A 115,343-nucleotide genomic window follows, 5' to 3' on the forward strand; every position below is an offset into this window, starting at 1 on the left:
CCTAAGTACTTAGCCGAGATCAGTCATGCATTGAAAAGCAGTGCAGCAAGCTTCGGTGCTGATAAGCTCTGCAGGTTTGCAAACGATATTGACACTCGAGTTAAACACAGTGAAGTGATTGATGAAACTCAAGATACCGAGCTGATCTTAGGCTTACTAAAAGCAACGGAGAGTGAATACCATTCTCTGCTCAATCAGCTGAAAGTATAAAAAATAGGAGCCTCGGCTCCTATTTTTAGTTTCTTTCCATTAAGAAATTTGCGCTTCAATTGCTAACTGTAACTTAGCTCTATCATGACGCCAATCGCGGTTAGGCGAAGCTAAATCGACGGTTACGCAGTTCCACTCATCTTCAAGTTCTGGATGAGGGGTATCACCGAGCACTATGTCAATTTTTCTAGCCTGGCATGAACGTTCACACCACTCCAATTTTTCTTTCAGCGACATTCTGCCTGCAGGGCCATGTTCGGGAGAAAGGTTTTCCACAAAGATGAGGGTCGCATTGGTATTTTCCGCAATTGCTTTACCAATTTCAGGCAATAGCAGCGGTGGCATAATACTGGTTAAAAAGCTTCCAGGTCCTAATACAATGCAATCGGCTTCTTCTAGTGCTGAAACGGCTTCTTTAGTGGCGGGCACTTCTGGTGAAAGGTCTAGGCGGCGCAAGTTCTCTTGCATATCATCCACATTGGTTTCACCTGTGACCCAGCGGCCGTCCATCGAAAGGGCTGTGAGATCGGAAGGGTGTTCTGACATCGGTACGATATTCACTTCCACTTTGAGCATGTTTCTAATCAGGTTAATGGCATCAAGTGGACGAACGGAAAGGTTGTCTAGTGCTGTTAGCATCAAGTTACCAAGGTTGTGCCCGTTTAATTCGCCTTGGCCTTTGAATCGGTATTCAAACATCATTGAGCTAATAGAGGGCTCAGTGATCAATTGGTTAATACAATTTCGTGTATCTCCCCAAGCGATGCCACCTTGGCAATCCCTGATTCTTCCTGTTGAGCCACCATTATCCGTCGTGGCAACAATACCGGTTGCGTTGTTTCCAAAATCTTTTAGTGCAGCCAGCATACGTCCGAGACCATGACCGCCGCCAACCGCTACGACTTTCTTTGAGGAGTAGATACTCATTAATATTGTTCTTTATTGGTTAAATCCCACTACAATTTAGAGTAACTGGTTAACATCAGGTACTCAATAGGAGTTAAATTGAGGGCTTGGTATACTTTTTTTGCATTAAGGCTAGATTCACTTACAAATATTAAGTATTTTATCTGTAGCTACTATTGATACAAGATTGTGTACAATAGTTGCCATTAACTCCGAGCTCTGTGTGCTAAGTCAACCTAGATAAGCCTTCAGAGCCAGTGACATGTTGTCACAAGGGCTTAATTGGAAATGATTAAGCCTCCCGTGTTTGGAAAGGTGTTCCGTGGCGCAACAATTCGAAGATAGATTTCAACGTAAGTTTTATTACTTACGCTTGTCAGTTACAGACGTCTGTAACTTCAAATGCACATATTGTCTACCTGATGGTTATAAACCTTCGGGTCAGAAAAACTCGTCTTTTTTAACTGTTCCTGAAATTAAGCGTGTCGTAAAAGCGTTTGCCGATTGTGGTACCGATAAAATTCGGATTACCGGTGGTGAGCCGAGCTTGCGCAAAGACTTTCTGGAGATCATTGATACCGTTGCTAGTACAAGCGGCATTCACAAAGTGGCGACGACGACGAATGGCTACCGCATGCAGAAGCATGTAGCAGATTGGCGTGATGCAGGTTTAACCCATATCAATGTAAGCGTAGATAGCTTAGACCCTCGAATGTTCCATCAGATCACTGGTGAGAATAAGTATAAAGAGGTGATGGGCGGAATTGATCGTGCTTTTGAAGTAGGTTACGAGCAAGTAAAAGTGAATGTGGTATTGATGAAAGATCTCAATAGCCATGAGCTGCCAGCGTTTTTGAACTGGATTAAAGACCGACCGATTCAACTGCGTTTTATCGAGTTAATGCAAACTGGTGAAATGGACGAGCTGTTTAATAAGCATCATGTGTCTGGTGTCGCGATTCGCAATCAGTTGATTGCTAATGGTTGGCTTTTGAAAGTGAAAGCCGCCAATGATGGCCCTGCTCAGGTGTTTGTGCATCCAGATTACAAAGGCGAAATTGGCCTTATCATGCCCTACGAAAAAGACTTCTGTGAAAGTTGTAACCGCCTACGTATCTCTGCGAAAGGTAAACTCCACTTATGCTTGTTTGGCGAGCAAGGTGTAGAGCTTCGCGATTTACTTGAAAATGATGATCAAGAAGATCAATTGATCGAGCGTATTCAGGCCCAGTTACAGACTAAATCAGTCAGTCATTTCTTACATGAAGGCAATAGTGGTATGACACCACATTTGGCTTCGATCGGCGGCTAACTAACCCTCCAAGCATTTTTTGTCGTTTGAGTTCGCACACACCCGTGGATCTCTTACGAGTAATTTAACAAATACTAATATTGATAGGTGAACTAAATGGGTCACGCAGAAAGCAAATTCCAACCAGCAAATATCGCAGTCTTAACGGTTTCTGATACACGTACCGAAGAAAATGACACTTCTGGCGGCTACTTAGCTGAGCAATTACAAGAAGCCGGTCATGTGTTGGCAGATAAGAAAATCGTAATCGATGATATGTATAAGATCCGTGCCATTGTGTCTCAATGGATTGCAGATGAGAGCGTACAAGCGATCATGATCACTGGCGGTACTGGTTTTACGTCGCGTGATAGCACACCGGAAGCGCTTATCCCACTATTCGATAAGCAAGTGGAAGGCTTTGGTGAGTTGTTCCGTCATGTTTCTTATGAAGAGATCGGTACTTCGACGATTCAGTCGCGTGCGATTGCCGGCTTTGCTAACCACACTGTTATCTTTGCAATGCCAGGCTCGACTGGCGCTTGCCGCACTGGTTGGACAAAGATCATCAAGCAGCAAATGGATGCAAGTCATCGTCCATGTAACTTCATGCCACACCTTTCAGTATAAGGAAGGGATTAATGAGCCAATTTACTCATATTAATGCATCTGGCGAAGCAAACATGGTCGACGTTTCAGCAAAAAACGAGACCGTTCGTGAAGCCCGTGCCGAAGCGTTTGTACAAATGTCGGCAGAAACACTTCAGTTGATTGTGTCCGGCAGCCACCATAAAGGTGACGTGTTTGCGACTGCGCGTATCGCAGGTATTCAAGCGGCAAAGAAAACGTGGGATCTCATTCCACTTTGTCACCCTTTATTACTTTCTAAAGTAGAAGTGCAGCTAGAAGCGATCGAATCTGAAAACAAAGTGAGAATTGAATCAGTTTGTAAATTAGCAGGAAAAACTGGCGTGGAAATGGAAGCACTTACCGCTGCTTCAGTTGCAGCGTTGACGATTTACGACATGTGTAAAGCAGTACAGAAAGATATCGTAATTGAAAACGTTCGCTTGTTAGAAAAAACGGGCGGTAAATCAGGTCACTTTAAGGTGGAGTCATGATTACAGTCCTATTTTTTGCGCAAACAAGAGAGTTGGTCGGTGTTGACAGCGTTGAAGTTGATGCAGAGTTTCAAACCGTAGAGGCGATTCGTCAGCACTTAGTGTCTCAACCTGGTAAATGGGAACTAGCGTTAGAAGAGGGTAAGTTACTGGCTGCCGTTAATCAATCTATTGTCCCGTTGAATACTGAAGTAAAAGATGGCGATGAAGTCGCATTCTTCCCTCCGGTTACAGGTGGCTAATATGGACGTAAGAGTATCTGTTCAGCAGCAAGACTTTTCGATTAGTGACGAACATGACTATCTTTCTGAAGGTACCTCTGCAGGCGCAGTGGTTACCTTTACAGGTAAAGTAAGAGACATGAACCTCGGCGACAACGTTATAGGGCTGTCTTTAGAGCATTACCCGGGAATGACTGAGAAGTCGTTAGCCGATATTTGCGATCAAGCGGAAGCGCGTTGGCCTATTCAGCGTATTCGAGTCATTCATCGGGTAGGTGATTTGGATATAGGTGATCAGATCGTTTACGTGGGTGTAAGTAGTGCCCACCGTGGAGCTGCATTCGAAGCTTGCGAATTTGTGATGGACTTTCTTAAAACCAAGGCGCCATTTTGGAAGAAAGAACGCACGACAAATGAAACGCGATGGGTCGAATCAAGAGATTCAGATGCGGAGGCCGCTAAACGTTGGTCTAATTGATAAAAATAATTATAAAAACCGGCTTTTTAGCCGGTTTTTTTATATCTGAAAATTGAAACCACAGTATGGCTTCTTTTTAATCAAATATTCTGTACTAGTACGTATAGAATATTTATTTACAAAATACATAATAAAGAGCTTGATATAGGTGTGGGTGATTTACAGCTATTTGTCCTGTTTTACTTAGGGTGATTCTCCTCACAAATAAGCCAGAGGACTTAGTATATATGTGAGCCGTAATTAGATTTCATGTGTCAATAATGTTAATTTTCACTCCAACTTCTAGCATAAGATGCTAAAAATAAGTTACTTGCTAGAGGTATCAACACTTACGGCTACTATTCAATAATTGAGACTGGTCTAATAACTGGTTATTAATTGATTGATAGAATTATATGCTGACTCATTGAAGTTATCGGAGAATTATCCGATTTTCTGCCAGTTTTTTATGGCAAATTACTTCAATGATTGATAGTGTGTGCCGCAATCTTTGTAAGGTTTTAGGTTTTTGTGCTTAAGAATTGAGCTAAATAAATCTAAATCACTACCGTTCAGTGAACCGTACAAAGAAGTCATGGATGCAATACAAAAACTTGGAGTTTAATGCATGTACAAGAATAAAATCACTCAAGCCCTTCTTCTAGGCGCTGGTTTGGCAGTGGCTGCCACTTCTACTACTACTATCGCAGCTGATGTCCCAGCTGGTACTAAATTGGCAAAAGTTCAGGAACTCGTTCGTGGTAACGGTACTGAAGTTGCGACAATTGATCCTCACAAATCTCAAGGTGTACCAGAATCTCACGTAATTCGTGACCTACTTGAAGGTCTTGTGAACCAAGATGCGGACGGCAACACTATTCCTGGCGTAGCAAAAAGCTGGGAAACGACAGACAACAAAACATTCACTTTCCACCTACGCGAAGATGCGAAATGGTCTAACGGCGACCCTGTGACAGCTGAAGATTTTGTATTCAGCTTCCAACGTGCTGTTGATCCAGCAACGGCTTCTCCATATTCTTGGTACATGGAATACACTAAGATGGTGAACGCGAAAGACATCATCGCTGGTAAAAAAGACAAGAGCGAGCTAGGTGTTAAAGCACTTGACGCTCACACGCTTGTCGTTGAACTTGAAACAGCAGTTCCTTACTTCGTAATGATGACTGGCCACACAACAATGAAGCCTGTTCATAAAGCGACAGTTGAGAAGTTCGGTGACCAGTGGACTAAGCCTGGTAACTTCGTTGGTAACGGTGCATTCGTTGTTAACAACTGGGTTGTGAACGAGCGTCTTGAAATGGTTCGTAACGAGAACTACTGGGATAACGACAAAACAGTTCTAAACAAAGTTACTTTCCTACCGATCGAAAACCAAGTTGCGGAAATGAACCGTTTCTTATCTGGTGAAATCGACTTTACTTCTACTCTTCCAACAGAGCACTTTAAGCGCCTGAAGAAAGAGCATGCAGAATCAGTTTCTGTTGAAGGTAGCCTATGTACTTACTACTACTCATTCAACACAAACAAAAAACCATTTGATGATGTTCGTGTACGTAAAGCAATCTCTTACGCAATCGACCGTGACATCGTATCTGGTGCAATCCTTGGCCAAGGCCAGAAGCCAGCTTACTTCCTAACTCCGGAAATCACAGCTAACTTCAACCCTGAAATGTCTAAGTACGGTACGCTTTCTCAGAAAGAACGTAACGCAGAAGCAGCTCGTCTTCTTGAAGAAGCAGGCTACGGCAAAGGCAACCCTCTAGAATTCACTCTTCTTTACAACACGAACGAAAACCACAAGAAAATTGCGGTTGCACTAGGTTCTATGTGGAAGAAGACACTAGGTCTTAAAGTTACTCTAGAAAACCAAGAGTGGAAAACTTACCTAGATTCTAAAGATCAAGGTGATTTCGAAGTTGCACGTGCCGGCTGGTGTGGTGACTACAACGAAGCATCTTCTTTCCTAACTCTAATGGTTAGCAAAAACACAACTGGTGGCCAACACTGGGGTAACGCTGAGTACGATGCTCTTATCGAAAAAGCACTTAAGTCTACTTCAGAAGAAGAGCGTACAGCTATCTACCTAGAAGCTGAAAAAATGATGGCAGACGACATGCCAATCGCTCCTATCTACCAGTACGTGCGTTCACGTCTACTGTCTCCGCAAGTTGGTGGTTTCCCAGCAAACAACGCGGAAGAGAAGATCTTCTCGAAAGATCTTTATATCAAAGCTCAGTAATCAACTAAGCTTAGATACCAAAAGTTAATAAAAAAATAACTACTACTACAGACACTGCATGTGCTTTTTATAGGCACATGTAGCGTCTTTCTAATTTTAATTGTCACAGACTGAAAGAGTGAGTTTATGCTTAAATTCATTATGAAACGGATATTTGAAGCGATCCCAACCATGTTGGTTTTGATCACTATATCTTTCTTTCTTATGCGTTTCGCACCGGGTAACCCGTTTTCAAGCGAACGTCCATTACCGCCAGAAGTTATGGCTAACATCGAAGCAAAATACGGCTTAGATAAACCAGTATTTGAACAATACACCACTTACCTGACTAACATTTTACAAGGTGACTTTGGTCCGTCGTTCAAGTATCAAGATTACACAGTAAATGAGCTAATCGCTGTTGCACTACCTGTGTCTGCGAAAGTGGGTTTTATTGCTTTTATCTTCACTGTCATTATGGGGGTAGCGGTTGGAACCATTGCCGCCTTGAAGCATAACACCTGGGTTGACTACACCATTATGTCAACTGCAATGCTCGGGGTTGTTATGCCATCCTTTGTATTAGCTCCCGCGCTGATCTACCTGTTCTCACTACACTGGAATATTTTCCCTGCTGGTGGTTGGCATGGTGGTGGCTTTACTTACATCGTTCTACCAGTAATAGCAATGTCACTTCTATATGTAGCAACATTTGCTCGTATTACGCGTGGCTCAATGATCGAAACATTGAACAGTAACTTCATCCGTACTGCTCGTGCTAAAGGTCTTAGCTACCGTTACATCATTTTAAAGCATGCTCTTAAACCAGCTATGCTTCCTGTAGTTTCTTACATGGGTCCTGCTTTCGTAGGTATCATTACCGGTTCTGTTGTTGTTGAAACCATATTTGGTCTACCAGGTATTGGTAAGCTATTTGTTAACGCAGCATTCAACCGAGATTACTCGCTAGTAATGGGTGTAACCATTTTGATTGGTTTCCTATTCATCCTATTCAACGCCATTGTTGATATTTTACTTGCTGTAATTGACCCGAAAATTCGCTACTAACAGGGAAGTATGGTTATGTTGACGAAAAAAGAAAACTTAGAAGCAATCGAGAAGTTCTCCGAGAGCTTAGAAATTGAAGGTCGTAGTTTGTGGCAAGATGCGCGTATTCGTTTTATGCGCAACAAAGCAGCAATGATCAGCCTTTTCATTCTGACTATTATGGTATTGGCCGTTATCTTCCTACCTATGCTGGCTCAATACACTTACGACGATACTGACTGGTATGCAATGCACGTTGGTCCTAACGCTGACCACTGGTTTGGTACCGATAGTTTAGGGCGTGACTTGTATGTTCGTACCTTAGTTGGTGGCCGAATCTCACTGATGGTTGGTGTGATGGGCGCATTCGTTGCGGTTCTGATTGGTACACTTTACGGTGCAGCTTCGGGCTTCATCGGCGGCCGCACTGACCGAGTGATGATGAGTATCCTAGAAATTCTATACGCGGTTCCATTTATGTTCCTAGTAATCGTTCTAGTAACATTCTTCGGCCGTAATATCGTACTTATCTTCGTAGCGATTGGTGCAATTGCTTGGCTGGACATGGCTCGTATTGTACGTGGTCAAACGCTAAGCTTACGTAGTAAAGAGTTCATTGAAGCGGCGCACGTTTGTGGTGTGAGCAAGTGGAAGATCATTACTCGCCATATCGTTCCAAACGTACTAGGTATCGTAGCTGTTTACTCAACGCTATTGATTCCAAGCATGATTCTGACTGAATCATTCCTATCTTTCCTTGGTCTAGGTGTTCAAGAGCCGATGACTAGTTGGGGTGCATTGCTACAAGAAGGCTCGCAAACAATGGAAGTTGCTATTTGGCAACTGGCATTCCCTGCAGCGTTCATGGTAGTGACACTTTTCTGCTTCAACTATGTTGGTGACGGCCTGCGCGATGCGCTTGACCCTAAAGACAGATAATTATTAAAAGATTGAGGAAGCAATGATGAGCTTATTAGATGTCAAAGATCTGCGAGTCGAATTTACCACGCAAGATGGTATCGTAACCGCAGTAAACGATCTGAACTTCTCACTAAAACAAGGTGAAACCCTTGGTATTGTAGGTGAGTCTGGTTCAGGTAAATCTCAAACTGTATTTGCTTTAATGGGTCTACTGGCTAAGAACGGTATTATCTCAGGTAGCGCAAAGTTTGAAGGTAATGAAATCCTAAATCTGCCAGAGAAAGAACTGAACAAAGTTCGTGCTGAGCAGATCGCAATGATCTTCCAAGATCCGATGACTTCGCTTAACCCATATATGAAGGTGAGCGATCAGTTGATGGAAGTACTGATGCTGCATAAAGGCATGGGTAAAGCGGAAGCATTTGAAGAATCAGTACGTATGCTTGAAGCGGTGAAAATCCCTGAAGCACGTAAACGTATTACCATGTATCCACATGAATTCTCTGGCGGTATGCGTCAGCGTGTGATGATCGCGATGGCATTGTTATGTCGTCCTAAGCTGCTGATTGCCGATGAACCGACAACTGCACTTGATGTAACCATCCAAGCACAAATCATGGAATTGCTGAATGAGCTTAAAGATGAGTTCAACACAGCAATCATCATGATTACCCATGATTTGGGTGTGGTGGCAGGTTCATGTGACAAGGTACTGGTAATGTACGCTGGTCGTACAATGGAGTACGGCACTGTAGATGAAATTTTCTACAAGCCAAGCCACCCATACGCGGAAGGTTTGCTAAAAGCGATTCCACGTTTGGATACAGAAGGTGAAATCCTGCCGACGATTCCAGGCAATCCACCTAACTTACTTCGTCTACCAACAGGTTGCCCATACCAAGAGCGTTGCCACCGTGTTGTAGACCGTTGTAAGCAAGAAGCACCAATCCTACAGCCATTCGGTGATGGACGTCAGCGTGCATGTTTTTCTGATTGGGAGGCTTGGACAAAATGAGCGCAGTAGATAAATCACTTTTATTAGATATTAAAGATCTAAAAGTTCACTTCAGCATTGCGGCGAAATCTGCATGGCCTTGGTCTAAGCCTTCAAACCTTAAAGCGGTAGACGGCGTAGATGTTCACCTTTACGAAGGTGAAACTTTAGGTGTAGTAGGTGAGTCTGGTTGTGGTAAATCGACATTTGCACGTGCAATTATCGGTTTGGTAGAAGCAACAGAAGGCGAAGTTATGTGGTTGGGTCAAGACCTAACTAAGATGGAAGATATCCAACGTCGTGAAACTCGTAAAGAGATTCAGATGATTTTCCAAGATCCGCTTGCATCACTAAACCCACGTATGTCGGTAGGCGACATCATTGCTGAGCCTCTAGAAACTTTCTACCCAGAGCTTTCTAAGCAGGAAGTGAAAGATCGTGTTAAAGAGATGATGGCGAAGGTTGGTCTGCTTCCTAACGTTATCAACCGTTACCCACACGAATTCTCAGGTGGCCAGTGTCAGCGTATTGGTATCGCGCGTGCGCTTATCTTGCGTCCGAAGATGATCATCTGTGATGAGCCGGTATCAGCACTTGATGTATCGATTCAGGCTCAAGTTGTTAACTTATTGAAAGAGCTGCAAAAAGAACTTGGTCTTAGCCTGGTGTTTATTGCCCATGACCTTTCAGTCGTGAAACACATCTCTGATCGTGTATTAGTGATGTATTTAGGTAACGCGGTAGAACTAGGTGAAGCTGAAGCTCTATTCGCAGACCCTAAACACCCGTATACCAAAGCTCTGATGTCAGCGGTTCCGATTCCAGATCCGAACTTAGAGCGTAATAAAGAAATCCAGATGCTTGAAGGCGATCTTCCGTCACCGATCAAGCCGCCATCTGGCTGTGTATTCCGTACTCGTTGCCCACAAGCAACAGAAGCATGTGCACAGAATAAGCCTAAGATTCAAGGCAGTGACGTTCACGCAGTTTCTTGTTTGCACGTCGAAGTTTAAGTACTTCAATAATTCAGCCTGTGACGGGCTTAAGCGCGATTCCTTCTAGGGTCGCGCTTTTTTTGAATCTTATATCGGAGAATATTCTTCATTAACAGGTGCTTGGAGTGAATTGAGCAGGGTTGGTTGGTTTTTAATGTGATTAAAGTGAATTAATATGCAAAAATTCTTGTGTGTGAGGTTTTTATCGTTATAATCACCGCAAAAGCAAAGTTATTCACTATAAGTGGATTTTAAGTCATCTAGGGAGCAGTCAGATGAGCGAAACACTTCTTACACCAGAAAACCACAAAACAAGCCGGAATATTTTGGTATTTGCCATTCCGTCATTACTAGGTTTGTTTTTCTTCCTTGCGCCATTAAGCATTGATGGTAATTTCACTTTTCCTTTAGCGCTGTTGGCGAAAGGGTTTAAAAGTATTTTAGGCGAAGCTATTTTACCAACGGTTGCAGCTGTAATTTGCTTTTCTGCGGTAGCTTCTATTATTGCAACCGTTCTTAAGCCAGCATTCATTGTTAACTCCAAACTGTTAACAAGACTATTTGTTTTGACGCCAGTTTGGTTAGTGATTCGTGCATTAGGTGCGATCTTTACGTTAGTCGCACTGCATCAGATTGGTCCGGAAATGATCTGGAACGGTAACACTGGTGGCCTGGTACTAAATGATCTGCTTCCTTCTTTATTTGTGACTTTCTTCTTTGCCGGTCTATTACTACCATTATTACTTAACTTTGGTTTACTAGAGTTGCTAGGTACTATGCTGAGTAAATTCATGCGTCCAGTATTCCGCCTTCCTGGCCGTGCAGCAATTGATTGTATTTCTTCTTGGTTAGGTGATGGCACAGTAGGCGTAATTCTAACGAGCAAACAATACGAAGATAAAAAATACACTGCGCGTGAAGCAGCGGTAATTGCAACCATGTTCTCGCCAGTCGGTATCTCATTCTCACTGGTTGTATTGACTCAGGTTGGGCTACAAAACTACTTTGTTCCTTTCTACTTAGCGATTTGTTTGTCTGGCGTCTTAGCAGCAATGGTTATCCAGTTTTTGCCGCCACTTTCTTATAAGAAAGATCTCTACATCGACGGTACTAAGCCAAATCGTGATGATGAGCTAGTGCCAGAAGGCCAGTCTGTCGTTGGGTTCGGGTTTAATCTAGCGCTTCAAAGAGCAAACCAAGTTAAGAGCTTAGGCTCAGTTGCGAAGGAAGGTATTCACAACGCGTTAGACATGGTGTTATCGGTGCTGCCTGTAGTAATGGCTGTCGGTACTCTAGGCTTAGTTGTTGCTGAAACAACACCACTGTTTTCTTTACTAGGTGCGCCGTTTGTTCCGCTACTAGAAGCGTTAAATGTGCCTGATGCACAAGCGGCGGCCCAAACTATGCTGGTTGGTTTCACTGATATGTATGTGCCTTCAATCATCGCAGCATCGTCTATCGACGCAGACATGACGAAGTTTATTGTTGCGGCTCTGTCGGTGACACAGTTAATCTTTATGGCCGAAACAGGCTCAGTTATTTTAAGCAGCAAGGTGCCAATTAACTTCCTAGAGCTAGTTGCAATATTCTTACTGCGTACTCTTGTGACTTTACCTGTCATAGTAATGATTGCTCACTGGATTTTCTAAATTCCCACCGATTTTTGAAAGTTGAAAGCCCGCTGAAACAGCGGGCTTTTTTGTTTCTAAAGATAATGAGTACATCGTTCCTAAAACTAATGATATTCCTCTCAAAAACCTATAAAATCACCACAAATTTCATATAGGTATTCGTGGATTAATAATCATCTTCAATGACTGAACGTTTTCTCCCTCGCAATGGTTTCACAACTATTGAACTCATTATTACTATTTTGCTTCTTGCCATTGTTTCGGTAGTGGCCTATTCCCGTATGCCCGCGATCTCCGATTATGTGGTTGATTCCTATTGTGAAAGCTTAAAGTCAGGCGTACGAAGAGTTCAAACGCAAGCAATGTTTGATGTCGCTTCGAGTGGAGCCTACCGAGTAATTTCTTCTGAACACGAAGTGCGGTGGAGTAATGAAACCTTGGTCTTAAACAATAGCGAAGATTGTATTGGCCCTATGTGCGCCACACTAATTCGGATTACCCAAGAAGATATGAATCGGGGGCTTCAATTTAATACCGCAAGCCTTGAATTTGACAGCTTTGGAAGGTTGGTTAGCGCTGCAGAATCTTCTGTGTCATTTGTACTTTCGACACGGAATAACCAATCGAAGCAAGTCACGGTCTACTCAGAAGGGTATGTTGATGGTTGCGACTAAGTACTCAGGCTTTTCTCTGATCGAGAATGTTATTGCGATCTGTTTGATGGGGCTGTTAATGATTAGCTTCTCAAGTTTATTAGCTCCACAAGCCGTGCAAACGGCAGATACATTGACTCAGCAGCGTTATTCACAGATAGCTACCTTACTGCTGCAAGAAATGTACTCTCGACCTTTTGATGAGCAGAATATTGATAACGTCGACCGATGCGATGCTGGTAGTTGCTCAGCGACAGAAACTTTTGGTCAAGGCCAAGATGCTGGGGAGCAAGTGAACGATACTGGAATTCTTATTCGCGATGACTTTGACGATTACGCGACGAATAGTGCTTTTGAGCCGATCACCAGTTTTGGGCTAGGCTTTGCTGGCCCATATCAAGACTTTGAAGTGCGGATTGACGTTGAATATGTCGATGATAGTTGGGCATCGGTTGCTTCAGGAGCAACAGCCACCAAGCATGCCATCATCACTTTAAGAAAAGGTGCAACAACCGAAACCCAGTTTAATGCTTATAGGAGTAACTACTAAATGGCGCTATCGCGTGGGTTTACTCTTATCGAGATGATCGTCAGTTTGACACTACTTGGTATTTTATCTTTAGGTCTGATGAACTTTGGCGTGTCGAGCTCGACTCTATACGTCGAATCTAAGCACCGAATATCTGCGTTAGAAGAAGCTCGGTTTGTACTAACCAGATTTCAGCGGGAGCTAGCTAATTCTGTTCCACTAAGCGCTAGAACATTGAACGATGGCCGCTGCCTAGAGTACTTATCCCTAGAGTATGTGGCGGAATACAACCCTGACAGCATTGAATTGGATGTCGGAGTGCTAAACACATCGATTGGTCTAATGCACCCGATTAGCGATGAACTTGATGTATGTACAGCCCGTTCCGATTCGCCATGCCTCATCGCTATTTATCCAAGTAGCAGTGAGGATTTGTATCTAGGTAGTGATGTTAATAGCCAAATATATTCACTAAATAGAGTCGAAAGTGGCGCGATTATTATCAATGAGCCTATTCTCACGCGCCCATTTAGCCCTTCGAATCGCATGTTCGTTTATCTTCCTGAAGCCAATCAATTCTGTATTGAAGATAGTGAAGTGCAGTATTACCGAAATTATGCCTTAGATTCAGCTGGCGAAGGCCTGAATAACCAACAAGCATCTCATACATTTGCTAGCGGTGTCGTAGAAGAACAAAGCTTCTTCAATTTAGGTGTGGATAGCACCTATTCAAATACAGCGAGCATTCAATTTTCTTTAAGTGTTAACAACAGTTCTGAGTTTGTGGAGTTCATCCAAAATGCGCAAATCCTCAATAGCCACTAGTAAGCAAAGTGGCGCTGCGATTTTAATGATCTTGTTCACTACGATCATTGTCGCTCTATTTTCTGTTCGTCTTATGTCGATGAACGTCCAAGCAACTCACGCCAATACTTTTGAGACGATGAGTACCCGAGCCTATTGGGCGGCACGTTCGGTGTTGGAAAGCGCGGTGTACCAATACGTACCGTTAGAGGGTGAACCGACGCAAGTATGCCCAGCGGTATCAGCGGCGAATGCGTTTCCGCAATGTACATTTGTTCTTGGGTGTGAAGCAAATGGAGAAGCGACAATTATCAATGTGGTCGCGACGTGTGCTGATGACTCATACCGTGTTAGCCGCCGTATGGAAGTAGAGGTGAGAAGTGCTGCGATTAATTAGTATTCTGGCTTTATTGATAAGCGCCTGGTCAATGGCGTACGCCGAAAGCCACGTTCGCTTTTCTCAACTATTACAGCCAAACATCAGTAGCTTCGCATCCATTCAAGGATGGGATGAGCCACACGTGGATTATTTCAGCCAAGAAGGATTTAAAATCTGTCCATCATGGGCAAGCTATCAGATTGTATTACATCGAGACTATTGGAGTTCAGAAAGAGAATTCGAATTTGATTTTAATCTTCCGCAAGGGCTTTCCATTGAAAGCGTTGAAGAAGACTATGGTCTGGATTCATTGAATCAGAATGGCTCGGCAATATCCGGCTCCATTAGCTCAAGCTTTCTCTATGCGAGTATTACCGTCAATATTGATGATGCGTCGGCTGATATCAATGATTACGTCAGCATATCCGGTATCAATTCATATGTGAGTAAACATATTTACTTGAGAAAAGATTGTAGTGCAGCAAATGCGACAATTTCGGGAACGGTTTATGAAGATTACAATTATTCCGGTGGACTGAGTACCTACGACAGCAGTATGTATGAGCTGGACGATGTGCAGGTTGACCTTATTGAAGAGAACCTAGGCATTGTAGAGTCGAAGAAGACAGACAGGCACGGTTTCTATGAATTTACCAATGTAAAAGAAGGTCGTTATTACGTAAGAGCGAATAACATCGACTCGATTCCTTCGTACCGAGATAATCATCGTACTCAATGCAGTGATAATCGTTGTAAGGCTGTAATGGTGTCTCCTTGGGTGTCTAAAGTTCACCAAACTGCGTGGTTTGATGTCACTGGTTCTACAGTCATCAACCTTGGTGTTAACTACAACGCTGTGATTAATACCGAAGATGACGGTGCAGGTTCATTAAGGCAAGTACTGCAAAACCTAAGTTATTTGAGTAATGATGGCTGGTTGGATCAAACGTGTAAATATTGTGAGGACGGTAAAGATAACGTCATTTTTGCTTTGAATACGGTACCTCAGCGTGTCATTACACTGAGCTCTCCTTTAAACACTTCTCCGAACGTTAGTGGGCAGAACGAAACCTACATCGATGCGCGTGACCTGAATATTACAATTCAAAACGATGATGATGGTCATTCTAGCGATGATTACGGGTTTCATGTGATCCGTTCGTCTGATACACGGATTTCGGGCTTTGAGATCAACGGTTTTTACAACGGAATCTTGATTGAAGACTGCTCTGATTCAGATTGTGACATCGAGATTAGTCATAACACCATCACCGATTCCTATCACAGTGCAATCGTGCTTGATGACGCTGATGACAACGATATCTATGAAAATGTTATCGACAATGCATTCAAAGCTTCAAGTGATCACAATAATGCAGCTGCGATTCTTCTACAGGGGACGGGAGATTGCACGGCTCATGATTCGGATGACTGTGACTCTAGGAAAAATGGTTCTTCAGATAACGATATTGAAAGAAATACGATCAAAAATACAGCCAAAGGCAATACCAATCTTGCGTTCTTGGAGACTTACCCTCCATCTGGCATTCGTGTTTACCAAGGTTGGGAAAATGAGTTCACGGAAAACACGTATTTAAATAACATCGGTATTTCAATTGATTTGATGACCGGGACTTTATTTGGGGTTGTGGAGCCCAATGATGGCGAATATAGAAACGACCACCCCCATGATGGTATTGATCATCCTATAATCACTGACTATGTGATTAATGGCGATGTTCTTTCGGTAGAGGGTTTTATAGGGAAAGATGAGCCAAGTAATGCGTTTGATGATTTTGAAATAGAGCTCTATAAAGCCGCAACGAACCTTCTAGGGCAAACGCAAGGGGAGTATTTTCTTGGAGAGTGCGATGAAGATAACGACCTAACCCAAGATTTTGATAACGGTCGTTTTGCTTGCAGAATAGATATCAGTGATAGTGATTTTGAACATGGTGATGCGCTTACGGCGATTACGATCGATGATGAAGACAATACTTCTGAATTTGGTAGCGCTTATTGGGGCCCTGCAGAATATGACTATGGTGACGCGCCAAATGAAGATTTAGGAACAGGTTGGGAAACAACGATTTTCCCAGTCTTGCAATTGGATAATGGTGCGCGTCATGGGGTCGTCGATGGCGTAGCGCTGGTTCCTGAGTCATGGACATCTACAGTTTTCCACAACAGTGCCGAAAGTGATGGCCAGCCATCTCGCTATGCCGATGCGGATACTTCCGACGATGGTGTTGAGTTTAATTCAAGCAACTCAGAAGTGGGCCAGTCATCATTGCCAGTATTAGTGACGGGCTATATTGACGCGCAAGGTAGTGAGCAAAACTTTGATAATGAGATCTTAATCCGAGCGTCAGCGGATGGTTATGTATCTGTCTGGCTAGACCGGAATCAAGACGGTAGCTGGAGTGATTTTGAACGTAACCAAGCTTCAGTATCAGAGAAAGTTATCGATCGTGCCTATGTCTCTGCCGGGGAAAACCGTTTCACAGTTAACCTTTCAGCTTATGATGTTCACGGGGAGAGCTGGGTTCGAGTCCGTTACTCTACATTAGCAGGGGCGATTTATCAGCCAACGGGTCAAGCTCCTGATGGTGAAGTGGAAGACTACAGGGTATGGATTGCCGCTCCTTCTATGGGGATCGCTGGCTGTGAAGCTGGCTTACAAAATGGTTCATTTGAACACTTCTACATTGAAGAAAACCATAACGGTTGGGATACTCCTGAGAGCTCAGTTGCGGGCTGGTCTATCGTTCAACAAGATCCAAGCTTAAACCCTCACTCAGAACCGTACGGCCAGCGCCGAAATCATATCGAGTTCAACCGTTACGACCAATATGTATACGACCCTTCTTCCGACTCGAGCGAGAATGTGGCGGAAATGAACGTGTATCACCCGACGGTGATGTACCAAGATATAGTGACTAAGCCCGGTGACAAAATTCGCTGGAGTTTTGATTATTCAAACCGAACGTACCCAGACAGTGTTGAAGATGATCAAATTTCGTTGATGTTTGGTTCACCAGACGAAGACTTAGTGGAAGAAGCATTAATCAACGGGACCGATTCTTGGCAAAATCACACAGGGGTTTACCAAGTGCCCGAAGGCCAGCGAGTTACGAGAATAGCGTTTAGAGGTAACAAACCAGCCTCTTCTTCAGCGGGTAATATTCTAGATAATGCTAAATTTGGTTGCGAAGTCGGGGTAGATTTTGGCGATCTTCCTGCAAGTTATAATCAACAGACTTCTACGAGTAGAATTGTTTCTCCTGATTTATACATAGGGAATGAACCGGCCGATACTGAAACGGAGCACTTGGCATCTGATTTAGCAAAGGGCGATGATATCGATGGCTTTAATGATGAACTGACGTTTGATAGCCCGGTTATCGTAATGAAAGGTGAAACGATATCGATCTCTGGCATCCCAGTGATGAATAGTACGGGCGCCAGTGTACAGATGATGGGTTACTTAGATGTATTGCAGCCAAACGCGTCGGTATTTAGTCGAAGTGAAGAGTCTGCAGTATTGGTGGTACCGCACTCGGAAAGCATACAAAGTGCGACGCTCACTTGGACATTTACATCTAATGAGTTAAAGCAATGGACAACCGACAATCAAGTCTATTTGCGATTAGTGCTAGGCGGCTCTGATACAGGGATTGGCGAAGTAGAAGACCACTTAGTTTATAACTTAGATAAAGAGATGCCGCCGTCCCCAGGGCGCTGTGATGGTTTTATTCAAGTCAAAGAGCCTCAAGGCAGCAACGCTTACCAATATGCGAAATGGAAAGCAAAAGGTGGGCAGATTGATATAGAAGTCATCAACGCAAATTTGGATGTTGATAACTTAAAAGCGGTTGGGGTTAACCAAGCGGACGGGCTCACCTATGGGGTAGGAACTGGCGATGGAACTGAGCACAAGCTGTATATTGCGACTCAGGAAAACAACGCAGAGTTCACTGAGCTTGCGGAATTAAGAGCGGTGGCTGACGGCGTGTTCATACGTTCCAAAGATGGTGAGCAATTCACTTTTACGCAAGGTGAAGCGCTAAATTCTGATAAACGTCGTGATGGGATAAGTAATAAAAAACTCGGGAAAGCGAATTCTGGCGACGTGAGCCCTGACGGTAAGTTTATGATTATTGGGCGTTCAGCGTGGCATTCATTAGTGAGAGTTGATTTACTCACTGGCGCGTTTGATACGATTCAACTGACGCTTCCTAATGGCGAAGGAACGCCTTGGAGTGCTGACTTTGCTTTCGATTTATCAGGGGCGGATCAGTTTGTTTATGGGCTAAGTCGAGGGCTGGACAAGCTCTACAAAATTTCAATTGTTGATGGCACCTTCACTGAAATAGCGCTTACATTAAAGCTGTCTTCGGAAGTCGATGAAACACATCCGGAGTGGCCAAGAGAAGATGATAAAGGGAAGCTAGCGTCAGGTGGGTTTGGGATCAACAAAGGGGGCGTGTTATTCGCAATGACAAATGGTGGTATCCACGATCTTAACCAAGATGGTGTGATTTCTGACAGCGAGGATTTTGCGACCACAGCCCTCTATTCAATTGATATCAATCGCGCAGAAATACGCTTTGAAATGCAAGGAAAAGAGAGTCAAACCAGTAGCAATGATGCGGGTGGATGCGCTATTCATGCCGATTTTGGTGATGTTCCATTGCTGCTTGAAGGGAATAATCCGGCTCAGCATGTAGGTACGAATCTTTCTTTGAAGTTAGGTGATTCTTGGTCTGCCGATTTAGGGCCTGGTGATGACTCTGAGGCTGACGCCGATTTTTCGGATGATGGTGTGAGACTCGAGAACGGGCTTGGTGAGATCATTGACCTGAAGCAGCAACTGCTAATCCCAGGGCATGCTTATCGAATAGTCGTCACGTCTCATGGTGCGGGAATAGCGTCAAAATGGGTGAGTTGGGATGGCAGTACTTGGTCGAAGTTGCCGGGTAATATTTTAACGATTCCTCAGAAAGTTGAACGCGGTTATTTACGTGTTCGTTATAGCTCTGTTGCCCTAGGTTCACCTTATGGGGAAGCGATTGACGGTGAAGTGGAAGATTATGCGTTAAACATTGGCAACGAAGTTAAGGCTATTACCGTTTACGCACCAACTGCTCCTCTGACTTGTGAAGTAGCTGAATACGTTGTGACATTAGATGTAGAAGGCGGCAAGCTTTCTCATGACGTTGATGTAGAAGTGAGCTTTGATAAGGCTCCTTTGCAATGCTGGTTTGATGGTAAATCATTCGATCGCACTGAGCTAAGCGATACGGCCCGATGTGACTCAGAAACGAGAAAAATAACCTTTGAATCAGGCGGCGATCTTAGCCGGACGATTTGGGTTGCCACGGACTCTGAGCTTTCCCCTATCACGTTGGTCGCTAAAGAGCCGGACTTAGGTGAAGCAATTGGTGCAGCGATGTTTGAAAAGGAAGGCTTTACCATTAGCCCTGTCAATCCGCCCGAATATTATAAAGCGGGTCAGGAGTTCACGTTAGAAGTCGAAAGAAAGATAGCTTTAGAAAGTACTCGTTGTAGTGTTGACCCTGATTATGATGGCGTTCAAGAATTTGAGTTTAATTATGACCAAGGAGCTGAACACTATAAAGGTGAACTGTTCATTGGTGGTCAGCGTATTACATCCGATACACCTGTATCTGTGCGGTTTGAATCTGGAGTGAGTGAAAGCATTACCGCAAACTATTTTGAGTCAGGCTTTTTAAATATTTCCGCGAAGTATCTTCCCGAGCAAGGTCGAGAGAAGACCGCAGGACTGGCCACACCGATTCACTTTAAGCCTTACGGTCTTGTTATTGATAGCGTTTATCTAGAACAAGATTCGAATGTGATAGATGACGGAGATATTGATACATATTTTGTACCTGCAGAATCCGAATTTACGGTTGATGTATTAGCGGTAGCGAAAGGGCACAGTTACGCCGAGCCGAAAGTAACACGTAATTTCAATGCTGCTTTAACAGACGTTGCTGGCTATAGTGCTACGGTATTTACGCCAACTGCAAAGCAAGGTACTAACGCGTCAGACTTCTCCTCTACAAGCGCGCTGTATCAATTCAATGATGGGAAACTCTCGACCAATTATCAGTATGAAAATGTGGGTTCTATTGAGGCTCGCTGGGAAGTTGATACTTATGTTAATAGCAATCTTTCTGGTTTTCTTAATACCGATACAAGCGAGAAAAACGGTGGTCGTAGCGGCGTTATCGGCCATTTCTATCCTGATGCGTTTAAGGTGAACAGCTCTGGTTTCTCGACTGGCGTAACCAAAGCTGGTTCTGCTGAAGAGTGGACTTACTATGGTCAACCAAATGTAGATCTCAATCTAGCATTGGACGCAATTGGTGTGGGGGGGAATCAGCTTTCATTTTATGACTCGAACTTGTGGCTTGGAACGGATTTCGCAACGTTGGACGATTTAGTAACGCTTTCACAGGGTATTTGTAATGACGGTAAATTTTCAGCTAATGGTAAGAATGTGGGCATTGTTGGCGATGCTTGTGATTTTGAAAGTAGTTGGCTTAGCGGTGTGTTGAATATTAGCGTGAATGGGGCTCAGTTCGTACGAGATAATAATGAGCTGGGCAGAACCGCACTCACGGATGTTCAAGCGAGTTTAATCGATCAAGAATTCCGATACGTCGAAGCTGAATCCCCTGATACATATATATCCGAATCGCTAGACTTTGGTGAATTGGTCGATGTGCGATACGGACGATTGGTTTTGAATAATGTGTCTGGGCCTACAGAGCAGTATTTACCCATGCGAATTCAAGCTCAATATTGGGCGCAAAATGAGTTTGAAGTAAATGACTGGCATTCAGAAAGTTCATTGTCTGCGTTTGGTACATTCGAAACGCTCGAAAACCTGAAACCAGTGGCGAATAACCCAGATAACACGATTCCAGCTATTGGCGATGACTCGCTGACCGTGAGCAATGTGTCCCTTGGGCAATCAACGACTTCGATATCTGGCTCAGCTGCAGGCTACGTCGAAGTACCTTTTGGTTTTACTGGCGGAGTAGCAAACTGGCTTGGTTATTGTTGGAAAGTGGATGTGGATAGTAGTAGTGGTCTTCCAAGTAAATGTGGTAGTGAATCCAGCTATCAACAACCTCCATCAGCAATTGCGACATTTGGTACAAGTAAAGGCTCCGACAACATTATTTATATTATGGAGCGCTTTAACTAGCGTACTTCTTCAAATAATTTGAACAACTAAGCCAACTAATTCTAGTTAAGAATTCGTTGGCTTTTTTTTATATTGAGTTCCATAAATCAGTTCGTAACAGTTACTTTGGAGAGTGCTATGGGCAAGTTAGTTGAAGGTGTGTGGCAAGATGTTTGGTATGACACAAAGACGAGTGGCGGTAAATTCGTCCGAGAAGATGCAGGATTTCGTCATTGGGTTGAGAACGCACCAGGCGCACAGTTCCAGCCTGAGTCTGGTCGATACCATTTGTACGTCTCTCTCGCTTGCCCTTGGGCCCATCGAACATTAGTGTTCCGCGAGCTCAAAGAGTTGACCGAACACATCGATGTGACCGTAGTTTGCCCAGATATGATGAATGAAGGCTGGCAAATGGGTTTGCCTGAGCCTTTGTTCGGACATACTCGTATGCACCAAATCTATACCCAAGCGAAGCCGGATTACACAGGTAGAGTCACAGTGCCGGTTTTGTGGGATAAGAAAACCAATACCATAGTGAGTAACGAGTCTTCAGAAATCATTCGCATGTTTAACTCTGCGTTTAATGGATTAACGGGAAATACCGCTGATTACTACCCAGAAGCGTTGAGGCATCAGATTGATGAGTGGAATGACTTCATTTACCCGAACATCAACAATGGCGTATATCGATGCGGTTTTGCCACGACTCAAGACGCCTATGAAGAGGCATACGATGCGCTGTTTGACGCGCTTGATAAAGTTGATCGTCATTTGGCAACCAATCGTTATTTGGTAGGGGAGCATCTAACTGAGGCCGATTGGCGACTGTTTACCACACTGATTCGATTTGATGCCGTGTATGTAGGGCACTTCAAGTGTAATAAACAAAGAATCTCGGATTATGAAAATATTCAGGGTTACTTGAAAGAGCTATACCAAGTGAAGGGCATTAAAGAAACGACAGATTTTTATCACATTAAGCGCCATTACTACTACAGCCATACTGGAATAAACCCGACACAAGTTGTGCCAAAAGGGCCGGAATTAGATTTAGACTCGCCGCATGGCCGAGGTGCTTAGACTAACTCTGTTCTATTACGACCATTTGCCTTAGCGAGATACAGTGCTTTATCCGTGTGTTGAAGCGCTGTATCGATCGAATCTTGAGTCAAGTCGAGTGAAATCAGCCCTGCACTGATAGTGACGTTTAGAACGTTTGAATCAATTAAGATTGGGTTGCTTTCTACATTGGTTCTTATTAACTCACTTAGCTCAAATGCCGATTCTTGATCCGTTGCCTCAAAGATCGCACAAAACTCTTCCCCGCCAATTCGATACAAATATTTTGACCCAAGTGTTTGCCTTACGACGTCGCATGTCGATTTGAGTACTTCATCGCCACAGCTATGACCATAGGTGTCGTTGACTAATTTGAAGTGGTCAAGATCGAAATGTAGCAGAAAGCTGTTTTGTAATTCCGGCGCATGTTGTTTGGTGTCGTTCAGTAAACTTAATCGGTTTTTAGCTTGAGTTAAGGTATCGGTGAGAGCGAGCTCTTGTAAATTTATCTGAACACGTTCACGAACTTCTTCATAAGAAAACGAAATGATCCAAACCGTGACATAGGGAAGTGAAAAATTAATGATGGCGAGTGAGTTGACAGACGCTGCGCTAGAGCCGACTAAAGTGAGGCAAGTAATCAAGACCATCAAGGTTAAGAATGAGCCTAGGAACCGATTAAAGAACAGGTGATACAAAACCGGTAAGCAGAATGTCCATAGAATTAAGGCTGATGACACTTTGGTCACCGACAAACCATACATAATGATCAGGGTGAAAAACGCAGCTACACAAGGGTAGTGCCACCCACTGATTTGGTTTCTTCTGCCGCGCTCAACCACGTAAAAACAAAATAGCGAGAACGAAAGTTCGAGTGCTCCAAAGATTACAGCTTCCATATAAAACGCATTCAGAATCGCTAACCCCAGTGAAATAGTACCGAGAGTAAAACAAGCGACAGTGAGTATTTGTTCTTTTAATGTGGTGGCTGGTGGTAGCATAAATACGGAAGTTGGCTGTAAAAAATGGAATGTTAGCAAGAAACAGCAGCAAAAGCCCTAGGAAGGGTAAAGGTACTATCTGAGAATTAGAGTAATTGGATCATGGTCGGTGTTTAACCGAGCTCTATTCGATTACGACCGTTTGACTTCGCTTTGTAGAGCGCTTTGTCCGTTACACATAGCAAAGAGTCGACTCCGCGTTCATTCTTTGAGAAGCCCGTGAGTCCACCACTGATGGAGATAGAAAACTGCTGCGTGTCGAATTCAAATTGAATCTGTGAGACTTCGTTACGAATAGTGTTTGCCTGCTTTAACGCCATTTCTATATCGGTTGCTTCGAAAACCACACAAAACTCTTCACCTCCCACGCGATACAAAGTGCCTTCTCCAATCAACTCGCTCACGGTTTTGCAGGTATCTTTTAGCACCAAGTCACCCGTACTGTGGCCGTAAGTATCGTTCACTTGCTTAAAGTGATCGAGATCGAAGTGAAATAGATAATAGTTCGACGATTGTGTAAACAATGGTTGTGTGTCTTGAGTAAGAGCAAGTCGGTTGTATGCGTTTGTTAGCGTGTCTGTTTTTGCGAGTGCTTCTAAGCGCTCTTGGATCAATATCCGGATGGTTTCATGGTGATAGGCGATCACCCAAATCATGCAATAAGGCAGCGAAAAATTGAGGAACGCGTTCGGGTAGTGATCAGGCTCAAGGAGCTTAGGGAAGTAGATATAGGTGGTGGCAGCCAGCATAGAGAAAGTCGCGATAGAGCCAATAAATCGATTAAATAGCAACTGATATAATGCAGGAAGAGTAAACACCCACATCACGATGGCTGAGTTTTCCTTAGTGTGGATAAAGCCATAAAGCAAACCAATCGTGACCGTTGCAGCAACGGCGATAGGTTGCCATGTAAGTTTCTGACTACGATTAACTCGGAAATAAACATGAACGAAGAGCAATGAGATAATCACTTCCATCAAACCCAAAATGTAATTCTGAGTAATGAAAAGATTGGTCGCCGCAACGGCGAGAACGAACAGTGTGATGGTGATGCTGACGTTCTTAAGCACCTGATCTCGAATGGCCGTTTCGTTGGCAAACTGTGTATACATGATCCACTATGCGCATTAATACATATTAATAGTATGATATACTTTTTGTTGGGTAAAAAAAACCCTCACACATGGTGAGGGCTCAAATCTTTAAAAAGTAATTAGTTAATTACTTTTTCTTCAGCTTGCGCTGCTTGATCCGCTTGGATAGCCGTTAGAGCTACAGTGTAAACGATGTCGTCTACTAGAGCGCCACGAGACAAGTCATTTACTGGCTTGCGCATACCTTGAAGCATTGGACCGATAGATACTAGATCAGCTGAACGTTGTACCGCTTTGTAAGTCGTGTTACCCGTATTGAGGTCTGGGAATACGAATACAGTCGCTTTACCTGCTACTGGAGAGTTTGGTGCTTTAGAAGCAGCAACGTTTTCCATGATAGCTGCGTCGTACTGTAGCGGACCGTCTATTACTAGGTCAGGACGTTTCTCTTGAGCAATCTTAGTTGCTTCACGTACTTTATCTACGTCTGCACCCTTACCAGATTCACCAGTAGAGTATGAGATCATAGCAACACGTGGGTCGATACCGAATGCCGCAGCAGAATCTGCAGATTGGATAGCGATTTCAGCAAGCTGTTCAGCTGTTGGATCTGGGTTGATCGCACAGTCACCGTATACAAGTACTTGATCAGGCAGAAGCATGAAGAAGATTGAAGATACGATAGAAGCATCAGGAGCCGTCTTGATGATCTGGAACGGAGGAACGATAGTGTTCGCCGTAGTGTGAACAGCACCAGAAACTAGGCCGTCAACTTCACCAGCTTCAAGCATCATAGTACCTAGGAATACTGAATCTTCTAGCTTCTCACGAGCGACAACTTCAGTCATACCTTTAGCACCACGAAGTTCTACTAGACGAGCTACGTAGTTTTCGCGAACTGATGCCGAGTCGATGATCTCAACGCCAGCGCCTAGCTCAACACCTTGTTGTGCAGCAACGCGGCGGATTTCTTCTGGGTTACCTAGAAGTACACAAGTCGCGATACCGCGCTCAGCACAGATAGCCGCAGCTTTAACTGTACGTGGCTCATCACCTTCAGGAAGAACGATGCGCTTAGCCGCTTTACGAGCGAATTCAGTTAGCTGGTAACGGAATGCTGGTGGGCTTAGACGGCGAATGCCTTGAGTACCTTCAGATAGAGAGTCAATCCAAGGGCCATCAATGTGGCTTGCAACGTGATCGTTAACGAACTCGATACGCTCTTTATCGTCTGCAGGAACTTCTAGGTTGAAGCTCTGTAGGTTAAGAGAGGTTTGCCAAGTGTTACCTTGCGCTTTGAAGATCGGTAGACCTGAAGCGAATGCTGGTGCACAAAGGTTAGCAATGCTTTCTGGAATGTCGTAACCGCCAGTAAGTAGGATTGCGCCGATTTCAACACCGTTTTTCGCAGCAAGAGCAGCAGCAACGATAACGTCAGGACGGTCTGCAGAAGTTACTAGCAGTGAACCTGGTTTAAAGTGCTCAATCATGTGCGGTAGAGAACGTGCACAGAAAGTGATGCTCTTAATACGACGAGTAGCAATCTCACCTTCGTTAACGATTTCAGCGTTAAGGTGTTTAGCCATATCAACCGCACGAGTTGCGATTAGGTCGATGCTCCAAGGCACACAACCAAGAACACGGATAGGGCTAGAGTTGAAGATTTGCATTACTTCAAGGTTCGCTTGCTGAGCGGTATCTGCATCGTCGAAGATTTCAGATAGGTCAGGGCGAGTACGGCCAGCTTCATCAACAGGAGCGTTAAGCTTGTTGATGATAACGCCTTTGATGTTCTTGTTTTTAGTACCGCCGAAGTTAGAACATGCTACTTCGATACGCTCTTTAAGTTGCGTAGGGTTGTCAGTACCAGGAGTCGCAACGAATACGATCTCCGCGCCAAGTGTTTTTGCGATTTCCGCGTTCACTTGGTTAGCAAATGGGTGCTTACGAGTAGGAACTAGGCCTTCGATAAGCGTTACTTCTGCGTCTTTGTTGATCTTGTTGTATTGCTCAACAACAGACTCTAGAAGTACGTCCATCTTCTCGCTACCGATCAACGTTTCAGCTTGAGTCATTGCGATTGGCTCACCAATCTTAATGTCGCTGTTAGTACCGATGATAGTTGAAGTTAGATCTGGTTGGTTGCCGCCGCTGCGTGGTTGAGCGATTGGCTTGTAGAAAGAAACACTAACGCCTTTACGCTCCATAGCGCGAAGAACACCCATGCTAACACTAGTAAGACCAACACCAGCGCTAGTAGGGATAAGCATAATAGTACGGGACATGTACGGAGTACCTTTGACTATTTGATAAAAAAGCTCAACACCGTATTCCTGTCGGGCAATACCTTGGGAAAGGAATAGGAGTTGAGCCCCACTTCTAATTAAGAAACAGGCCAGCCTCTATGAAGCTAGCCTGTGAATCAATTAAAGACCTGCTAGACGTGCAGTGTCTTCAGCAATTACTAGCTCTTCGTTAGTAGAGATAACCATTGCAGGGATGCGGCTGTCCGCAGTAGTGATCACACCTTCGCCGCCGAAACGAGCTTTAAGGTTTGCTTCACCATCAACTTCGATACCGAAGATGCCTAGGCGGTTAAGAACCATTTCACGGATTGGAGCGCCGTTCTCACCGATGCCGCCAGTGAATACGATAGCGTCTAAACGGCCGTCTAGAGTCGCAGTGTAACCAGCGATGTATTTCGCTAGACGGTGACACATTACGTCCATTGCGCGTGTTGCTGCTTCTTCTTTACCGTAGTTGTCTTCAACGAAACGACAGTCAGGAGAAACTGCAGTTAGACCAGCAAGACCAGATTCTTTAGTTAGCATGTTGTTGATTTCTTCAACTGAGTAACCTAGAGAATCGTGTAGGTGGAAGATGATTGCTGGGTCGATATCACCACAACGAGTACCCATTACTAGACCTTCAAGAGGAGTAAGGCCCATAGAAGTATCTACAGATTGACCGTTCTTGATAGCACATACAGATGCGCCGTTACCTAGGTGACAGTTAATGATGTTAACTTCGTTCGCAGGCTTACCTAGTTGCTCAGCAACTTCACGAGCGATGAATAGGTGAGAAGTACCGTGCATGCCGTAACGACGGATACCGTGCTCTTTGTACAGGTTGTACGGTAGAGCGTATAGGTAAGATTCTTGAGGCATTGTTTGGTGGAATGCAGTATCGAATACAGCAGACATTGGTAGGCTTGGGAAAGCTTTTTGAGCAGCTTTAATACCAATGATTGCAGCTGGGTTGTGAAGTGGTGCTAGAGCAGCACAGTCTTCGATACCTTTAAGTACGTCATCAGTGATAAGTGCAGATTGAGTGAACTTCTCGCCGCCGTGTACAACACGGTGACCAACTGCTGCTAGGTTTTCTGCAAGTTCTGGCTTAGAAGCAAGAATAGTTTCTACCATGAACGCTAGAGCTTCTTCGTGAGCTGCGCCGTTACCTAGTTGAGCTTCGTGCTTACCATCAAGTTTCCACTTGATGCGAGCTTCAGGAAGGTGCAGACACTCTGCAAGACCTGTTAGGTGCTCGTCGCCGCTTTGTGCATCAACAACAGCAAATTTAAGAGAAGAACTACCGCAGTTTAAAACTAAAACTAGCTTAGACATGAATGACTACCTATGTATTTGTCTGATCATTATCAGTTAAGGGTGAAAATCAATCACAAGAATAGTAGAGCTTGGTCGCATTCGTACTAATCTTGGTCAAAAAAACATTAATTTCCATATAGTGAGAAGCATTTTTTTACACAAAAAAACGCTTATGCAATCCTTGCAGAGGTCTTCACAGTGTTGCGTTAATCGGAAATTACGGCAACAATGAGATTGAGGTCTGCAAATAATAGCGATATTGTGCAAATATAACAAAAAAATTTGAAAGAATATTATTTTTCGTCAATTTTTTGCGATTTTAGTTGATGTATTCAACTTTTTTTTAGTGAGAGAGTCGTATGAGTAATAAAGTAGGTTTAGCCGTTAGCTTAAAAGATGGTCAGAAGTACATGGACCTTTGGCCTGTGCGCAAAGAACTGAATGCGATATTTCCAGAGCAACGCATTATTAAAGCGACGCGCTTCGGTATTAAAGTGATGCCAGCGATCGCGGCGATCAGCGTCTTAACTCAAATGGCCTTCAATAACTACCAAGCAATGCCTCAAGCTGTGGTGATGGCGCTGTTTGCGATTAGCATGCCTTTACAAGGGATTTGGTGGTTGGGCAACCGTTCAAATACAGTACTACCTCCCGCTCTTGCTTCTTGGTATCGAGAGTTGTACCAAAAAATTGTTGAATCGGGCTTTGCTCTTGAGCCAATGAAAGCCAAACCAAGATATAAAGAACTTGCAGCGATTTTGAATCGCGCTTTCCGCCAATTAGACAAGTCTGCTATGGAACGTTGGTTCTAATTAATAAAGCCTCTCTACACTCTCTCTTCTAAACAAGCTGTGGTTGACATGGCTTGTTGTTAATTAATTATCTTCGCACTTCGCACTTCGCACTTCGCACTTCGCACTTCGCACGTCACCTTGATCTCCTTTTGTTACTTTAGTGTTAAATCTCACTTCCCTTACGTCTAAGTTACTGGTAATAATGTTGTTAGATGCGTAAAAAACGCACAGATTCTTATAGAACAGATAATAAACACAACACATACAACCAAATTGCTTAAATCAAGGAGTCAAGATGAAAGCAGGTAAAATTATCGCTACAGCCGTTTTAGCAAGTGCAGCATTACTCTCATCAACCAGCATTATGGCTAAGACTGCGAAGATTGCAGTATCACAGATTGTAGAGCACCCAGCGTTAGATGCCGCTCGCCAAGGTCTATTGGATGGGCTGAAAGCAAAAGGCTATGAAGAAGGTAAAAACCTAGAATTCGATTATAAGACGGCGCAAGGTAACCCTGCGATAGCGGTACAAATCGCTCGTCAGTTTGTTGGTGAAAGTCCAGATGTATTGGTTGGCATCGCGACGCCAACTGCTCAGGCATTAGTGTCTGCTACGCGTTCAATCCCAGTTGTGTTTACTGCAGTAACGGACCCTGTAGGTGCAAAGCTAGTTAAACAGTTAGAACAGCCGGGTAAAAACGTTACCGGCTTATCTGATTTATCACCGGTTAGTCAGCATGTTGAACTAATCAAAGAAATCTTACCAAACGCAAAATCTATTGGTGTAGTGTTTAACCCAGGCGAAGCGAATGCGGTAACCTTAGTAGAGCTTCTAAAGAAAGCAGCTAAAGAGCAAGGTCTAGAAGTAGTAGAAGCGACAGCACTGAAAAGTGCAGACGTAAAATCAGCGACGCAAGCCATTGCCGCTAAATCAGATGTGATTTATGCGCCAACAGATAACACGGTTGCCAGTGCGATTGAAGGCATGATTGTTGCCGCTAACCAATCGAAAACGCCAGTACTGGCTGGTGCAACATCATATGTAGAAAAAGGTGCGATTGCTGGCCTTGGCTTCGACTACTACCAAGTGGGTGTACAAACGGCCGATTACGTAGCCGCGATTCTAGATGGTGAAAAGCCAGGTACTCTGGATGTTAAAGTAGCGAAAGGTTCAGATCTTGTTGTGAACTCCGGTGCTGCGAAAAAGCTTGGCTTAACGATTCCACAATCAGTGATGGATCGCGCGACAAGCGTTAAATAACTCTCCTATATAAAGCCAATAAAGTGCATTGCTTTGTTGGCTTTTTTATATCAGCAGAAAAGGAGTAGTTATGTCTGCTTTTGCTTTTTTTGGGGCACTGGAAATAGGTCTGCTTTATGGCTTAGTGGCTCTTGGTGTTTACCTGACTTTCCGAGTTTTAGACTTTCCTGATCTCAGTGTAGACGGCAGCTTTCCGATGGGCGCTGCAGTAGCGGCAACTGCGATTGTTGCGGGTATTGATCCTTGGGTTGCGACGGGCATGGCTATTGCCGCTGGTGCAGTAACTGGTTGGGTAACGGCATTTCTAGCGGTTCGTTGTGGCATCCTTCATTTATTAGCTTCAATCTTAACGATGATCGCGGCTTTCTCTATCAACATCCGAATTATGGGACGCCCTAATATTGCGCTGTTAGGAGAGGAAACTATTCTGACTCCTTTCGAAGCGCTAGGCGATCCAATGCTCATTCGCCCGTTAGTCGTGGGCATATTGGTGTTGATCTCGGGTTGGTTTATCGTACGTTTACTAAATAGTGACTTTGGCCTTGGGCTACGAGCTACCGGTGTTAATGCACGTATGGTGTCGGCGCAGGGGGGAAGTACCTCTTTTTACACCTACTTTGGCCTCGCGTTATCGAATGGCTTTGTTGGGTTCGCCGGTGCGCTGTTCGCGCAAACGAATAGTTTCGCCGACGTGACGTCTGGTGTGGGTACGATCGTTGTCGGTTTAGCTGCTGTAATTCTTGGTCAAACTTTAATTCCTGGCCGTAAGATTTGGGTCGCGGTGACCGCAGTGATTGTCGGTTCAGTATTGTACCGATTGGCAGTCGCGTTCGCTTTAAGTTCTGGAATGTTTGGCTTGCAGGCATCGGACCTGAACTTAGTGACAGCTGTACTTGTTGCGGTTGCGTTGATTGCGCCAAAAATTAAAGGAAACCTTAAGGCAAAAAAGCGCCATAGCTCTGCTCAAGCAAGCGCTCAGTCCAATAAAACTGTTGTGAAGCAAGCAGAGAAGTCAGGAGAAGCAGTATGATTCGTCTAGAAGATATTCAAGTGACGTTCAATCCAGGAACTATTCTTGAGAATAGGGCGCTTAGAGAAGTGTGCTTAGAAGTTCCAGAGCATCAATTCCTTACCGTTATCGGCTCGAATGGTGCGGGTAAGTCGACACTACTTGGTGCCGTTACAGGTGAAACGCCAATGATCGGTGGTAAAGTCATCATCAATGATATGGATGTAACTCGTCAAACGGTTGATCAGCGTGCTTCACAGTGTGCTCGTGTGTTTCAAGATCCTTTAGCTGGAACCTGTGGTGATTTAACCATCGAAGAGAATATGGCTCTAGCATATATGCGTGGTAAACGCAGAGGTTGGAGTTTGTCGTTATCTTCAAAGCGTAGAAAGTTGTTCCAAGAGCGCATTAGCATTTTGGGGCTTGGCTTAGAGGATAGGCTCGGAGATAACATTGGTTTGCTTTCTGGGGGGCAACGTCAAGCGGTAAGCTTAGTTATGTCTACTTTGTCTGATAGTAAATTACTCCTGTTAGATGAACATACAGCTGCATTGGACCCGCGAATGGCAGCTTTCATTATCGACCTCACCAAAACAGTAGTGAAGGAATTTAATCTTACGGTGATGATGGTGACACACTCGATGAAAGATGCGTTAGCTTGCGGTGACCGCACAGTCATGCTCCACCAAGGTGAGATCGTATTAGATGTCGCGGGTGAACAACGAGCAAATATGAAGGTGCCTGATCTTCTTGAAATGTTCTCGAAAGTCCGTGGAGAAGAACTCGCAGATGACAGCTTATTGCTCAACTAATATAGGCTCTCAACATATACGCTAAACTTGAAGCCCTTTCCTTGCGAAAGGGCTTCGTGTATCTAAGCTTGATTGAAACAATGACTGGAAAATTATGGAACTAGATAGATACTTCAATAATAAATCACATTAAATTTACATCATTAATTGACTGTATTTGCAATAATATTAGTGGCGTAAATGTAATTCAAAAAGTTCTAAGGGCTACTAATACATGAAAGTAAATAGGCATTTCAGCCTAACCTTTGTCTTTATCTTCCCTGCCATTCTAGCGGCCTTGATGTTGGCGCTGACTGCAAAAAATTACTATGACTCGGTAAATCGTGATATCTCGAACGAGTATCAGCGAATTATCGAGGTATTGCAGAGAACCACAAAAGTCGTCACGGCTTTAGATTACAGCTTCTCGAATTACTATAAGTCTGGAAATCCACTTTATCTTGACCATAACATGCGTGAAGTTGATGGGTTATGCCAGATTTGGCCAATTGATGTGTTATTGCTTGCCGATGGTAAAACGACAGATATACCGACCGTCGATATTGATTACATGATTGTGGGAGATGAGTCCTTATGTAACCAAAATACCGCCTTGTACAAGAGCGCATCAAAAAAAGTCGCATTTGCACCAATTTTATCCTTTCTCTCAGATCTTGATGAATACCACCGAGGCGTGCACTTTATTGATAAAGAAGGTTACGTTATTTCGTCGCCAGAAGATTTCGCCCGCTCATTAACGAAAGAGCTGCTTTCAACCGTGAAAAGCCGACCATATTGGCAAAAAACGGCAAATAACCCAGACAAACTCACCTTGGCCGGACCTGCGCTTAGGGTTGATTCATTAGAACGTAGTTTAAGCATGTCTATCCCTGTTTTTCATCAAGGGCACCATCAAGGCATGTTAGCGGTGGATATTGATGCCGGAAAGTTACTGGCTACTTCGAATAGCGATTTAGCAGGTCGCATCAATATGATTGATCGTACCTATACGCCGTTAAAGGACAACGCGACTCGAGTTCGCAGTATTGAGCTAGAAGGCGTTGTAGCAAACCATGTCATGTATTACGAACTGGATTACGCTAATGAAATTAAGAATTTTGTGGTCTTTGAGCGCAACAGTCTTATCGTAACGTTAGTCGTTTACCTGTTCTCAATTACGATTCTTTTCTACGTTAACTCTAATATCGAAAGAGGATACTTTAGAGATCTGGCCGCTAAAGATCCGATGACAGGGTTACTTAATCGCCGCGGTTTAGAATCATTTTGGCGCAGCGTTGAACATGATCAATTGTTTGCATTAGCAGTATTCGACATTGATGATTTTAAACAGGTGAATGATACCTATGGTCATGACAAGGGCGATGATGTGATTCGTTTTATGTCGAGACAAATAAAGAATGGAATACGCAGCAGCGATGCCGCCGCACGTTTTGGTGGTGAGGAGTTTGTGGTTTATTTACGAGGTGATGATAGAGAGCGACTTGTTAACACGCTACTAAGAGTGAAAAAGGAAATTTGTGAAAATTCGCCTAACGTTTTACCAAGCGGTTTTACCGTTTCTGGTGGTGTGTGCATTGTTGAAAGTGACGGTAACCAACTAAGCTTTGACGAGATCTTTAAGTTTGCGGATGAAAAATTGTATGTGGCTAAAACGAGCGGTAAAGATAAAGTCGAATTTTAGCCACTATATTGGAAGACACTCAGTGTTATGCCAGTTCTGTTAAGTGCTTCTCTTGATAGCGCTGAATGTGTTCAACGATAGGTGCTGCTTTTTTGAAAGTACGAATTTCTCTAAATAACTCTTCAGCCTGAGGGTACTCTTTACGCAGGTAAACAAACCACTGCTTCACGCGGTTTGGATAATACATACCTTTGTCGCCTTTGATTTCAAACTCAGAATATCGAAGTAATAATTCGATGACTTTCATCCAAGGCATTGGCTGGTGGTTGTGCTTTACGACGTTACCTAAGTTAGGAACGTTGAATGCGCCTCGGCATACCATCAGTGAGTTGACACCAGTGGCTTGGATGCAGGCTTGGCCATCCTCATGGTTCCAGATTTCGCCATTGGCGATGAGTGGAAGTGATGTTTTTTGGCGAATCTGATTGATGTAATCCCACTTTATCTCACTAGCTTTATAGCCACCTGTTTTAGTGCGGGCATGAACTGTCAGTTCGTCTGCTTTGGCTTGCTCAATGGCATCGACGATTTCAAAACATTCTTCAGGGCTTTCCCAACCCAAACGAATTTTCGCTGAAACGGGAATGTGAGCAGGCACAGCCTCGCGGCACGCTTTAACGACTTGGTAAATAAGCTCTGGTTCTTTGAGTAAAGATGCGCCGCCATTACTTTTATTGACAGCTTTCGCAGGGCACCCGAAGTTCAGGTCTATTCCCTTTGCACCAAGACTTGCCGCTTGCACAGCATTTTCTGCCATCCATTGTGGATGTTGCCCTAGAAGTTGAACATGGACAGGTACGCCTGCCATAGTTTGGGAGCCTTGTTCTAACTCGGGGCAAAGTCGATGGAATACATGAGGTGGCAATAGCTGATCAACTACACGTACGAATTCTGTTACGCAAAGATCGTAATCGTTTATCTCAGTAAGAATCTCGCGCATCAAATGATCAAGCACGCCCTCCATTGGGCCTAAAATAACTCTCATGTATCACCACCATCATATAAAGTGGCGTGATTGTACGGTGGCAGGTTGCACTTGTCACTATGAGCGTGGTGTCTCGGTGGTGATTTAGATCTATCAAGTTACTAGAGAGTAACCGTGTTCTAAATGGTTGGAGCGGCTTCAAGCTAGAATCTTATTTGTTCCTGTAGTGCGTGATTTTTTGAAACCTATGAATTGCCGAGGATGGCGCTATAATGTGCCGACTTAAATTTACTGGCTATGAACGAACTATGAACTATCAATTATTGAGCCTACCAAGTTCAATTGAAGGCGTGACATCGCAATTTGTTGAAGGCGCCATCTTTGCATCAAATTTAGCGACTAAACCCTTGGAACCAGAAGCATGGCTACCAAGTGTGTTAGGTGACAAGTCTGATGAATGTACGTCCGTCGTGACTGAGCAGATTAATCGTCAACACAACTTAATACAGCGCAGTGAATATTCGATCTCTAGCTTGTTAGAAGAAGATAACTTTACTGAGCAGTTTGCAGATTTTGCAGAAGGCTTCATGACAGTTTGGCCTAAAGTTGAAGAGCAATGGCAAACGGTTTCAATGGCTGATGGTACATTACGTATGCTTCAGGCATTACTTACTACATTGATGCTGGCGATTGATGAAGAGCAGACTCAACAACAGATGAAAAAAGCCGGGTTAGATAATCCTCCTTCGTTAAGCGATCTAGTTGGTCAGGTTGACCTGATGGTAACGGAAGTGGCCCTAGCTGCTGATGAAGCTATGCTTGGCAACAAAGCACAAAATGTAAATCCATTCAAAGACATTGGTAGAAACGACCCTTGTCCGTGCGAGAGTGGGAAGAAGTTTAAGCAGTGCTGTGGTAAGAATAAGTAAACAGAGATAGATAGTAAAAAGTCGACCTAGGGTCGACTTTTTTGTTACCTAAATATGGCAATGATTAGCTCTTGGATTTAGCAAATTGAGCTAGAACAATCACGGCTAATGCTATCAAGTTACCTGCGAAAATAACGACTAACCATTGAGGCATAGATAAACTCAAGAATTGCCATACGACCTTGCTGCAATCGCCAAATGCTTCAAACATCCACGGGGCCCAATCGTTAAGTGGTGCCCAACTTGGGAAAGTAACGAATAAGTCGCAGGTCGCAAAAGGTGACGGATTAAATTGGTAATCAACATGTTGTAGAGATAGCGCGAGGCCTTTGTACGCACTAGCTCCCCACGCAGCAAGACCAAGCCAACGAATGATCGTATTGTTTGGGTTCACTAAGCCGATCATTGCTGCCACACCTACGCCCAGCATTGCAACGCGCTCATAAATACACATTACGCATGGAGATAGCATCATCACATGTTGGAAGAAAAGTGCACATGCCTCAAAGAAAATTACAAAAGCGAGAAGCAAGAACCAAGATAGTCGCCCCTTAGAGAAGTCTTTGAGTGTGGAGAGAAAATTCACGAGTTAAATCCTTTCTGAAAAATAAAAAAAGCCCTGAATACTCAGAGCTTTTTATCTTGGATAAGTTTCCCAATCAACAATTATTTTTTAATTGTTAGATTAGTGTCCACCGCTTACGGCTGAAGTCGCTTCACCAACGTGGTGAGATATCCAACCAGCATCATAGAACCATGCTGTCATTGGCTCAACGAAGTAGACAATGCCAACTAGGCCGACAATCGCCAGTACTATGGTATATGGCAGAGCCATAATAACCATGCGGCCGTAAGATAAGCGGATTAATGGAGCTAGAGCTGAAGTCAGCAGGAATAGGAAAGCTGCTTGACCGTTTGGCGTTGCAACTGAAGGTAGGTTAGTACCTGTGTTGATTGCTACAGCAAGTAAGTCAAATTGGTCGCGAGTGATGATGCCATCAACTAATGCAGTTTTTACTTCATTAATGTACACCGTGCCTACGAATACATTGTCTGACACCATTGAAAGCAAGCCGTTAGCAACATAGAACAGAGCAAGCTGTGTACCTTTATCTTCTACGTGTAATACCGCATCAATAACAGGCTTGAATAGAGACTGATCGATGATAACGGCAACGATAGAGAAGAAAACAGCAAGTAAGGCTGTGAAAGGCAATGCTTCTTCGAACGCTTTACCTAACGAGTGTTCTTCAATAACGCCTGTGAACGCTGTTGCAAGGATAATAACTGAAAGACCGATTAGACCAACTTCAGCCACGTGAAGAGCTAAGCCGATGATAAGCCAAACTGCGATTGCACCTTGAACCCAAAGTTTTGCGACATCTTGCTTAGTACGCCCCTGACGCTCTTTATTATCAAACTCAACAAGGATTTGACGAACATTGTTTGGAAGTTCAGCGCCGTAACCGAATACTTTTAGCTTTTCGACTACCGCACATGTGATCATGCCGCAGAAGAAAACTGGAAGAGTAACAGGCAACATACGGATGATGAATTCGCCGAATTCCCAGCCCGCTTGTTTTGCGATTACTAGGTTTTGTGGTTCACCCACCATTGTCATTACACCACCTAACGCAGTACCAACACCAGCATGCATCAGTAATGAACGTAGGAAAGCGCGGTAATTTTCAAGGTCGTCACGAGTTAGTTCAGAGATTTCACCATCGTGAGTGTGGTCGTGCGCTGAGTTTGAGCCTTTACCTGACGCTACTTTGTGGTAGATAGAGTAGAAGCCCACAGCTACGCTGATGACAACTGCAATTACAGTTAGCGCATCCAAGAATGCTGAAAGGAAAGCGGCTGCGAAACAGAAAGCAACAGAAAGCAGCATTTTAGAGCGTATACCAAGTAAGATCTTCGTGAAAATGAACAGAAGAAGTTCTTTCATGAAGTAGATCCCGGCAACCATGAATACCAATAGAAGTAGAACTGGGAGGTTGGCTTGTAGCTCATGGTATACGAGCTCAGGTTTTGTCATTCCAATGGCGATTGCTTCAATGGCAAGTAAACCACCAGGCTGAAGCGGGTAGCATTTTAATGCCATTGCTAAAGTGAAGATGAATTCGATGACTAGTAACCAACCTGCAACAAACGGGTCAACTAGGAAGAAAACAATTGGGTTGATGATGAGAAATGAAATGATGGCAATCTTATACCAATCAGGAGCCTTACCAAGAAAGTTCTTGATAAATGCATTTCCGAGAGACATCGGCATGTTAATACTCTTTTATGTTAATTATGAATAGATTCAGTAGTACAGCTTAAAGATTTCTAGTCATGGAGTATTAACTATTCCATTGTAAACAGTGACTTAGAAAAACAACAATCCGTGTATTGTTTTGTGGTCTTGCCAAGTCACTCCCTTAGAAACTTAAGCACTGCTCACTTTTGAGCGCAACTCTACTCTTAGATAACATTTAGTCAACAGGAAAAACACTGAAGCCCCAAAAATACCTATTTTTTGTCGAGAAACGCGATCAAAGTAGCGCTAGGGTAACATGAAAACTGTGAATAAATCGTGACTGCATCAATATTTGGTTGAAATGACTGAAAATTACAACTTATTGGGTATTTATGTGCAAATATGACAAGTTTATTTTGTAATTTATATATTGTGGGTGTAATTCATAACTCGTTGATTTATAGATTTATTTACCCTGTTAATGGATTGTTGAAATCATAGTTTGCGAGATGTATATCACAAGCGTAATACTGCAACATCGAGGGTGGTGTTAGAGTTGTTACTCTAAAGGTGTTTGGGCTATCACTAACTGTTAGTGAGGTTTCTTCTAGTAGAGAACTAGTGGTATGATGAGTCCCATTAACGCAGAATAATTAAAATTGGATTATAGTTTACATGGTCATTAAGGCGAAAAGCCCGGCAGGCTTTGCAGAGAAGTATATTATTGAAAGTATTTGGAATGGCCGTTTCCCACCAGGCTCAATCCTACCAGCAGAGCGTGAACTTTCTGAATTAATTGGTGTTACTCGTACAACTCTACGTGAAGTTTTGCAAAGATTAGCCCGCGATGGTTGGTTGACGATCCAGCATGGTAAGCCAACAAAAGTAAACGAGTTTATGGAAACTTCTGGTCTTCATATCCTTGATACTTTGATGACATTGGATGCAGACAACGCAACCAGTATTGTAGAAGATTTGCTTGCAGCACGTACAAACATCAGCCCTATCTTTATGCGTTATGCATTTAAGGCAAATAAAGAAAACTCTGAGCGAACTATCAGCGGCGTGATTGAATCTTGTGAAGCACTTATTTCTGCAGAATCATGGGATGAGTTCCTTGAGTCTTCTCCGTATGCAGAAAAGCTGAAGCAAACAATCAAAGATGACAACGAGAAAGATGAAGCGAAGCGCCAAGCTATCTTAGTTGCTAAGACTTTCAACTTTTACGACTACATGCTTTTCCAACGTTTGGCGTTCCATTCCGGTAACCAAATCTATGGTTTGATCTTTAACGGTCTAAAAAAGCTGTATGATCGTGTCGGTAGCTACTACTTCTCGAATGAAGAAGCTCGTCAATTGGCACTGAACTTCTACCGCGAACTACTAGAAGTTTGTCAAAATGGTGATCGCGAGAAGTTACCACTCGTCATTCGTCAGTACGGTTTAGCAAGTGCTCAAGTTTGGAATCAAATGAAGACTACATTGCCAACGAACTTTACTGAAGACGATAGCTAATCAATAGCTTAGATACTAAAAAGCCGCGATAGATGATTCGCGGCTTTTTTCGTTTTTTTGCCTGGTATCCTTAAGCAGAATACTCTTCTGAGTCAGGGCGGAATTGGAATTGAACACCATTTAAGAAATCACACAAAAGCTCGTCTTCACATTCTTTGTAGTTCTTGTTATTTGGTTTACGGAAGTATGCACCAATCTCATACTTGCTTAGGCTGATGCCAACCACTTCAAGCACGTTCAGCACGTCTTCAGCTTTCATATTCAGTGCGATTCTTAACTTCATGAAAATCATGTTGTTGGTAAGTGTGACTTCTGGTTTAGGCTGCTCACCTTCTTTCTTACCGCGCTTAAGGTTGATAAAGCCATTGAGGAAAACGGCCAGATCTTTATCTTTCATTTTTGAAAATGATTTTTCGTTGCTGTCTTTAAGCCAGTTGTTTAATTGGTCGTGATTCAATGCGACGTCTGCTTGTTCATAAGCTTTGATGATTTGGGCATTTTTTAGATTCAGCGTATGTTGAATACGGCGAAGAATTTCATTGTTCGTCACAGATAGTTCCTAAGGAGATCGGTCAGTGGTTCTGACAGAATTAATTAGCCGCGACTCTAACAGAGATTGAGGGCTTTCGATAGATATAAAAAAATCCCCAGCGTATCTCTACGCTAGGGATTGAGTACTTGCTCAGTACAAGTGTTACATTACACGCATACCAGGTTGTGCGCCTTCATGAGGCTCTAGAATCCATAGATCGCTGCCTCCAGGGCCCGCTGCTAGGATCATACCTTCAGACATACCAAACTTCATCTTACGAGGTTTTAGGTTTGCTACCATTACGGTTAGCTTACCTTCTAGCTCTTCAGGTTTGTACGCAGACTTAATGCCAGAGAATACCTGACGAGTTTCACCGCCAATATCTAGCTGGAATTTAAGCAGCTTGTTTGCTTTAGGTACTTCTTCACAAGAGACGATGCGAGCGATACGCATATCGACTGCTGCAAAAGCATCGAACTCAATCTCATCTGCGATTGGTTCTTTATCTAGCTCAGTTTGGCTTGCTTTCTCTTTTTCAGCTTCAGCTTTTGCTTTCGCTGCCATCTCTACTGCTGCATCTTCTTTAGATGCTTCAATCATAGCTTCAACTTTTTTAGGGTCGATACGATTGAATAGCGCTTTGAACTTAGTGATTTCGTGGTCTGTTAACGGGTTAGCAATACCTTCCCACGTTAACTCTTCGTTCAAGAAACCTTCAGTACGAGCTGCTAGTTCTGGCATTACTGGCTTCAAGTAGGTCAGTAGAACGCGGAATAAGTTGATACCAACAGAACAAATATCTTGAAGCTCTTGGTCTTTGCCTTCTTCTTTCGCTACAACCCACGGTGCTTTTTCATCAACGTATTGGTTAGCTTTGTCAGCTAGTGCTGTGATTTCACGGATTGCGCGGCCAAACTCACGAGTTTCGTATAGCTCAGCGATACGGTCAGCGGCAGCAACAAATTCGTTGTATAGCTCAGGTTCAGCGAATTCAGCGGATAGTTTGCCTTCAAAACGTTTAGTGATGAAACCAGCGTTACGCGATGCTAGGTTTACAATCTTGTTCACTACGTCTGCGTTTACACGCTGAGTGAAGTCTTCAAGGTTAAGATCTAGGTCATCAATACGGCTGTTTAGTTTAGCTGCGTAGTAGTAACGTAGACACTCTGGGTCTAGGTGGTTTAGGTAAGTGCTCGCTTTCACGAACGTACCTTTAGACTTAGACATTTTCGCGCCGTTTACCGTTACGTAGCCGTGAACGAATACGTTGTTTGGCTTGCGGAAACCAGAGCCTTCAAGCATAGCTGGCCAGAATAGGCTGTGGAAGTAAACGATGTCTTTACCGATGAAGTGGTAAAGCTCTGTTGAGCTGTCTTTCTTCCAGTATTCATCGAAGTCTAGGTCATCGCGCTTATCACATAGGTTTTTGAATGAGCCCATGTATCCAATTGGTGCGTCTAGCCAAACGTAGAAGAACTTGTCTTTTTCACCTGGGATCTCAAAGCCAAAGTAAGGCGCATCACGAGAGATATCCCATTGTTGTAGACCAGATTCAAACCATTCCTGCATCTTATTTGCAGTTTCGTTTTGAAGTGAACCAGAACGAGTCCATTCCTTTAGCATGCTTTCGAACTGAGGTAGGTCGAAGAAGAAGTGCTCAGAGTCTTTCATTACTGGAGTCGCGCCAGAAACCGCAGACTTAGGTTCAATCAGTTCTGTAGGAGAATAAGTTTCACCACAGTTATCACAGTTGTCGCCGTACTGGTCTTCAGACTTACACTTAGGGCATGTACCTTTTACGAAGCGATCTGGAAGGAACATTTCTTTTTCAGGATCGAACAATTGAGAAATAGTACGGCTAGAAATGAAGCCGTTCTTTTTAAGCTCAAGGTAGATGTGAGAAGCCAGTTCGCGGTTCTCTTCACTGTGCGTGCTGTGGTAGTTATCAAAGCTGATATCAAAACCTGCGAAGTCTTTTTGATGCTCTTCACTTACAGCAGCGATCATCTCTTCTGGCGTGATACCCATCTGTTGTGCTTTTAGCATGATTGGCGTGCCGTGAGCATCGTCAGCACAGATGAAGTTTACAGTGTTACCACGTAGGCGTTGGTAGCGAACCCAGATATCAGCTTGAATATGCTCAAGCATATGACCAAGGTGAATAGAGCCGTTAGCGTACGGAAGTGCACATGTTACCAAAAGTTTTCTTGGATCAGTTGCCATACTTAATATTTCGCTTTGTTAATAGGTATAAATTTGATTGCTAATACTACTTGATAACGCTTTCGACGCCAAGAAGTGAGCGCACTGAATACCCTAGTTTTTTTAGGGTTCAGTCAACAAGAGTTGGGTGGTAGCATTAACAAAAAAAGGAGTGCCTATGCGTACGTTTTCATCAAAGCAAGATTTCTGTGATTGGCTAAACCAATTTGAGCACCCAAACCTTATTCCTCAATGGGCGAATCAAGCCAATATTGTCAAAGTGACAGCCAATGGCGTGTTTGAAATTACGCTACCATTTGCTGCAAACCAGCTAGTTAAAGAACTTAACCTTTGGGTAGAGAGACAAATTGAAGCAGGCAAACTGGCTAACATTGATTTTACCGTTGGTATTAAACCTTCAGCGCTAGAAACCACAGTGACTTCTTCCATTAAAGGAGTGAAGAATATCGTGGCTGTGACATCTGGTAAGGGAGGAGTCGGCAAGTCTACAACTGCGGTTAACTTAGCCTTGGCTATCTCGAAATCTGGTGCAAAAGTTGGGCTTCTTGATGCGGATATTTATGGACCGTCGGTGCCGATGATGCTGGGTGAATTGGAATCGAAACCAGAAGTTGAAGACAACAAGTGGATGAAGCCAATCGTTGCGCATGGCATCTTTACACATTCCATAGGTTACTTGGTATCGCAAGATGAAGCTGCCGTGTGGCGTGGGCCTATGGCATCGAAAGCGTTAGGGCAGTTAGTAAATGAAACTTTGTGGCCTGAACTCGATTACCTAGTCATTGATATGCCGCCGGGAACCGGTGATATTCAACTGACATTGTCGCAACAAATTCCGGTAACCGGTGCGCTGGTGGTGACAACCCCACAAGACTTGGCGTTAGCGGATGCTCGCAAAGGCGTGGCGATGTTTGAAAAGATAGAAGTGCCAGTAACAGGTTTAGTTGAAAACATGAGCTACCACATTTGTAGCCACTGTGGCGGCAAAGAACATATCTTTGGTGAAGGTGGAGCTCAATCTATGTCGGCCGAGTATGGTTTGGACATTTTGGCTCAAGTTCCTTTGCATATCGATATGAGGCAAGATCTAGACTCAGGTATTCCGACCGTCATTAAACGTCCTGATAGTGAACACACAGCTACGTATCTTGCTCTTGCTGAAAAGGTATGCAGCAAGATGTATTGGCAGGGAAATGCCAAGCCTGAATCTATAAATTTTACGATGTTAGAATCGTAAAATAGTGACGCAAACGTTTGTCTTGGCTAAATATATTACTAATCTTCTGTTACGTGTAATTTACTACTTTGTTGACTAGTATCTAATATGTTTAGCCCCTATAATCAGGCGGTTTATCTAATCCCATCACCAAAACCATATCGGGTGCAAAATAATGTCTGATAATAATCAATGTGTCATCGTAGGTATCGCTGGCGCTTCTGCTTCAGGAAAGAGTCTAATCGCGAGCACAATTTACAATGAATTACGCGAGAAAGTAGGCGACCATCAAATTGGTGTTATCACGGAAGATTGCTACTACAATGATCAAAGTCATTTGAGCATGGAAGAGCGAGTAAAGACGAACTATGACCACCCGAGTGCACTAGACCACGATTTATTGTGTGAGCACTTACAGCAACTGACTAAAGGTGAAGCGGTAGAAGTTCCTGAGTACAGCTACTCTGAACATACGCGTACGTCGAATACAACTCCTTTGACACCTAAGAAGGTGATCATCCTTGAGGGCATTCTACTTCTTACAGATCCTCGTCTTCGTGATCTGATGCACGCGACGGTATTTATGGATACCCCGTTAGACATTTGTCTTTTGCGCCGTGTGAAACGTGACGTAGAAGAACGTGGTCGCACAATGGAATCGGTGTTGAAGCAATACCAAGAAACGGTTCGTCCTATGTTCATGCAGTTTATTGAACCTTCTAAACAATATGCCGACATTATCGTTCCACGTGGTGGTAAAAACCGTATAGCAATTGACGTGCTTAAGGCACACATCGCAAAATTGCTTAAGTCGTAACGGTTGATTAAGACTTTATTTTTTATGAGATAAGTGGCACTTTAGGTGCCACTTTCTTTTTGGATTTTATGCAAGGATTATGCAGATGAAGAAACTGTTCTTTTTCATTGCTATCCCAGTATTTGCTGTCATAGCTGCTGTGTTGGCTCTTGTCTTATTGGTTAACCCTAACCAATTTAAACCTCTCATTATTGAACAAGCCGCGAAAAATACAGGTTTAGAACTTGTGATCGATGGCGATATCAGCTGGAAGTTTTTTCCATCTCTAGGTTTTGAACTAGGTAAAACCGAATTGAGAAACCCACAAGGGTTCAGCCAGCCTAATCTGTTTAAAGTAGATACGGTGGGTGTTGATGTTTCGGTAATGCCATTATTGAGTAGCCAACTTGAGATAGGTAACGTTACATTAGATGGTGCAGAATTTTATTTAGAGACACTAAAGGATGGTTCTAAAAACATTGATGCATTAAGCCAAGGTTCTCAACAGCAAACTAACGCAGTTGAAGCGAACACGGCTCAGAACGAGTCGACTCCAGAGCAAACCACAACTGAGAAAACCCCTTCTGATTGGACGATTAACCTCGCAGGTGTAACGGTTTCTAACGCGGCATTGGAGATTCAGGATCATCAAGCCGGTACTTTTACTAAGTTGCATGATATTTCACTAAGTTTGTCTGAGTTTGCGATTGAAACGTGGACAACTGCTACTTTCTCGGTAAAAGGTGAAAATAATCAGCAGCGTTTTACTGCGGATGGCCAAGCTGATTTTAAATTGGCAAAAGGCTTTACTGCTTACGAATTGCGTAACATTAACTTTGACGCAACCTTTAACGATCCAGCCACACAAATCGATTCAGCCAAAATAGGCTTAGATTCATTTGCGTTTGGTAAGGTGAGTAAGCTTAGCTATTCAGTTAAAGGCATCGCGGCAGACCTAAAAATTGACATGAGTGGCGCTGGTGAATTAACGGTTGATGAAGCGATCTCGTTAGTCGAACTAAAAGCGTTAACACTGGATGCAACATTCGAAGGTAATGCTCTTCCTCAATCGCCAATGAAAGTCGATATGGCGTCTGACCTTAATTTCGATTTAACGAAAAGTCATTTGTCATTTGTACTGGAAAAGTTGACTGCTAACGCGTTGCAGTTTGACGGAAAAGCCGATGTGACCTTGTTAGAAATACCAAAGGTGCGCTTTGCGTTGCACAGTCCTAACATCGATTTAGATGAATTCTTAGGTTTAGGTCAATCTGCCCCTGCAAGTGCAGAAGGTTCTGATTCATCAACAGCTAAGTCGCCAGCAGCAACTAAGCCTGAGCAAGAAGTTGAGCCAGACTTAACCGCGCTTAAAGGCTTAGATGTTCAAGGCAAGATTACGATTGATAAGTTCAAAGCGAATAACGCTCATATGCAAAATGTGGTGACTGCTTTTTCCGTTAACCGAGGTGTTGCAGAGCTGACGTCATTTAGCTCCAAGTTATACGATGGTTCGATTACGGCTACAGCGCGTTTAGATGCTCGTCAAACACCAGCAACTTATACTGCGAAAAAACGTATTAAGGGTGTGAAGGTTCAACCGTTACTAAAAGATGTGGCCGGCAACGATAAGTTAGAAGGCACAGGTAACATAGATGTTGATATCAAAGGTAAAAGCTTAACGCCTACAGGTATTAAGAAGAACCTTGTCGGTACGGTCGTGATTAATTTTGCAGATGGTGCTGTAAATGGCATTAATGTCGCCCAATTGATCCGCGAAAATTATGCCAAGATCAAAGGTGAGAAAATCGATAACGTTGAAGGTGTCCAAAAGACTGACTTCAGTGCGATGACGTCGACCTTGAAATTTAACAAAGGTTGGGTAAGTACAGACGACTTATCGATGCAGTCTCCGTTATTAAGGATCACTGGCGCTGGCAAAGCTAACTACATCAATGAAACTGTCGATTTTCTTGTGAGAACCTCTATCGTTGGCTCGCTAGAAGGGCAGGGTGGTAAAAACATTGATGAGCTTAAAGATGTAACTATTCCAATCCAAATCACTGGTGATTGGGCGCGACCTAAATTTAAGTTGGTTTTTGACGATGTGCTAAAGCAAAAAGCCAACAAAGAAATAGACCGTGGTTTGAAGAAGCTTGATGAAAAACTTGGTGACAAAATCAAAGACGAAAAAACCAAGGAAGCAGTGAATAGCCTAATTAAAGGTTTATTTAACTAGAGCTTGTTTTAATCAGAATTAAAAATGCCCTCGTAATGAGGGCATTTTTGTTACTGCGTTTACCAATCAACGCCTTGTAGTGCTTTTACACCAGAGTCAAAGGCGTGTTTTACGTTTTTCACTTCAGATACCGTATCGGCCATCTCAATTAAAGTGCGGTGAGCTCCGCGTCCCGTAATCAGCACTGATTGCATCTTAGGGCGGTTACTGAGCGCTTCAACCACTTCATCGAGTTCAATGTATCCATAGCTGACCATATAGGTAAGCTCATCAAATAAAATGACGTCGATAGAGTCATCAGCCAGCATGCGTTTACATTCTTTCCAAATTTTTTGAGCGGCTTCGATGTCTGTCGCTTTGTTCTGAGTTTCCCACGTGAAACCAGTACCCATTACTTTGAATTCTACATCAAGCTTTTCAAGCAGATTGCGTTCACCATTGTCCCAGGTGCCTTTTACAAATTGAGCTACCGCACACTTTTTACCATGACCTACCGCGCGCGTGATGGTACCGAAACCAGAGGTTGATTTACCCTTACCGTTGCCAGTGATCACAATCAGTAAGCCTTTCACTTCTTGTGCGGCTGCGATTCGTTCATCGACCTTTTCTTTCACTTTTTGCTGTCGTGCTTTGTGGCGAGCTTCTTTGTTGTCTTCGATCGACATGAGAAATCCTTTTTAAATTGTAATGTTAGTCATGATAGCCTAAGTTGATACTAGCTAAAACCACCGATAAAACAGGTGATTAAATGAAGAAAATCTTGGTAGTTTGTATGGGAAACATTTGCCGTTCGCCGACTGGTGAGGCGGTGTTAAGAGCGAAAGCGAAGCAGCAGGGCGTTGAGGTTGTCGTCGAATCCGCAGGCACAATCGGTTTCCACCAAGGTAACCCGCCAGATCCACGCTCAAAAAGCGCAGGTGAGAATCGAGGCTATAGCTTTAAAGGAATCACTTCTAGGAAGGTGGTCCCTCAGGATTTTGAGGAGTTTGATCTAATTCTCGCTGCTGATAACGAAAACCTTTTAGATTTAACCCACCAATGTCCAAGTCATGCTAGGCATAAGCTGCATTTATTTCTTAGCTACGGCGGTTCAGGGTATGAAGAGATACCAGATCCGTATTACGGAGCGGGAGATGGTTTCGAGCTGGTATTGGATTTGATTGAAGACGCTAGTGATAAAATTCTCGCTTCGTTGTAATTCAGACAAAAAAAGACCGACATAGTAATGTCGGTCTTTTTATTAGGAAGTAATGCTCAGTGCTACTTAGACATCACTTTGTAGATTGGATCTTCAGCCACATTAGCTTCAACTAAGCTACCTGCTTTGTGAAGCATTGCAACACAGTCTTGGCTTAGGTGACGTAGGTGTAAAGTCTTGCCTAATGCTGCATAGCGGTCTGCGATAGTATCAATCGCTTCAATGGCAGAGTGGTCAGTTACACGAGAATCCGCGAAATCAACAATAACGTCTTGTGGATCGTTCTGTGCGTCGAATAGCTCTAGGAAGTTAGCTGTTGAACCAAAGAAGATAGGTCCGTGAACCTTGTATTCTTTTGAACCCTCAGCGTTTACTGACTTGTCTGCGTAAATGTGCTTAGCGTGTTGCCATGCGAACATAAGAGCAGAAGCGATAACACCCACAGCAACCGCTACTGCTAGGTCGGTCAGTACAGTAACCACTGTTACTAGAACGATAACAAAGAAGTCTTGTTTAGGTACGCGACGTGCAAGCTTGAAGGTTGCCCATTCGAATGTACCAATTACCACCATGAACATAACACCAACTAGTGCCGCAAGTGGGATCATTTCAATTAGTGCTGAACCGAACAAGATGAACATTAGAAGTGCAACTGCCGCAACGATACCTGATAGACGACCACGACCACCTGAGTTTACGTTGATCATCGACTGGCCAATCATCGCACAGCCACCCATTGCACCAAACACTGAACAAGTCACGTTAGCCATACCTTGACCGACACATTCGCGGTTAGATTGGCCACGAGTGTTCGTCATTTCGTCTAAAACGGTAAGTGTTAGTAGAGACTCAATTAGGCCAATAGCCGCTAGGATAATAGCGTAAGGCAAAATGATGTGTAGAGTTTCGAACGTGAATGGAACCATCGGGATCGAGAACGTCGGTAGAGAGCCTGCAAGTGTTGCCGCTTCGTCACCAGACATAGTGCGTAGGAAGTCGACAACTGTGCGCGTTTCAAGATCAAGACCAACAACTAGAGCCGTAACCGTTACGATAGCCACAAGAGACGATGGTACCGCCGTAGTGATTTTAGGCAAGAAGTGGATAATCGCCATAGTTAGGCCAACCAGACCTAGCATTAGCGCCATTTGGTCACCAGGTAACCAAGTCAGTGCGCCAGATAGGTCTGGAGCTTTAAACTGACCAAGTTGCGCTAGGAAGATTACGATAGCTAAGCCGTTCACAAAACCAATCATTACAGGGTGAGGCACAATTCGAATGAACTTACCAAGCTTAAATACACCTGCTGCAATCTGCAAAATACCCGCGAGCATAATGGCGGCGAATAAGTATTGAACGCCGTGAGTCGCGACTAGGCTCACCATTACTACGGCCATTGCACCAGTAGCACCAGAAATCATGCCTGGACGACCACCGAAGATAGAAGTAATTAAACCTACGATAAATGCTGCGTATAAACCTACCATTGGGTCTACGCCAGCAACGAATGCGAATGCAACGGCTTCAGGTACTAAAGCTAGCGCTACAGTAAGACCTGATAGCACATCATTCTTTACAGAGTGCTTTGAAAATTGTGGGAATTCGAACATGTTTGCTCAGCTATGCTATAGATGGATTGACCGACAAAGGCGTATTGCGTAACTAAACAGAATTGGAAAAGAGCGGCAATAGGATTTGTCGAAAACATAAGTTGGCGCATGCTACCCAAAAATGTGATTAAGTTCAAGATTGAACCACATTTTGAGCAATATATCTGTCATAAGCCATTGGAACGGCAGATATAAAAAGGGCTGCTTATTTAAGCAGCCCTTCACATTATAGTTAAGCTATTTAACTATTGTTAGCCAATTAGTAATTAGGCTTAGTCGTTACTGCGCCAGCAGAGCTAGTGGCCGTCTGGCTACCTGCTCCTTTAGAAACGTAACGCTCAGAGCGGAATGGAGCAGCAACTACTTCAATTTCCTTAAGCTCTTGAGGGCCAGGTGCACTTGTCATTGGCGCGCCCGCTTGTTTCTTAGCTGCAGCTGCTGGTTTAGTTTCAGTTGTTTCCACTTTGATTTCAGAAACTTCCTCTACTTTTTCTTCAGCCACAATAGCTGGCTCAGTTACTGCTTGAGCTTCATCAGCAACAGGAGCTTCAACAACAGTGTCCACTTCCTCTTGCGGTGCTACGACTGGTTCTGCAGCAACTTGCGGTTCAGCAACAATTTCAACGGTTGGAGCTTCTGCTACTTCAGCTTGAACAGCAGGAGCTTCAATAGACTCTTCACGGCGAATGATTACTTTACCCATTGCCATCTCTGGACAAGCGAAACCGCCCATAGGAGTTGCTGTTGCTTCTACCGCTACCACTTGCTCTGTAACATCAGCTTTCGCTGTTTTGTGATGAGGCTTAGGAATGAAACGCGGCATTACTTTACCCATAGCCATCTCAGGAGATGCTACACCACCTTTACGTAGGCGGAATGGGTTTGGCTTGCGATCACGGCCACGGCGACGACGTTGACCACTTGCACGTAGGTGACGTGGAGAACGACGATTGCGACGTTGTTTCGGCTCTTCTTGCTCTGCGTTATCAGCAGTAGCTTGCGTTGCTTCAACTTGGTCTGCCACTTTCTTTTCTTGAGTCGCTTGCGCTTCTTGCTCTTTAGCTGCGTTCTGATCTTTTACACGAACTTGCTTGTTAAGTTTACGGCGCTGACGACGTTCTTTAACTTTTTGAGCTTTAGCTTCAGATTTCTCTTTCGCTGCTTCAGGTTTATTCGCTTGTGCATCTGCCGCTAACTGTTGGCCTTGCTGAGCTAACTTAGACGGTGCTTCTTGCTCTTCGCGTTGCTCGTCGCGCTGTTTGTTACGACGATCTTGCTTAGGCTTGCGATTTTGTTGACGATTCTGCTGCTGACGACCTTGTTGAGGTGCGTTTTCACTCTGCTCGTCTGACTTTTCGTCACGTGCAGGTTTGCGGCGACGTTTGTTATCGCGGTTTTCGTTACGATCGCCACGCTGGTTGCGGCGACGGTTATCGTTACGATCGCGACGTTGACGATTACCTTGATTACGTTTCTCTTGAGGCTTCTCTTCAACTTTTTCTTCAGTCTTCTCTTCTTGAGTAGAGCCGAATAGGAAGCTGCCGATCGCTTTAAAGAAGCGTCCAATTAAACCTGGCTCTTGGCTAACAGCAGGTGCTGCTTCAGCTTTAGGCTCTTGAGCTTTTGGCGCAGGAGTCGGAGCAGATTGAGCTGGTGCTGCAAAACCTTTTAGAGCTGGCTCTTCAAGTTTCTTAGGCTTGATATCAACTTCAACAGGTTCTTTGCTTTCTGCTTCTTTCAGAGCGTCTAGCTTTTTAGGAAGTAAGTAAGACAGCAGATCGAACTCTTCGCCTTCACGAACACGGATAACTTCAAAATGAGGTGTTTCCATGTCTGAGTTAGGAACAACCGTGATCTTAACTTCTTGGTTCTTCTCGATATGGTTTACTGAACGACGTTTTTCGTTCAATAGGTAAGAAGCGATAGGAACAGGAACAACCGCAAGAACTTGCGCAGTATTGTCTTTTAATGCTTCTTCTTCGATAAGACGTAGAACAGATAGAGCCAGAGATTCGTTATCACGAACTACACCAGTACCTGTACAGCGAGGACAGATGTGGTGGCTTGCTTCTGCTAGAGAAGGGCTCAAACGTTGACGAGACATCTCTAATAGACCAAAGCGAGAAATACGGCCAATTTGAACACGCGCACGATCTAATCGAACGGCGTCACGTAGACGGCTTTCAACTTCACGTTGGTGACGAACTGGCGTCATATCGATAAAGTCGATAACCACTAGACCGCCGAGGTCACGTAGACGCAGCTGACGAGCAATTTCATCCGCAGCTTCTAAGTTAGTGTTTAGTGCGGTCTCTTCAATATCGCCACCTTTCGTTGCACGAGCGGAGTTGATATCGATTGAAGTTAGCGCTTCAGTTGGGTCGATTACAATTGAACCACCAGACGGAAGGCGAACTTCACGTTGGAAAGCAGATTCAATTTGGCTTTCGATTTGATAGTGGCTAAATAGTGGAACTTCGCCATCGTATTTCTTAACGCGGTTAAGGAAATCTGGACGTACAAGCTGGATATGAGCTTGAGCACGTTCAAAGATGGTGTTGCTATCAATTAGGATTTCACCAATATCACGACGTAGATAGTCACGGATTGCACGAACAATTACGTTGCTTTCTTGGTGAATAAGGAAAGGAGCTGCGTTTGAATCAGAAGCTTGCTTGATAGCGCCCCAGTGATTCAATAGTACGTTTAGATCCCACTCTAATTCTTCAGCACTTTTGCCTACGCCAGCTGTACGCACAATTAAGCCCATACCTTGAGGAAGCTCAAGAGTGCTTAATGCTGCTTTCAGTTGAGTACGCTCATCACCTTCGATACGGCGAGAAATACCGCCTGCACGAGGGTTGTTTGGCATAAGAACTAAGTAACTACCTGCAAGTGAAATGAAAGTCGTTAAAGCAGCGCCTTTGCTGCCACGTTCTTCTTTTTCAACTTGTACGATAACTTCCTGGCCTTCGTTTAGCACTTCTTTAATGCTTGGACGACCTTGGTATGTGTAACCTTCAGGAAAGTATTCGCGGGCAATTTCTTTAAGAGGGAGGAAACCGTGACGTTCTGCACCGTAGTCGACAAATGCCGCTTCCAGGCTTGGCTCAATTCGAGTGATACGTCCCTTGTAGATATTCGCTTTTTTCGATTCGTGACCTGGACTTTCGATATCAAGATCGAATAGTCGTTGGCCATCGACCAAAGCGACACGCAACTCTTCTTTTTGAGTTGCGTTGATTAACATTCTTTTCATTTAGAAATCTCGTTGTCTTTTCTTTTATTTTCATAATTGGCTTGTCGCTTCGATTCGTTTCTCGTGGTGCCAGATCCCATGGCTTTATCGGTGCAGCCTCCCGGCTGGAAGGGATGCTCGTGGGCACGTCAGTCATCATAGGTATACAAACCTATGATCCGCGATGTGGCGGTGAATACTCAACACGAGAGAACGTGAGTAGAGCGACAAGGTAACTTAATTCATGGTGTCTTACGCCGATTGCAGCACTCTGATATTAAGTAGTCTACTCATTTATCCGCTTAGAAATGATTGATTGTATAATATGTAATCAAATCACTTGTAGCAGCTGTGAACTATAGCAGTGGTGGCTATTCACAGCAATCTGCTTTATTAGAAAGGGCTAAAAAAAATGGTTTTTATGCTAGTTTTGCTAGGTCTAACTCACTGTCTCTAAAATAGTTAATCAGCTTAGACTTAAATTAGCCGGAAACTTGTTTCTTTTTTGGTCTAAGAATCAAACAAATACGGTTAATAGTAGCGCTTGATGGCGAATTCGTATGACTATTTTTGCAAGAACGGATGATTAGAATGAGTTGGCAGTGATACAATAGTCGGATGAGCGAAATTAGAACTAAAGTCCAATTTGTCGATATCGATGAAGATATGGCTGGTCAGCGTATTGATAATTTCTTACGCAACCAATTGAAAAATATTCCTAAGAGCATGATTTACCGAATCGTGCGTAAAGGCGAAGTTCGCGTAAACAAAAAGCGAATTAAAGCAGAATACAAATTAAAAGCAGGGGACTTGGTACGTATCCCTCCGGTGACGGTTCAAGAATCGACGGAAGACAAAGCGCCAAGCACTAAGCTAAATAAGGTATCTGAACTAGAGCATTGCATTATCTACGAAGATGATCATTTATTGATCCTTAATAAACCTTCGGGAACTGCAGTTCATGGCGGAAGTGGCCTAAAGTTCGGAGCAATTGAAGCACTACGTGCTTTGCGCCCTGACGCTCGTTTTCTAGAGCTCGTTCATCGCATTGACCGAGATACTTCAGGTATTTTACTCGTTGCGAAGAAACGTTCTGCATTGAGACATTTACAGGCTCAGTTCCGAGAGAAGACGGTGCAGAAATATTACTTTGCACTTGTTATGGGAGAATGGAAGAACAGTTGTCGTGTAGTGAATGCGCCGTTACTTAAAAATGAAGTTAACAGTATTGTTCGTGTGAACCCTAACGGTAAAGCCTCCGAAACTCGTTTTAAAGTGTTAGAAAAGTTCAAGGATGCAACCTTGGTTCAAGCGAGTCCTATAACCGGGCGTACACACCAGATCCGAGTTCATACTCAATACACAGGCCATCCAATTGCTTGGGATGATCGCTATGGCGATCGTCGATTTGATGCTTACACCGGTAAAGTTGGCTTGGATCGATTATTCCTTCATGCAGCTAACATTAAATTTGTTCATCCGGGTACAGAAGAGAAGATGGATATTTCAGCCCCAATGGAAAATAAGTTGGAAAAGGCGTTAAAAGGTTTACGCCAGTAAAAATTGAATCAAGGGTAGCCTAGCGCTACCCTTTTTCTTTCTTATAAAACCTTGAAATCAAACTTGGCCAATAAATCAATTAATTCAATCAAGGGTAGTCCAACCAACGAATTAGGGTCTTTCCCTTCAAGTTGACTAAATAAAGCGATTCCTAGCCCTTCGCTTTTGAAACTCCCCGCACATTGAAGAGGTTGTTCCTTTTCTACATAGGTTTCGATTTGAGTTTGGGTGAGATCTCGAAAGTGTACCTTGAACGTATCAACTATGGTTTCAGCTAAATTGGTCTCACTATTCCACACCGAAAGCCCCGTATAGAATGTGATAGTTTTGCCACTTTGGCGTTGCAATTGCTCGATCGCTTTATCAACGGAATGTGGTTTACCGACGATTTCTTCGTCTATCACACACACTTGATCTGAACCGACTACAAGGCTTGGTTGAGCAACGGAACACGATTTGGCTTTTTGTAGAGATAATCGAGACACGAGCTCTGTAGGTGTTTCATTGGGTAGCGGTGTTTCGTTGCAATTGGGTTTGGCTGCAATGAATTCAATTTGTAACTTTTTAAGCAATTCTTGTCTAAATGGCGATGTAGACGCTAAAACTAGTTGGTAATTTTTCATTTTAATTTACAATTCACATAAGCATTTGGAGCAGGATATCTTAAGTAACGTTGTTGCTCCTAATGCTCTGTATGGGAAAGGTAAAAAAGTATAACTTTTTTGCCATTTCCTTTGACTAAACTCGATTTGGAAGATAATATTCGCGCCCTATGCAAAAGGTAAAAATACCGCGAACGGTTGATCCCGCGAAAACCGCTCAGAAACGACTTGATATTAATGGCATCATTCAAATCAGTCTTTTCAAGCGTTTAAGCGAAGCAACTGAAGGCGTAAAACGTGACGCGCAAGTCTCATTGTCATTTGGGCTTGATGAACAACGACTAGTCGTTATCTCTGGTAAAGCTAACGTCGAAGTTGATTTAGAGTGTCAACGTTGTAATGAGGTTTTCGCACAAGAGTGCGATGTCGAATTTACTTATACTCCTGTTTACAGTGAGAAAAGTGAAGAAGAAGCACCGGAAGAGTACGATTTGGTAGATCTGAACGAGTACGGTGAATTAGACCTGATTCAACTTGTTGAAGACGAGTTCATCCTTGGATTGCCACAAGTAGCAATGCACGACGAAGCGAACTGTAGCGTTAACTCAAATAACTTGGTATTTGGTGAGCTTCCTGAAGAAATTGAGGAAGACAAAAAGCCGAATCCATTTGATGTTTTAAAAAGCTTAAAGAAGTAATTGCTTCTTTAAGAATTTACATAGGAGTAGGGTCAATGGCCGTACAAAAGAGCAAGAAATCACGTTCAATGCGTGGCATGCGTCGTTCACACGATGCGCTAACTACAGCTGCACTTTCTGTAGACGCAACTTCAGGTGAAACTCACCTACGTCACAACGTGACTGCTGAAGGTTACTACCGTGGCAAAAAGGTTATCAACAAGTAAGGTTGACCTTTGCAAAATATAACCGTTGCGCTTGATGCAATGGGCGGGGACTTCGGTCCTCGTGTTACAGTGCCTGCCGCCGTGCAGGCACTGTCGTATTTCCCAGAGCTAAAAGTTATTCTCATAGGTGATCAAAAAGCGATCACGTCTCAATTATCCTCATTAGGTCGAATGCCTGATTCTCGTTTGAGTATCCAGCATTGTGATCGAATTATTTCTAATTCAGAAAAACCTTCTTTAGCCTTGCGAAATAGCCAAGGTAGTTCGATGCGAGCCGCAATCGATCGAGTCGCCGATTCTACCGCTGATGCGTGCGTGAGCGGAGGTAATACCGGTGCTTTAATGGCACTGTCTCGTTTTCGTCTTAAGCTATTACCTGGCATCGATAGGCCCGCTTTAGTTTCAGCTTTGCCAACAGCATCCGCGAATAAAACCTGGATGTTGGATCTCGGCGCGAACGTATCGAGCGATGCGGATTCTCTGTTTCAATTTGCTGTGATGGGCAGTGCTCTAGCTGAGCAACACTTAGGCCGACCAGCGCGTGTCGCAATATTGAATATCGGTGCCGAAGAAATTAAAGGCAATGACCTTGTTAAGCGTTGTGCTGAAATGCTTTCTCAAACGCAGTCAGTCCATTTTATCGGCTATATTGAAGGTAATCAGTTATTACAAGATGCTGCCGATGTGGTGGTATGTGATGGCTTTGTAGGCAATATTTGTCTAAAAACTTGCGAAGGTACCGCTCAGCTCTTTATTGATAAGCTAAAAACAAGCATGATGGCTTCAACTATTAAGGGTTGGATTGCTAGAAAGTTGTTTTCTGAGCTATTTACCGAATTAAAAACATTGAACCCCGACCAGTATAACGGCGCAAGTTTGCTAGGATTGCGCGGCATTGTCATTAAAAGTCATGGAAGTGCTGATGTATCTGCGGTCGTCAACGCAATTGGCGAAGCAGTGCACGAGGTCAAACGACAAGTCCCCAGCCGTATTAGCGATCGTTTGGAAGCGGTTTTACTCGAGAGGCATTATTAGTCTTCATGTATAGCAAAATTTTAGGTACTGGCAGCTACTTGCCAACTCAAGTGCGTACAAACGCAGACTTAGAGAAAATGGTAGATACTAGTGACGAGTGGATCGTTGCTCGAACAGGAATTAAAGAGCGTCGTATCTCAGCTGAAAACGAAACAGTTGCAGATATGGCGTACTATGCTGCTGAAAATGCGATTGAAATGGCTGGAATTGATAAGAACGATATCGACCTTATCATTGTAGCAACCACGAGTAGTAGCCACACTTTTCCGTCTTCTGCATGTCAGGTACAAGGAAAGCTCGGGATTAAAGGCTGTCCGGCATTTGATTTAGCTGCAGCATGTTCTGGCTTTGTGTACGCATTATCAGTCGCTGACCAGCATATCAAATCAGGTATGTGTAAAAACGTGTTGGTTATCGGTGCAGACGCTTTATCAAAGACTTGTGACCCTACTGACCGCTCAACCATCATTCTATTTGGGGACGCTGCTGGTGCAGTAGTCGTTGGCGCAAGCGAAGAACCAGGTATTTTGTCTACTCATATTTATTCAGATGGACAGTTTGGTGAGCTACTAAGTTTAGAAGTCCCTGAGCGTGGCGGCGATGCTGACAAATGGTTACATATGGCAGGCAATGAAGTATTTAAAGTAGCTGTTACACAGCTTTCGAAGCTAGTTAAAGATACTTTGGCTGCGAACAATATGGATAAGACTGAGCTTGATTGGTTAGTCCCTCATCAAGCGAACTACCGTATTATCTCTGCAACAGCTAAGAAGCTGTCAATGTCTCTAGACCAAGTAGTCATTACTTTAGACAAACATGGTAATACGTCTGCTGCGACCGTTCCTACTGCGTTGGATGAAGCGGTTCGAGACGGGCGAATTAAGCGCGGTCAAACTCTGCTACTAGAGGCGTTTGGCGGCGGATTTACTTGGGGCTCGGCGCTAGTCAAGTTCTAAACAATAAAGAAAAATGTAAATGAAGGCACATCAATATGTGCCTTGTTCAATTATTTGCGTTGCTTAAAGGAAAATTACAATGAGCAAGTTTGCTATCGTATTCCCAGGCCAAGGTTCTCAAGCTATCGGTATGCTTGCTGACCTAGGCGAACAGTATGATGTTGTAAAACAGACATTCGCTGAAGCTTCAGAAGCACTTGGTTACGATCTATGGGCGTTAGTTCAAGATGGCCCTGTGGAAAATTTAAATGAAACTTTCCGTACTCAACCGGCTCTACTAACAGCGTCTGTTGCAATTTGGCGTGTATGGCAAGAACTTGGCCTAGAGCAGCCTGCAAACTTAGCGGGTCACAGCCTAGGTGAGTATTCTGCACTAGTATGTGCTGGCGTTATCGATTTTAAAGAAGCGATCAAGCTGGTTGAACTACGTGGTCAACTAATGCAAGAAGCGGTTCCTGCAGGTGTTGGTGCAATGTACGCGATCATCGGTCTAGACGATGAAGCGATTGCGAAAGCGTGTGAAGAAGCTGCGCAGAGCGAAGTTGTTTCTCCAGTGAACTTCAACTCTCCTGGTCAAGTTGTTATCGCGGGTAACAAAGCGGCAGTTGAGCGTGCTGGAGCACTATGTAAAGAAGCGGGCGCTAAGCGTGCTCTTCCTTTACCTGTTTCTGTGCCATCTCACTGCGCACTAATGAAACCTGCAGCAGATAAACTAGCGGTAGCTCTAGAAGCTCTAGAGTTCAACACACCAGCGCTACCTGTTATCAATAACGTTGATGTTGTTGCTGAAACAGACCCTGCAAAAATTAAAGATGCACTTGTTCGTCAACTTTATAGCCCAGTTCGTTGGACTGAAGGCGTGCAAGCGATGAACGAGCAAGGTGTTGAGAAGTTATTTGAATTAGGTCCTGGTAAAGTTCTTACTGGTCTAACAAAACGAATTGTGAAAACTATGACAGCTGCAGCGGTAAACGATACTGCTACTTTAGAAGCTGCTAAGTAAATAACCACTTAAAGAGAAGTTATGATGAATTTAGAAGGCAAAGTTGCGCTAGTTACTGGCGCGAGCCGTGGTATTGGTCGTGCTATCGCTGAACTTTTAGTTGAACGTGGCGCTAAAGTTATTGGTACTGCGACGTCAGAAGGCGGCGCTGCTGCAATCAGTGAGTACCTTGGCGAAAACGGTAAAGGTCTTGCGCTTAACGTGACAGATGTCGACTCAATTGCTGCAACATTGAAAACAATCAATGATGAGTTTGGCGCGATCGATATTCTGGTTAACAATGCAGGTATCACACGTGATAACTTACTTATGCGTATGAAAGATGACGAGTGGAACGATATCATCGATACGAACCTAACGCCTATCTACCGTATGTCTAAAGCGGTTTTGCGTGGCATGATGAAAAAACGCGAAGGCCGTATCATTAACGTTGGCTCTGTAGTTGGTACTATGGGTAACGCTGGTCAAGCAAACTACGCAGCAGCTAAAGCTGGCGTTATTGGCTTCACTAAGTCTATGGCACGTGAAGTGGCTTCTCGTGGTGTGACAGTGAACACTGTAGCTCCTGGTTTCATCGAAACTGACATGACTAAAGCACTAAATGATGACCAACGTGCAGCAACTTTGGCTAACGTTCCAGCAGGTCGTTTAGGTGACCCTCGCGAAATCGCTGAAGCTGTGGTATTTTTGGCGTCGCCTGCGGCAGCTTATATCACAGGTGAAACACTTCACGTCAATGGCGGTATGTACATGGTTTAAATTTTGTGCAACATTTGTGCATGATTTAAGTCAAAAATGTATGTAATTTCGGTTAAAATCGCTAAAATTGTGGTTTGACCAGAAAAGTTGGCCTTGCAACTTTTAATAGATTGAATAAACTACGGAAAACATCGCATAAAGCGAACTCTGTAAAGGAAAAGAAAAAATGAGCAACCTCGAAGAACGCGTAAAGAAAATCATTGTTGAACAACTAGGTGTTGATGAAGCAGAAGTTAAAAACGAAGCTTCTTTCGTTGATGACCTAGGTGCTGATTCTCTAGACACTGTTGAGCTAGTAATGGCTCTAGAAGAAGAATTCGACACTGAGATTCCAGATGAAGAAGCTGAGAAAATTACTACTGTTCAAGCTGCTATCGATTACGTAACTAGCGCTCAGTAATAATCTCTCCCAGGCGGTCACCTAGACCGCCTGTGTTTTATCTAGACTCATCTATCTCTCATCCAAATTATCTCAATCCCCGGAGTGTAAAATCGTGTCCAAGCGTCGTGTAGTTGTCACTGGCATGGGTATGTTGTCACCGGTAGGCAACACTGTAGAATCTTCTTGGAAAGCCCTGCTAGCTGGTCAAAGTGGTATCGTGAATATCGAGCACTTTGATGCAACCAATTTCTCAACTCGTTTTGCAGGTCTAGTTAAAGACTTTAACTGCGAAGAGTACATGTCTAAAAAAGATGCTCGTAAAATGGATCTATTTATCCAATATGGCGTCGCAGCAGGTGTTCAGGCACTTGATGATTCTGGTCTAACCGTTACTGATGAGAACGCACCACGTATTGGTGTGGCTATCGGTTCTGGTATCGGTGGTCTTGGTTTGATCGAAGCTGGTCACCAAGCACTTACTGAAAAAGGCCCTCGTAAAATCAGCCCATTCTTTGTTCCGTCAACGATCGTGAACATGATTGCTGGTCACATGTCTATTATGCGTGGCCTACGTGGTCCTAATATCGCTATTTCTACTGCATGTACGACTGGCCTTCATAACATTGGTCACGCAGCTCGTATGATAGCGTACGGCGATGCAGACGCGATGCTAGCGGGTGGTGCTGAGAAAGCATCTACACCTCTAGGTATGGGCGGTTTTGGTGCGGCTAAAGCACTTTCTACTCGTAACGATGAGCCTCAGAAAGCGTCTCGTCCATGGGATAAAGGGCGTGATGGCTTCGTTCTTGGCGATGGTGCTGGCATGATGGTTCTTGAAGAGTACGAACATGCTAAAGCACGTGGCGCTAAGATTTACTGTGAGCTAGTGGGCTTCGGTATGTCAGGCGATGCTTACCACATGACTTCTCCAAGTGAAGATGGTTCAGGTGGTGCATTGGCGATGGAAGCGGCGATGCGTGATGCAGGCGTAACTGGTGAGCAAATCGGTTACGTGAATGCACACGGTACCTCGACTCCTGCAGGTGATGTTGCAGAAGTTAAAGGCATCAAACGTGCTCTTGGCGAGGCTGGCTCTAAGCAAGTGCTGGTATCTTCTACTAAGTCGATGACTGGTCACCTTTTAGGTGCAGCAGGCTCTGCTGAAGCGATCATTACTGCTATGTCACTTGTTGACCAAATCGTTCCACCAACGATTAACCTTGATGACCCAGAAGACGATTTAGGTATTGATTTAGTTCCACACACAGCTCGTGAAGTTAGCAACATGGAATATGCTGCATGTAACTCATTTGGCTTCGGTGGCACTAACGGTTGTTTAATCTTCAAAAAGATTTAATCACCCGAGATAAGTCATAATTAGACTTGTTTTTGAACGGCTTGATGCTTAGCATTGAGCCGTTTTCTTTTTCTAGGGGCAAAAATGTATTGGGTAAACGGATTTCCTCAACAGGCAATAGATTTATCAGATCGTTCGTTTCAGTATGGTGATGGTTGTTTTACGACAATGCTGACCGTGCAAGGGGCGATTGAACATTTTGGTTACCATAAACAAAGAGTTGACGAATGCCTCGATGCTCTTGGTATTGAACGGCCTAATTGGCCCAAAATCGAGGTATGGCTGAAAGAGGCATCAATAAAAGTAGGTATCGCTGGACTAAAACTGCACATTAGCCGAGGTGAAGGTGGTCGCGGTTATAGTTCTACTCAGGTATCGTCATCAAACGTTACGATTAGCTCGTTTACATACCCTGCGCATTATCATCAAATACGAGCTAACGGGCTCAAGCTTGGCTCGTGCAAACAGCGTCTAGGCTTATCCCCAATGCTTGCAGGGCATAAGCATAACAACCGGTTAGAGCAGGTATTGCTAAAAGCAGAAATGGACCAAGCCGGCGAACTCGACGGATTGGCATTCGATATTAACGGTCACATCATTGAGACGACAATGGCTAACCTATTTTGGGTTAAGGATGGAGAATTATTTACTCCAGATTTATCTCTAAGTGGAGTGGCTGGTGTAATGCGTCGTTTAGTGCTTGATGTGACTAAGTTAGAGCATATTCCGGTACATATTGGTAACTTTACTGTAGAAGCGATTGAACAAGCGGACGAAGTGTTTATATCAAATTCAATTCTGGGGATAGCGCCCATTGTTTCAATACCTACTAAACAATACGCAGTTGGACCATTAACAAAGAGTCTTCAAGGAAAATTAAACTCGTGATCAAAAAAATTAGCATATTTGTTGTATTTAGCCTTTGTGTCGCTGCGGCCGGGGCGTATTACGCTTACACTCAAGCGCAGCAGTATTTGACACAGCAAATCAAAATCACTGAGCCTGAAGTGGTAACCGTCGCTTCTGGGACTAGCTTTCATCGCGTACTAAACCAATTGGTTGAAGCTGAGCTATTTGAAGCTTCACCCTATGCCAAATTAACCCGAAAGCTTCACCCTGAATTACTTGATGTGAAAGCTGGCACCTTTTTGCTTGAGTCAGGCTCATCGCTTAAAGATGTGTTAGAGCTATTAGTCGAAGGTAAAGAGCACCAATTTACGATTACTTTCGTGGAAGGTAGCCGCTTTGACGAATGGTTAGTGCAGTTGAAAGAGACCCAATATTTAACTCATACGTTAGATGGCTTGACTGAAAAACAGATCGCAGAAGAGTTAGGGATTGATCGCGATAAACTTGAAGGTTTATTCTTAGCCGAAACTTATCACTATACGTTTGGCACATCTGACATGGATCTGTTAAAGCGAGCTCATCGTAATTTGATGAATATAGTTAATGAGAAGTGGGAAGAAAAAGAACAAGGTTTACCGCTTAAAAACCCTTATGAAGCACTTATACTGGCATCAATTATTGAAAAAGAAACCGCAGTAGCCTCTGAAAGAGAGCGGGTTGCATCGGTATTCGTTAATCGCCTGAATAAGCGAATGCGTTTGCAAACTGACCCAACCGTTATTTATGGGATGGGTGACAAATATGACGGCAATATTCGCAAGAAAGATCTTCGCACGCCAACACCATACAATACCTACACGATAAATGGCCTACCACCGACGCCAATAGCCATGGCAGGTAAGGCTTCAATTGAAGCGGCTTTGAATCCAGAGAAGAGTAATTATCTATACTTCGTTGCAAGTGGTACTGGCGGGCACGTATTCTCGAAAAACTTAGCAGACCATAACCGCGCTGTTAGGGCCTACTTAAAACAACTTAGAAAGAACAAATAAGACCATAGAATGAATCAGTCAAAATTTATTGTCGTAGAAGGCCTAGAAGGTGCTGGTAAAAGCACTGCAATTAATGCAATTCTGGAAACTCTCCGTGAGTCAGGTGTAGAAAAGATTACTAACACTCGCGAGCCAGGCGGCACGGTACTAGCAGAAAAGATGCGTTCGTTAGTTAAAGAAGAGCATGAAGGTGAAAAGCTTCAAGACATGACCGAATTGCTTCTTATGTACGCAGCTCGAGTTCAATTGGTTGAGAACGTTATTAAACCAGCGCTTGCAGACGGTCATTGGGTCGTCGGCGATCGCCATGATATGTCATCTCAAGCGTATCAAGGGGGTGGACGTCAGCTTTCTCAAAGCACAATGTCTGCGCTTAAAACTACAACGTTAGGCGACTTCAAACCGGACTTAACTTTGTATTTGGATCTTGACCCTCGCGTTGGACTTGAGCGTGCTCGTGGCCGAGGAGAATTAGACCGAATCGAAAAAATGGATATCTCATTTTTCGACCGCACTCGTGAACGTTATCTAGAAATCGCTAATAGTGATGAATCCGTCGTTATTATTAATGCTCAGCAAGAAATCCAAAACGTTGCCGCTGATATTAAATCTGCGCTTTGTTCTTGGTTAGCGGCGCAACGGGCTTAATGATGCAGGACTTATATCCTTGGCTGGTACCGACATGGGATAGCTGGAAGCAACAGCTAGATAGTGAGCGAGTACCTAGGTCTATTTTGTTGTTATCACCTAGCGGTTTAGGTGTAGAGCAATTGTTAGATAGACTGGCCGCTGCTTTGATGTGCGTAAACTATGAAAGTGAAGCGTGTGGCTTTTGTCATAGTTGTGAACTGATGAAATCAGGTAGCCACCCTGATTTACATAAAATCACCCCAGAAAAAGAAGGCAAAGCGATTACTGTAGATCAAATTCGAGCAAGTAATCGCTGGGCGCAGGAGTCATCGCACTTAGATGGCTACCGACTGATTATTATTGATCCTGCTGAAGGCATGAACGAAGCGGCATCTAACGCGTTACTTAAAACCTTAGAAGAGCCTGCTGAGAAATGTATTTTCGTGTTGGTTTCTTCAAATAACAGTCGTCTTATGCCAACGATTGTCAGCCGTTGCCAGCAATGGAAAGTTTCTCAACCTGATACCAACACCGCTCAGACTTGGTTGGAAAGTAAAGCGGGTAAACCAGTTCCGAGTTTTCTTCTATCCTTGAATGACGGACTGCCGGTACATACATTAGCTATGATCGAAGATGGTAGTGTTGAGCAAGCCCAAAAGGTATTTGAAGGTTATGTGGAAGTGATCTCACGTCCAGGCTCTGATTTATTTGGTTATGTCAGCACACTGAATAAAGACCCTTCCAAGTTTTTAGGTTGGTTGTGGCATTTACTTATCGATACGCAGAAGCGTGCTTTTGCAGTCACAGGTGATGAGTTGATCCCGGAGAGTCTCGAACTTTCAAAGGTCATTACTTACCAACAGGCTTTTCAACGAACTCAATCTTTGCAGGCGTTGTTAGAACAGTTAAGGCTACACTCTGGGCTTAACTCAGAACTTTTAATTATGAATTGGCTGATTCAAGCTAGAGAGGAACCATGTTTGTAGACTCGCATTGCCATTTAGATAAGCTTGATTATCAAGAGCTACACACCAATGTTGATGACGTTATTCAAAAAGCACAGGCTGCAAATGTAAAGCAGCTATTGTCGGTTGGTGTAACGTTAGACTCGTTTCCTAATATGTTAGAAATGATCGCACCTTACGACAATGTACATGCTTCTTGTGGTGTACATCCGCTCGATGTTGAGAGTGATTTCGCTTTAGATCAGCTGCACCAATTTGCTCGTCATTCTAAGGTAGTAGCGATTGGTGAAACGGGTCTCGACTACCACTATCAACCAGAGACAGCAGAGCTACAAAAGTTACGTTTTGAACAGCAAGTAGAGCTAGCCGTTGATGTAAACAAGCCCCTAATTATCCATACGCGTAATGCTCGTGAAGACACGTTGTCTATTTTACGTAATGGTGGTGCAGATAAATGTGGTGGCGTTATACACTGTTTTACTGAAAATCAAGCGTTCGCCGAAGCCGCGATGGAACTGGGCTTTTATATCTCTATCTCGGGTATTGTTACATTCAGGCAAGCGACAGAGCTAAAAGAAGTGGTGAAGAACTTACCGCTAGAACGCTTGTTGATTGAAACGGATTCTCCATATTTGGCGCCGGTACCGCATCGAGGTAAACAGAATCAGCCTGCATATGTTGTCGAGGTTGCTGCGTATATTGCCCAGTTGAAAGGCGTATCACTTAGCGAGGTTGGGCAAAAAACGACCGAAAATTTCGAAAAACTTTTTTTGCGATAAAAATTGATTTTGGAATAAAAAAGGAGCGAAAGCTCCTTTTTTTGTGCGTGTCATCACTGATTGGATGCGGAAAAAGAATGTTTACTGAATATGTTGAAGTTGAGAGGGCGAATATTTAAATTTGTAATTTTGTTACTAAAAATAACATCCGCATCTATTTTATTTACCTGGTAAAATAAATAAGAGTTCAAATAATACCATTATAAATCAATGCTTTATATTGATGTAAAGGGTTGCATTACGTTTTTTTTCATGTGATCCAAGGCTACTTTTGAAACTAAATTTCGTAACTCTCTAGTAAGTCTAATCCACATCAATATATATTTAGCGGCAGAAAATATAATGCAATACATGGTTACATTTTCACTGGGTGCTAACATTTAGGCTACGGGGGTGTGCCGTTAGTACCCATATATTTATTATATCTTTATCAGGAGCATAAACATGTTTAAGAACCTTTTTGCTAGCCTGCAGAAAGTCGGTAAATCTTTGATGCTACCAGTATCAGTTTTACCAGTTGCGGGTATTTTGCTTGGTGTCGGCGCAGCAGACCTTTCATTTATTCCAGAAATTGTTTCTAACTTAATGGAACAAGCTGGTGGTTCGGTATTTGGTCAAATGGCACTACTGTTTGCAGTAGGTGTTGCACTTGGCTTTACTAACAACGATGGTGTTGCTGGCTTAGCAGCGATTGTTGGTTACGGTATTATGACAGCGACACTTGGTGTTATGGCTGGCGTGATGGGTGTTGAAAAAATCGATACTGGTGTACTAGGTGGTATCCTAGTCGGTGGTGTTGCTGCTTGGGCATTCAACCGTTTCTTCCGAATTCAACTTCCAGAATACTTAGGCTTCTTTGCTGGTAAACGTGCAGTGCCAATCATCACAGGTTTCTCTGCAATTGGCCTAGCTATTGTTCTTTCTATCGTATGGCCTCCAGTAGGTGGCGCGATTGCATCTTTCTCTGATTGGGCTGCTCACCAGAACCCACAGGTTGCATTCGGTATCTACGGTATCATTGAACGTTCTCTAATCCCATTTGGTCTTCACCACGTTTGGAACGTACCTTTCTTCTTCGAAGCTGGTACTTGTGTAAACGCTGCTGGCGAAACTCAAAATGGTGTTCTTACTTGTTACCTAGTTGCTGATGAAGCATCTCGTGCTGCAGGCAATGGCTTCGGTCAGCTAGCAGGCGGTTACATGTTCAAGATGTTTGGTCTACCAGCTGCTGCAATCGCAATTGCTCATTCTGCTAAACCAGAAAACCGCGCTAAAGTAATGGGTATCATGGCTTCTGCTGCGCTTACTTCATTCCTAACAGGTATCACAGAGCCAATCGAATTCTCATTCTTATTCGTTGCTCCAGTTCTTTACGGTATTCACGCTCTTCTAGCGGGTTCTGCATACGTACTATCTAACACACTAGGTTTTGTACACGGTACTTCTTTCTCGCACGGTTTGATTGACTTCTTAGTTCTATCTGGCAATGCGTCTAAGATGGGTCTGATGATTGTTTGTGGCCTTGCTTACGCAGCGATTTACTACATTGTATTCCGCACAGTAATCAAAGCACTAGACCTTAAAACTCCAGGTCGTGAAGACGAATCTGAAGCTGAAGTAACAGCAACGGGTTCTGAACTAGCGGGCGAGCTTGTATCTGCATTCGGCGGTAAAGCAAACATTACTGGTCTTGACGCGTGTATTACTCGTCTACGTGTTGCGGTTGCTGATACTGAGCAAGTCGACCAAGATCAACTTAAGAAACTAGGTGCAGCAGGTGTTGTTGTAGTAGCTGGTGGTGTTCAAGCTATCTTCGGTACTAAGTCTGATAACTTGAAAACTGACATGGATGAGTGGATTCGCAACAACGGCTAATCTATAAATTTCATCTAAAAAGGAGGCTATATGCCTCCTTTTTTAATACTTATGGTTTACGAAACTGACGTGCTTTTCATCACTGTCGTTCTTGTTTAAATGCTTACCTTTGTTTGACATTGGTGATTTTGAACTGTGTACAATTACGGTAGAAATTCATATTAAGTAAGGTTTCGAATGAATAAGTTTATTGCGCCAATTGCAGCTCTATCTCTTGTATCTCCCACTCTTTTCGCTGCAGATAATCCAGATCTTGAAGTTGGTATGGCAATCGACCAGCAGTTAAGTGTTGTCGTTGAATTAGATAATCAATACCGATTTACCGTTGGCAATGAAGGGGCTGCGTTTGATTACATTATTAAACGTGGTGACATAGAAGCAGATGTCCCAATTAGCTGGTATGTTGGCGTTGGTGGTTGGGGTGAGTGGGAAGATGACTTCGGTGCAAGAGTACCTCTTGGGGTGAAAGTGAATTTCCATGACGGTTGGAATGCGTATGCTCAAGTTCACCCAGAGTTAAATCTCTACACTGGCCCAGAGCTCCAAATTGGCGGGGCATTAGGTGTTACATACAAGTTCTAACGGTATGGTTGAAAATAGTCGTTTAGCAATAAAAAATGCCAGCATCATTTGCTGGCATTTTGCTTGATAGCTTAAGGATAATTACTGTTGTTTATCCATTGCTCGCTTGATACAGATAGCAGCGCCGCCCCAAGTAATCCCTAGGCCAAGTACCATCATAATAATTGCACTGGTAGTCATAATTAAGCTTCCTTCTTACTTGTAACATTGATGAGAACGCCAACCGCTAATAGACCAGCAATCATTACCCAACCAAGGGTTAGATCGTAGCCGCCGTATCCTTCTGTAAATAGTGCCTGTAACTTAGTCGCTAGAATAACCGCAAGCATTACTGGGGTTATGAAGCGTAGGCATACATTAAACCATGCACCAATAGTGAAATCAGAAATCTTGTTCACGTACTCGCGTACATCGCCGACTTTGTTCAATAGCCAAGCCATTAGAAGAATTTCAATGAAGCCACCAACCATGATACCCACGTTGTTTGCGAAGTGATCGACTAGATCAAGCAGTAATAAACCACCATTTGTTGCAAATGCCATAGACACCACAACACCTACACCAATAACTACGCTAGCTGCTTTTTTACGGCTCCAGTTTAGCTTGTCCATAATAGCCGAGGTGACTGCTTCCATAATTGAGATATGAGAGCTTAGACCTGCAACGACTAGCGCGAAGAAGAATAGAGGGCCAAGAATATATGGCGCTGGCAGTAGGTTTATTGCAGCAGGTAGAGTAACAAACGCTAGACCAACACCAGCAGTTACAACCTCAGTAAGTGGTTTTCCTTGCTCTTGAGCCATGTAACCCAACACAGAGAAAATCATGATACCAGCAAGAATAGAGAAGCCACAGTTGATCAATACCGTCATAAACGCGTTATTGGTAATGTCTGACTTTTCTGGCAAGTAGCTTGAATACGCTAACATGATTGCGAAACCAATACTTAGCGTGAAGAAAATTTGACCATATGCTGCAGCCCAAACTTTCACATCCCAGATTTTACTGAAATCAGGTTCGAACATGTAGTTCACACCGTCTAGCGCACCTGGTAGGAAAACCATGCGACCAATCAGGAGTACAACCATGATAAATAGTACAGGCATCATAACTTTAGATGCACGTTCGATACCGGCTTTCACACCTCCAACGATAGCAGCATAGGTAATAGCCCATGCTAGTAACATAGCGCCGGCAATGCCCCATTGAATGCTACCTAAATTAGTTGGTGAGTTGTCACCTAAACCTAAGTATTCGCTGAAGAAGAACGCATTGGTGTCTGTGCCCCAACTTTGGTTGAACGACATACCAAAGTAAGAAATAGCCCAACCAATTACCGCCACATAGTAAACGGCAATTACGGCAGCAACGCCAACTTGGAACCAGCCTAACCACTCAAACTTTGAGTTGATTCTAGCTAGAGTTGCCGGTGCAGAACCACGGTATTTTTGCCCCATGCTGAACTCAAGGATCATAAATGGGATACCAGCTGTTAGCATAGCAAATAGGTAAGGAATGAAGAATGCGCCGCCGCCATTCTCATAGGCCATATATGGAAAACGCCAAATGTTTCCTAGGCCAATAGCAGAACCAACCGCTGCAAGTATAAAACCCGCACGGGATCCCCACTGTTCTCGCTTCATAAGTAACTCCTTTACGACTTCTCTGAGGTATGAAGCTTTTCTATACGCGGTGCAATCAGAATGGGAGAGAAGCGAGACTGGAAATTGTCGTGATGCTTTACTCTATCATCCGTGATTAAGCAAAAGTGTAGTTTATTATTTTGTTTGCGCGTAGAAAACTCAGAGGAATATTCTTTAATTTTCGATGTGTGTTTGCAGGAACTGAAATATTCAGCTAATGCGTGGTGTTGAGACTACCGATTTCATAAAGTTAAAGCAATAGAATGGACATGTTGTGAATTTGATGCTGTCTAGTCGTTAAAGTGTTATTAATTGTAATTTTAGGAGGGATAGCTATGTTGCAGGTTGTTGGTTTGGTCTATATGTCTGGGTTGATAATATTTATCGGAATAATAAACTTTATTATAAAATAGAGTGTATGACTGAAAATCATACACTCTCTAGATAAAGTCCCCAATAATGTAAAGAATACTAATATCTATCGTCTGGTCTTATGTGTGGGATCAAAAATAGAAGTTGAGGCCTATACTGGCCTGGTATTGGTTCATCCAGTCGGTTTTAAACTTGATAACACAAGATTGTTGTGTTGTTGGGACGGTACAAGCACCCGATGTATCATTATCGACCACGGTTCCAAGCCAGCGCACTTGGCTGTTTAACGCGAAGTTATCCGTAAACTTATATTCAATCCCGCCGAATATTGAAGCCGAAAAGCCATATTTGTCCTTCGCCCAATCTACATCCACATAAGAACCACCAATACCTAGACCGAGATAAGTTGAGAATTTATCGTTTGCTGGGTAATAGATACTACTTTGAAAATGCAGGTATTGAATCGACGAGCTTAGTTTCAGCGTTTCTAATTCTGAACTTTGATTGGAATAGAATAAACCAATGCGACCTTTATCCATTGGCGTTTCAATAGCGAACGTAAAACTTTCAGAACCTTCCATATCATAGGTATTGAGTTCTTCATCTTGTACGCTACCTCCTCCCGTATAGCCAACTAGGGGAGTGAGTATTATCTGAGTGTCGGCGGACGCGTAAAACCCGGATGAGAGGCTTAGCAAAGTGAGTGTTTTTGCTATTTTTTTCATGGGGATATCCTTATCTAATCTCTGGCTAATTGTGATGCTTACATCAATATTGTGCGACTAATTTCGACGAATCTTGAAGATACTTCACACAGCTGATAATACTTTAGTAACAACTTGCAACACTTATAATAACGAAGAGGTGTCTATGGAACATGATCTAAAAAATGCTCTACAAATTACCGTATGTGTTTTCGCAGTTTTGCTGACATTCGGCATCATTGCGATCACTAGTTAGCCGTATCATAACCACTTGCTTATCACATGAGAGGCTTAGCTTATGATGAACAGTGGCTATGTAACGGAAAAAGAATCGGCAATAGACTTAGATTATTATTCGAAGTTTATTGTCGGTAAAACGGCGTTGGTCGCGCAAGGTGGTGGTCAGCGTGGTATTTTCACTTCTGGTGTTTTAGATGCTTTTCTGAAATCTAACTTTGATCCCTTCGACGAGTTTTACGGTACTTCTGCTGGCGCGTTAAATTTATGTGCCTATGTTTGCCGCGAGCCTGAATTGGGCAAATCTTTCATCCTCGATCTCACTACAGAGCCTGAGTTCTTCAACTTGTTCTCGTATATTCGCCACCGTAAAGGCCTTGGTCTAGAGTGGGCGTTTGAAAGGATCATGTCTTATCCCTATAAATTGGATCTTGATCTCGGGCGAAAGGTACTCGGTGATCGAAATATCTATGCAGCTGTGACAGATACTCAGCGACTCCATGATCACTATTTACCGCTGTTAGGTGAGGATTGGTACAAAGTTATGTTGGCCACTTGTGCCATTCCTAGGCTTTATACCGATGAAGTCGAAGTGGGTGGTCAATCGTATGTTGATGGCGGGGTGTCTGCTTGTATTCCTGTTCAAGAAGCATGGCGAAGAGCCGCACGTTCCATAGTTGTGATTCGAACAGAACCTTTGGTTGATGATCAGGATGAGGTAAACCCTGTGACGGATGCGCCTCCCGTAGAAGAGGTAGAGTGGTTCAAAGAATCTTTTAACAGCGTTCAAGATCAATGGCAGCAACGTGTCGAGCAATGGAAACTCGATTGGTCGTCGTTTTTCCAGCAACAAATTACTCGTTCTAAAGAACATAAGCGTGATCGTGAGCATTTGGATTTGCTTAATGGCGGGCGTTGGTTGTTCGGCGCAGATGATATTTATCGACTGAGCCATTTGGTTGGTGATAAGTTTGATTCCGGCTTAGCTGATATGTTGATGGTGCATTTTCAAACCTACTCTCTGACGCAGAATTTTTTGAATAATCCACCCGATGACACGTTTGTTATTCAAATTGCTCCGCAAGCCCCGCTTAAAGCCAGCTCATTGATGAGTACTAAAGAAGACCTTTTGCATGATTATCAGCAAGGGCTAGAGGCTGGTTATCAATTTATTGAAAACTACATAAAAGTAAAAAAGGCCAGATAATCTCATTTATCTAGCCTTTTAATTTCATTTGGTTTTTTTATTAAGTCACTGGCAAGATGCGCATGCAGTTTGTCGAACCTGCTACGTCCATAATGTCCCCTTGAGTAATGATCACAAGGTCACCAAATTTCAATAGCTTACGTTCTTTCAAAGATCTTAGTGTTTCTAACGCGATATCAAGGTCGTCTTCAATTTTAGTATCGAAATAGATAGGGGTCACACCACGATATAAAGCGCATCGGTTGAGTGTGCTTTCATTTCTCGACATCGCAAATATCGGAAGGTCTGAATTGAGGCGCGACATCATCAAGGCTGTGCGCCCAGATTCGGTCAGCGTAACCACTGCTTTGATTCCTTCCATGTGGTTGGCGGAATAGATAGTCGCCATCGAGATAGTTTCTTCGGCGGTAACAAAAGTCTTATTAATACGGTAAGTGGACTTGTTGACCTCTGCCATTTTTTCCGCGCCGACACATACTTCAGCCATCGACTTAACCGTTTCGATTGGGTATTGGCCTGCTGCCGTTTCTCCAGAAAGCATTACGGCATCGGTACCGTCCAATACGGCATTCGCGACATCCATCACTTCAGCACGAGTTGGCATTGGAGCCGTTATCATAGATTCCATCATTTGAGTCGCGGTGATAATGGTGCGATTCAAGGCTCTCGCACGACGTATCAACTGTTTTTGTACACCGACTAGTTCTGGGTCACCAATTTCTACTCCTAAGTCTCCACGGGCAACCATTACTACATCAGATGCCATGATGATGTCGTCCATGTTTTCGACAGAGGCTACGGTTTCAGCTCGTTCTACTTTGGCTACTAGGTGTGCTTCTAACCCGGCATCGCGCGCTAACCTGCGCGCATAATTCATGTCTTCCCCGTTACGAGGGAAGGATATTGCTAGGTAATCCACTTTTATTTGTGCTGCGGTGATAATGTCACGTTTGTCTTTGTCTGTGAGCGCTTCAGCGGATAATCCTCCGCCTTTTTTGTTGATGCCTTTGTTATTGGAGAGTGGGCCGCCAATCGTCACGCGAGTATGTACTTTGTTTGATTCGACATGAGTGACTTCAAGCTGAACACGTCCGTCATCAAGTAATAAGATGTCACCAGTCCCAACGTCATTGGGTAGTTCTTTGTAATCCAGGCCAACGGCGTCTTGATTACCTTCCCCTAAACCTAGATCACTATCTAGTGTGAATTTGTCACCGACGCTAAGTTGGATTTTTCCATCTCTAAAGGTGGAAACTCGAATTTTTGGGCCTTGTAAGTCCCCAAGTATGGCGACTTGTGTCCCCAGTTTTGCAGCAAGCATACGTACTTTTTCAGCACGCTTAATATGATCTTCACTGGTGCCGTGTGAAAAGTTCATACGTACCATATTGGCACCAGCTTTAATAATTTCTTCTAGGACATTATCTTTATCGGTAGATGGCCCTAAGGTTGTGACAATTTTCGTTTTTCTTAAATCAGCGGTCATTTGACTCTCCTTGACGGTAAGGCTGAATTAAGTATATGCATTAATTGAAATTTTTTTGGTGGGCAGTCGAAGTTATGAGGAATATTTCTTAGTGAAACGCGATCTAGAGATAATAAAAGATGTTTCATATCGAAAAAAAAGTAAAAAATAGTGTAGCTAACCAGTAACTTTCGATAAACAATTTGACTAGATACACAAACATTTACGTATATACGTGATGCCTGTCACGGCGATATACCAAAGCGCTTCACAATTACTTCGCAAAGTAAAAAAATTGCAGGGTTGATGATTTCTGGAGCGTAAAATGTACATGGCTCAACCGGGCCATATTGATCATATCAAACAGGTCAATGCTGGTCGTGTATACAAACTTATAGACCTTAAAGGTCCCATTTCTCGTATTGATCTTTCCAAACAGAGTGAGTTGGCTCCTGCGAGTATTACCAAAATTACTCGTGAACTCATCGAGGCACATTTAATTCATGAAACCACCGTTCAAGAGGCGACCAGTCGTGGGCGTCCTGCTGTTGGACTACAAACCAACAATGAAGGGTGGCAGTTTCTTTCGATGCGTCTTGGCCGTGGCTACTTAACTATTGCACTGCATGAGCTAGGTGGTGATGTACTAATCGATACTAAGATTGATATCCATGAGCGCGACCAAGAAGATGTATTGGCGCGTTTACTTCATGAAATTGATGAATTCTTCCAAACCTATTCTGAGCAACTGGATCGTGTTACGAGTATTGCAATTACTCTACCTGGCTTAGTGAATTCAGAGCAGGGTGTTGTGCTTCAAATGCCGCACTACAATGTCGAGAATTTAGCTTTAGGCCCAGAAATCTACAAAGAGACAGGGTTACCGGTTTTCATTGCGAATGACACACGAGCTTGGGCATTGGCCGAGAAGTTATTTGGTAATTCTCAAGATAACGATAACTCTGTACTGATTTCTATTCACCATGGCTTGGGCGCAGGTATTATTCTTGATGGCCGCGTGTTGCAAGGTCGTCACGGTAATATTGGCGAACTGGGTCACATTCAAATCGATAAAAACGGTAAGCAGTGTCATTGTGGCAACCGAGGTTGCCTTGAAACCGTAGCAAGTTCTCAGGCTATTCGTGAAGAAGTGATGGAGCGTATTGCTAACGGCGAAGCTTCTAGCTTAAGTGAATTGGAAGAGGTCACAATCGAAAGTGTGTGCTCAGCGGCTGCTGAAGGTGATGAGCTGGCGGTTGATGTGATTGAAAAGCTTGGTCAATATTTAGGCTCGGCGATTGCAATTGTCATTAACTTATTTAACCCAGAGAAAATCCTTATTGGCGGTGTCATTAACCAAGCTAAAGAGATTTTGTACCCTGCCATTCAGCAATGTATTGAAGAGCAAAGTTTACCGGTTTACCACCAGGATTTAGAGCTGGTTGAGTCTCGATTTTATAAACAAGCAACCATGCCAGGCGCGGCTCTGGTTAAGCAAGCATTGTATGACGGGCAGCTACTTATGAAAGTAATTGAGGGGTAATGTGTTTTAGATCTGATATTACACATACCAATTAGTTTATATATTCTCCTGCTCTCTTGTTTGCCCTACTATTTTTATCAGTATCTTCAAGAATATCTTTAATTACGACCTTTGCCTAAGCTGCATGACTTAGGCTATGGTAATTAGAGTTATTATTTTCACTAGGATGTTGTATGTCTGGAGTTTTGAACTCGGTTGACCAAAGAACAAAACTGGTCGGTGAAAACCGTCTAGAACTCTTGCTGTTTAGTTTAAATAGTATGCAATTATTTGCGATCAATGTATTTAAAGTAAAAGAAGTATTAAAGGTGCCGCCTTTAACTAAGTTGCCAGGCTCTCATCATCATATTACAGGTGTTGCTTCTTTAAGAGGTGAGTCTGTTCCTGTCATTGATTTACGTAGCGCTATCGGTTTTCCACCATCGCATGACGATTCTCTCGAGCACAACTTAATTATTACTGAATACAACCGAAGTGTTCAGGGCTTTCTTGTTGGGCAAGTTCGTAACATTGTGAACACCACATGGACAGAAATCCAGCCGCCACCGAAAACAACGGGTCGCTCAAATTACCTTACTGCTATTACGCAAATTGAAGACAGTAATAAGCAGAGCAAAATCGTCGAAATTATTGATGTCGAAAAAGTTTTAGCCCAGATTATTGATTATGATGTGTCGATTTCAGAAGGGGTGTTAGATGAGAATCTTGCACCGCAAATGATCGGACGTAATGTTCTGATTGTTGATGACTCTTCAACGGCTCGTAATCAGGTGAAAGGAACCTTGTCCCAACTTGGCTTGAATATTATTGAGTGTAGGGATGGCCTAGAGGCGCTGAATTTACTGAAATCTTGGTGTGATGATGGCAGAGATATCTATCAAGAATTGCTCCTTATGATCACCGATGCGGAAATGCCGGAAATGGATGGCTACAAGTTGACTCATGAGGTACGTAGCGATCCTAGAATGCAAGATTTGTTTATCACGCTGAATACGTCACTAAGTGGTAGCTTTAATGAAGCGATGGTCGAAAAAGTAGGCTGTAACCGCTTTATTTCAAAGTTCCAACCAGACTTGCTGGTAGAGGTGGTACAAGATCGGATGCGTCAAATTATTTAATGGGACTGCATTCCATTTATAAAGCGTGACGATAATACCTTCACTTGTTATATTTGGAATGTATGATTTCAAAAATCGTGCACAACTATCTAGCGTAACTTTTCATCAAATTTTAAGGTAGTTCCTAAAGAATGATATGGCTAACTTCGAAAGTCGTAATGACTTTGAGCTTGTTACTATATAGGGAATTTAAGAAAAGACGTACGGAAGCTGAAGCTGAGTAACTTCTCAGCGCATTGAATATAAAGGGAGGCTTGCCTCCCTTTTCGCTTTTTTGGCGTTTATGAATTAATGGAAATCTCGAGAGCGAGTTTTGAGGTTTTCTAAGTGCTCAGTCATGTTAATGAGCCTGCCCGCGATGACGTGCACGACTTGCCCCTCCCGTTCTAATATTCCTTTTACCTTTAGCACCTTTGCAGTGAGATAAGCTTGTTTCTGTGCTCGAGCTGTTGCCCCCCAAACCACAACATTAATGTTGCCTGTATCATCTTCTAAGGTGAAAAAGGTTACGCCAGCGGCTGTGCCTGGTGATTGTTTTCCTGTGACAATCCCAGCTACAGTCACTAATGATTTATGTGGCACGTTATTCAGCTGATTGAGGCGTAGGAACTGCCCAAGGCAGCCAGCCTCGTCCAATAATGTTATCGGATGTTTGTTTAAGGTCACTCCGGTGCTAGAAAAGTCTTCAATTAAGTTCTGCATTTCATTGGGTTGATGGTCGTAATGGTTAGCTTCTTCCTCTAGCTGCCTGAATAGCGGTAGATCATTGGCGGAATCCATCATATTCCAACGGGTCTTATAACGGTTTCCTGATAAAACCTGCATAGCGTTGGCCGAAGCCAGTAATTCGATATCTTTTCGGCTAATCGATAATTGTTTTACTTGGTTCAAATATGAATAGCCTTGCGGTGGTCTATTCACAAGCACGCTATCAATCGCTTGTTGGCTAAGTCCCTTAACCATACGAAAGCCTAACTGTATTGAGGCAGTGTTTTGCTGCATGACCACACAATGATCACTTTGTGACTGGTTGATACATACCGGGAGTATCTTCACACCATGCCGCTGAGCATCTTGAACGAGCTGTGAGGCGCTGTAGAAGCCCATAGGCAAGCTATTAAGTAGTGAGGTGTAGAAGCACTCCGGATAATAGAACTTTAGCCATGCAGAGCAGTAGGCGAGCACTGCGAAGGAAGCAGAGTGGCTTTCAGGAAACCCGTATTCACCAAAACCGCAGATTTGCTCAAAAATACGTTCAGCAAAAGATAACTCATAACCTCGGCTTTGCATGCCATCGATGAGCTTAGATTTAAATTTGAACAAATCTCCCGACTTCTTCCAAGCAGCCATAGCGCGTCTTAGCTTGTCTGCCTCACCACCAGTAAAGCCTGCGGCAACCATCGCAAGTTTGATGACTTGTTCTTGGAAGATGGGTACGCCCATAGTTCTCGAAAGGACGGATTTGACTTCTTCTGAAGGGTACTCAATAGGTTCGATACCATTTCTACGTTTGAGAAAAGGGTGAACCATATCGCCTTGAATTGGCCCCGGGCGAACAATCGCAATTTGTATGACCAAGTCATAATAGTTGGCGGGTTTGAGCCTTGGAAGCATGCTCATTTGTGCTCGGGACTCGATTTGGAATACGCCAATCGTATCGGCATTTTGGATCATGGCATAAACATTAGGATCGTCTTGTTGACGAGTAATATCAGCAATGGTTAGCTCTTGTTTGTATAAGCTTTTGACCAGTGAAAAGCATTTGCGGATTGCAGAGAGCATCCCTAGCGCGAGCACATCGACCTTCAATAAACCGAGTGCTTCTAAGTCATCTTTATCCCACTGGATGATGGTGCGATCAGGCATTGCCGCGTTTTCCACCGGTACCAGTTCATACAAAGGACCTGAAGAGATAACGAAGCCTCCGACGTGTTGGGATAAATGGCGGGGAAAACCCATTAGTTCGTTGACTAAATGGATAAACTGTTGCCCCTTTAAGGAGTCGGTTTCAAGCCCCAGTTGAACAATCTGAGCTTGCCATCCTTGGCTTCGATCTCGTCGGTTAATATTCTTAATAAAATAGTCCAACTGAGTTTCTTGAATACCTAGAGCTTTACCTACATCGCGCACTGCACTTTTGAATCGATACGAAATCACGGTAGCAGCCAATGCGGCTCTTTCTCTGCCGTATTTCTTATAGATGTATTGAATGACTTCTTCGCGTCTTTCATGCTCAAAGTCGACATCGATGTCTGGCGGTTCATTACGCTCTTTACTGATGAAGCGTTCAAATAGAACGGAAATCTGTCGAGGGTCGACGGACGTGATTTCTAAGCAGTAACACACCACAGAGTTGGCTGCCGAGCCTCGACCTTGATAGAGGATACCCTGCCGCTTGGCAAACATGACAATGTCATGAATGGTGAGAAAAAAGAAAGGGTAGTCGAGCTCTGCGATTAAAGAGAGCTCCTTTTCTATTGTTTGTGCAATAGAAACGGGAACGCCGTTTGGGAAGCGCAATGTTTTGCCATGTTCTACTAGCTTTGTTAAGTAGCTCATTGGCGTTTCCCCCCTAGGAATCAATTCACTAGGGTATTCATATTTGAGTGTCGCTAAGTCAAAGTCACATAACGTTGCTATGTGAATACTTTCTTCTAACCATTCTTCCTTAAATATGTGGGCGAGTTTGCTGGTGGCGCGTAAGCTACGCTCTGTATTAGAAATAAAATGTTCGCCAAGCTGGGCAATCTCGCAATGGTGTTTGATTGCCGTGAGTGTGTGTTGCAGTGGTAAACGGTTGGCGTTATGCATGACGACACCGCCGCACGCCGTGATAGGGATATGCAGTTGAGTTGCGATACTTGTACAGTGCTGAATGTATGCGTCATCTTGTTGCTTTAAATGACGTTGTAGCCCTAGCCATAACCTCTGCGAGTGGTGTTGCTGCAGCCAGTTTGCCCAATGATGGTCACTGGATTGATGTTGGGGAAGCCAAATCACCAAGCAATGCTTTATGGACATGATGTCCCATTCCGATAGCTGGTAAGCTCCTTTCTCGCTGCGGCGACGGGCATTGGTAATAATGCGGCAAAGCTCGGCATACGCTTGGCGGTTTGGGCAAAGCAATACGAATTGGCACTCATCGTTGAGCCAGAACATACTGCCGACAATAAGTTGAACGGATAACTCATGTTGCTGAATAGCAGCGTGCGCTTTAACGATACCCGCCACTGAGCATTCATCAGTTATAGCGATGGCTTTATAACGTAGAAAGTCGGCTTGTAATACTAGCTCCTCTGCATGAGAAGCTCCTTCGAGAAACGAGTAATTACTTTGGCAAAAGAGCTCGGCATATTTGGTAGTCATGAAGGCTCCTAAACAAATAATGGTATTGATGGCGAGTAATAGGTGAAGTCATGTAGCAGCGGCCTAACAAAATAAACCGTGTAAAAACCAATGCTTACTTGGAGTTCGATAAACCCATAACCAACGTCCTTGGGTACTACGTGCGATAAAGTAATCGCGTATCATTTTGTCACCATCCCACCATCCGGCAATAATTCGCTCCGGTCCTTGCGTGAGTTCTACTTCCTCTATGAGAACTTGAGGTTCTTCTAGCAAAATACTTGGTCTTAAACGTTGTTTATTTGGCTCTGCTTGTTTTAAGTCAGTAGGTGATGAATTGCTGCTATTGGTTGCTGGAGCGGTATATTGGTTGGCTTTCTCGGGTCTTGGGTCGTAAGTCAATTTGGGAGAGCTGATGGCACTATCCCCAAGTTTGGCTTGTAACAGAGAAAGCAGTTCTAACGAGCTTTGAGTGCCGATATCACCATCAAACAGGTCCCCATAGTTGGTATGCGGCTCCCCTTGACGAGTTAAAGATAGAGTCATGCCATGAACGGCGGAGTCTAACGTTAAAGACTCCAGTTTTAAGCTGGATAATGTCGCCCACTTTTCTGACAAGTAATCCCCTTGAGCGGAGGTAAATACGACGTTGCAGTCTGCGTGGTCACGCTGATGAAGCGTGAGAGTCAGATCGAAAGCCACTCGATCCCGTAAGCGTAGGAAGCTTTCGAGTTGTTTAAATAGTTTTACTAATGGCTTTTGTAACCACTGAACATTTTCGATATCGAAAAGCAGTTCAAGATATTGCTGGAACTTTTCTGGTGGGTGATAGAAATCAATAGGGTGTTTAAACTGCCCAGTTAAACGGCCAACGTAATTGACGAGATCGATGTCAAAGCGACGTGCAACTTCCGGCAAAGGTAGCGCTAGCAAGTCTTTGATATCTGTAATACCAACCCGGTTTAAACGTTCAATCTGTTTATTAGGAAGTTCGGTAGCCTGCACAGGTTGGCTAGCCAGTCTGTTTGTGATGACGGCTTTATCTGAGCTAATAAAGTTAGCACCGGACTTACCAAGCAGCATGGCAGAGTAAGGCGAGAACCCAGTTGCAAACTCAAAGTTGATATTAAGCGCTTCTAAGTGGTGATATAGCGCTTGCCAGTAATTGCTAAGTCCATCGTATAAAGAGAGCATATTGGAAGCCTTGATGAGCAAGCCATTAGGAGGCAGAACAACGATGTCCGAGGTGACTAAATACGCCCACTGTGCAACCTCGGTGAGCTTTGCCTGTTCTAGCTCTGCATTATAAGGGTGAACCTGAAGATCGCGGCAGAGTGCCGCTGCGGAGCCTAAGCCCATATCAGGTTGAATACCAGCGGTGCGCGCAACAGCATTACATTGTAATACGCTGTGATCGTTCTCACTTACAATGATCAGCGGCTGACAGCTTTCTTCTTGATAAAGAGCGTCAAGTTGCAGCTGTGGGAAGTGTATATAAATCCACAATAGCATGGTGGTTTACCCTTGTTTGGCCAAAGGAAAGTTAAGTACTGTTGCACTTTCTGATGCGTCAGTGTTTTGTTCATTTAAGGTTAAATCTGGCCATTGGCTTTCTAGCCCTAATACAAACGTTCCATATGACCAAGCACCTTTTCGCTTCACTATGGTGATCTCTAAACCTGTTTGATGCGGAGAAAGCTTCATACTCAAAGAAACGGGTAAGGAGATATGGTTCTGATTTGTGCTCTTGAAGATGAACTGCAAACATTTTCCAGTTTCACTGGCGACTTGTAAGCGCTTCGTTTGATGGATCTCAAGTTCAGAACCCCATAAAAAAACAGCATTACACGCGCCACTTTTTAGGCACTGTTCTGCAGTCCATAAAGCTTCGATCTCTGATTGAGTGTTGATGACCAAAATATTATGTAGAGGTATGTTTTGGCTAGAAAAAAACTCCGAACTAATAATCCCAGGAGGATTGATGAAAACAACCATTCGGTTAGCTTGGCTATACTTAATATGCGGCAGCATTAAGCGCAGTTCACCGATGCTATTTTGAGATTCAATCTCAATCACGCCATGTACAGGGAAGCCACCATCGAGTTTTTGATCGAGTAATGGAAACCCCGTCGAAATGGTTTGGTGCTGTTTCTGAGGCAGCTGACCTTGCCAGATTAGCTGGCGGTCTTTTAAATTTTCTATAAGTTCATGCATAATAAAATACCTGTATATATATACAGTATATTTGAGTGGGGATTTGCTGCAAGAAATTTTTGACTTTAAGAAAGGGGAACTTGGTTTGTCGTGGCCTAAAAAACAAAAAAGGCCGCAAAATGCGACCTTTCATTTACTTTAGAAACAGCATGTTAACGCTTTGGTTGAGCGTCAATACATTCGCCATTGGTCTCTGTCATGCTTGGATCCATCAAATGCAGATACAGAGGCATAATGTCTAGAGGAGTTTTCAGTGTATTTGCATCTTCACCTGGGTAGGCTTTAGCACGCATACGCGTTTGTGTTGCACCAGGGTTGATAGCGTTTACTCGAATTGGCGTATCGCTTAATTCGTCAGCGAGGATTTGCATCATGCCTTCAGTCGCAAATTTAGATATTGCGTAGCTACCCCAGAATGTGCGACCAGAGTGGCCAACAGTAGAAGATGTAAAGATTACACGGCCTGCTTCAGACTTTTTGAGCACTGGAAGCAATGCTTGAGTCATTAAGAACTGAGCTTTTACGTTGATTTGCATAACATCATCGAAAGTATCTTCTTCCACCTGATCGAACGGGCTTAGAGTACCAAGCACACCAGCGTTATGCAGCAATCCATCAAGGCGACCAAATTGACCTTCGATAGTTTCAGCCATATCTAGGTAGTTTTGTTTTGTCGCGCCTTTCAGATCTAGAGGGATGATGGCTGGTTGCGGGTAGCCAGCAGTTTCAATTTCATCGTAAATGAGTTCTAGGTTCTTAACGTTACGGCCAAGCAAAATCACAGTTGCGCCGCGCTCTGCAAAACTAAGCGCCGCTTGGCGACCAATACCAGCGCCAGCGCCGGTAACCAAAATGACTTTATCTTTGAGGGCATCTGGAGAGATTGAGTATTCCACCGTGCTAATCCTTCTTTTTCATTATGCAGTTCATTCCATTGGTGTTTTATCACACAGATAACGTTAGGAATGATTATAAATTCTTGGTAATCGTGACAAGATGGTTACAATACACTAATTCATACATTAGGGGATATGACATTGGAATTTTTGTTGGACTACGGCTTGTTTTTAGCCAAGATTGCGACTGTCGTTATCGCGATTATTGCTATTTTGGTTATCGCAAAGTCTGTGAATGGAAAATCAGGTGCGGCAAAAGGTGAGCTAGAAATTACTAACCTATCGGATCAACACAAAGAGACGATTGAACAGTTAGAGCATCATTTACACGATGGCGCTTTCATCAAGGCGCGTGATAAAGCTGAAAAGAAAGCAGAAAAAGAAAAAACAAAATCACGTGACAAAGAAGTAAAGAAAGCTGCGAAAGAAGGGGATCTCGACAGTAAGCGTGAGCCTCATCTGTTTGTTTTAGATTTCAATGGCAGCATTGATGCAAAAGAAGTGGCGTCATTACGTGAAGAAGTGACAGCCATTCTTGCGGTTGCACGTGAAGGTGATGAAGTGCTACTAAGACTTGAGTCTGGTGGCGGTATGGTTCATGGCTATGGTTTGGCTTCATCTCAATTAGACCGTATTAAGGCTTCTGGTTTACCGTTAACTATTTCAGTCGATAAAGTGGCGGCAAGTGGCGGTTACATGATGGCGTGTATTGCCGATAAAATTGTATCAGCGCCATTTGCGATTGTAGGGTCTATTGGCGTAATTGCTCAGTTACCTAACTTTAATAAACTATTGAAAAAGCACGATATTGAATTTGAACAGCTGACTGCTGGTGAATACAAACGAACTTTGACTATGTTTGGTGAGAACAGCGATAAAGCTCGTGAGAAGTTCAAAGAAGAGCTAGAAGAAACACATGGTTTATTCAAAGATTTCATTCGTGATCACCGACCAGAGTTAGACCTTGAAAAGGTAGCGACTGGTGAGCATTGGTTTGGCACTCAAGCTAAGGCGCTAGGGCTGGTGGATGAAATTCGTACATCAGACGATCTGGTTGTTGAAGCTTGTAAAGACAAAACTGTGCTAGCTATTCACTATGTTCAGAAGAAAAAGCTTTCAGATAAACTCGCTGGTGTAGCGGGCAAATCTGCAGACAGTGTGTTAATGAAGTTAATTGAACGTGGCCAGAAGCCAATTGTTTAATCAATGAATTGACCAATAAAAAGGGCGACACAAAAGTGTCGCCCTTTTTCATTTTCTCACGGTGAAAAGGTTATATCTTTGCATCATAGTCGTTGCGTTGAGGACAAGCTGAGAGGATCTCTCTGCGGCCAGTATCTTTAAGTTCTTCAAGAACGACATCAAACCCCCATAATCGGTAGAGATGCTTCATTACTTCTTCGTGCCCTTTATCAAGTGGGATTCGATCGTGTGGCACATACTGCAAAGTCATAGATCGATCGCCACGAACATCCACATTAAATACCTGAATATTCGGTTCTAAGTTACTTAAGTTATATTGGGCAGCCAGTTTTTCACGAATCATTCGATAACCAGACTCATCATGAATGGCACTGACTTCAATGAAATTCTTTCTGTCATCATCGACAATGGCAAACAGCTTAAAATCACGCATTAACTTGGGTGATAAATACTGGCTGATAAAGCTCTCGTCTTTGAAGTTTTTCATTGCAAAGTGAACCGCATCTAGCCAATCCGTACCCGCAAGATCTGGGAACCACTCGCGGTCTTCATCGGTAGGTTCTTCACAAATCCGTCTTATGTCCTTAAACATCGCGAAGCCGAGTGCATAAGGGTTTATGCCACTAAAGTAAGGGCTGTTGTAGGACGGCTGTGCCACAACGCTGGTATGACTGTGCAAAAACTCAAGAATGAATTTATCTGTCACTAGCCCTTCATCGTAAAGGTGATTCAAAATAGTGTAGTGCCAGAACGTTGCCCAACCTTCGTTCATCACTTGGGTTTGTTTTTGTGGGTAAAAATATTGACTGACTTTACGCACAATACGTACACATTCCCGTTGCCATGGTTCAAGTAGTGGTGCGTGTTTTTCAATGAAGTAAAGAATGTTTTCTTGAGGTTCACTTGGGAAGCGAACCTTGATGTCTTCTTCCTTGGTTTTGGACTTAGGAACGGTTCGCCATAATTCATTCACTTGTGATTGCAAATAGGCTTCGCGTTCTTCTTGGCGAGCTTTTTCCTCTGCGATGGATATTTTTTCAGGTCGCTTGTAGCGGTCGACGCCGAAATTCATTAATGCATGGCAAGAGTCGATAAGCTGTTCTACTTCAGCGACGCCGTATTTTTCTTCGCACTCGGTAATGTATTTTTTCGCAAAGAGTAAGTAGTCGATGATAGAGCTTGCATCGGTCCAAGTTTGGAATAAATAGTTGCCTTTGAAGAAAGAGTTATGGCCGTAACAAGCGTGAGCCATTACCAAAGCTTGCATGGTTACGGTGTTTTCTTCCATCAAATAAGCGATACAAGGGTCAGAGTTAATGACGATTTCATAAGCAAGCCCCATTTGCCCATGCTTGTAGTTTTGCTCGGTTTGAATGAACTTCTTACCGAATGACCAGTGGTTGTAATTAATGGGCATACCAATACTGGAGTAGGCATCCATCATTTGCTCTGACGTGATCACTTCGATTTGATTGGGGTAGGTGTCCAATCGATAATGCTTTGCGACTCGTTTAATCTCTACATGGTATTCTTCCAAAAGATTAAAGGTCCAATCTGGGCCATCAGGCAGTGTCTTCGTTTTGCCTTTTTCGGCAACGCTAGATTTCGTTGTCATGGCAAGCCTCCTTACGCTGTCTCTTTTTGAAACAACTCCCTAAATACAGGGAAGATGTCGTCGACGGTGCGAATATTCTTCATCGCAAAGTTATCAAATTCCGCTTCCAGCTTTTCATACTCGTGCCATAAGGTTTGGTGTGAGCGACGAGTGATTTCGATGTAGGAATAGTACTGACAGGTTGGCAGCAGTTTGTTGACGAGTAATTCCTTACAACGTGGAGAATCGTCAGCCCAGTTATCGCCATCAGAAGCTTGAGCGGCATAAATATTCCACTCGGCTACTGGGTAGCGGTCTGCAACAATTTCATTCATCAGTTTCAAGGCACTGGATACTATGGTTCCACCAGTTTCTTGAGAGTAGAAAAACTCGTGTTCATCTACTTCTTTGGCTTGTGTGTGGTGGCGGATGAAAACAACCTCGACGTTTTCATAAGTGCGATTAAGAAATAGGTAAAGCAATACGTAAAAACGTTTTGCGATATCTTTTGTGGCTTGGTCCATGGAGCCTGATACATCCATTAAGCAGAACATGACCGCTTGGCTGGATGGTATAGGTCGTCTTTCGTAATTTTTGAAGCGTAAGTCAAACGTGTCGATGAATGGAACGCTATCGATTTTTTGTCTTAACTCTTCGATTTCTTTTTTGATACGGCTTTCTTCAAATGGTTGAGCGGGCTCTTCCATTTTTATCTGGTCAAGTTGCTCCATTAATTCATTGAGCAGACGTTTTTTACCAGCCGTCATTGCAGTTCGGCGAGCAAGTGATTGCTGCAATGAGCGCACGATGGCGATGTTGGAAGGGATACCGGCAGTTTGGAACCCTGCACGGTGTGTCTTCCACTCGGTGATCTTGTTGATTTGGTTTTTTTCTAAGTTCGGTAACGCTAAGTCTTCGAACAAAATATCTAAGTATTCATCTTTGGATATTTGGAATACAAATTCATCTTGTCCTTCGCCATCTTGGCTAGCGTCGCCATCACCTGAACCACCACCTTGGCCACCACCTTTCGGGCGTTCAATTTTGTCGCCCGTGATGAATTGGTCATTACCAGGGTGAACGCGCTCGCGCATTCCCCCTTGGCCTTGGTGGAATGAAGGCTCTTTGATGTCTTTATGTGGAATAGAGACATCTTCACCCGTTTCAGTATTGGTGATCGAGCGTCGGTTTACTGCATCGGCTACAGATTCCTTTATTTGCTCTTTATGGCGTCTCAAGAAACGCTGTCTGTTAACAGCGCTCTTGTTCTTGCCATTGAGCCTCCGATCGATAAATTGCGCCATAAATTTCCCCTTTAAGTATCGCAACAACAATCCATCTTGTGTTTACGAGGATTTACGTACTCTTAGGTACCACTCAGACAGCAATCTAACTTGCTTCTCGGTGTAACCTTTTTCCATCATACGAGCGACAAAGTCGTCGTGTTTTTTCTGATCTTCAGAAGTGGTTTTAGCGTTAAAGGAAATAACAGGCAGTAGCTCTTCAGTATTGGAGAACATTTTCTTTTCTATTACTGTGCGAAGTTTTTCGTAACTGGTCCATACCGGGTTCTGGCCATTGTTGTTAGCTTTGGCACGAAGTACGAAGTTAACGATCTCGTTACGGAAATCTTTAGGATTACTAATCCCTGCGGTTTTTTCTATTTTCTCAAGCTCACCGTTTAGTGAAGCTCGATCGAATAGTTGGCCTGTTTCTGGATCGCGATATTCTTGATCTTGAATCCAGAAATCGGCGTAGGTGACATAGCGGTCGAAAATATTCTGACCGTATTCAGAGTAAGACTCCAAGTATGCGGTTTGAATTTCTTTACCAATGAACTCGACATAGCGTGGCACTAGGTAACCTTTCAAGAACTCAAGGTAGCGCTCAGATTGCTCTTGAGGGAACTGCTCACGTTCAATTTGCTGCTCAACTACATAGAAAAGGTGAACAGGGTTAGCAGCCACTTCGGTTTGGTCGAAGTTAAATACACGCGATAGGATTTTGAATGCGAAACGGGTAGATAGCCCGGACATGCCTTCATCTACACCCGCATAGTCGCGGTATTCCTGGTAGCTCTTCGCTTTTGGATCCGTATCTTTGAGGGTTTCTCCGTCGTAGACGCGCATTTTAGAGAAGAGTGAAGAGTTCTCAGGATCTTTTAGGCGCGACAAGATACTGAATTGCGATAGCAGTTCGAGTGTACTTGGCGAGCAAGGAGCCTGTGAAAGTTCACTATGATCCAGAAGTTTCTGGTAGATCTTTACTTCTTCAGAAACACGTAGACAGTAAGGTACTTTTACAATGTACACACGATCTAAGAAGGCTTCATTGTTCTTGTTATTGCGGAATGTTTGCCACTCAGATTCATTGGAGTGAGCTAAAATCATCCCGTCAAAAGGAAGAGCTGATAATCCTTCAGTACCGTTAAAGTTACCTTCTTGTGTTGCAGTCAATAGCGGGTGTAAGACCTTGATTGGCGCTTTAAACATCTCTACGAATTCCATCAAACCTTGGTTCGCTTTACATAGCGCACCTGAATAGCTGTAGGCATCTGGATCGTCTTGTGAAAAGTGCTCAAGTTGTCGAATATCAACTTTACCAACCAAAGATGAAATGTCTTGGTTGTTTTCATCGCCCGGCTCTGTTTTAGCAATTGCGACTTGATCAAGAATCGAAGGACGGACTTTTACGACTTTAAACTTGGAAATATCACCGCCAAAGTCATGCAAGCGTTTAGCTGCCCATGGAGACATGATAGAGCGGACATAGCGTTTCTCGATGCCGTATTCCTGTTTCAGTAGGTCGCCGTCTTCATTCACATCAAATAAGCAGAATGGGTGATCATTTACTGGGCTGCGCTCGCCATTAGCGGAGAGTACATAGATAGGCATCTTTTGCATTAGGGCTTTAAGTTTCTCTGCAAGAGAAGACTTACCACCACCCACTGGACCTAATAAATATAGGATTTGTTTACGTTCTTCTAAACCTTGTGCGGCATGTTTTAGGTAAGAAACAATTTGTTCTATGGCATCTTCCATTCCATAGAAATCTTCAAATTCTTTATAGCGCGAAATGACACGATTAGAGAAGATTCGGCTCAATCTCGGATCTTGAGCAGTATCGATAATTTCAGGTTCGCCTATCGCAAGTAGAAGACGTTCAGCGGCATTTGCATATGCGCTTTTGTCATCCTTACATAAGGCTAAAAAGTCCTGTAAAGACAGCTCTTCATCTTTGGCTGCTTCATAACGTGCTTGATAGTGGTCGAAAATACTCATAATCACATTCCCCTTGTAAACCAGTCAAACTGACGAGCATTCTAAATAATGGTGGCCCCATACAATTTAAGCCTAGACCTGGTTAGGCAATTTTGCTTAACAATTATGTGTTTATTTAATATCGAGCATTTAATTTTGAGAGGTGAGAACGTGCCTGGTGTAGTTATTGCTTGAGTAAATATAAATTCTAATTTGGCGAAAAAAAGCAGAGCTAAGCCGCTGTCATTTTGTCACTAAATAGTGCATTTTATATATTTTGAGGAATTTTTAGTGGTGTTCTTGCTACTTGGTACGGGGTTCCATATAATGTGCAAATTCTGTTCAGAATGTTCATTTCAAAGTAGGTAAATACAGTGAATAAAACTTGGTTAGTTGCAGCAACTCTCGGTGCATCATTGTCAATGACGGCAAATGTTAACGCAAAAGTGTCACAGTGGTCGTTGGGGGTAGCGGCATCCTATTCACCTGCTGTTTATCGAGATACTCCTTCTAATAAAACCGTTATTCCAATGATTGGTTATGAAGGCGAACATTTCTTTATGCGTGGTTTTAGTGCCGGTTACCGTTTGTACCCTGTAGGTAGCCCGCAAAATATCGTTTTTCGCGCGGTTTATGATCCAAGAACACTAAAACCAGAAGATTCTGATAACGCAGATATCCAACAGCTCGATGAGCGTAAAGCATCAGTCCTTGGAGGCGTGAGCTACCAATTGATCACGTTAGTGGGGATGTTTGAAGCAACGGTCGGATCTGATCTCGGTTTCCAACACAATGGTATCTACGCTGAAACGGCTTGGCGCTTACCTATTCGTCGTAAGGGGTGGGCGATTACTCCTTCGATTGGTTACTCATACAACAGTGAACGTTTGAACAATCACCTATATGGTGTGAGTGCGGAAGAAGCCGGAAGAACCGGTTTAAATGAATTTGACGCAGATTGGGATGGACAATACTTTATCGGCTTGAGTGCTTATGCCCACTTAACACCGAATATTCGAATTACAGGTGGTGTTCGTTACACTAACCTTGAAGGTGAGATTGAAAAAAGCCCAATTATTGAGAGCGGTGTAAACACAACTGCCAACATTGGCGTCGCTTACGTTTTCTAAGCAACACTCATCAAAATAACGAAGGGGTTGATACAAGTGTATCAACCCCTTTTCTTATGCATTTTATTTGTCGCCATACTAGCAATGGCTTGGTAATTTTACGCGTTAAAGATCTGGCTTAATTCAGTCGCACATAAGTGATATTGACGCGGGCAATTGCGCCAAGTCGTTAGCATACGACGATATTTCTCTAGCATTGGCATTTGGCTGTTGAAGTGGTGGTCTGCTTTATCGAACTGAGGGTATAAACCTTCAGAATCCACTAGGAAGCGTACGTAATTTACGGCTTGCGCTTCAGACGCAATATCGAAGCCCAAAAATTGCAGTCGACGTTGATCTACATCCACTCGTTCAGCATCAGCCAACATTTTGTTCGATTCTTGCATGGCATGGTACATTTCCATGATGTCGATAACTTCACGACATTCCACTTCTGTTAGGCAACCAAACTCTTTATTGAGTTCGCGCATTTGCAACTCATAGCCACGCTCTACAATCGTCTGAAGGCGTTGGTATTTTGCCGAATTCTCAGGATCCATTTGAGACATTAAGTGATATTGATTTGAAAGAATTAGACGCTGAGCATTGGTCATTTCCATTGGGAAACCTCACTAAAAAAACGAAACTTAATATTTGTTTGATGAAGTAAGATTACCAGTGTTTATATAGCTCGAAACATGATCTCAACACGGTTTTAATGTGATTTGTTGAAACTATAAACAAATGTTGTAAATAGTTTTTTCAGAAGTAAAAAGAGTAGGGGAGATACGAAAAAACGCCTCCAAAAAGGAAGCGTTTTTGAGTGTTGATTGGTTTAATTTTAGTACTTCACATTCGAGTGATATTCGCTAAGCACTTCAACAATTTGATCCATAGTTTCTTTGCTTGGAGGGTTTACGCCTTCCAATGGATATTCATTGCCTAGTGCTTCCCACTTATGGGCGCCAAGCTTATGGTAAGGCAATAGCTCAACCTTCTCGATATTATCCATATCTTTAATAAATTCACCGAGTAAGCGTGCGTCTTCAGGGTTGTCGGTGTAACCCGGGACGACCACATAGCGAATCCAAGTAGTTTGACCTATCTTGTGTAGGTAACGGGCAAAATCGAGCGTACGCTTATTAGAAACACCGATAAAGTCATGGTGAATTTCATCACGCATATGTTTTAAGTCAAGCATTACTAGGTCGGTGGCTTCTAGAACGTCATCAATCACTTCTGAGTGTTTGCGAATATAGCCATTTGTATCGAGGCAGGTGTGAATGCCTTCTGCTTGCGCAGCTTTAAAAAAGTCACGCACAAATTCTGGTTGAAGCATAGCTTCACCACCTGAGCAGGTAATGCCGCCGCCAGAAGCTTTCATAAAGTGACGATAGCTTTTGGCTTCATTGATGATTTCTTCCACGGTGACTTCTTTACCACCATGAACATCCCAAGTATCGCGGTTATGACAATACATACAACGCATTAAGCAACCCTGCAGAAAAACAATGAAGCGGATGCCAGGTCCATCGACAGTACCACAAGATTCAAATGAATGAATTCGACCAGTTGTAGACATAAGTGATTCTCGAATTGGGATAATAGTCGTTATTTTATTACAAAAAGTAGGGTTTAAATAGTGTTATTGGTTACTACCGCTGGTGAATTAAACCAATTAAGTCATGTTTTTACATTAGATGAAAATGGCATCGACTTATGTTGCTTATATGTTCAAATGTGTGATCAAAATGTACAAAAGCATGATTCTTCAATATGCAATTTGTGAGGATATAAACATCAAATGATACTATTGTTAGTAATATGGGTAGTGCTTTTATAAATTAGAAATTCAGGGACGTTACTATGATTTCGCTTGCGCTTTCACAAAAACAAAAAATAACAATATTTCTTGCCATCCTATCTTTGGGTTTCATCATTCTGGGAAGTTACACGGGAAATCGCTTATCAGAACTGACTCACCAATATCACCTTAGTAATGAAGTGACGGTAGGGGCTTCTAAAATTGTCGAGACCGAAGTTAAGTTATTAACGCTCGCGGGAAAACTTGATGGGCTAGAAAGCAGTCAAGTTGGGCAGATTAAGAGTGAGATCACCGCGATAGTTGATTTTGTTGCCTCGAATAATGCTTTTCTAAACGAAGTTGGGTTAAACCAGCAAGCGGCAAGTTTATCGGATGTGGTAAGTGAATTTGAGCGCTCGTTACTGCCTTGGCTCACTTTACGCTCTGAACTTGGTTTTAATGTCGATGACGGTAAGCTGGGTATGTTGAAGTCATTGGCAGCGACAATAGAGGCGAAAATTGCAGAAACAGGGATGGTAACTATTAACTCTGATTTTCAGGCAATGATTAAAGCGCAACAAAACTATTTACTACTACCTAGTGAGAAAAGCTTGAAGCTGTTTAATCGCGCGATGGCAGGGTTCGTAAACATGTCGAACACTTACGCGATGCTGGATTTGTATGAAAAAGAAATCGAGCAGTTTAAAGAAACCTTCATGCGAGTGAGTGAGTTATCTCAACAGCTTGGTGACATAGAAGATCAGCTTGCAAAGAGTGAAGCGGCGGCGATTACAGTTGTGAAAGATATCGATACGAGCTTGTCGACGATCAGTAAGCAATATCAAGTCACGGCACAAAAATCAGCGGATAACACCAAGTGGTCGGTGTTAATAGCGTGTGCTGTTCTGGCTTTGGTAACCATAGTGATATTCATTACCCTGAGCACCTCCGTATCTAAAGCAATTAAAAACATTACCAATATCATCAATAGCATTGCTGGTGGTGATCTTTCCAAGCGCCTTGTTGTAACAAGTAATCAGAATGATGAATTTAATCAACTTGCCATGTCGATTAACCAAAGTTGTGAAAACCTAGGGCAGCTAGTCGCAGGGGTTCAAGTTAGCAGCGAGGCGTTGTCTGGTGACGCAGCTGAATTGAATGCCAATTTAGACCGCTTAGTCGCCAACCAGTCGGAAGTACTGGGGCAAACTCAGTTACTTGCTTCGGCAACAGAAGAAGTCAGTGTAACGACGCAAGAGGTATCGAACTCTTTGGAATTTGTGGCGGATATTAGCCGTTCATCGAATCAAGCCGCCGAAGAAGGGGGCTTGGTGATCACTGAGGCGATTGGTTCTTTAGAAAGTGTTGGTCATATATTGAGTTCAGCGGCAGGTCATATTCAGCAACTTGAAGCGGCGTCGACAAAAGTGGACTCGGTTATGGACATCATCAATGGTATTGCTGAACAAACGAACTTACTGGCACTGAATGCAGCTATTGAAGCGGCAAGGGCTGGTGAGCAAGGCCGAGGTTTTGCCGTGGTTGCTGATGAAGTACGTAGCTTGGCAGTGAGAACCGTTGATGCTGTTGGAGAAATCTCAGATACAATTGAAACGATGAAGAAAGAAAGCTCAGAAGTGATTCAATACATTGGGCAGTCAGAAACTTCTATGCAAGCAGGGCAACAAAAAGGGTTAGAGGCAATGCAGGCGCTAGAGCGTATTACTGAAAAAGCCGATGAAGCAAACCATCAAACTGAAGTGATTTTTTCTTCAATTCGCGAATTGGCCACAACCAGTCAATCGATGGCTGATAGCATGATTCAAATATCAACGGCGATGAAAGAGCTGGAAGATAATAATGAAATGATTCGTGGTACTAGCCAAGTAGTGGACCAACGTTCCACTAAACTTAATAGTGATTGCCAGCGCTTTAGTTTGTAATCTTGTAAAAAAGCTAGAAAGAAAAAGAGCGCTCAATAGCGCTCTTTTTTGTAATAGTAAAAGGTATATAAGGCTAGAACGTAGCAAAGAAAGTAACGTTACCTACGCCGTATACGTCGCCGTCATCTTCTTTGTAATCCGGTGTTTTTGCGGCAGCGGAAAGTGCAGCGCCGAAGCTTTTTCCGTACCATACTGCACCAACAGTTGCCGTAGCCTGCCAGTTTTCAACATTAGTAGGATACACTTCATCAGGAACTGGGCCATCGATCGTAATATCATTGAAGCGATAACGACCTTCTACACCTGCGAAAATATGCGCGCCATGGGAGCCTTGCATCATTAACCCTGGGTTAAAAGAGTTTTCAATGGTCATTCTCGACGCGCCTACACTGCCATCAAGCCCTGAACCCCAACGCCACATCATGCCTGTCGCCACTTCAGATCGATAGTTACCAATCATGACACGCGAAACATTTTTGATTTCGTGCTCTAAGCCAGCAAATGAACGGCTTCTAACAAGAGCATTGTGAGTCTCGAAGTCGAAGTTATAGAGCATCTTATCTTGAACTTGGTACTCCCAACCTTCTGGTTCGGTTGAGTTGGTGATCCCGTGAATGAAATCTTGGGCAATATCTGCCAATGACCCCGGACCGGTGGCACCGATAAATAGCCCATATTTATCTACACGGTGGCTGGATATATTCGCAAAATCAAATTGGCCAAACAACACGCCTGCGTATGGTCTTTCATCGACTTCAGGTACGGTCGCATCAATGTTTTCGGGCGTATAAATGGTTTGCCCAAGCGTAAAGCCCCATCGATGGCCCGCACTACCTTGGAAAGTACCAAAAGAATTGGCAATCGGTGTCATTAAGTAATGAGGAGCAAATTCATTTGAATAATAGGAAAGGAATAAACCATTGGTATAGTCTTGGTCAACGCCAAACACCCCATCATTATCGAGGCTAAAAGTGAACGTTCCGGCAAAGGCTTGAGAAGCACATAATGCGGAAAGTGCTAATAATGTTGTTTTTTTTATAATCATATCTGTGGCAGCTAAACGTCTTATCCTGACATCGTAACGCAGAAACAAAAAAAACCCACTCAAAAGAGTGGGTTCTTGTTCAAAATTTTACATCTTCATGAGTAGAAGATTATAGAGACTCAGTAAACGTACGTGCGATTACGTCAGCTTGCTGCTCAGTTGTCAGAGAGTTAAAACGCACAGCGTAGCCCGATACACGGATAGTTAGCTGCGGGTATTTCTCTGGGTGCTTAACTGCGTCTTCTAGTGTGTCGCGGTTAAGAACGTTCACGTTAAGGTGTTGGCCACCTTCGATGCCAGCTTCATGGTGGAAGTAACCATCCATTAGGCCTGCAAGGTTAGAACGTTGGCTGTCTTCTTCTTTACCTAGTGCATTTGGCACGATAGAGAAAGTGTAAGAGATACCATCTTGAGCATCCGCAAACGGTAGTTTACCTACAGACGTTAGTGACGCTACAGCACCTTTCTCATCACGACCGTGCATTGGGTTAGCACCAGGAGCAAAAGGAGCACCAGCACGACGACCGTCAGGCGTGTTACCTGTCTTCTTACCGTATACCACGTTAGACGTGATAGTAAGAACTGACTGAGTAGGGATAGCATCACGGTAAGTCTTAAGCTTACGGATCTTGTTCATGAATGTTGAAACAAGTTCACATGCGATGTCATCTACGCGAGAGTCGTTGTTACCGTATTTAGGGTAATCACCTTCGATTTCGAAGTCAGTTGCAATACCGTCTTCGTCACGGATTGGCTTCACTGTTGCGTATTTGATTGCAGACAGAGAGTCAGCCGCAACAGAAAGACCAGCGATACCACAAGCCATTGTACGACGAACGTCACGGTCATGCAGAGCCATTAGAGAGGCTTCGTAGCTGTACTTATCGTGCATGAAGTGGATGCTGTTTAGTGCAGTCACGTATTGTTTAGCTAACCAATCCATGAAGCTGTCTAGACGACCCATTACGTCATCGTAGTTCAGTACTTCATCAGTGATTTTGTCGCCTACTGGGCCAACTTGCATTTTAAGCTTTTCATCAACGCCGCCGTTGATAGCGTAAAGCATAGTTTTCGCAAGGTTTGCACGAGCGCCGAAGAACTGCATTTGCTTACCAACGATCATTGGAGATACACAACAAGCGATAGCGTAATCATCAGACTCAAGGTCAGGGCGCATTAGGTCATCATTTTCGTACTGGATAGAAGAAGTATCGATAGATACCTTCGCACAGAAACGCTTGAAACCGTCCGGTAGTTGCTCAGACCAAAGAACAGTGATGTTTGGCTCTGGAGATGGACCCATAGTGTATAGAGAGTTTAGGAAACGGAAGTTCGAACGCGTTACTAGCGTACGACCATCGATGCCCATACCACCCATAGACTCAGTTGCCCAGATTGGGTCGCCAGAGAATAGCTCATCGTATTCTGGAGTACGTAGGAAACGAACCATACGCAGCTTCATTACGAAGTGGTCGATCATCTCTTGAGCTTCAACTTCTGTGATTTTACCAGCAGCGATATCGCGCTCGATGAAGATATCTAGGAAAGTTGAAGTACGACCTAGAGACATTGCCGCGCCATTTTGAGACTTAACAGCCGCTAGGTAAGCGAAGTAAGTCCACTGTACAGCTTCTTGAGCAGTTTGAGCTGGCTCAGAAATGTCGAAACCGTATTTAGCAGCCATTTGTTTGATTTGACCTAGAGCACGGTGCTGCTCTGAGATCTCTTCGCGAAGCTGCATTGTTGCAGAAAGGTCTTCACCGTTCTCAAAACGTTCTTGTAGAGAAGCAAACTGAGCTTGCTTGTCTTTCATAAGGAAGTCGATACCGTATAGAGCAACACGACGGTAGTCACCAATGATACGACCACGACCGTAAGCATCAGGAAGACCTGTTAGAACGCCAGACTTACGACATTTTAGGATGTCAGGTGTGTAGATATCGAAAACACCCGCGTTGTGCGTTTTACGGTACTCTGAGTAGATTTTAGAAACCATAGGATCAAGTTCGCGATCGTATGCTTTACAAGAACCTTCAACCATGCGAATACCACCGTTAGGGATGATCGCACGTTTAAGAGGCGCTTCAGTTTGAAGGCCAACGATAGTTTCTAGGTCTTTATTGATGTAGCCCGCATCATGTGAAGTGATGGTAGAAATAACGGAAGTATCGAAATCTACAGGTGCGTGAGTTGCGTTTTCCTGTTTGATGCCTTCCATTACTTTGTCCCAAAGCACGTTAGTTGCTTCAGTACCTTCAGAAACTAGGAAAGATTCGTCGCCTTCATATGGCGTGTAGTTCTTTTGAATGAAATCACGAACGTTTACTTCGTTTTGCCACTCACCTGCAGCAAAACCTTCCCAAGCTTTAGCAAATTGCTCTGCCATGACATACCTACCTTTTTAGTAGAAAAAATACGTACTTTCACTGTTGAGCCAGTGCCCCATGAGGGGGTAGTACACTCTTATTAATAACAATATGTATTATCACACAACGCTCATATGATCATATATATTGTCATTAGTTTCTATATTGTGTCTCAAGTTTATGTACTCACAATAAACTAAATTTTTTTGCAAAACTTAAACTAAATCAATAAAAGCTAAAAAAATTTGAGAAAAATAGGGTGGCAACACTTGCCACCCAAACTTTTTTTTAATCTTGTTGCTACTTTTGTGTAGTCACGAGCTTATAGCCAAGCTTTTAAGCCGTATTGGCTCTCCAGCATACCCACAGCAAGCATTGCGACTAGACAGATAACGAAAACACCAACAGGAATGACGATCTTGTCTAAGAAAGATAGACGTGATGCACGAGCTTTGTCACCAATCAAACCGTTGTTGTCTAGGAACATTGTGATTGCCCAGGCAAGAACAGGGTTAGCTACTAAAGATGCGAAGATACAGATACCGGCCGCTTGTGAGTCTTTAGTGTCTTTTACCATTTGCATACCAGCTTCAAGCAGAGGAAGGAATACGCCAACTAACAGTGCAACACGCATTACTGGTGGCCAAACTGCGACATCCATAGGGAAGCCAAGAATAGCAACAATGATACACAGCGAACCTAGCAAAATAGCACCAGCAGGGATTGGGCGTTTCGCAATAGCCGCTGGGATCATATAAGTACCCCAAGAAGAAGTAATATTACCGCCACCTACCGCTGTACCTACCATTTGACGGAAAGAACACATCGTCATAGTGTCATCCACGTCCATTAGTACTTTTTCAGAACGTTTAGGGTAGTTCAGTTCTTGGAAGATACGATGGCCAAGGAAATCTGGTGACCACATCGCTACTGCTAAGATTGCAAATGGTAGAGAAGCAATGAAGTGCTCTAGATTAGGCAAGCCAAGTTGCCAACCTTGTTCTGTACTACCCCACCAGTAAACAGGGTTTAGGTTAGGAAGGCCCATTTCGGTTTCGAACGTTAAGTTGAAACCAGCACCAAGTGCGAGTGCAACCAATAATCCAGTGAATGCACAAACTGGAATAGCTAACCAACGTTTATTGAATTTAGCTAACAAAGCATAGATGACAATGTTTACACCTAGTACAACTAAACCGATGTAGCCCAGGCTACCGGCTTCTGCGCCAGCTGGTTGTAGGCTAGTTGCCCAAGATTGAATTGAACCTATTTGGCTCATTGCACCGGTAAAACCAAGGAAGATTAATAATCCACCTGCTGTACCTTCGGATGTGAGGTTAACGAGTTTGGAACCGCCTTTGAAGTAGCTTAATAGAAGACCAAATACACCTAACAAAATGGCTAAAGCGAGAGGGTGAGCACCGGCAAGTGCAATACTACCGATAAGAGGAATCATTGGTCCGTGGTTACCAGCAAGGTTTGCACGAGGGTTAAAGAAGCCCGAAGCTAAAATACAAAATAGTAATGCAGGAATGAGCATCTCTACACGAGCAACTTCGATAGCAAATTCTTTGCCTAGGTTAACATGGTCCCATGCTTGAGTTAGCCCGTCTGCCCAAGACATCATTACCGCTGAATACATTGCAATAATGCCGATGGTACCTGCAAGTGCTGGTACTAGATCTTCAAGTTCAAAACGGAAGTCACGACCTGGCAAGTTCAAACCGAAGCGACGCGGCTTCATGATTTGTAGTTCGTGGTCTAGGTAATCTGAGCGGCTCTCAAATTCGGAAGCAGGGCGGTGAAGCTCTTTATAGCTTTTCTCTTCTACTTCAGAGTGCGCATTATTGACAACGTCTGACATAGATTCCTCATATTATTTGTTAGTAATTCTAAAACTGAATTCTATAAATCCGCATCCTGCGGTAATTCCTTTACATAGCTACATCGATAAATTGCTGTAATACGTCAACTACGTGCTCAACTATAGCTAAGTTGAAAGAAATATCTGGCATTTATTAATGCCTTATATTTGGTTGGAGTCTAACAAGCCTACCCTTTAGGGTGATTGATCTTGATCACTTTATGAGTCTATGTGAAAGAAAGCTACAGAAAGTAATTTAATTTATTGTTACTGAATGGGTTTTATGTAATTTGTTTTCATTAATTTTAAAACTATGAAGTTAACTATAATTAACTTTCAAATAACGTTGTGAATGCTTACGTGTAACTTCACGACTCACAGCACGGTTTTAGTGCATGTCTGGCTTTATTTTTGCATTATCTAGATGAGAGATGAATTTTTGGCGCAAAGTTGCCGCCCACAGGAAATAGAAGAATGAAAAAGATGAATAAATTGCCGCTAGTGGCAATGATCTCAGGGTTGATGATCGGTTGTGGGGGCGGTGGTGACAGCGGTGGTAGCTCTGGTGGTAGTGGTGGGGGACCTTCTTTGCCCACATACACTTGGGAGATCGTAGCATTGGAGTCAGTAGCTCGTTCCGGTCTTAGCTCAAGTTGCACTACTCTGGCCGACGATAATAATAATAGCGACAACGTAATCACGGCATACAAAGTTAGCGCGAATAATGATATTGGGATTTTATACCACTCATCTAACGGTGAAGTTGTTAAAACACAGGCGCTTGACAGTGATGGAACTTTTACTGTGAAGTCAGGAGAGGTGCCTGATGGCGGTTATGTATCTCTTGAAGTTGTGCAGGGAAGCGGTAATCCAGATATTCATATGCTGACAATACAAAAGCAATTTCTATCGAGTATGCTTTTAAACGTTGATGACCTATATAATTTAACTGATGAATGTTACCAGGGGGGGCAATACGTTCAGCCAGATTCGATAGATCCAGACAAATTAGTGGATATCAAACCTGTATCTGGTGTGTCTACCGCTTGGTACCATTCTAGCTATTCGGCTAACAATGAGAATGGCGGAGCTAATGCTACAGGAGTCCCAGTTTCCGCGCCTGCAAGTCCAAGTGATAGTGTTCTAGTGACCCTTTTCAATACATATAGCAGTGGACAAGCTACTGATTTGACGCATTACTCAATAATGGACTCTGGGTACTTGTATAACGCAGGGGGCTCGAACCCATTAAGTGGAATCCCGACTGACACCAACTTGACTACAGATTACACGCTTAACATGGGTGTATTTGATTTCTCCAGTGCGACAGCGTCAAGAATTGAAGTTAATATCAACGACGGTCTATATACATGGCAGCCTATTTATGGAACTGGGCAAGCATATAAAACCAGAGATACTAATGGTATTAGTGGTATTGATGGGTGGTCATTTAACTTTTCTGGGACAACAGACGTTGGCTCTGGAGCATGGGGAGCGACAATATACGCTGCGGTAGAAAATGAGAACGATACAACAGTTGTAATACCCGCGGCACTTACTACGTTTGATGCTTCTATCGTTAGTTCTGGTTGTAGCAGCTTGAGTGATAGCTGTTTGTCAGCATCAGGATATTCAGCAAGTGACTTCAATATTCAGAGAACTCATCTTCGTTCTAGTACATCAGGTGGAAAAAACTTCTATCAGACTATTTACGCCACACCCAATGCAGAGCAGCCTATAATGGAAAGCTCGTCGTCAATCGTGGCTAATATTGATAATAATAACGATCGACTAGAGGTTTCTTTAGGGAGCTTAACGGAATTAAATGAAACCACCATTAAACTGTTTATGTCGGAGAACTTTGTACCTCAAGGTGTTATTGACCCTACTTTAGACTCATTTGAAAATTTGAATGGCTTAGTTTCAATGCCATCTGACCATCTTACAAGACGTTTAGCATTAATGGGCACCGACTATATGTTTTTGCAAAACGGAGTTCATTAGAATTGATGTGTGACTTAACATAATCAAAACAAATAAAGCCCCTTAAATGGGGCTTTTTTATAAATGTTATTCAGTCAATTGAGAGGAAAACGCTATCTATTGCATAATCAATCAGAGTGAATTGCTATTTATTCTCTATTCTCAAGGTTAATAATTTGTTGCATGTTGATTCTTGGGGTGCTAGTTTGTATCGCATGAAAAGGTCGGAGTACCTTGCAGTCACATAAAATTAGGGAGTAAAAGCGCATGAAAGACGTACCAGCGCTCGATATAAAAGAACTGCATAAGACGTTTGGTCAAAATGAAGTATTAAAAGGGATTTCGCTTTCTGCGCATAAAGGAGATGTGGTTTCCATTATTGGCTCTTCCGGTTCCGGTAAGAGTACTTTCCTTAGATGTATCAACCTATTAGAAACACCAACTGCTGGCGAAATTTGGGTTAACGGTGAGTTAATTCAAATGAAAAACAACCGCCAAGGTGTGTCTGTTCCTGCCAATGAAAAACAAGTTCAGCGTATCCGTTCGCGCTTAGCGATGGTATTTCAAGGCTTCAACCTTTGGTCTCATATGACGGTTTTAGAAAACGTTATTGAAGCACCGATCCACGTCTTGGGCGTACCTAAGGCGCAAGCGATAGAAAATGCCGAATTGTTGCTAAAGAAAGTAGGACTTTACGAGCGTAAAGATTACTACCCGGGCCATTTATCTGGTGGTCAGCAACAACGAGCTGCGATTGCTCGTGCACTAGCGGTAGATCCTGAAGTAATGCTATTTGATGAACCAACATCTGCACTAGACCCTGAGTTAGTAGGCGAAGTATTAGGTGTAATGCGAGACCTTGCAGAAGAAGGCCGTACGATGTTAGTGGTTACGCATGAAATGGCTTTCGCACGCGACGTATCAAACCATGTAATGTTTTTGCATCAAGGTTTAGTTGAAGAGCAGGGTGACCCTGCAAAACTCTTTACAAACCCTGAGTCAGAGCGTCTTCAGCAATTTATCTCTTCGATTTATTAACGATTATCTGGGCTTCGTTTAATTGCCTAGAACATAAAACAAACACAACATTGAAAAACTAGAAAACTCAATCACGGGAGTATGGATATGAAAAAGTGGTTATTAGTAGCAGCACTTGCTGCAACGGCTGCAACTGGCGTAGCTCAAGCTAAGGAATGGAAAACAGTTCGCTTTGGTATTGAAGGTGCTTACCCTCCATTTAGTTGGACTGAAGCTGATGGTTCTTTAAAGGGCTTTGATGTAGACATGGCTAATGCACTTTGTACAGAAATGCAGGTGAAATGTAAGATTGTTGCTCAAGATTGGGACGGTATTATTCCTTCTCTACTTGCTCGTAAATATGATGCAATCATTGCGGCAATGTCTATCACTGAAGAACGTAAAAAGAAAATCGACTTCACTGGTAAATACGCACTTATTCCAAACAAATTCATTGCGAAAAAAGGCGCTGGCCTTAACTTTGATGATCTAAGTGGTCAGAAAATTGCGGTTCAACGCGCTACAACTCACGACAAATACCTAACTGATAACTACGGTGACACTGTAGATATCGTTCGTTACGGTTCTTTCGATGAAGCTTATCTTGACCTAGCAAACGGCCGTGTTGCTGCTGTACTAGGCGATGCTTCTGCGCTAGAAGAAGGCGTGCTTAACAAAGCGGGCGGCGAAGCATACGAATTCGTTGGTCCATCTCTAACAGATCCTAAGTGGTTTGGTGAAGGTTTTGGTATTGCGGTTCGTAAGCAAGACAAAGATCTTACTAAAAAGCTAGATGCAGCTATTCTTTCACTACGTGAGAAAGGCATTTACCAAGATATCGCGGCTAAATACTTCAACTACGACGTATACGGTCAATAATATCTAAATGCTAGATATTGGGGAGGGGCTTTCGTCTCTCCCTCATTCAATCTCTACCAACTTTTTTCGCTGTTCTGTTGGAATTCATTATGTTTGATTTACAAGGGTATGAAGCTTCTATATTTAAAGGAGCTGTGCTTACTATCGAAGTCGCACTTTTATCGCTATTTTTAGCCATGGTTCTTGGCATGCTAGGTGCACTGGCAAAGCTAGCGCCTTATCGTTGGGCTCGGGCAATTGCGACACTTTATACGACAGTCATTCGAGGTATCCCAGACCTTGTATTGATGATGTTGATCTTCTTTGGCGGCCAAATTCTTCTTAATAACAGTTTATATTCCGCTAACGAATGGTTAAACGAATGGTTTGCGTCTAGCGATCCTAACCACGAATGGACTTCCTATTTACCTGATTACATTGACGTTAGCCCATTTGTGGCGGGCGTACTGACTATCGGCTTTATTTTCGGAGCGTACATGGCGGAAACATTCCGCGGCGCGATTATGGCTGTAGATAGCGGTGAAATGGAAGCGGCAAAAGCTTACGGAATGGGCCCTGTATTGGCATTCAGACGTATTTTGCTACCGCAAATGATTCGACACGCTTTACCTGGCTTTGGTAACAACTGGTTAGTTTTACTTAAAACCACGGCATTGGTTTCAATCATTGGCTTAGAAGATATGGTTCGTGTTAGCTCACTGGCCGCTGGCTCAACCAAAATGCCGTTTACCTTTTATATGGCAGTCGCATTAATCTTCTTATTCTTTACTAGCGTATCAACGGGTGTTTTGAAGCTAGTAGAACGTAAATTCAGTATTCACGCGAGGTAGATATGGATTTTTCATTAATTATTGAAAGCTTCCCAATCTATCTAGATGGATTGTGGACTACAGCTTGGTTGGTTGGTGCGGCCCTGATTCTAGGTTTGATGCTTGCTATTCCAATGGCCGTTGCACGTAATAGCCGCAATTATTTGATTAATGGTCCGGCTTGGTCGTTCATTTACTTCTTCCGTGGCACACCACTTTTGGTTCAGCTATATCTTATTTACTACGGAATGGATCAGTTCTTCCCTGTAAAAGATACATTGTGGGAAAACGCATGGTTTTGTGCACTTGTTGCGTTTGTACTAAACACAGCCGCTTATACTGCTGAAATCATCCGTGGTGCGATTAATGGTTTACCGGCAGGTGAAGTAGAAGCGGCAAAAGCATACGGAATGAGCCCGGCAAAAACATATCGCCGTATCATTCTGCCTAGTGCTTTACGTCGTGCACTACCAGCGTACAGTAATGAAGTGATTTTTATGTTACATGGCTCAGCGGTGGCAGGTATCGTGACTATCATGGACCTAACAGGAGCAGCGCGCTTAGTTAACTCTCGTTACTACGCTCCATTTGAATCATTCTTAACGGCTGGTTTGTTCTATATGGCGTTGACGTTCCTAATCATCGCGGTATTCAAACAGGCAGAAAAACGTTTCTTAGCTTACTTAAGACCGTTAAGCTAAGAAAAAGAAAGAAAAAGGCTTCCATATGGAAGCCTTTTTAGTAAGAACTATATAGTGGTGACTATGAAAATGTAGACCAAATTGGAGCATGATCGGATGGCTTTTCGATACCACGTAATTCATAATCAATGCCAGCTTCAGTACACTTATCAGCAAGCTTAGACGTTGCCAAAACAACATCGATACGTAGGCCACGGTTGTCGACAAAACCTTTCGAGCGGTAATCAAACCATGAATATTGATCCGTTACTTCAGGGTGAAGCTTGCGGAATGTGTCTTCAAAGCCCCAATCCATTAACGTTTTCAACCATTCGCGCTCTTCCGGTTGGAAAGAGCACTTGCCTGTTTTCAGCCAACGTTTCGCGTTTGGCTCACCAATACCGATATCAGCATCAATAGGGCTGATGTTGATATCGCCCATAACAATCACTTGTTCATCGTTAGAGTGATGATCATTTAGGTACGTCATCAAGTCTTTGTAGAATTGACGCTTATAAGGGTATTTGGTTTCGTGCTTGATGTTGTCGCCTTGCGGGAAGTAACCATTAAGCACCGCCACCTTTTCACCGTTTGAGTCTTCAAACGTCGCAATGATCATGCGTTTTTGATGTTCTTCGTTATCGGTCGGGAAGCCTTTCTGTATTGAAATTGGCTCCTGCTTACAAAGCATAGCGACACCGTAATGCGCTTTTTGGCCATGAAAATAGACTTTGTAGCCCATCGCTTCGACATCTTCGATAGGGAAAGCTTCATCGTGTACTTTAATTTCTTGTAAACCGATAACATCTGGCTGATGCTTATCAATAATAGCTTGAAGTTGATGAAGGCGAGCTCTTAGACCATTGATATTAAAGCTGATAACTTTCATGGAGATCCTTAAATGGAAAGCGGTAATTTGACGTGAAATGTTAACACCTAAAAGAGTTGGGAAAAACCATCGTCGAGTAAGAAAAAGTGGATTGAACGAGTATCGACCTTTATTAACATTTTTGTAAACTTTCGATTGATATCTTAAATGAATATGGTGTAATCAACGTCTAAGCTATTCATAGGAATATGGAAGTCATTTGGCTTATTAAAAGGATTATTATAATGCGTTCTCTTTCTGTTCAGTGGAAAATAACACTGCTTGCCGGTTGTTGCCTGCTTATCACTTCTTTATCTCTTATTGGTTTTTCAATTTACAATGCCACTTCTAACCAGCAAGTGATCAAAACCCAAAGCTCAGAATCGGTTATCGATAAGTCTCAGCAACTACTTACATCAGTTTCTCAACTGAACGCAAAAGAAGTGCAACAGTATGTTGATGAAGCGATTTACCGCGCTGAAATGCTGGCCTCTACGGCATTGTTCTTAAAAACGAACGCAGAAGAAAACTTTACACCGAGCGAAGAGTTACGTACCGCATTGGATGAAATGGTGCGCCGCTCTGTTTTAGAGTTCGATTCTATTCAGGGAGCGTACTTAGTTTTTCGCCCGCATATGCTTGATAGCGAAGATGACAATTATATTGATGCTGATTACGTAGGCTCGAATGAGAAAGGTCGCTTCGCTCCCTATTGGAAAGTATCAGAAAACGGTGAAAGTGTTCTACCTAACGTTATTTCTGAAGAATTTTTAAACGCCAGCGAAAATAGTGAGCGATTCTTTTGCCCGTTATCTAGCGGCGAGACTTGCGTTAGTACTCCAAAGCTTATCGAAAGCGGCCATGGAAAGATCCTGACGACGTCAATCTCGGTACCTATTTTAATTGATGATGTAGCGATCGGCTTTTTAGGAATAGACTTACGTTTGGATGGTTTAGCTTCTATCGTCCAAGCAAGCGATGAAAGCCTATTCAATGGTAGCGGCGCAGTATATGTCGTGAGTCTGGATGGCTCGGTGATTGCTGCCGATAATCCATCAATTGCGGTCGGCAGTGGCTTCGCTAGCGAGCAAGTTTCTGGCGATCAAATGACAGATTTTCTGTTTGGCGAAGAAGCGGTGACCAATTGGAGTCAAGACAACAATTGGCTTCTCTCATTTGCACCTGTCAAAGCAGCAAACCAAAACTGGGGGGTATTGTTTGAAATGCCTCGCTCAAGTGTGATTGCTGATGCGGAAAAACTGGACAGTATGATCAGTGCTAAAGTCGGTGAAGGCATTAAAACCGAGATTCTCGCTGGGGTGATTTTTGTATTGTTAGGCTTGGCGATTATCGCGATTGCATCTCTTTCTATTGTAAAACCTATTCGCGAAGTGGTTTCTCGCCTAAATGACATTGCGTCTGGGGAAGGAGACCTGACTCAACGATTAGAAGTGAAATCTCAGGATGAAATTGGCCAACTAGCGCAAGGTTTCAATCTTTTCTTAGATAAGCTTCAACATACAATTAAACAAGTTGTCATTACCACTGAGAAAGTCGCGAATACAACCGGTAAAGCAAAGGAAACGGCTTCAGAGACTCGTAGTAGTAGTGAGTCTCAATTCAAAGAAGTAGATTTGGTGGCTACCGCTTCAGAAGAAATGACACAAACAGCAGGGTTAGTGGTTCAAAATGCCGAAATAGCGGTTGAAGCAGCAAACCAAGCGAACAGTTCAGCTAAGCAAGGACAGCAGGTGATTGAGCTGTCAGCTGAGGAAATGATCAAGCTGGTCGATAGAATGACAAGTGCTGTGCCTATCGTTGAAGAGCTGGCGAAGAATAATGGTAACATCACAGATATCTTAAGCGTTATTGAAGGTATTTCAGAGCAAACTAACTTACTTGCTCTGAATGCGGCGATTGAAGCGGCGCGTGCTGGTGAGCAAGGCCGAGGCTTTGCGGTAGTAGCGGACGAAGTTCGTAGCCTTGCAAGTAGAACTCAATCTTCGGTGAGTGAGATTCGTGAAGTGATCGGTAAGGTTCATGCAGGTACGCAAGACGTAGTAGAAGCGATTCAAGAAGGTAACATTCTTGCGAATGATACTGCGACACATGTTCAAAATGCTGTGCAAGACTTAAGCGCAATATTTGAATCAATTGCGGCAATCAGCGATATGAATAGCCAGATTGTGAAAGCAGCTGAGGAACAACAATCGGTGTCTGGTGAAGTAAATCAAAGTGTTGCGAATATTCGAGACTTAAGCGCTAAAATTCTAGAACATGCAGGCTCGTCAGAACAAGTAGGTAACGAGATAGACCAACTTTCAAAAGAGCAACAGAGTTTGGTGAATCAGTTTAAAGTCTAACTAAACGCACATTAGAATTGAAAAGGGCACTAATTGTAAAATTAGTGCCCTTTTTTGTTGGAAGTGATTGAGTTTGTTACTCTTCGATGAACCAATAACCTTTGTTCACCAACTCGGTGAGTAGCGCAATAGCAGAAGGCGTATAAGTTTTTGGTTCAACCACATTGCAATCACAAAGTGACTTCAAGAACGTCGAGTCCATATCTGCCACTTTGATCACTTCGCCATTGATATAGGCAACATTGCTATCGGTTTCGTGATAAAGCGCTTTTAGCCCAGAAACTCGATGGATAAAGCCTTCAGAAGCTAAGTGCTGAGACACTTCCTCCGCGGTCCATAATGGTTCAGGTGCGACGATATCAAGTTGATGACGCGACTGGCTAAGTAAACAGCCCATGAAATCGTTCACAGTACTGTTTTCTTCAAAGGCAGACTTAAGCATGCAGGTTAGGCTGGCTAGATCTTTACTGCGGATTTGTCCGTAGTTTTCCTGAGCTTGAAACTCTGGATTGTGTAAGTGTACATCGCCCATGTCATGAGCAAGGACAAAATCCGCAAAGTTACTGATCAGTTCTTGCTCTTTAGGCGAACGGTAACCGATAGAGTAGCTCATAGAAGGTTCTAAAGTTGTGCCTTCGTGCGGGAAGCCTGGCGGAATATATAAAATATCACCGGGTTCAAGTACTTCATCAATAATCGAATCGAAACTTTCAATCTGGCGTAAGGCGGATGCACGGCAAGTTTCTTGGTATTGACCTTCGTCTTTCGCACCCACTCGCCATTGACGTTTGCCGCTACCCTGAATGATGAAAACGTCGTATTGGTCGATATGTGGTCCGACACCACCACCGATGGCTGAGTAGCAAATCATAAGATCGTCAAACAACCAATTCGGTAGGCTAGTAAAAGCTTCAGTCAGCTGGTTACAACCGGAATGCCAATGGTTTGCTGCTTGTACGATAAGCTGCCAATGGGATTCTGGTAGTGAGCCAAATTTATCTTCAGAGAACGGACCATGTTCTGCAGACCATTGGTCGTTCTGGTTAGAAACGAATCGGGAGTCGACTTCTTCTTCCATCGACAAACCAGCAATTTCCTCTGGCGAAATTGGGTCAACAAAGTTCTTGAAACCACCCTTAATGACAGTGGGTTTTTTATGCCAGTAATTAGCAAGGAAGTCAGGCATAGAAAAGCTAAGTTGGTACATAGGTATCCTGTTATTTTGAGCTTGGGGCTAGTTTCGCTTCAAGGTCTTGTTGAACGATTTTTAGTGCTGCCAAAGCCGTGTTTGGGTCGACTTCGTTACTTTCTAATAGATAGATAAGATCGACAGCCAATTTGATCTCATCGGGAGCTGAGTCCAATGGGGATTTGTTTAGATCAGTCATGATTGTGGTTTGGGTTCTCTAAAGTGATTTTTTTATCAATTTTTTCCATAGCGTCAAGGCAGCGAGCCAGCCGTTGTTCCGCGGCATCAAGCGCTTGTTCCGCTTGGTTCTTTAAGCTTGCTGGAGCATGAAGGTAGGCGTCTTTCTTTATCGCGACGAGTTGTTGAAGTCGATGGCTCCAATCTTGGTGCTGCGCAAGATCGTTATACAACTGATTAATAGTTTTATCTGCTGTAGTGTAAATGGGTTTGTCGTCACGCAGGTCTTGAGAAACCAGTTCTCTTTGCAAAGCAGTGATCTGGTTTGTCAAATGTTCGGTAAGGTGTTGAGCCCTCGCCGCACTTAACTGATTACGTGTCTGTTCAGCGACAATAGTATTGTAGGTTTGCATGGCTTCCATCGCGCAAGGTAACAACTTTTTAGCTCGGCACTTAAACAAATTCCGGTCAAACAAAGCTTGATGATATGTACCTCGCATTTGATCCGCATGAGAGCATTGAGTTCTAATGTTCTCTAGTAAGTGCTTGAGTTCAGAGAACTGGCTCATAGATTAACGAACCACGCTTCGTAAGCGAGTTTTAATGCTAAAATGCTAACAACGGTGACGAATACTGGACGAATAAATTTAGCGCCAAAGCGGATTGCAGAGTGTGCACCAACAAATGCACCAGCCATCAAACAAACACCCATAGTTAATCCCAGTACCCAGTCGATGTGACCAAGAATGGCAAAGGTAACCAAAGAGGTGAAATTACTTGTGAAGTTCATTGCTTTCGCTAGCCCTGAAGCTAACAAAATATTTAATCGATAAAGTGCCATTGAGCTGACCGTCCAGAAGGCGCCGGTTCCCGGACCTGCAACACCGTCATAAAAACCTAAAATTAGGCCTTGGCCAATTTGCTTCTTTTTTAGTGTAGGGCAGGGCTTTGGAGACACATTTTGATTCGCATTTGGATTCTTCTGGAAGATCGTATAAATAGCCGCGGCCAAGATTACTAGCGGTAGAAGCTTCTCTAACCACACCGTGCTAATTGCATCAACCACCAATGTGCCGATAGTTGCGCCAATCAAAGTGCAAACGAAAGCGTTACGCCAGCATTCGGGTTTGAATAAGCGTTTACGGTAATAGGTAAATGCAGCTGTGGAAGAAGCAAACGTGGCGGCTAATTTGTTGGTGCCAAGTGCAATATGCGGTGGTAGCCCAATAGACAGCAAAGTAGGGACTGTAAGCATACCTCCACCTCCGGCAACGGCGTCGATGAAGCCGGCAACGAAAGCGACAAGCGCTAATCCGACCAACATGGTTGGTTCAATCATTTCCATAAATGGGTCAATTTCTCTTTATTATATAGTTTCATGCCGATTGGGTTGCCAAGCGATGCAAAATTCAATCGACACTAATATTTAATGGTTCTCTTGAAAGGGGGGAGAGAGTCCAATAATGATTGCCCGTAGCGCTTTGTGACGATGCGCCTATCGAGGATGATGACTTTACCAGAATCTCGTTCTTTACGCAGCAGTCGTCCAACAGATTGGATCAGCTTTTTACTCGCTTCAGGGACGGTAATCTGCATAAATGGATTACCACCTTTTGATTCGATGTATTCTGAATGTGCCCTTTCTACGGGGGAGGTAGGAACGCCAAACGGAATTTTAGTAATGATCAGGTTTTCGAGTAGTTCCCCCGGTAAATCTAGACCTTCAGAAAAGCTTCCTGTTCCAAAAAGAACGCTAGTTTTATTTTGCTCAACAAGCTTTTTATGTTTTTTTAGAATCTCGGTGCGTGAACTATCCCCTTGAACCTGCAACGCCCACCCTTTTTTGATGAAATCAGATGCTAACGCGTCGGACACTTGATTCATTTGCCAGTAAGACGAAAATAAAATTAAGTTCGCTTGTTTGTCTTCAATTAAATCTGGAAGTATTTCTATTAAATGCTCGGTGTATTGAGGCGCTTGCGGTTCATACTTCATAACAGGCACAAGCAATTCCGCCTGATTCTGGTAATCAAATGGTGAAGCAAGGGCCAAAAACTGAACGCCATTGTCTTCTTTTTGGCTGATCCCGGCTTGATGGCAAAAGAAGCTGAATGAATTGAGCGCACGCATAGTGGCAGAAACCAATACCGCTCCAACACATCGACTCCAAATCTGTTGATCCAGTTGCCAACCCACTTCTAGTGGTGAAACGTTAACGATAAAATCACCCTCTCGCTCTTTATTCAGTTCTAACCAGCGAGCGAGTGGGGCGCCTTTATCTCGTTTTGGCTCTGCCATTAGCTTCCAAACTTGCGCTAGGTTTTCTGTTCTCTGAATGTAGAACCCAAGTTCTGCTAGTGCGGGTTCGGCGAGCTTAGACGACAATTCTCCATCTTTAACTCGTTCGGCTATAAGGTCTGCAATTTTGGCCACGGCTTGACTCGCCTTTTGGCTCATCTTTTTCAAATCTTGCGATTCATTTTCTAACCACTGAGGTAGATCGCCATGCTCGAAACGATAAATGCATTCTTCAAATTGATTGGCGTCGAACTGTTTACTGAGTTGATTTAAGGAAGGAATCAACTGCTGTATTGAATCTTGAAGTTCATTTCTAAATCTTCCAACCCGTTTTTCGTCCGCTAACCCGGAAAACTTAGACACTGATTGGTTCAAGCGTTCCAGCCAAAGTGCGGCGCCCTTTAAGCTAGCCGCGGCAGAGGAATGATCTCGCGCGACATGTGGTAAGTGATGAGCTTCATCAAATATGTAAATGCTATTTTCTGGCTCTGGCAAAATTACGCCGCCACCTAAATCTGCATCTGCCATTACTAAACTGTGATTGGCGATGATTACATCGGCCTTATCTAACTCTGAACGAGCTTTTTGAAATGGGCAGTCTCGGTGAACGGGCATGCTGTTATTACAACTATGCTTATCGCTGACGATCATCTGCCAGATGGCATCGTCTATCGGTTTAGGCCACGAGTCTCTGTCACCATCCCACTTACCGTTTGCCAAGCTGGTATACATGGTTTGAAGCTGGTCTATGTCTTTTTTCTTCGGTTTAGATTCAAACATCGCCATTTGCCCGCCATCAGTACCACTTGCCGCAGCAAGCTTTTCGGCGCAGCAATAGCGTTGACGGCCTTTGGCCAAGATAAAAGAAAACTCGCGATCGGTGATCCTTCTATATAGAGGGAGGTCTTTATTGACTAATTGCTCCTGTAGCGCAACCGTTGCGGTAGAAATAACGATTTTACGGTTGTTTAAAACAGCTACAGGAATAGACGCCATAAGATAAGCAAGTGACTTTCCTATTCCAGTTCCCGCCTCCGCCACGATCATGCGGTTAGATTTGTGATATTGGCCACAAAGCGTCTTTGTGATTTCGGCAACGAGGTAATTCTGTGCACGGCGAGGTACAAAGTTTTCCAGTTGGGATTGCAAGTTTTGATAACTAGTGCGAATGGATTTTTGAATTTTAGTGGTGAGCATACTGTGACCTACATAACGGAGAAAGGATAGTAGCACATAACACTGGAGCTTTCCTTTTCTCTGAAATAGCTAGCTTTTAAAACAAAAACAGATCTTGTTCACAAAAAAAAACTGAACCATCAGGAACTTAACTATTTTTTTTAGAGTGAAATATATATCGCTTGTTATTCGTCTGTATCTTGGTGTTTTATGCTATTTGTTTGTGTTGTCATTGTGTATGTCAGGTTAAAGTTCTGAATATTTTTATTTTGATTCAATTAGGTTCTATTGTTTTTTTGGCGAGATATTAGCCGTAATTCGATGTAACGAAATGCAAGTTGTTGTTTTTTAAGGTTTTATAACTTTTTACTCATGTGTTTTATGTTATTTGACACGCAGAATAATCTTTTGCAATCTAGACCTCGAAATTTAGTGGCGGTGACCAATCAACAAAGAGTGATGGTTTCAGTCATACAAAATATAAAAGGGAACCGGGCAAGGATCTCCCATTCTTAGAAAAGGCAGTGGATTAATTATGAAAAAGTCTCTATTAGCTCTAGCTATCGCAGCAACAGCAGCAACTTCAGTTCAAGCAGCAGAAATTTACTCAAAAGACGACACTAAAGTGTCTCTTAAAGGTGAAGTTGATATTTACCTAACAACTTCAGAGAAGGATAAGCTTGCAGGTGGCGTTGATAAGAAAGAAGCTGACGTATCTACTTGGGCTAAAATCCAACTAGATGCAGAGCAGAAAATTAACGAAAGTGTAACTGCGTTTGCATCTTTCGAAATTGAATCTGACGGCAGCGCTGCTAAGTTTGATGACGTACTAGTAGGTTTCAAAACTGAAACTTGGGGTATGGCTTTCGGTGAAACTGGTGATTTAGCTGAGTCTATGGACGCAATCCAGAAAGACGACATCACTAACGAAGGTAACTACATGGGTTCTACTGGTGGACACCACAAAGAATCTTCAGGTAACGGTGTTGTATTCAAAGGTAAATTCGTAGAAAACCTAACAATCGTTGCTGATGTAAACACTGACGAAACTGAAAACGTAGACAACACTTACGGTATTTCTGCTGATTACTCATTCGGTGCAGTTTCAGTTGGTGCCTCTTACGTTACTGGCGATGCAGCTGAGAATGTAGATCACAGCGTAGCAGGTGTTTCTGTTTCTGCTGAGTTTGGTGCTCTTTACCTAGCAGCTACTTACGCTCAGTTTGAAGGTAACCAAGGCTACGGCTACTGGGAACTAACTGGTGCTAACTGGGGTAACGGTAACACTATGGGTGTTGCAGCTGCTTACCAACTTGAAGAAGTGCGTCTGTACACTACTTACTCTGTAGCAACTACTGATGAGCTTACTGTTGGTACTACTACAACATCTGTTTCTGACCAAGATTCAACTAACTTAGTCGTTGGCGCTGATTATGCATTCCGCGACAACATCTTGTTCTTCGCTGAATACCAAACTGCTGACTACGAAAACGGCACTACTACTCTAGATGCTGATGGCATCACAGCTGGTGTTTACTACACTTTCTAATTCATAGTTTAATATGATATACAAAGGCCAGCATTTAGCTGGCCTTTTTACTTTTAATAATAAGGAAATGTACATGAACAAGTGGTATATGAGTTTAGTTTTTCTTTTTGCTACACCGCAGGTGCTTGGCAGTATTGAGCTAGCAAAGGGGATTACGTTAAGTACTCTCAATGGAGAGCCTATAGATAAGGTCGAAGATGCCGCTTTAGTGGTTGGTCAGAACCAGCTCGTTTTGGATTTTACTGGTTATCTAAGTGATAGTGGCAAGCGAGAGTTTATAAGCACCCCTCCTTATGTATTGGTTGTTGATGTACCTAGTGATAGTGAAGTAGAGATTGACCTCGAGAGTAGAAAGTTTGGCAAGATTGAGAGTAAGTCGGATCGAGAGCAACCTATTTTCGAAGTGTCGATAAATGATAAAATTATTGAAACGCAACAAGAGATTCTTCCCGCTAGTGAAGGTGCATTACCTTATGGAGATATCCCCCTGCTAGTTAAACAATATAATCAAGAGCGTGGTTTGGTATTTGATTCAGGTAAGATCCGCTCATTGAAGAAAGAGCTAGCTGATCTTCAAGTCTCCAGCGAGCAGGGTGCTGTGGCATCTAAAGCTGATTTTTCAGAAACAGAGAACTCACTTCAGCTCAAATTATGGTATTCAAGAGCGACGAAGGAAGAGCGCGTTGAGTTCCGTAAGTGGATGATCGAACAAGAATAATATTCTAAGATTTCATTAAAAAAGCGAGGTTTCTTAAACCTCGCTTTTTTACGTTTGGTGGCCATGTATTAGATTTCTTTCCACTCACCGGGCTGAAGGTTTCCTAAATTCATATTTCCCATAGCAAACCGAATGAGCCTGAGAGTAGGGTAGCCTATGTTGGCTGTCATCCTGCGTACTTGGCGGTTACGGCCTTCAATTATGGTGATTGATAGCCAAGTTGTAGGAATCGCTGCTCTAAACCGAACGGGAGGCGTTCTTTCCCATACGTGAGGGGCTTCCATTATTTCCACTTTAGCGGGCAAAGTCATTCCGTCTTTTAGCTTCACACCTTCTCTCAATTTATCTAAATCTTCCTCAGATGGTGCTCCATCTACTTGAACCCAATAGGTTTTAGGGGATTTAGATTTTGGTTGAGTTAACTTGGCTTGAAATATCCCATCATTCGTTAACACCATCAACCCTTCGCTGTCTCGATCAAGCCTGCCGGCTGCATACACGTCTTTTACTGGAATATAGTCAGCTAGCGTTTTGCGCCCCTCTCCATCGGTAAATTGGCTTAAAGTGTCGTAAGGTTTATTAAAAAGAATAACCTTTCGGTCCCCCGGTGAGACTTTAGGTTTAGTGGCTTTGTTTGTTTTGTTGGAGTAATGCTTTTTTGCTGTTGAGGTATTACCGCGTCGCTTTGGTGCAGCTTGTTTAAATGAACCTTTTGAACGAGGTTTTGAATCGGGTTGATTTGCGCCGCGTGAGCGAGTGGACATGTTAACTACCTTGCAAAAATGTAAATGAAGTGTGCTGAAAAGTTTTACCAAGAAC

The 115,343-nt window shown here is 43.3% G+C and carries 97 protein-coding genes and 1 riboswitch (1 of these 98 cut by a window edge); of the genes, 60 read left to right on the forward strand and 37 right to left on the reverse strand.

The features are described 5' to 3' along the window. A protein-coding gene (gene luxU / locus ELZ11_RS12415; protein WP_137357955.1) for a quorum-sensing phosphorelay protein LuxU crosses the window boundary here: on the forward strand, window positions 1–210 show its 3' portion. It extends 144 nt beyond the left edge of the window; only the last 210 of its 354 coding nucleotides appear in the window; its start codon lies off the left edge, out of view; it ends in the stop codon at window positions 208–210. Between the two features lie 39 nt (window positions 211–249). On the opposite strand, the gene ELZ11_RS12420 is transcribed toward luxU, so the two are convergent. After that, window positions 250–1,137 (reverse strand): YvcK family protein, encoded by an 888-nt coding sequence (locus tag ELZ11_RS12420; RefSeq protein ID WP_137357732.1) that lies wholly within the window; start codon window positions 1,135–1,137, stop codon window positions 250–252. A gap of 177 nt (window positions 1,138–1,314) precedes the next feature. Then, window positions 1,315–1,450: riboswitch (molybdenum cofactor riboswitch) on the forward strand. On the opposite strand from ELZ11_RS12420, the gene moaA reads away from it, so the two are divergent. The 17 genes from moaA (at window position 1,439) to ELZ11_RS12505 (ending at window position 22,700) form a co-directional block, all read left to right on the forward strand. Next, complete coding sequence (gene moaA / locus ELZ11_RS12425) at window positions 1,439–2,428, forward strand: GTP 3',8-cyclase MoaA (protein WP_137357733.1); 990 nt, start codon at window positions 1,439–1,441, stop codon at window positions 2,426–2,428. (Overlaps the previous riboswitch by 12 nt.) 96 nt (window positions 2,429–2,524) lie before the next feature. Then, complete coding sequence (gene moaB, locus ELZ11_RS12430) at window positions 2,525–3,037, forward strand: molybdenum cofactor biosynthesis protein B (protein ID WP_137357734.1); 513 nt, start codon at window positions 2,525–2,527, stop codon at window positions 3,035–3,037. A gap of 11 nt (window positions 3,038–3,048) precedes the next feature. Next, a complete protein-coding gene (gene moaC / locus ELZ11_RS12435) occupies window positions 3,049–3,528 on the forward strand; it encodes a cyclic pyranopterin monophosphate synthase MoaC (RefSeq protein WP_137357735.1) in 480 nt (159 codons plus the stop codon). Beyond that, window positions 3,525–3,770 (forward strand): molybdopterin synthase sulfur carrier subunit, encoded by a 246-nt coding sequence (gene moaD, locus ELZ11_RS12440; RefSeq protein WP_137357736.1) that lies wholly within the window; start codon window positions 3,525–3,527, stop codon window positions 3,768–3,770. Before moaC ends, moaD begins: the two co-directional genes overlap by 4 nt. A gap of 1 nt (window position 3,771) precedes the next feature. Next, the gene (gene moaE / locus ELZ11_RS12445) at window positions 3,772–4,227 is read left to right on the forward strand and encodes a molybdopterin synthase catalytic subunit MoaE (protein ID WP_137357737.1); all 456 of its coding nucleotides are present in this window, start codon (window positions 3,772–3,774) and stop codon (window positions 4,225–4,227) included. A 607-nt stretch (window positions 4,228–4,834) separates the two neighbouring features. Then, window positions 4,835–6,466 (forward strand): ABC transporter substrate-binding protein, encoded by a 1,632-nt coding sequence (locus ELZ11_RS12450; RefSeq protein ID WP_137357738.1) that lies wholly within the window; start codon window positions 4,835–4,837, stop codon window positions 6,464–6,466. 126 nt (window positions 6,467–6,592) lie between these two features. Then, complete coding sequence (gene oppB, locus ELZ11_RS12455; RefSeq protein WP_137357739.1) at window positions 6,593–7,513, forward strand: oligopeptide ABC transporter permease OppB; 921 nt, start codon at window positions 6,593–6,595, stop codon at window positions 7,511–7,513. A 15-nt stretch (window positions 7,514–7,528) separates the two neighbouring features. Beyond that, the gene (gene oppC / locus ELZ11_RS12460; RefSeq protein WP_137357740.1) at window positions 7,529–8,431 is read left to right on the forward strand and encodes an oligopeptide ABC transporter permease OppC; all 903 of its coding nucleotides are present in this window, start codon (window positions 7,529–7,531) and stop codon (window positions 8,429–8,431) included. 25 nt (window positions 8,432–8,456) lie between these two features. Then, window positions 8,457–9,428 (forward strand): ABC transporter ATP-binding protein, encoded by a 972-nt coding sequence (gene oppD, locus ELZ11_RS12465; protein WP_167494685.1) that lies wholly within the window; start codon window positions 8,457–8,459, stop codon window positions 9,426–9,428. Continuing rightward, the gene (gene oppF / locus ELZ11_RS12470; protein ID WP_167494676.1) at window positions 9,425–10,420 is read left to right on the forward strand and encodes a murein tripeptide/oligopeptide ABC transporter ATP binding protein OppF; all 996 of its coding nucleotides are present in this window, start codon (window positions 9,425–9,427) and stop codon (window positions 10,418–10,420) included. The genes oppD and oppF overlap by 4 nt, the downstream gene beginning before the upstream one ends. A gap of 257 nt (window positions 10,421–10,677) precedes the next feature. Beyond that, entirely contained in the window at window positions 10,678–12,051 is a 1,374-nt protein-coding gene (locus ELZ11_RS12475; protein WP_137357743.1) for a YjiH family protein, read from the forward strand. Between the two features lie 164 nt (window positions 12,052–12,215). Further along, complete coding sequence (locus ELZ11_RS12480; RefSeq protein WP_137357744.1) at window positions 12,216–12,707, forward strand: prepilin-type N-terminal cleavage/methylation domain-containing protein; 492 nt, start codon at window positions 12,216–12,218, stop codon at window positions 12,705–12,707. Then, window positions 12,694–13,236 carry a type IV pilus modification PilV family protein gene (locus ELZ11_RS12485; protein ID WP_244291653.1) on the forward strand — a complete coding sequence of 181 codons (543 nt, stop codon included), beginning with the start codon at window positions 12,694–12,696 and terminating at the stop codon, window positions 13,234–13,236. Before ELZ11_RS12480 ends, ELZ11_RS12485 begins: the two co-directional genes overlap by 14 nt. Continuing rightward, a complete protein-coding gene (locus ELZ11_RS12490) occupies window positions 13,237–14,040 on the forward strand; it encodes a PilW family protein (RefSeq protein WP_137357746.1) in 804 nt (267 codons plus the stop codon). It abuts the gene before it with no gap. Next, the gene (locus ELZ11_RS12495) at window positions 14,015–14,416 is read left to right on the forward strand and encodes an MSHA biogenesis protein MshP (protein ID WP_137357747.1); all 402 of its coding nucleotides are present in this window, start codon (window positions 14,015–14,017) and stop codon (window positions 14,414–14,416) included. The genes ELZ11_RS12490 and ELZ11_RS12495 overlap by 26 nt, the downstream gene beginning before the upstream one ends. Before the next feature lie 31 nt (window positions 14,417–14,447). Next, window positions 14,448–21,641, forward strand: a complete 7,194-nt coding sequence (locus ELZ11_RS12500) for a DUF6701 domain-containing protein (RefSeq protein WP_137357748.1) — start codon at window positions 14,448–14,450, stop codon at window positions 21,639–21,641. A 117-nt stretch (window positions 21,642–21,758) separates the two neighbouring features. Then, window positions 21,759–22,700, forward strand: a complete 942-nt coding sequence (locus ELZ11_RS12505; RefSeq protein ID WP_137357749.1) for a glutathione S-transferase family protein — start codon at window positions 21,759–21,761, stop codon at window positions 22,698–22,700. On the opposite strand, the gene ELZ11_RS12510 is transcribed toward ELZ11_RS12505, so the two are convergent. The 4 genes from ELZ11_RS12510 to ELZ11_RS12525 form a co-directional block, all read right to left on the reverse strand. Next, the gene (locus ELZ11_RS12510) at window positions 22,697–23,680 is read right to left on the reverse strand and encodes a diguanylate cyclase (protein WP_137357750.1); all 984 of its coding nucleotides are present in this window, start codon (window positions 23,678–23,680) and stop codon (window positions 22,697–22,699) included. The genes ELZ11_RS12505 and ELZ11_RS12510 overlap by 4 nt on opposite strands. A 113-nt stretch (window positions 23,681–23,793) precedes the next feature. Then, window positions 23,794–24,792: a GGDEF domain-containing protein gene (locus ELZ11_RS12515; protein WP_137357751.1), complete on the reverse strand. Its 999-nt coding sequence runs from the start codon at window positions 24,790–24,792 to the stop codon at window positions 23,794–23,796. Between the two features lie 101 nt (window positions 24,793–24,893). Next, on the reverse strand, window positions 24,894–27,059 hold the full coding sequence (pta, locus tag ELZ11_RS12520; RefSeq protein ID WP_137357752.1) for a phosphate acetyltransferase: 2,166 nt from the start codon (window positions 27,057–27,059) through the stop codon (window positions 24,894–24,896). Between the two features lie 141 nt (window positions 27,060–27,200). Continuing rightward, entirely contained in the window at window positions 27,201–28,397 is a 1,197-nt protein-coding gene (locus ELZ11_RS12525; protein ID WP_137357753.1) for an acetate kinase, read from the reverse strand. A 341-nt stretch (window positions 28,398–28,738) separates the two neighbouring features. On the opposite strand from ELZ11_RS12525, the gene yfbV reads away from it, so the two are divergent. The 5 genes from yfbV (at window position 28,739) to ELZ11_RS12550 (ending at window position 33,936) form a co-directional block, all read left to right on the forward strand. Then, window positions 28,739–29,191: a terminus macrodomain insulation protein YfbV gene (gene yfbV / locus ELZ11_RS12530; protein WP_137357754.1), complete on the forward strand. Its 453-nt coding sequence runs from the start codon at window positions 28,739–28,741 to the stop codon at window positions 29,189–29,191. 277 nt (window positions 29,192–29,468) lie between these two features. Then, window positions 29,469–30,434 (forward strand): ABC transporter substrate-binding protein, encoded by a 966-nt coding sequence (locus ELZ11_RS12535; RefSeq protein ID WP_137357755.1) that lies wholly within the window; start codon window positions 29,469–29,471, stop codon window positions 30,432–30,434. A 70-nt stretch (window positions 30,435–30,504) separates the two neighbouring features. Then, window positions 30,505–31,464, forward strand: coding sequence for an ABC transporter permease (locus ELZ11_RS12540; RefSeq protein ID WP_137357756.1), 960 nt, complete (start codon window positions 30,505–30,507; stop codon window positions 31,462–31,464). Next, window positions 31,461–32,255: an ABC transporter ATP-binding protein gene (locus ELZ11_RS12545; protein WP_137357757.1), complete on the forward strand. Its 795-nt coding sequence runs from the start codon at window positions 31,461–31,463 to the stop codon at window positions 32,253–32,255. The genes ELZ11_RS12540 and ELZ11_RS12545 overlap by 4 nt, the downstream gene beginning before the upstream one ends. A gap of 214 nt (window positions 32,256–32,469) precedes the next feature. Then, a complete protein-coding gene (locus ELZ11_RS12550; protein ID WP_137357758.1) occupies window positions 32,470–33,936 on the forward strand; it encodes a sensor domain-containing diguanylate cyclase in 1,467 nt (488 codons plus the stop codon). A gap of 25 nt (window positions 33,937–33,961) precedes the next feature. Here the strand turns inward: ELZ11_RS12550 and dusC are convergent, their stop codons facing one another. After that, window positions 33,962–34,921, reverse strand: coding sequence for a tRNA dihydrouridine(16) synthase DusC (gene dusC / locus ELZ11_RS12555; protein WP_137357759.1), 960 nt, complete (start codon window positions 34,919–34,921; stop codon window positions 33,962–33,964). A 248-nt stretch (window positions 34,922–35,169) separates the two neighbouring features. Between dusC and ELZ11_RS12560 the strand changes: the two genes are divergently transcribed. Next, on the forward strand, window positions 35,170–35,790 hold the full coding sequence (locus ELZ11_RS12560) for a YecA family protein (protein WP_137357760.1): 621 nt from the start codon (window positions 35,170–35,172) through the stop codon (window positions 35,788–35,790). 64 nt (window positions 35,791–35,854) lie between these two features. Here ELZ11_RS12560 and dsbB read toward each other — a convergent pair whose 3' ends face one another. Both dsbB and nhaB read right to left on the reverse strand, forming a co-directional pair. Further along, window positions 35,855–36,376, reverse strand: coding sequence for a disulfide bond formation protein DsbB (gene dsbB, locus ELZ11_RS12565; protein WP_137357761.1), 522 nt, complete (start codon window positions 36,374–36,376; stop codon window positions 35,855–35,857). Window positions 36,377–36,475: 99 nt separating this feature from the next. Further along, entirely contained in the window at window positions 36,476–38,065 is a 1,590-nt protein-coding gene (nhaB, locus tag ELZ11_RS12570; protein ID WP_137357762.1) for a Na(+)/H(+) antiporter NhaB, read from the reverse strand. Window positions 38,066–38,707: 642 nt separating this feature from the next. Here nhaB and fadR point away from each other — a divergent pair. Further along, window positions 38,708–39,547 carry a fatty acid metabolism transcriptional regulator FadR gene (gene fadR / locus ELZ11_RS12575; protein ID WP_137357763.1) on the forward strand — a complete coding sequence of 280 codons (840 nt, stop codon included), beginning with the start codon at window positions 38,708–38,710 and terminating at the stop codon, window positions 39,545–39,547. A 70-nt stretch (window positions 39,548–39,617) separates the two neighbouring features. Here fadR and ELZ11_RS12580 read toward each other — a convergent pair whose 3' ends face one another. Continuing rightward, window positions 39,618–40,097 (reverse strand): YehS family protein, encoded by a 480-nt coding sequence (locus tag ELZ11_RS12580; protein WP_137357764.1) that lies wholly within the window; start codon window positions 40,095–40,097, stop codon window positions 39,618–39,620. 144 nt (window positions 40,098–40,241) lie between these two features. Next, entirely contained in the window at window positions 40,242–42,302 is a 2,061-nt protein-coding gene (gene metG, locus ELZ11_RS12585; RefSeq protein WP_137357765.1) for a methionine--tRNA ligase, read from the reverse strand. 157 nt (window positions 42,303–42,459) lie between these two features. Between metG and apbC the strand changes: the two genes are divergently transcribed. From apbC to ELZ11_RS12600, 3 genes are all read left to right on the forward strand, one after another. Beyond that, complete coding sequence (apbC, locus tag ELZ11_RS12590) at window positions 42,460–43,539, forward strand: iron-sulfur cluster carrier protein ApbC (RefSeq protein WP_137357766.1); 1,080 nt, start codon at window positions 42,460–42,462, stop codon at window positions 43,537–43,539. Window positions 43,540–43,693: 154 nt separating this feature from the next. Continuing rightward, window positions 43,694–44,335 (forward strand): uridine kinase, encoded by a 642-nt coding sequence (udk, locus tag ELZ11_RS12595; RefSeq protein WP_137357767.1) that lies wholly within the window; start codon window positions 43,694–43,696, stop codon window positions 44,333–44,335. 85 nt (window positions 44,336–44,420) lie between these two features. Next, complete coding sequence (locus tag ELZ11_RS12600) at window positions 44,421–46,550, forward strand: AsmA family protein (protein WP_137357768.1); 2,130 nt, start codon at window positions 44,421–44,423, stop codon at window positions 46,548–46,550. Window positions 46,551–46,609: 59 nt separating this feature from the next. Here the strand turns inward: ELZ11_RS12600 and cobO are convergent, their stop codons facing one another. Continuing rightward, window positions 46,610–47,215 carry a cob(I)yrinic acid a,c-diamide adenosyltransferase gene (gene cobO, locus ELZ11_RS12605; RefSeq protein ID WP_137357769.1) on the reverse strand — a complete coding sequence of 202 codons (606 nt, stop codon included), beginning with the start codon at window positions 47,213–47,215 and terminating at the stop codon, window positions 46,610–46,612. A gap of 83 nt (window positions 47,216–47,298) precedes the next feature. Between cobO and ELZ11_RS12610 the strand changes: the two genes are divergently transcribed. Next, window positions 47,299–47,748, forward strand: a complete 450-nt coding sequence (locus ELZ11_RS12610) for a low molecular weight protein-tyrosine-phosphatase (protein ID WP_137357770.1) — start codon at window positions 47,299–47,301, stop codon at window positions 47,746–47,748. A gap of 62 nt (window positions 47,749–47,810) precedes the next feature. Here ELZ11_RS12610 and ELZ11_RS12615 read toward each other — a convergent pair whose 3' ends face one another. Next, window positions 47,811–49,358, reverse strand: a complete 1,548-nt coding sequence (locus ELZ11_RS12615; RefSeq protein ID WP_137357771.1) for a SulP family inorganic anion transporter — start codon at window positions 49,356–49,358, stop codon at window positions 47,811–47,813. Window positions 49,359–49,617: 259 nt separating this feature from the next. Next, on the reverse strand, window positions 49,618–52,617 hold the full coding sequence (gene rne / locus ELZ11_RS12620; RefSeq protein WP_137357772.1) for a ribonuclease E: 3,000 nt from the start codon (window positions 52,615–52,617) through the stop codon (window positions 49,618–49,620). 597 nt (window positions 52,618–53,214) lie between these two features. Here rne and rluC point away from each other — a divergent pair. After that, window positions 53,215–54,156 (forward strand): 23S rRNA pseudouridine(955/2504/2580) synthase RluC, encoded by a 942-nt coding sequence (gene rluC / locus ELZ11_RS12625; protein WP_137357773.1) that lies wholly within the window; start codon window positions 53,215–53,217, stop codon window positions 54,154–54,156. Between the two features lie 41 nt (window positions 54,157–54,197). Here the strand turns inward: rluC and ELZ11_RS12630 are convergent, their stop codons facing one another. Further along, the gene (locus ELZ11_RS12630; RefSeq protein WP_137357774.1) at window positions 54,198–54,779 is read right to left on the reverse strand and encodes a Maf family protein; all 582 of its coding nucleotides are present in this window, start codon (window positions 54,777–54,779) and stop codon (window positions 54,198–54,200) included. A gap of 149 nt (window positions 54,780–54,928) precedes the next feature. On the opposite strand from ELZ11_RS12630, the gene yceD reads away from it, so the two are divergent. From yceD to ELZ11_RS12705, 15 genes are all read left to right on the forward strand, one after another. Further along, window positions 54,929–55,456, forward strand: coding sequence for a 23S rRNA accumulation protein YceD (gene yceD, locus ELZ11_RS12635; protein ID WP_137357775.1), 528 nt, complete (start codon window positions 54,929–54,931; stop codon window positions 55,454–55,456). Between the two features lie 35 nt (window positions 55,457–55,491). After that, a complete protein-coding gene (rpmF, locus tag ELZ11_RS12640) occupies window positions 55,492–55,662 on the forward strand; it encodes a 50S ribosomal protein L32 (protein WP_004414666.1) in 171 nt (56 codons plus the stop codon). A gap of 9 nt (window positions 55,663–55,671) precedes the next feature. Further along, the gene (gene plsX / locus ELZ11_RS12645) at window positions 55,672–56,697 is read left to right on the forward strand and encodes a phosphate acyltransferase PlsX (RefSeq protein ID WP_137357776.1); all 1,026 of its coding nucleotides are present in this window, start codon (window positions 55,672–55,674) and stop codon (window positions 56,695–56,697) included. A 5-nt stretch (window positions 56,698–56,702) separates the two neighbouring features. Then, window positions 56,703–57,653 carry a beta-ketoacyl-ACP synthase III gene (locus ELZ11_RS12650; RefSeq protein WP_137357777.1) on the forward strand — a complete coding sequence of 317 codons (951 nt, stop codon included), beginning with the start codon at window positions 56,703–56,705 and terminating at the stop codon, window positions 57,651–57,653. Between the two features lie 79 nt (window positions 57,654–57,732). Further along, complete coding sequence (fabD, locus tag ELZ11_RS12655; protein WP_137357778.1) at window positions 57,733–58,656, forward strand: ACP S-malonyltransferase; 924 nt, start codon at window positions 57,733–57,735, stop codon at window positions 58,654–58,656. 24 nt (window positions 58,657–58,680) lie between these two features. After that, window positions 58,681–59,415 carry a 3-oxoacyl-ACP reductase FabG gene (fabG, locus tag ELZ11_RS12660; protein WP_167494686.1) on the forward strand — a complete coding sequence of 245 codons (735 nt, stop codon included), beginning with the start codon at window positions 58,681–58,683 and terminating at the stop codon, window positions 59,413–59,415. 166 nt (window positions 59,416–59,581) lie between these two features. Further along, a complete protein-coding gene (gene acpP, locus ELZ11_RS12665) occupies window positions 59,582–59,815 on the forward strand; it encodes an acyl carrier protein (protein ID WP_004737381.1) in 234 nt (77 codons plus the stop codon). 94 nt (window positions 59,816–59,909) lie between these two features. Beyond that, window positions 59,910–61,154 carry a beta-ketoacyl-ACP synthase II gene (fabF, locus tag ELZ11_RS12670; protein ID WP_137357780.1) on the forward strand — a complete coding sequence of 415 codons (1,245 nt, stop codon included), beginning with the start codon at window positions 59,910–59,912 and terminating at the stop codon, window positions 61,152–61,154. Between the two features lie 84 nt (window positions 61,155–61,238). Continuing rightward, a complete protein-coding gene (gene pabC / locus ELZ11_RS12675; RefSeq protein ID WP_137357781.1) occupies window positions 61,239–62,042 on the forward strand; it encodes an aminodeoxychorismate lyase in 804 nt (267 codons plus the stop codon). Further along, window positions 62,039–63,055, forward strand: a complete 1,017-nt coding sequence (gene mltG / locus ELZ11_RS12680; protein ID WP_137357782.1) for an endolytic transglycosylase MltG — start codon at window positions 62,039–62,041, stop codon at window positions 63,053–63,055. Before pabC ends, mltG begins: the two co-directional genes overlap by 4 nt. A 9-nt stretch (window positions 63,056–63,064) precedes the next feature. Continuing rightward, complete coding sequence (tmk, locus tag ELZ11_RS12685) at window positions 63,065–63,703, forward strand: dTMP kinase (RefSeq protein WP_137357783.1); 639 nt, start codon at window positions 63,065–63,067, stop codon at window positions 63,701–63,703. Between the two features lie 2 nt (window positions 63,704–63,705). Next, window positions 63,706–64,671 carry a DNA polymerase III subunit delta' gene (gene holB, locus ELZ11_RS12690; protein WP_137357784.1) on the forward strand — a complete coding sequence of 322 codons (966 nt, stop codon included), beginning with the start codon at window positions 63,706–63,708 and terminating at the stop codon, window positions 64,669–64,671. Then, window positions 64,662–65,429 (forward strand): TatD family hydrolase, encoded by a 768-nt coding sequence (locus ELZ11_RS12695; protein ID WP_137357785.1) that lies wholly within the window; start codon window positions 64,662–64,664, stop codon window positions 65,427–65,429. The genes holB and ELZ11_RS12695 overlap by 10 nt, the downstream gene beginning before the upstream one ends. Window positions 65,430–65,873: 444 nt before the next feature. Further along, the gene (gene ptsG, locus ELZ11_RS12700) at window positions 65,874–67,304 is read left to right on the forward strand and encodes a PTS glucose transporter subunit IIBC (RefSeq protein WP_137357786.1); all 1,431 of its coding nucleotides are present in this window, start codon (window positions 65,874–65,876) and stop codon (window positions 67,302–67,304) included. 177 nt (window positions 67,305–67,481) lie between these two features. Further along, on the forward strand, window positions 67,482–67,886 hold the full coding sequence (locus ELZ11_RS12705; protein ID WP_137357787.1) for a hypothetical protein: 405 nt from the start codon (window positions 67,482–67,484) through the stop codon (window positions 67,884–67,886). 81 nt (window positions 67,887–67,967) lie between these two features. On the opposite strand, the gene ELZ11_RS12710 is transcribed toward ELZ11_RS12705, so the two are convergent. The 3 genes from ELZ11_RS12710 to ELZ11_RS12720 all read right to left on the reverse strand — a co-directional run bounded on the left by ELZ11_RS12710 (window position 67,968) and on the right by ELZ11_RS12720 (window position 70,626). Continuing rightward, window positions 67,968–68,066: a methionine/alanine import family NSS transporter small subunit gene (locus ELZ11_RS12710; protein ID WP_137357788.1), complete on the reverse strand. Its 99-nt coding sequence runs from the start codon at window positions 68,064–68,066 to the stop codon at window positions 67,968–67,970. Between the two features lie 2 nt (window positions 68,067–68,068). Beyond that, window positions 68,069–69,529 carry a sodium-dependent transporter gene (locus tag ELZ11_RS12715; protein ID WP_137357789.1) on the reverse strand — a complete coding sequence of 487 codons (1,461 nt, stop codon included), beginning with the start codon at window positions 69,527–69,529 and terminating at the stop codon, window positions 68,069–68,071. Window positions 69,530–70,032: 503 nt separating this feature from the next. Beyond that, window positions 70,033–70,626 carry an outer membrane protein gene (locus tag ELZ11_RS12720; RefSeq protein WP_137357790.1) on the reverse strand — a complete coding sequence of 198 codons (594 nt, stop codon included), beginning with the start codon at window positions 70,624–70,626 and terminating at the stop codon, window positions 70,033–70,035. 145 nt (window positions 70,627–70,771) lie between these two features. Between ELZ11_RS12720 and cydH the strand changes: the two genes are divergently transcribed. Beyond that, window positions 70,772–70,861, forward strand: a complete 90-nt coding sequence (cydH, locus tag ELZ11_RS24095; RefSeq protein ID WP_137357791.1) for a cytochrome bd-I oxidase subunit CydH — start codon at window positions 70,772–70,774, stop codon at window positions 70,859–70,861. Window positions 70,862–70,906: 45 nt separating this feature from the next. Beyond that, the gene (locus ELZ11_RS12730; RefSeq protein ID WP_137357956.1) at window positions 70,907–72,049 is read left to right on the forward strand and encodes a patatin-like phospholipase family protein; all 1,143 of its coding nucleotides are present in this window, start codon (window positions 70,907–70,909) and stop codon (window positions 72,047–72,049) included. Window positions 72,050–72,089: 40 nt separating this feature from the next. On the opposite strand, the gene pyk is transcribed toward ELZ11_RS12730, so the two are convergent. After that, window positions 72,090–73,535: a pyruvate kinase gene (gene pyk, locus ELZ11_RS12735; RefSeq protein WP_137357792.1), complete on the reverse strand. Its 1,446-nt coding sequence runs from the start codon at window positions 73,533–73,535 to the stop codon at window positions 72,090–72,092. Between the two features lie 304 nt (window positions 73,536–73,839). Here pyk and mlc point away from each other — a divergent pair, with 304 nt between their 5' ends. Beyond that, window positions 73,840–75,057: a sugar metabolism global transcriptional regulator Mlc gene (gene mlc / locus ELZ11_RS12740; protein ID WP_137357793.1), complete on the forward strand. Its 1,218-nt coding sequence runs from the start codon at window positions 73,840–73,842 to the stop codon at window positions 75,055–75,057. Between the two features lie 173 nt (window positions 75,058–75,230). Further along, window positions 75,231–76,175, forward strand: coding sequence for a chemotaxis protein CheV (locus ELZ11_RS12745; protein WP_137357794.1), 945 nt, complete (start codon window positions 75,231–75,233; stop codon window positions 76,173–76,175). Window positions 76,176–76,463: 288 nt separating this feature from the next. Here the strand turns inward: ELZ11_RS12745 and ELZ11_RS12750 are convergent, their stop codons facing one another. The 4 genes from ELZ11_RS12750 to ELZ11_RS12765 all read right to left on the reverse strand — a co-directional run bounded on the left by ELZ11_RS12750 (window position 76,464) and on the right by ELZ11_RS12765 (window position 82,630). After that, window positions 76,464–79,541 (reverse strand): error-prone DNA polymerase, encoded by a 3,078-nt coding sequence (locus ELZ11_RS12750; protein ID WP_137357795.1) that lies wholly within the window; start codon window positions 79,539–79,541, stop codon window positions 76,464–76,466. Window positions 79,542–79,604: 63 nt separating this feature from the next. Next, window positions 79,605–81,032: a Y-family DNA polymerase gene (locus ELZ11_RS12755; RefSeq protein ID WP_137357796.1), complete on the reverse strand. Its 1,428-nt coding sequence runs from the start codon at window positions 81,030–81,032 to the stop codon at window positions 79,605–79,607. Window positions 81,033–81,038: 6 nt separating this feature from the next. After that, a complete protein-coding gene (gene imuA, locus ELZ11_RS12760) occupies window positions 81,039–81,734 on the reverse strand; it encodes a translesion DNA synthesis-associated protein ImuA (RefSeq protein ID WP_137357797.1) in 696 nt (231 codons plus the stop codon). A 152-nt stretch (window positions 81,735–81,886) separates the two neighbouring features. Beyond that, entirely contained in the window at window positions 81,887–82,630 is a 744-nt protein-coding gene (locus ELZ11_RS12765) for a YciK family oxidoreductase (protein WP_137357798.1), read from the reverse strand. A gap of 141 nt (window positions 82,631–82,771) precedes the next feature. Between ELZ11_RS12765 and sohB the strand changes: the two genes are divergently transcribed. After that, complete coding sequence (gene sohB / locus ELZ11_RS12770; protein ID WP_137357957.1) at window positions 82,772–83,833, forward strand: protease SohB; 1,062 nt, start codon at window positions 82,772–82,774, stop codon at window positions 83,831–83,833. A gap of 70 nt (window positions 83,834–83,903) precedes the next feature. Here sohB and ELZ11_RS12775 read toward each other — a convergent pair whose 3' ends face one another. The 3 genes from ELZ11_RS12775 to ELZ11_RS12785 are packed head-to-tail and all read right to left on the reverse strand — an operon-like array spanning window position 83,904 to window position 88,708. Beyond that, on the reverse strand, window positions 83,904–85,448 hold the full coding sequence (locus tag ELZ11_RS12775) for a SpoVR family protein (RefSeq protein WP_137357799.1): 1,545 nt from the start codon (window positions 85,446–85,448) through the stop codon (window positions 83,904–83,906). A gap of 11 nt (window positions 85,449–85,459) precedes the next feature. Next, the gene (locus tag ELZ11_RS12780; RefSeq protein WP_137357800.1) at window positions 85,460–86,731 is read right to left on the reverse strand and encodes a YeaH/YhbH family protein; all 1,272 of its coding nucleotides are present in this window, start codon (window positions 86,729–86,731) and stop codon (window positions 85,460–85,462) included. A 42-nt stretch (window positions 86,732–86,773) separates the two neighbouring features. Continuing rightward, window positions 86,774–88,708 (reverse strand): PrkA family serine protein kinase, encoded by a 1,935-nt coding sequence (locus ELZ11_RS12785; RefSeq protein WP_137357801.1) that lies wholly within the window; start codon window positions 88,706–88,708, stop codon window positions 86,774–86,776. Window positions 88,709–89,109: 401 nt separating this feature from the next. On the opposite strand from ELZ11_RS12785, the gene ELZ11_RS12790 reads away from it, so the two are divergent. Beyond that, window positions 89,110–89,817 carry a MipA/OmpV family protein gene (locus ELZ11_RS12790; protein ID WP_137357958.1) on the forward strand — a complete coding sequence of 236 codons (708 nt, stop codon included), beginning with the start codon at window positions 89,110–89,112 and terminating at the stop codon, window positions 89,815–89,817. Between the two features lie 98 nt (window positions 89,818–89,915). Here the strand turns inward: ELZ11_RS12790 and ELZ11_RS12795 are convergent, their stop codons facing one another. Then, complete coding sequence (locus tag ELZ11_RS12795) at window positions 89,916–90,416, reverse strand: YfbU family protein (RefSeq protein WP_137357802.1); 501 nt, start codon at window positions 90,414–90,416, stop codon at window positions 89,916–89,918. Window positions 90,417–90,637: 221 nt separating this feature from the next. Further along, window positions 90,638–91,378: a pyruvate formate lyase 1-activating protein gene (gene pflA, locus ELZ11_RS12800; RefSeq protein WP_137357803.1), complete on the reverse strand. Its 741-nt coding sequence runs from the start codon at window positions 91,376–91,378 to the stop codon at window positions 90,638–90,640. Between the two features lie 284 nt (window positions 91,379–91,662). On the opposite strand from pflA, the gene ELZ11_RS12805 reads away from it, so the two are divergent. Continuing rightward, window positions 91,663–93,543 carry a methyl-accepting chemotaxis protein gene (locus ELZ11_RS12805; RefSeq protein ID WP_137357804.1) on the forward strand — a complete coding sequence of 627 codons (1,881 nt, stop codon included), beginning with the start codon at window positions 91,663–91,665 and terminating at the stop codon, window positions 93,541–93,543. Between the two features lie 73 nt (window positions 93,544–93,616). Here ELZ11_RS12805 and ELZ11_RS12810 read toward each other — a convergent pair whose 3' ends face one another. The 3 genes from ELZ11_RS12810 to ELZ11_RS12820 all read right to left on the reverse strand — a co-directional run bounded on the left by ELZ11_RS12810 (window position 93,617) and on the right by ELZ11_RS12820 (window position 98,818). Then, window positions 93,617–94,588 (reverse strand): lipid A deacylase LpxR family protein, encoded by a 972-nt coding sequence (locus tag ELZ11_RS12810; protein ID WP_137357805.1) that lies wholly within the window; start codon window positions 94,586–94,588, stop codon window positions 93,617–93,619. 109 nt (window positions 94,589–94,697) lie between these two features. Next, window positions 94,698–96,974 carry a formate C-acetyltransferase gene (pflB, locus tag ELZ11_RS12815; protein ID WP_137357806.1) on the reverse strand — a complete coding sequence of 759 codons (2,277 nt, stop codon included), beginning with the start codon at window positions 96,972–96,974 and terminating at the stop codon, window positions 94,698–94,700. Between the two features lie 302 nt (window positions 96,975–97,276). Beyond that, window positions 97,277–98,818: a DUF3360 family protein gene (locus ELZ11_RS12820; protein ID WP_137357807.1), complete on the reverse strand. Its 1,542-nt coding sequence runs from the start codon at window positions 98,816–98,818 to the stop codon at window positions 97,277–97,279. Window positions 98,819–99,292: 474 nt separating this feature from the next. Between ELZ11_RS12820 and ELZ11_RS12825 the strand changes: the two genes are divergently transcribed. From ELZ11_RS12825 to ELZ11_RS12845, 5 genes are all read left to right on the forward strand, one after another. Further along, window positions 99,293–100,822: a hypothetical protein gene (locus ELZ11_RS12825; RefSeq protein WP_137357808.1), complete on the forward strand. Its 1,530-nt coding sequence runs from the start codon at window positions 99,293–99,295 to the stop codon at window positions 100,820–100,822. Window positions 100,823–101,068: 246 nt separating this feature from the next. After that, a complete protein-coding gene (locus ELZ11_RS12830) occupies window positions 101,069–101,839 on the forward strand; it encodes an ABC transporter ATP-binding protein (protein ID WP_137357809.1) in 771 nt (256 codons plus the stop codon). A gap of 87 nt (window positions 101,840–101,926) precedes the next feature. Continuing rightward, window positions 101,927–102,697, forward strand: coding sequence for an ABC transporter substrate-binding protein (locus ELZ11_RS12835; protein WP_167494679.1), 771 nt, complete (start codon window positions 101,927–101,929; stop codon window positions 102,695–102,697). 89 nt (window positions 102,698–102,786) lie between these two features. Continuing rightward, window positions 102,787–103,527, forward strand: a complete 741-nt coding sequence (locus tag ELZ11_RS12840; RefSeq protein WP_137357811.1) for an ABC transporter permease — start codon at window positions 102,787–102,789, stop codon at window positions 103,525–103,527. A 2-nt stretch (window positions 103,528–103,529) separates the two neighbouring features. Next, complete coding sequence (locus ELZ11_RS12845; RefSeq protein WP_137357812.1) at window positions 103,530–104,207, forward strand: ABC transporter permease; 678 nt, start codon at window positions 103,530–103,532, stop codon at window positions 104,205–104,207. A gap of 61 nt (window positions 104,208–104,268) precedes the next feature. Here the strand turns inward: ELZ11_RS12845 and xthA are convergent, their stop codons facing one another. Then, a complete protein-coding gene (gene xthA / locus ELZ11_RS12850; RefSeq protein ID WP_137357813.1) occupies window positions 104,269–105,075 on the reverse strand; it encodes an exodeoxyribonuclease III in 807 nt (268 codons plus the stop codon). Between the two features lie 224 nt (window positions 105,076–105,299). On the opposite strand from xthA, the gene ELZ11_RS12855 reads away from it, so the two are divergent. Then, entirely contained in the window at window positions 105,300–107,417 is a 2,118-nt protein-coding gene (locus tag ELZ11_RS12855) for a methyl-accepting chemotaxis protein (protein ID WP_137357814.1), read from the forward strand. Window positions 107,418–107,493: 76 nt separating this feature from the next. Here ELZ11_RS12855 and ELZ11_RS12860 read toward each other — a convergent pair whose 3' ends face one another. The 5 genes from ELZ11_RS12860 to dinG form a co-directional block, all read right to left on the reverse strand. After that, complete coding sequence (locus ELZ11_RS12860) at window positions 107,494–108,624, reverse strand: ribosomal protein uL16 3-hydroxylase (RefSeq protein WP_137357815.1); 1,131 nt, start codon at window positions 108,622–108,624, stop codon at window positions 107,494–107,496. Between the two features lie 10 nt (window positions 108,625–108,634). After that, a complete protein-coding gene (gene rsmS, locus ELZ11_RS12865; protein WP_137357816.1) occupies window positions 108,635–108,805 on the reverse strand; it encodes a pleiotropic regulatory protein RsmS in 171 nt (56 codons plus the stop codon). Further along, window positions 108,798–109,352, reverse strand: a complete 555-nt coding sequence (locus tag ELZ11_RS12870; RefSeq protein ID WP_137357817.1) for a primosomal replication protein — start codon at window positions 109,350–109,352, stop codon at window positions 108,798–108,800. Before ELZ11_RS12870 ends, rsmS begins: the two co-directional genes overlap by 8 nt. Beyond that, on the reverse strand, window positions 109,349–110,128 hold the full coding sequence (locus ELZ11_RS12875; RefSeq protein ID WP_137357818.1) for a sulfite exporter TauE/SafE family protein: 780 nt from the start codon (window positions 110,126–110,128) through the stop codon (window positions 109,349–109,351). Before ELZ11_RS12875 ends, ELZ11_RS12870 begins: the two co-directional genes overlap by 4 nt. A gap of 74 nt (window positions 110,129–110,202) precedes the next feature. Then, window positions 110,203–112,278 carry an ATP-dependent DNA helicase DinG gene (gene dinG / locus ELZ11_RS12880; RefSeq protein WP_137357819.1) on the reverse strand — a complete coding sequence of 692 codons (2,076 nt, stop codon included), beginning with the start codon at window positions 112,276–112,278 and terminating at the stop codon, window positions 110,203–110,205. A gap of 514 nt (window positions 112,279–112,792) precedes the next feature. Here dinG and ELZ11_RS12885 point away from each other — a divergent pair. Further along, entirely contained in the window at window positions 112,793–113,806 is a 1,014-nt protein-coding gene (locus tag ELZ11_RS12885) for a porin (protein ID WP_137357820.1), read from the forward strand. A gap of 73 nt (window positions 113,807–113,879) precedes the next feature. Continuing rightward, on the forward strand, window positions 113,880–114,524 hold the full coding sequence (locus ELZ11_RS12890) for a DUF2057 family protein (protein WP_137357821.1): 645 nt from the start codon (window positions 113,880–113,882) through the stop codon (window positions 114,522–114,524). Between the two features lie 68 nt (window positions 114,525–114,592). Here ELZ11_RS12890 and ELZ11_RS12895 read toward each other — a convergent pair whose 3' ends face one another. Further along, on the reverse strand, window positions 114,593–115,288 hold the full coding sequence (locus ELZ11_RS12895) for a pseudouridine synthase (protein ID WP_137357822.1): 696 nt from the start codon (window positions 115,286–115,288) through the stop codon (window positions 114,593–114,595). Window positions 115,289–115,343: the final 55 nt, after the last annotated feature.

This window comes from Vibrio profundi (assembly GCF_005281835.1).
GTDB classification, from domain to species: domain Bacteria; phylum Pseudomonadota; class Gammaproteobacteria; order Enterobacterales; family Vibrionaceae; genus Vibrio; species Vibrio profundi.

Excerpts from the sequence above, each read along its gene's own strand:
- pflB (WP_137357806.1), bottom strand. The coding sequence starts at position 96,974 with ATGGCAGAGCAATTTGCTAAAGCTTGGGAAGGTTTTGCTGCAGGTGAG.
- ELZ11_RS12475 (WP_137357743.1), top strand. The coding sequence starts at position 10,678 with ATGAGCGAAACACTTCTTACACCAGAAAACCACAAAACAAGCCGGAAT.
- pyk (WP_137357792.1), bottom strand. The coding sequence starts at position 73,535 with ATGACCGCTGATTTAAGAAAAACGAAAATTGTCACAACCTTAGGGCCA.
- ELZ11_RS12780 (WP_137357800.1), bottom strand. The coding sequence starts at position 86,731 with ATGGCGCAATTTATCGATCGGAGGCTCAATGGCAAGAACAAGAGCGCT.
- ELZ11_RS12535 (WP_137357755.1), top strand. The coding sequence starts at position 29,469 with ATGAAAGCAGGTAAAATTATCGCTACAGCCGTTTTAGCAAGTGCAGCA.
- ELZ11_RS12825 (WP_137357808.1), top strand. The coding sequence starts at position 99,293 with ATGAAAAAGATGAATAAATTGCCGCTAGTGGCAATGATCTCAGGGTTG.
- ELZ11_RS12750 (WP_137357795.1), bottom strand. The coding sequence starts at position 79,541 with ATGACTACCAAATATGCCGAGCTCTTTTGCCAAAGTAATTACTCGTTT.
- ELZ11_RS12730 (WP_137357956.1), top strand. The coding sequence starts at position 70,907 with ATGAACAGTGGCTATGTAACGGAAAAAGAATCGGCAATAGACTTAGAT.
- moaE (WP_137357737.1), top strand. The coding sequence starts at position 3,772 with ATGGACGTAAGAGTATCTGTTCAGCAGCAAGACTTTTCGATTAGTGAC.
- apbC (WP_137357766.1), top strand. The coding sequence starts at position 42,460 with ATGCGTACGTTTTCATCAAAGCAAGATTTCTGTGATTGGCTAAACCAA.
- ELZ11_RS12480 (WP_137357744.1), top strand. The coding sequence starts at position 12,216 with ATGACTGAACGTTTTCTCCCTCGCAATGGTTTCACAACTATTGAACTC.
- pflA (WP_137357803.1), bottom strand. The coding sequence starts at position 91,378 with ATGTCTACAACTGGTCGAATTCATTCATTTGAATCTTGTGGTACTGTC.
- ELZ11_RS12805 (WP_137357804.1), top strand. The coding sequence starts at position 91,663 with ATGATTTCGCTTGCGCTTTCACAAAAACAAAAAATAACAATATTTCTT.
- rpmF (WP_004414666.1), top strand. The coding sequence starts at position 55,492 with ATGGCCGTACAAAAGAGCAAGAAATCACGTTCAATGCGTGGCATGCGT.
- ELZ11_RS12515 (WP_137357751.1), bottom strand. The coding sequence starts at position 24,792 with ATGTATACACAGTTTGCCAACGAAACGGCCATTCGAGATCAGGTGCTT.
- ELZ11_RS12560 (WP_137357760.1), top strand. The coding sequence starts at position 35,170 with ATGAACTATCAATTATTGAGCCTACCAAGTTCAATTGAAGGCGTGACA.
- ELZ11_RS12695 (WP_137357785.1), top strand. The coding sequence starts at position 64,662 with ATGTTTGTAGACTCGCATTGCCATTTAGATAAGCTTGATTATCAAGAG.
- ELZ11_RS12820 (WP_137357807.1), bottom strand. The coding sequence starts at position 98,818 with ATGTCAGACGTTGTCAATAATGCGCACTCTGAAGTAGAAGAGAAAAGC.
- oppB (WP_137357739.1), top strand. The coding sequence starts at position 6,593 with ATGCTTAAATTCATTATGAAACGGATATTTGAAGCGATCCCAACCATG.
- holB (WP_137357784.1), top strand. The coding sequence starts at position 63,706 with ATGCAGGACTTATATCCTTGGCTGGTACCGACATGGGATAGCTGGAAG.
- ELZ11_RS12785 (WP_137357801.1), bottom strand. The coding sequence starts at position 88,708 with ATGAGTATTTTCGACCACTATCAAGCACGTTATGAAGCAGCCAAAGAT.
- ELZ11_RS12715 (WP_137357789.1), bottom strand. The coding sequence starts at position 69,529 with ATGAAGCGAGAACAGTGGGGATCCCGTGCGGGTTTTATACTTGCAGCG.
- metG (WP_137357765.1), bottom strand. The coding sequence starts at position 42,302 with ATGGCAACTGATCCAAGAAAACTTTTGGTAACATGTGCACTTCCGTAC.
- rne (WP_137357772.1), bottom strand. The coding sequence starts at position 52,617 with ATGAAAAGAATGTTAATCAACGCAACTCAAAAAGAAGAGTTGCGTGTC.
- udk (WP_137357767.1), top strand. The coding sequence starts at position 43,694 with ATGTCTGATAATAATCAATGTGTCATCGTAGGTATCGCTGGCGCTTCT.
- rsmS (WP_137357816.1), bottom strand. The coding sequence starts at position 108,805 with ATGACTGATCTAAACAAATCCCCATTGGACTCAGCTCCCGATGAGATC.
- rluC (WP_137357773.1), top strand. The coding sequence starts at position 53,215 with ATGAGCGAAATTAGAACTAAAGTCCAATTTGTCGATATCGATGAAGAT.
- mlc (WP_137357793.1), top strand. The coding sequence starts at position 73,840 with ATGTACATGGCTCAACCGGGCCATATTGATCATATCAAACAGGTCAAT.
- ELZ11_RS12420 (WP_137357732.1), bottom strand. The coding sequence starts at position 1,137 with ATGAGTATCTACTCCTCAAAGAAAGTCGTAGCGGTTGGCGGCGGTCAT.
- ELZ11_RS12885 (WP_137357820.1), top strand. The coding sequence starts at position 112,793 with ATGAAAAAGTCTCTATTAGCTCTAGCTATCGCAGCAACAGCAGCAACT.
- ELZ11_RS12550 (WP_137357758.1), top strand. The coding sequence starts at position 32,470 with ATGAAAGTAAATAGGCATTTCAGCCTAACCTTTGTCTTTATCTTCCCT.
- oppD (WP_167494685.1), top strand. The coding sequence starts at position 8,457 with ATGAGCTTATTAGATGTCAAAGATCTGCGAGTCGAATTTACCACGCAA.
- fabG (WP_167494686.1), top strand. The coding sequence starts at position 58,681 with ATGAATTTAGAAGGCAAAGTTGCGCTAGTTACTGGCGCGAGCCGTGGT.
- ELZ11_RS12720 (WP_137357790.1), bottom strand. The coding sequence starts at position 70,626 with ATGAAAAAAATAGCAAAAACACTCACTTTGCTAAGCCTCTCATCCGGG.
- dinG (WP_137357819.1), bottom strand. The coding sequence starts at position 112,278 with ATGCTCACCACTAAAATTCAAAAATCCATTCGCACTAGTTATCAAAAC.
- ELZ11_RS12505 (WP_137357749.1), top strand. The coding sequence starts at position 21,759 with ATGGGCAAGTTAGTTGAAGGTGTGTGGCAAGATGTTTGGTATGACACA.
- ELZ11_RS12610 (WP_137357770.1), top strand. The coding sequence starts at position 47,299 with ATGAAGAAAATCTTGGTAGTTTGTATGGGAAACATTTGCCGTTCGCCG.
- ELZ11_RS12875 (WP_137357818.1), bottom strand. The coding sequence starts at position 110,128 with ATGGAAATGATTGAACCAACCATGTTGGTCGGATTAGCGCTTGTCGCT.
- moaD (WP_137357736.1), top strand. The coding sequence starts at position 3,525 with ATGATTACAGTCCTATTTTTTGCGCAAACAAGAGAGTTGGTCGGTGTT.
- ELZ11_RS12870 (WP_137357817.1), bottom strand. The coding sequence starts at position 109,352 with ATGAGCCAGTTCTCTGAACTCAAGCACTTACTAGAGAACATTAGAACT.
- ELZ11_RS12775 (WP_137357799.1), bottom strand. The coding sequence starts at position 85,448 with ATGACAACGAAATCTAGCGTTGCCGAAAAAGGCAAAACGAAGACACTG.
- imuA (WP_137357797.1), bottom strand. The coding sequence starts at position 81,734 with ATGCATGAACTTATAGAAAATTTAAAAGACCGCCAGCTAATCTGGCAA.
- ELZ11_RS12890 (WP_137357821.1), top strand. The coding sequence starts at position 113,880 with ATGAACAAGTGGTATATGAGTTTAGTTTTTCTTTTTGCTACACCGCAG.
- ELZ11_RS12840 (WP_137357811.1), top strand. The coding sequence starts at position 102,787 with ATGTTTGATTTACAAGGGTATGAAGCTTCTATATTTAAAGGAGCTGTG.
- ELZ11_RS12810 (WP_137357805.1), bottom strand. The coding sequence starts at position 94,588 with ATGATTATAAAAAAAACAACATTATTAGCACTTTCCGCATTATGTGCT.
- ELZ11_RS12615 (WP_137357771.1), bottom strand. The coding sequence starts at position 49,358 with ATGTTCGAATTCCCACAATTTTCAAAGCACTCTGTAAAGAATGATGTG.
- oppC (WP_137357740.1), top strand. The coding sequence starts at position 7,529 with ATGTTGACGAAAAAAGAAAACTTAGAAGCAATCGAGAAGTTCTCCGAG.
- ELZ11_RS12630 (WP_137357774.1), bottom strand. The coding sequence starts at position 54,779 with ATGAAAAATTACCAACTAGTTTTAGCGTCTACATCGCCATTTAGACAA.
- fadR (WP_137357763.1), top strand. The coding sequence starts at position 38,708 with ATGGTCATTAAGGCGAAAAGCCCGGCAGGCTTTGCAGAGAAGTATATT.
- ELZ11_RS12795 (WP_137357802.1), bottom strand. The coding sequence starts at position 90,416 with ATGGAAATGACCAATGCTCAGCGTCTAATTCTTTCAAATCAATATCAC.
- ptsG (WP_137357786.1), top strand. The coding sequence starts at position 65,874 with ATGTTTAAGAACCTTTTTGCTAGCCTGCAGAAAGTCGGTAAATCTTTG.
- ELZ11_RS12525 (WP_137357753.1), bottom strand. The coding sequence starts at position 28,397 with ATGTCTAAGCTAGTTTTAGTTTTAAACTGCGGTAGTTCTTCTCTTAAA.
- ELZ11_RS12500 (WP_137357748.1), top strand. The coding sequence starts at position 14,448 with ATGGCGTACGCCGAAAGCCACGTTCGCTTTTCTCAACTATTACAGCCA.
- yfbV (WP_137357754.1), top strand. The coding sequence starts at position 28,739 with ATGAGTAATAAAGTAGGTTTAGCCGTTAGCTTAAAAGATGGTCAGAAG.
- ELZ11_RS12490 (WP_137357746.1), top strand. The coding sequence starts at position 13,237 with ATGGCGCTATCGCGTGGGTTTACTCTTATCGAGATGATCGTCAGTTTG.
- ELZ11_RS12755 (WP_137357796.1), bottom strand. The coding sequence starts at position 81,032 with ATGCTATTGTGGATTTATATACACTTCCCACAGCTGCAACTTGACGCT.
- pabC (WP_137357781.1), top strand. The coding sequence starts at position 61,239 with ATGTATTGGGTAAACGGATTTCCTCAACAGGCAATAGATTTATCAGAT.
- ELZ11_RS12830 (WP_137357809.1), top strand. The coding sequence starts at position 101,069 with ATGAAAGACGTACCAGCGCTCGATATAAAAGAACTGCATAAGACGTTT.
- tmk (WP_137357783.1), top strand. The coding sequence starts at position 63,065 with ATGAATCAGTCAAAATTTATTGTCGTAGAAGGCCTAGAAGGTGCTGGT.
- ELZ11_RS12705 (WP_137357787.1), top strand. The coding sequence starts at position 67,482 with ATGAATAAGTTTATTGCGCCAATTGCAGCTCTATCTCTTGTATCTCCC.
- ELZ11_RS12650 (WP_137357777.1), top strand. The coding sequence starts at position 56,703 with ATGTATAGCAAAATTTTAGGTACTGGCAGCTACTTGCCAACTCAAGTG.
- cobO (WP_137357769.1), bottom strand. The coding sequence starts at position 47,215 with ATGTCGATCGAAGACAACAAAGAAGCTCGCCACAAAGCACGACAGCAA.
- dusC (WP_137357759.1), bottom strand. The coding sequence starts at position 34,921 with ATGAGAGTTATTTTAGGCCCAATGGAGGGCGTGCTTGATCATTTGATG.
- nhaB (WP_137357762.1), bottom strand. The coding sequence starts at position 38,065 with ATGCCGATGTCTCTCGGAAATGCATTTATCAAGAACTTTCTTGGTAAG.
- cydH (WP_137357791.1), top strand. The coding sequence starts at position 70,772 with ATGGAACATGATCTAAAAAATGCTCTACAAATTACCGTATGTGTTTTC.
- fabD (WP_137357778.1), top strand. The coding sequence starts at position 57,733 with ATGAGCAAGTTTGCTATCGTATTCCCAGGCCAAGGTTCTCAAGCTATC.
- ELZ11_RS12845 (WP_137357812.1), top strand. The coding sequence starts at position 103,530 with ATGGATTTTTCATTAATTATTGAAAGCTTCCCAATCTATCTAGATGGA.
- ELZ11_RS12495 (WP_137357747.1), top strand. The coding sequence starts at position 14,015 with ATGCGCAAATCCTCAATAGCCACTAGTAAGCAAAGTGGCGCTGCGATT.
- pta (WP_137357752.1), bottom strand. The coding sequence starts at position 27,059 with ATGTCCCGTACTATTATGCTTATCCCTACTAGCGCTGGTGTTGGTCTT.
- ELZ11_RS12485 (WP_244291653.1), top strand. The coding sequence starts at position 12,694 with ATGGTTGCGACTAAGTACTCAGGCTTTTCTCTGATCGAGAATGTTATT.
- ELZ11_RS12860 (WP_137357815.1), bottom strand. The coding sequence starts at position 108,624 with ATGTACCAACTTAGCTTTTCTATGCCTGACTTCCTTGCTAATTACTGG.
- moaB (WP_137357734.1), top strand. The coding sequence starts at position 2,525 with ATGGGTCACGCAGAAAGCAAATTCCAACCAGCAAATATCGCAGTCTTA.
- ELZ11_RS12790 (WP_137357958.1), top strand. The coding sequence starts at position 89,110 with ATGACGGCAAATGTTAACGCAAAAGTGTCACAGTGGTCGTTGGGGGTA.
- acpP (WP_004737381.1), top strand. The coding sequence starts at position 59,582 with ATGAGCAACCTCGAAGAACGCGTAAAGAAAATCATTGTTGAACAACTA.
- ELZ11_RS12745 (WP_137357794.1), top strand. The coding sequence starts at position 75,231 with ATGTCTGGAGTTTTGAACTCGGTTGACCAAAGAACAAAACTGGTCGGT.
- ELZ11_RS12855 (WP_137357814.1), top strand. The coding sequence starts at position 105,300 with ATGCGTTCTCTTTCTGTTCAGTGGAAAATAACACTGCTTGCCGGTTGT.
- ELZ11_RS12545 (WP_137357757.1), top strand. The coding sequence starts at position 31,461 with ATGATTCGTCTAGAAGATATTCAAGTGACGTTCAATCCAGGAACTATT.
- ELZ11_RS12510 (WP_137357750.1), bottom strand. The coding sequence starts at position 23,680 with ATGCTACCACCAGCCACCACATTAAAAGAACAAATACTCACTGTCGCT.
- ELZ11_RS12450 (WP_137357738.1), top strand. The coding sequence starts at position 4,835 with ATGTACAAGAATAAAATCACTCAAGCCCTTCTTCTAGGCGCTGGTTTG.
- oppF (WP_167494676.1), top strand. The coding sequence starts at position 9,425 with ATGAGCGCAGTAGATAAATCACTTTTATTAGATATTAAAGATCTAAAA.
- ELZ11_RS12835 (WP_167494679.1), top strand. The coding sequence starts at position 101,927 with ATGAAAAAGTGGTTATTAGTAGCAGCACTTGCTGCAACGGCTGCAACT.
- xthA (WP_137357813.1), bottom strand. The coding sequence starts at position 105,075 with ATGAAAGTTATCAGCTTTAATATCAATGGTCTAAGAGCTCGCCTTCAT.
- ELZ11_RS12895 (WP_137357822.1), bottom strand. The coding sequence starts at position 115,288 with ATGTCCACTCGCTCACGCGGCGCAAATCAACCCGATTCAAAACCTCGT.
- moaC (WP_137357735.1), top strand. The coding sequence starts at position 3,049 with ATGAGCCAATTTACTCATATTAATGCATCTGGCGAAGCAAACATGGTC.
- yceD (WP_137357775.1), top strand. The coding sequence starts at position 54,929 with ATGCAAAAGGTAAAAATACCGCGAACGGTTGATCCCGCGAAAACCGCT.
- ELZ11_RS12710 (WP_137357788.1), bottom strand. The coding sequence starts at position 68,066 with ATGACTACCAGTGCAATTATTATGATGGTACTTGGCCTAGGGATTACT.
- ELZ11_RS12600 (WP_137357768.1), top strand. The coding sequence starts at position 44,421 with ATGAAGAAACTGTTCTTTTTCATTGCTATCCCAGTATTTGCTGTCATA.
- ELZ11_RS12540 (WP_137357756.1), top strand. The coding sequence starts at position 30,505 with ATGTCTGCTTTTGCTTTTTTTGGGGCACTGGAAATAGGTCTGCTTTAT.